Below are 115,343 nucleotides of genomic sequence, written 5' to 3'. Positions count from 1 at the left end.
GCCCCGACCAGGACGGCCTTCACCAGCCACCCCAGACCGCGCCCCAGCGGAATCAGCACCACCTCGTACAGCCGGACGAGGAGGCGGCCGACTGCCTGGGCGAGCCGTACGACGCCGCGGCCCATCGGCCTGATCACGTACCGGTACGCCCAGACCAGCGGCACTACCAGCCCGTACCGCACCACCGGCACCACCACGTAACGCCACACCGCCACGCACGCCCCGACCAGGACGGCCGTCACCAGCCACCGCAAACCGCGCCCCAGCGGAATCAGCACCAGCTCGTACAGCCGGACGAGTGGAATCACCACCAGCACCCGGCCGAGCCAGGCCAGCGCCCGGCCCAGTGGGCGCAGCGCCACGCGGTCGACCGCCTCGGCGACCACGCCGAGGGCGTCCCACACCACACGTACCGGCACGACGAGCAGCAGCACGACGATCCGTACCGGAAGGCGCACGGCCGCGATCAGGCAGCCCTCACCGGGCTCGTGGCGCGCCGGCGCCCGGTCGTCGCCGTACGCGCGGGACGGCTTGTTCGGTTCCATGAGAGAGAGGACGCCTCAGCCGGCCGTTCGGATCCAGTAGCGGAGTTTCCCGCCGCGCACATCCTCCAGGACCCCGCCGGCCGCCTCGATCACCTTTCGCGAGGGAGTGTTGTCGGTGTCGCACGTGACGAGGGCGGACTCGATACCGAGCGCGCGGGCCACGGGGAGCGCCTCGGCGAGCATAGCGGTCGCATGACCACGCCTGCGGGCGCCGGGGCGTACGGCGTAGCCGATGTGACCGCCGAGTTCGAGCAGGAACGGATTGAGCCGGTGACGGATGCTGAGGCGTCCGAGGAAGGTGTCGCCGTCCACGTACCAGAGGGTGGTGCTCGGGACCCAGCCCTCGACGCGCGGGGTCTCCTCCAGGGGCTCGGCGTTCAGCCGGTCCACGTAGGACGCGAAGATCTCGGGCCGGTGCCAGATGGCGGCGTACTCCGCCATCTCGTGCGCGAGCAGCGACCGCTCGTCGGCGCCTTCTTCGACGAACTCCTTCATCCCGTCGAGGAAGGAGGCGTGCAACCGGACGTCGGGGGCGATGAGCTGCGGCATCGGACCATTGTGCCGCCGTGCACCGGGGACCCGCCCGCCGGATGTGCACAAAGCCGGTCCGTACTCCCCCCGGAGAGGACGGAGCAGGGACCGGCCCGGCGCGTGAGCAGGATCAGCCGATGGGGGAGATGAAGGCGAGCACCGGGCCCGCACCGATCGGACTGGTGGCGGTCGACCAGGTGAACCACGCGCTCTTCTGCACCTGGCGGCTCTCGTTCCCGCCGACCGTCCGAATCTGCTTACCGTCGGCGGAGACCTCCACCACGAGGTTGATGTGATCGGCGTCGCCGTCGGTGAGGCTTCGGTCGGCGTCGTACAGCACCGCGTCGCCGACCTTGGGCGCGGAGGTGCGGTACGTGCCGTAGGCAAGGCCGTACTCACGGAAGCTGATCGCCCGCGCGTCGAGACGATTCGTGTGATCGACACCCGCGCCGGACCAGATGTACTGGCCGAATTCCGCGCACCAGGCACCGTTGTGATCGAAGTCGAAGTCGGAGAAGTTGTTCCCCACCTCGTTCTCCGCGGCACGGGCGATCGTCTGGCCCAGCTGGTTGACCACCTTGCAGGTGACCGTGGACGGAGCGGCGGACAGCAGGGTCTGCGTCCAGCCCTTCGCGTCGACCGGGTCGTCCGTGTGGTAGGTGATGTCGCTCCCGCTGCCGTCCGAGATGTCGGCGTCCTTGTACCAGTAGAGGCCACCGGCCGAGCTTCGCCCGTAGTAGTAGCCACCGCCGGGCGAGAGGAGCTGGTCGAAGTTGCTCCAGCCCTCTGCCTTCAGGGTGTCGCGCTTCCAGGCACGACCGATGATCTTGTAAGAGTAGAGCGCTCCGGCCTGAGTCGTGGCGAGCAGGCGGTCGTCACCGACAGCGGTGAGCGTCTTCAGCACGAAACCCTTGTCGATCTCGACCCGCTGGCCGATGTGCTGCGAGCCCTGCGGCTTGGGCTGGGAGACCAGGTACTGCATGAGCACACCCCCGGCCGTACCGTAGAGATGCCCGTAACCGTCGTAAGTGAGCTTGTCGTGTGTCCACCCGCTGTCCGCGATCTTCTCGACACCGGACAGCACAAGGGAGTTGTTGTTGGTCAGCACGTCCACGCGATACAGCGCACCCGCCGTCGACGTCACCAGCACCGTATTGAAGTTCAGGGTCGCCATGGCCTTCGGCGTGAACCCGAGTTCGGGACCGATCAGAGTCTTGAGTCGGTTGCCGGTAAGAGGGTCGATCGCCGAGTAGGTGAGCCGCCCATCGGCCAGCGTGCCGTAGATCGAGGCGGTGCCGGTGCAGGTCTCGGCGACCGGAGCGGCAGTGGCGGAGCCGGCGTTCGCGGTCATCAACCCCAGCGACATCGCCCCGGCGGCCAGGCCGACGAGGGTGGACCGCAGGGCGGGGATGAAACGGGCGGCGTTCGACATGGTCTGTCTCCTGGAAAAGGGCAGCCCGCATCACGGGCCGTGGTGAATGGATGAAGAGGCGCGGGCAGGGGCGCGGCCGGGAAGGGCGCGGGGGCTCAGTACCAGCCGATGGACTGGAAGTGGCTCCAAGCGGCGCAAGGAGAGCTGTAACGGCCGTCGATGTAGCTCAGGCCCCACTTGATCTGGGTGAGCGGATTGGACTTCCAGTCGTCACCGGCGGCATCCATCTTGTTGCCGGGCAGCGCCTGCGGAATTCCGTACGCACCGGAGGCCGGGTTCTGAGCGTTCCAGCGCCAGCCGCTCTCCCGGTCCCAGAGGCTCTCCAGGCAGGTCCACTGCGTGCCGTTGGCCCAAGCGGGGTCGTGTTCGTTCATCAACGTACGGCCGGCCGTCTTCACCTGAGCGATGTTGTCGCGGTCGACCGAACCCACGGACGTCGTGCAGGTGTAGGTCTCGGGCTGGGCGGACAGCAGAGTCTGGGTCCAGCCTCGCGTGTTCACCGGGTCGTCGAGGTGGTAGGAGATATCGGCCCCGGAACCGTCGGTGGGGTTGGCATCCTTGTACCAGTACATGGCGCCTGTGGGGAGCCTGCCGTAATACAGCCCTCCGCCCGGCGAGAGGAGCTGGTCGAAGCCCGACCAGCCGGTGGCCTTGAGTTGCGCACGCTGCCAGGAGCCCGTGTCGGAGATCTTGTAGTCGAGCAGCCGGCCGTCCGCGGTGGTAGCGCTGAGCCGGTCGTCCGCGGTCGCCGTGAGCGTTTTCAGGGTGAAGCCGGTACCGATCTCGGTGCGCTGGCCGATGTGCTGCGAGCCCTGCGGCTTGGGCTGCGAGACGTTGTAGCGCAGCAGCAGACCGGCTGCGGTGGTGCCGTAGAGATGCCCGTGGCCGTCGTAGGTGAGCTTGTCGTGCGTCCAGCCGCTGTCCGCGATCTTCTCGACACCGGACAGCGCAAGGGAGTTGTTGTTGGTCAGTACGTCCACGCGATACAGCGCACCCGCCGTCGACGTCACCAGCACCGTATTGAAGTTCAGGGTCGCCATGGCCTTCGGCGTGAACCCGAGCTGGGGACCGATGTGTACCTTGGCCAGATCGCCGTTGGCCGGGCGGATGCTGCTGTACGTCAGCGCACCGTCCGCCAGCGTGCCGTAGATGGAGACAGTTCCTGCGCATGTGGTGGCGGCTTCGGCGGGACCGGTGGTGACCGATGCCAGTCCGACGGCCAGAGCTCCGGCCAGAAAGACGCCGGCCGCTCTGCGACCCACGTTACGTATGTTCGTCATGTCCGTCCTCGGCGAGTGTCGAAAGCATCGGCAGGGATGAGCGGGCGTCGCGTGCGGTCAGTCGGCCGCTACTGCCAGATCACGTCCGAGACCGTGACCACCGGAGGCTTGTGCGCCACCGGGGCAGCGGCGCCGGCGCTCTGCGCCAGCAGCGGTGTTCCGAGGGCGAGGGCGGCGACCGCGGCTGCCTTGGCCAGGGGAGCGAGGAACATGACGGTTGGTCGCCTTTCAGCAGTTGGACGACGAGCCCCCGTAGGGTGCAAGTCCGATTCCGACCGGCAGTGCGTCCCGCGGTGACGCCGTTCCGTTCGGTGATCCATAGCTTCGTCGCAGCCCACCTCGGCAGGAAGAGCTTTCAGCTGGACCGAAAGGGCCTTGGACGGATGTGTCCAGGACATCGGGCAGGACCGGGCCCGAGCGGATCAGCTCCACCCGGGCGAAAGCGACAGTGGGCTCAGTGGCACACCCGCGCCCGCCAGCCGCACATGCCGCGTCTCCTCGCTTCCGGCAAGGATCCGTCGGCAGATGTGTATGGTCCGCGTCTCCGCGTCCTCCAGGCGGTCGGCCAGCAGGTAGAACCCGAGGGTGCACCGGGAAGGCGCTAGCCAATGCATCGAGACATGCTCGACACGATCCTCGGGATGCAACCCGGACCACACCAAGTCCCCTACTCGACAGGGCAATTCAGCACGACCGTCGGCTTCGAGCCGCGCGTGTACGAGATACATGCGTCCACGGTCCCAGCGTGGCCGCTCTCTTCTTTGCCGAGCGGAAGGACAATTGCGTCCATGGCCGGTTCCGACCAGCAATGCGATGATCGATGCCGACACACTTGTGCCTGGGGATCTCAGGGGGGAACACATGCTCAAGGCTCTGGGGCTGGACTCCGCAGCGGAGTCGGTCTACCGCGCCATGCTCATCCATCCGCAGTCCGGCGTCGCCGGACTGGTGGACGCCACGAAGCTATCGGAACAGGACATACGCCGCGCTCTTGACGTGCTGAGCGAGCTCGCTCTCGTACGACCGTCCTCGGAGAACACGGGACGGATAAGGGCCGTCTCGCCGGACATCGGGATGGAAATCCTGATGGCGCGCCAACAGGCCGAACTGGCGGCACAGCAGCAGCGCCTCGAGGCCTCACGTGCCGCCGCCGCGCAACTGATCTCGGAGTACGCGGAGCTGCAGCCCACGACCGCTCACCCCGGCGTGGAACATCTCCTCGGCCTGGACCGGATACGCGACCGGCTGGCCTCGTTGACCCGCGAGGTGACGGGGGAAGTTCTCTCCTTCGCCCCGGACGGCGCTCACACAGCCGAGGCGATGGCGGCGGCCAGACCGCTCAACGAGGGGCTCCTGGCCCGGAGGGTGCGTATGCGCACCATCTACCTCGACAGCGTCCGCAACAACAAGCCCACCATCGACCACGCGGGCTGGCTGCTGAAGCTGGGCGGACAGGTCCGTACCGTTCCCGCGCTTCCCACGCGCATGATCATCATGGACCGGTCCACCGCGGTGATCCCGGTCAACAGCGACGACACCGCGGCCGGCGCTGTGGTGCTGACCGGTCAGGGGACGCTGACGGCACTGTGCGCCCTGTTCGAATCGACCTGGACGGCTGCCCGGCCGCTGGGCGACGCCGTCACCGTACGGGGCCCGGACGGGCTCACCGGACAGCAGTCCGCCGCGATCCGGCTGCTGGCCGAAGGGCACACCGATGAGACCATCGCGAAGAGGCTGGGCGTCTCGACCCGTACCGCGCGGCGGATGGCTACGGAGCTGATGGAGCGGCTCGGTGCGCGCAGCCGGTTCGAGGCGGGCGTACGAGCCGTCCAGCAGGGCTGGCTTCCGGCCCGGCTCTGAAGCCGGGCCGGAAGGCCGGGGTCGCGGGTGCTACTTGACGACCGTCAGCGGGAGCAGCGTCTTGCCCGTCGGGCCGATTTGAATCGAGGTGTCCATCTGCGGGCAGACCCCGCAGTCGAAGCACGGCGTCCAGCGGCAGTCCTCGACCTCGGTCTCGTCGAGCGAGTCCTGCCAGTCGTCCCAGAGCCAGTCCTTGTCGAGCCCCGAGTCCAGGTGGTCCCAGGGCAGGACCTCCTCGTACGTGCGCTCACGCGTCGTGTACCAGTCGACGTCCACACCGGCTTCCGGGAGCGTCTTCGCGGCGGCCGCCATCCAGCGGTCGTACGAGAAGTGCTCGCGCCAGCCGTCGAAGCGGCCGCCGTCCTCGTAGACGGCCCGGATGACCGCGCCGACGCGCCGGTCGCCGCGCGAGAGCAGGCCCTCGACGATGCCGGGCTTGCCGTCGTGGTAGCGGAAACCGATCGAGCGGCCGTACTTCTTGTCGCCGCGGATCTTGTCGCGGAGCTTGGTCAGCCGGGCGTCGGTCTCTTCGGCGCTGAGCTGCGGCGCCCACTGGAACGGGGTGTGCGGCTTGGGCACGAACCCGCCGATGGACACCGTGCAGCGGATGTCGTTCTGGCCGGAGATCTTGCGGCCCTCGGCGATGACCTTGACCGCCATGTCGCCGATCTGCAGGACGTCCTCGTCGGTCTCGGTGGGCAGGCCGCACATGAAGTACAGCTTCACCTGCCGCCAGCCGTTGCCGTACGCCGTGGAGACCGTACGGATCAGGTCCTCCTCCGAGACCATCTTGTTGATGACCTTGCGCAGCCGCTCGGAGCCGCCCTCGGGGGCGAACGTCAGACCGGAACGGCGGCCGTTCCTGGTCAGTTCGTTCGCGAGGTCGACATTGAAGGCGTCGACGCGGGTGGAGGGGAGGGAGAGACCGACCTTGTCCTCCTCGTACCGGTCGGCGAGGCCCTTGGCGATGTCACCGATCTCGCTGTGGTCGGCGGAGGACAGGGAGAGCAGGCCGACCTCCTCGAAGCCGGTCGCCTTGAGACCCTTCTCGACCATCTCGCCGATGCCGGTGATGGAGCGCTCGCGCACCGGGCGGGTGATCATGCCGGCCTGGCAGAAGCGGCAGCCCCGGGTGCAGCCGCGGAAGATCTCGACGGACATCCGCTCGTGGACGGTCTCGGCGAGGGGGACGAGCGGCTGCTTGGGGTAGGGCCATTCGTCGAGGTCCATGACGGTGTGCTTGGACACCCGCCACGGCACGCCGGACTTGTTGGGTACGACGCGGCCGATGCGCCCGTCGGGCAGGTACTCCACGTCGTAGAAGGCCGGTACGTAAACGCCGCCGGTCTTCGCGAGCCGGAAGAGGACTTCCTCGCGGCCGCCGGGGCGGCCTTCCGCCTTCCAGGCACGGATGATGTCGGTGATCTGGAGCACGGCCTGTTCGCCGTCGCCGATGACCACGCAGTCGATGAACTCCGCGATCGGCTCGGGGTTGAAGGCGGCGTGGCCGCCCGCGAGCACGATGGGGTGGTCGACGGTGCGGTCCGCCGCGTTGAGCGGGATGCCGGCCAGGTCGAGCGCGGTCAGCATGTTGGTGTAGCCCAGCTCGGTGGAGAAGCTGAGCCCGAAGACGTCGAAGGCGCCGACGGGCCGGTGCGAGTCGACCGTGAACTGGGGCACCCGGTGCTCGCGCATCAGCTCTTCGAGGTCGGGCCAGACGCTGTAGGTGCGCTCGGCGAGCACGCCTTCGCGCTCGTTGAGCACCTCGTACAGGATCATGACGCCCTGGTTGGGCAGCCCGACCTCATACGCGTCCGGGTACATGAGCGCCCAGTGGACATCGCAGGAGTCCCAGTCCTTGACGGTGGAGTTGAGCTCACCGCCCACGTACTGGATCGGCTTCTGCACATGCGGGAGCAGGGCTTCGAGCTGCGGGAAGACCGATTCGGCAGGCATCACACGGAGATCTTTCGTGGACCGACAGAGGTGACCATCCAGCGTACCCCGCCACTCACCGGGTCAGCGCCGCCCGGCCTTTCCGGGCGGACGCCCTGGCCCACACCTTCGGCAGCCGCCGCTCACGGCTCGCGGCCTGCGCCTCCTCCTGTCCGTACAGCAGGCCCCAGACGAACGCGGTCTCGTCCGCCGCGTGGGCCTGGATCGCGAGGGTCCGCAGGGCGTCGCGGGCCACGACGCTGTCCTGGTGGTCGCCGAGGAGGTTCTGCACGGCCTTCATCCGTTTCGCGAAGCGCTTGGCGGGCTTGCCGAGGGCGGGCGTGGCCGCCTCCGCCGCGTACCGGACGCGCTTGCCGGCCTTCCGGGCGTTGTGCAGGGCGACGTCCCGCCCGGTGCCGGGCGGCAGCGCCAGGGCCTCCTCGATCCGACCCGCCAGCCGGTCGTAGTCCTTGAGGATCGCCCGGGGCAGCACCTTTCCCGGCGCCTTGGCCGCCCCGGGCCGCAGCGGCGGGTCGGCGAGCAGCGCGTCGAGGGTGTTCAGCAGGTTCAGGTAGCGCTCGCTGTCGAGGGTGGCGAGGGTGGTGCGCCGGGCGTCGTCCCGCAGGGCGACGTCCCAGAACCGCAGCCGGCCGCGTACCGGGCCGAGGAGCAGCGTCTCGGGGAGCGCGTCGAGCCGGGCTCCGAGCCGCTTGTCCAGGACCTCGTGGTCGCGGTCGATGCCCAGTTCGGCGGCGAGCCATTTGAGCTCGTCGGCGATCGGGTCGGTGACGGACCGGTCCAGGACCTTGCGGTACGTACGGAAGGCCGAGCGCATCCGCCGGCAGGCGACCCGCATCCGGTGCACGGAGTCCGGCAGGCCGCGGCGGACGGCGGGGTCCTGGGCGACGATGGCCTCGGCCTGCGCGCGCAGGTAGGCGAGCACATGGTCCCCGGCGGTGGCGGGGGCCGTGGCCTTGGCTCCGGCGGCCTTCGCTCCGACGCCGGGTGTGGCCTCGCCGGGTGTGGTCTCGCCGGGGGCCGTCTCGGCCAGTGCCCTGCCGAGCTTGGAGGCGATGGAGGCCGGGCGCAGGCCCGCCTCGCGGAGCTTGGTGTCCACGGCGTCGAGGAACGCGGGGTCGCCGTCGTCGGCGAGTTCCACCTCGACCTCGGTCCAGGAGGCGACGGTGACGGCGCCCTCGGTGAGGCGTTCGGCGTGGACCGCGTCGACGCTCACCTCGGCGAGCAGCGCGCCCCGCGTATCGAGCAGGTGCCGGATGTCCCGGGAGGTCCGCAGCCGTACGACGGGGGTGAGCGCGGTGCCGCGGACGCGGGAGCGGAGCAGTTCGGCCAGCTCGGCCGGGATGGTGTCGGCGAGCGGCGCCTGGATCTCGTCACGGACGCCGTCGGAGACGGGAATCTTGAGGTGCCAGCCCTCGTCGCCGCCGCCCGTGCGGCGCCGCAGTGTCAGGGAGCCGGCGTTGAGGCGCAGGTCGGAGGTGTCGTAATAGACCGCGTCGAGCGCGACGACGCCCTGGCCGGAGACCGCCGAGACGCCGCTGACCAGGGTCAGGTCCGGTAGCCGTGGCTGGTAGGGGGCGTCCGGACGCTCGGGGAGTTCGTACTTTCGTTCGATCTCACGCTTGGTGTCGGCCATACAACGAATCTAACCGGAACGGCGGCATCCAATCAGGACGCCGCCGTTCCGGTGAAGAGAGCCCTCAGGCCGTGACCGGTCTCTGCACCCGGATCGACTGGAGCAGTCCGACGGCGATCCAGACGGCGAACATCGAGGTGCCTCCGTACGACACGAACGGCAGCGGCAGACCCGCCACCGGCATGATGCCGAGCGTCATCCCGATGTTCTCGAAGGCCTGGAACGCGAACCAGGCGATGATCCCGGCCGCGACGATCGTGCCGTACAGCTCGGTCGTCTCGCGCGCGATCCGGCAGGCACGCCACAGGACGACGCCGAGCAGCAGCAGGATCAGGCCCGCGCCGACGAAGCCCAGCTCCTCGCCGGCGACCGTGAAGACGAAGTCGGTCTGCTGCTCGGGCACGAACTGCCCGGTCGTCTGAGAGCCCTTGAAGAGCCCGGTGCCGGTGAGACCGCCGGAGCCGATCGCGATGCGCGCCTGGTTGGTGTTGTAGCCGACGCCCGCCGGGTCGAGATTCGGGTTGGCGAAGGCCGCGAAGCGGTTGATCTGGTACTCGTCGAGCACCCCGAGCGCCGCGACCGCGACGGCTCCGAGCACCCCCGCGCCGACCAGCCCGAAGATCCAGCGGTTGGCCGCGCCGGAGGCCAGCAGCACGGCCAGCACGATGACCGCCATGACCATGACCGAGCCGAGGTCCGGCATCAGCATGACGATCGCCATCGGGAGTATGGCCAGCCCGAGGGATTTGGCCACCGTGCGGTGGTCGGGATGGTCCTGGTCACCGGCGTCCACCCGGGCCGCCAGCACCATCGCCATCCCCAGGATGATCGTGATCTTGACGAACTCCGACGGCTGGAGCGAGAAGCCGCCGCCGACCACGATCCAGGCGTGAGCGCCGTTGATGGTCGCGCCGAGGGGCGTGAGGACCGCCAGGACGAGGACGATGGACAGCCCGTAGAGCACCGGGACCGCCCCCCGCAGGGTGCGGTGGCCCAGCCAGATCGTCCCGATCATCACGGTGAACCCGATGCCCGTGTTGAGGAGGTGGCGGAAGAGGAAGTAGTACGGGTCGCCCTGGTTGAGCTGGGTGCGGTTACGGGTCGCCGACCAGACCAGCAGAGAGCCGATGAACGACAGGGCCAGTGCCGAGAAGAGCAGCGGCCAGTCGAGCCTGCGCATCATCGAGTCGCGGGCCGAGAGCCGCGCCCACGTCCCGCGTTCCGGACCGTATCCGGAGACGGAGAAGCCACTTGTGCCGGCCATGGCTCAGTCCCTCCGGGTCGGGAGGACGGGGCCGCCCGCCACCACTTGCTCGGCCGGGACGTCCTTCTCCGGCTCGTACGGACGGACCTTCGGCGCGTCGATCGAACCGTCCGGCTGGATCGGGGGCAGCGCGGTGCGCGGCTGGGGCATCAGGGCCTTCTTGAGGTTCTGCTTGCCCTGGGCGTTCAGCCCGTACATCGCTTCGTAGATCTTGCGCACGGCGGGCCCCGACGCTCCGGAACCCGTACCGCCCTGGGAGATCGTCATCACGATCGTGTAGTCCTTGGTGTACGAGGCGAACCAGGAGGTCGTCTGCTTGCCGTAGACCTCGGCCGTACCCGTCTTGGCGTGCATCGGGATCTTGTCCTGGGGCCAGCCGCCGAAGCGCCAGGCCGCGGAGCCGGTGGTCGCGACCCCCGCGAGGGCCTTGTCGATGTCGTCGCGCGTGCTGCCCTTGAACGGCAGCTTGCCGTGGGACTTGGGCGCGATCTCCTCGACCCGCTTGCCGTCGGCGCTGACGACCGCCTTGCCGATCGTGGGGTCGTAGAGGGTGCCGCCGTTGGAGATGGCGGAGTAGATCGTCGCCATCTGTATCGGCGTGACGAGCGTGTCACCCTGCCCGATGGAGTAGTTGACGGAGTCACCGGCGCGCATCCGGTTGCCTTCCAGGCAGCCTTCGTACGCGATCTGCTCGACGTACGTGCCGCCGCGCTTGCCCTGCTTGCACCAGGCGGCCTTGTTGGCCTCCCAGAAGTTCTGCTTCCACTGACGGTCCGGGACCCGGCCGGTGACCTCGTTGGGCAGGTCGATGCCGGTCTCCTTGCCGAGACCGAACTGATGGGCCGTCTTGTAGAACCAGTCGTTGGGGTGCTTCTTCGGCTTGTTGCCGCCGTCCTTCTGCCACTCCTTGTGCGCGATCCCGTAGTAGACGGTGTCGCAGGAGACCTCCAGGGCCTTGCCGATGGTGATGCTGCCGTACCCCTGGGACTCGAAGTTCTTGAAGACCTGGCTGCCGACGTTGTACGAACTCGGGCAGGGGTAGTTGCCGTTGAAGGGGTAGCCGGCGTTGACCGCGGCGGTCGAGGAGATGACCTTGAAGATCGAGCCGGGGGCCGCCTGGCCCTGGATGGCCCGGTTCAGCAGCGGGAAGTTCGACTTCTTGCCGGTCAGCTTGTTGTAGTCCTTGACGGTGATGCCGCCGACCCACGCGTTCGGGTCGTAGTCCGGCAGCGAGGCCATCGCCACGACCCGGCCGGTCTTCGCCTCCATGACGACGACGGCGCCGGAGTCCGCCTTGTAGAGCTGGTTGGTGTTGCGGTCCATCTCCTTGCGGGCGACCTTCATCGCACCGTCCAGCTCGTACTCGGCGACCGCCTGCACACGGGCGTCGATGGAGGTGACGACGTTCGCGCCGGGCTGGGCGTCGTCGCTCTGCGCCCGGCCGATGACGCGCCCGAGGTTGTCGACCTCGTACCGGGTGATGCCCGCCTTGCCGCGCAGTTCCTTGTCGTACGTGCGTTCCAGACCGGAGCGGCCGACCTGGTCGGAGCGGAGATACGGCGACGCGGTGTCCTGTGCCTTGGTGATCTCGTCGTCGGTGACGGGCGAGAGGTAGCCGAGCACCTGAGCGGTCTTGGCCAGCCCCGGCTCGGTGTAGCGCCGCACGGCGGTGGGCTCCGCGGTGATGCCGGGGAAGTCCTCCGTGCGCTCGCGGATCTGCAGCGCCTGCTGGGTGGTGGCCTCGTCGGTCACCGGGATCGGCTGGTAGGGCGAACCGTTCCAGCAGGGCTGGGGGGTCTTCGCGTCGCAGAGCCGGACCTTGTCGATGACGTCCTTCGGCTTCATCCCGAGGACATCGGCGAGCCGGGTCAGGACGGCCTTGCCGTCGTCCGGCATCTTCATCAGGTCGGTGCGGCTGGCGGAGACCACGAGCCTGGTCTCGTTGTCGGCGAGCGGGACACCCCGGGAGTCGAGGATCGAGCCGCGGACGGCCGGCTGGACGACCTGCTGTACGTGGTTGTTCTTGGCCTCGTCCGTGTACTCCTGGCCGTTGCGCACCTGGAGGTACCAGAGCCGGCCGCCGAGGGTGAGCAGCAGGGAGAAGACGAGGACCTGGATGACGACGAGCCGGATCCGCACCCGGGGCGTGCGCCCGGTCTCCGGGATGTTGCTCAACTTGACCCCCCACGGGTGGTACGGCCTGACGGTGGCTGCGGGCTCACAGGCGCTTGACCCCCTTGATCCGCCCGGCGCGTGCGGCGCGGTTCCTGGCGGCCTTGACCCGCAGTCCGCCGCGCTGGCCGCCGATCCGCAGACCGGTGCCGGTGGCGAGCCAGCCGGCGGCGACGTCGGCGCCGCTGTTGCCGCTCGTGGAATCGGACAGCGGATTGTTGTCGGCGCGTCTGGCCAGCCACATGATCAGCGGGACGGTGAACGGCGCGAGCAGCAGATCGTAGAGGGCCGCGGTGAACAGCAGGCTGCCGAGGCCGACATGGCGGGCGGCGGTGTCGCCGACGAGGGCGCCCACTCCCGCGTACAGCAGCGTCGAGCCGACCGCCGCCGAGACGACCGCGGTCATCGGGACGAGCGCCGACTTGAGCTGCCCGTTCTCGGGGCGGACGAGGCCCGCCAGATAGCCGATCAGACAGAGCACCAGGGCATAGCGGCCCGCGGCGTGGTCGGCGGGCGGGGCCAGGTCGGCCAGCAGGCCCGCGCCGAAGCCGATGAACGCGCCGCTGACGTGCCCGTACACAAAGGCCAGGGCGAGCACGACGAGCAGCATCAGATCGGGGACGGCGCCGGGGAGCTGGAGTCTGGCGAGGACGGACACCTGGATGACCAGGGCTACCACGACCAGCGTGGCCGAGAGCAGCATCCGGTTGAAGCGCATGGGGATCAGCTCTACTCCTGCTCGTCTGTCCGGCCGTTCCCGGTGCCGGTACCGCCGTCGTTCAGCGGGGCGTTGGCGTTCGGCGACGGGGTGACCGTGACGGTGACGGTGGGCGTGGGGACGGGTTTGGACTTGGGCGGCAGCACCGTGTCGCGCGGATTCTCCCGGGGGGCCTCGACGACGATGCCGACGATGTCGAGCTTGGTGAAGCCGACGAACGGGCGTACGTAGACGGTCCGGGTGAGGTCGCCGCCGGACGGGTCGACGCGGACGACCTCACCGACCGGGACGCCCGGTACGAAGGGCCTGTCCTTGCTGGAACCGAAGGTGACGAGCCGGTCGCCCTTCTTCACCTTGGCCTTGCCGTTGAGCAGCTGGACGGAGAGCGGACGGTCGCCCTGGCCGGTGGCGAAGCCGAGTTCGTCGGACTTCTCCATCCGGGTGCCGACGGTGAAGTCCGGGTCGTTGGCCAGCAGGACGGTCGCGGTGTGCGGGCCGACGGTGGTGACCCTGCCGACCAGGCCGTCCCCGTTGAGGACGGTCATGTCGCGCTGGATGCCGTCGTTGGCGCCGATGTCGAGGGTGACGGTCCAGGAAAAGCCCTGGGCCGCTCCTATCGCGATGACCTCGGCGCCCTTGATCCCGTACTGGCCCGCGCCCGCCTTCGCGAGCATCTTGTCGAGTTGGCGTACCCGGCTGCTGTTGCGGTCGTCGCTGCCGAGCCGCTGCTTGAGCGCGGTGTTCTCCTGCTGCAGAGCGGCGATGCGGTCGTGCCGTGTGCCGGAGTCCCGTACGGCTCCGACGGCGTCCCCGACCGGGTTGACCGCGGAGGCGACACCGTTCTCCACCGGTCCGAGGACAGTGGCGGCGACCCGCCGCGCGCCGTCGACCGGGGATTCCTCACCTCCGCGGATATCGACGGTGATCAGGGCGAACGCGATGGCGATCAGCAGCACCAGGAGCAGACGGCTCTCTCGGGTGTCCCTCACGTGCGGCGGCCGTGCCTTCCTCGTAGGAATGATTCTGGCGGTATAGCGCGGTATATCAACGATCCGCCGTACGGGCGATTCAGGCCCCGTACGGCGGATTCGGGCATTCCGTCATCGGCGGGGCTGCGCGTCCAGAACCTGCTGGAGCGCTTCGAACTCCTCGACACACTTACCGGCGCCCAGCGCGACGGAATCCAGCGGATTCTCCGCGATATGGATGGGCATTCCGGTCTCCCGGCGCAGCCGTTCGTCGAGGCCGCGCAGGAGCGCGCCGCCACCGGTGAGCACGATGCCGCGGTCCATCACATCCCCGGACAGTTCCGGCGGGCACTTGTCGAGCGTCGTCTTCACGGCGTCGACGATCGCGTTGACCGGTTCCTCGATGGCCTTGCGGACCTCGGCCGCGGAGATGACCACGGTCTTCGGCAGTCCGGAGACCAGGTCCCGGCCACGGATCTCGGTGTGCTCGTCCTTGTCGAGGTCGTACGCCGAGCCGATGGTCAGCTTGATGCTCTCGGCTGTCCGCTCGCCGAGCAGGAGGGAGTACTCCTTCTTGATGTGCTGGATGATCGAGCTGTCCAGCTCGTCACCGGCGACCCGGATGGACTGCGCCGTGACGATGCCGCCGAGGGAGATGACGGCGACCTCGGTGGTGCCACCGCCGATGTCGACGACCATGTTGCCGGTGGCCTCGTGGACGGGAAGCCCGGACCCGATGGCCGCGGCCATGGGCTCCTCGATGATGTGCACCTGGCGCGCGCCGGCCTGGGTGGACGCCTCGATGACGGCGCGGCGCTCGACTCCCGTGATGCCGGAGGGCACACAGACGACGACCCGCGGGCGGGCCAGGTAGCGGCGCTTGTGGATCTTCAGGATGAAGTAGCGCAGCATGCGCTCGGTGATCTCGAAGTCGGCGATCACACCGTCCTTGAGCGGCCGGACGGCCACGATGTTGCCGGGCGTCCGGCCGATCATCTTCTTCGCTTCGGCGCCGACCGCGAGGATGCCGCCCGTGTTGGTGTTGATGGCGACCACGGACGGCTCGTTGAGTACGATCCCCCGGCCCCTGACGTACACCAGCGTGTTGGCGGTCCCGAGGTCGACAGCCATGTCACGGCCGATGAACGACATGTTGTTCCCCATGAGGATGCGTCTGGCCTTCCCAAATCGAGCGTTGACGGCTTTTCAGGATGGCGAAGTGGGTGCTTTGGCTTGAAGGCTTCCATCGTAGTGCCGCCTGCACGGCGGCGGCGCGGTGGCCCACCTCAGTAAGGGTGACGATGTTTCGGACCGATGCGTTCCCGGAATGGGCCTTCATATGCCCAAAGGCGACCGAATTACTTCGGTCGCCTCAGAGCATCAGCGCCGTTCGGCTGACAAGCGGTCAGGAAAGACCCGGGAAGAAAATCTTCAGTTCCCGAATGGCGGACTCCTCGGAGTCCGAGGCGTGGATGAGATTCTCCCGGACGATGGAGCCGAAGTCCCCCCGGATGGACCCGGGCGCCGCGGCGATCGGGTCAGTCGGACCGGCGAGCGCGCGAACGCCCTCGATCACGCGCTCGCCGTCGACGACGAGGGCGACGACCGGGCCCGAGGCCATGAAGGCGACCAGCGGCTCGTAGAAGGGCTTGCCCTGGTGCTCGCCGTAGTGCTGCTCCAGCGTCTCCTGGTCGAGCGTCCGCAGCTCCAGCGCGCTGATGGTCCAGCCCGCCTTGCGCTCGATACGGCCGATGATCTCGCCCACGAGTCCGCGCCTGACCGCGTCGGGCTTAAGAAGGACGAGAGTGCGCTGGGTCATGGTGTACGGCTCCTTGCAGGCAAAAGTGTGCGGTGAGGTGAGATTACCGGGAGCCGGTGATCTCATAGCACCCGGACCTCACCGGACCCCGCGCGGGCCCGGCGCTACCGCGCTTCGGACCCCGCTTCGGCCCCCGCTTCGGCTTGGGCGCCGCCCTGTGCCGCGGCCTGGGCGGCCCAGCGCGCCTTCACCTCGTCGATCTTCCGGCCGTAGTGCACCGAGGCCCACCACAGTCCCGCGAAGGCCGCGCCCAGGAAGAACATCGTCGGCACCACGAAACCGCTGGCGATCAGCGCGATCTGGAGCGCCCAGCCGAGCTGGATGCCCCCGGGACGGGTGATCATCCCGCAGAGCAGTACGGACAGCAGCATCGCGGCACCGCAGACGGTCCAGACCGTCCCGGCGGACAGGTCGTCCGACTTCATCGCGACCAGACCGGCGAAGCCGATCACGAAGAATTCGCCGATCAGGGTGGAGGCACAGAGTGTACGCATGGGGTCAGCGCCTCCTCAGGAGCAGCCGGGCCTCGCCGACCGTGATCACCGAACCGGTCACCAGCACACCGGCCCCGGCGAACTCGTCCTCTTCCTCCGCCAGCGTGATCGCCGCCTCCAGCGCGTCGTCGAGACGCGGTTCGACCTGCACCCGGTCATCGCCGAAGATCTCGACGGCCACGGCGGCCAGCTCGTCCGCGCTCATCGCGCGCTCGCTGGAATTCTCCGTGACGACCAGCTCCGCGCAGATCGGCTCCAGCGCTTCGAGGACCCCGCGCACGTCCTTGCCCTCGCTGGCTCCGACCACACCGATCAGCCGGCTGAAGCCGAACGACTCGGTGACGGCGGCGGCCGCCGCGCGCGCACCCGCCGGATTGTGCGCGGCGTCCAGCACCACGGTCGGCGAGCGCCGTACGACTTCGAGCCGGCCGGGCGAGGAGACCGAGGCGAACGCCTTGCGGACCGTGTCCATGTCGAGCGAGCGGGCCTGCTCGGCGCCGATACCGAAGAACGCCTCCACGGCGGCGAGCGCCACCGCCGCGTTGTGCGCCTGGTGGGCGCCGTACAGCGGGAGGAAGACCTGCTCGTACTCACCGCCGAGGCCGCGCAGGGTCAGCAGCTGACCGCCGACCGCGACCTCGCGGGCGACCACGCCGAACTCCATGCCCTCCCGCGCGACCGTCGCGTCCACGTCGACGGCCTTCTTGAGCATCACCTGGGCGGCGTCCACCGGCTGCTGGGCCAGGATGACCGTGGCGCCCGGCTTGATGATCCCGGCCTTCTCACCGGCGATCTCGCCCGGCGAGGTGCCGAGCCGGTCCGTGTGGTCCAGGTCGATCGGGGTGACCACGGCGACCGACGCGTCGATGACGTTCGTCGCGTCCCAGGTGCCGCCCATGCCGACCTCGACGACGCCGACGTCCACCGGCGCGTCGGCGAAGGCCGCGTAGGCCATGCCGGTCAGCACCTCGAAGAAGGAGAGCCGGTGCTCCTGCCCGCCGTCGACCAGGTCGACGAACGCCTTGATGTCCTCGTACGTCTCGATGAACCGCTCGGCGGAGATCGGGGCGCCGTCCAGACTGATCCGCTCGGTGACGGACTGGACGTGCGGGCTGGTGTACCGGCCGGTGCGCAGCTCGAACGCGCCGAGCAGCGCCTCGATCATGCGGGCGGTGGACGTCTTTCCGTTGGTCCCGGTGATGTGGATCGTGGGATAGGCGCGCTGGGGGTCGCCCAGCACATCCATCAGCGCCTCGATCCTGCCCAGCGACGGGTCGAGCTTCGTCTCGCCCCAGCGGGCCGCGAGCTCCTGCTCCACGGCTCGCAGCGCCTTGTCCACCTCCGGATCCGCGGGGCGGCCCGGCACGTCGTCGGTCGCCGAAGGACCGGACTGGGCACGCAGCGTACGGCTGCCGGCCTCGATCACCGCAAGATCGGGGTCGCGTTCTGTCTCGGCGCCGACGATCTCATCGAAATCGTCGTGTTCACCGGGCTGGTCGGAAGGACGGGGCTCGCTCACGGGACCAGTCTACGGAGCGCCACCGACAGCGGTCGCGCCGCCGTCGACCGCACAGCACGGATCCCCCCTGACCGGGCAGGTCAGGGGGGATCCGTGCTGTGCGGTGTCGTCCGTACGAGTGTCAGGTGCCGGGTCCGGACTTCCAGGCCGGGACTTCCGGGTCGGAAGTTCCAGGGTCGGGGACTTCCAAGGTCAGGAGCCCCAGCTCCGGGAGGCCGGTCCCGTCCTGTCAGCCCTGGGGCAGGCCCGCCAGCTGCGCGGTCAGCCGCTCGATGTCCGCGTCGGCCTTGGTGAGCCGGGCGCGGATCTTCTCGACGACCTTGTCCGGGGCCTTCGCGAGGAACGCCTCGTTGCCGAGCTTCGCGGTCGCCTCCGCCTTCTCCTTCTCGGCGGCGCCCAGGTCCTTCGTCAGCCGCTTGCGCTCCGCCTCGACGTCGATGGTGCCGGACAGGTCCAGCGCCACCGTCGCGCCGGCGACCGGCAGGGTCGCCGTCGCCTGGAAGCCGTCGCCCTCGGGCTGGAGCCGCAGCACCTGACGGATGGCCGCCTCGTGCGCGGCGAGCCGCGTGCCCGACAGGTCCAGCCGGGCCGGGACCTTCTGGCCGGGCTGGAGACCCTGGTCCGAACGGAAGCGGCGGACCTCGGTGATCACCTGCTGGAGGTTCTCGATCTCCTGCTCGGCGGCCGTGTCGCGGAAGCCGCTGTCGGCGGGCCAGTCGGCGATGACGACCGACTCCTTGCCGGTGAGCGTGGTCCACAGCGTCTCGGTGACGAACGGGACGATCGGGTGCAGCAGCCGCAGGGTGACGTCGAGGACCTCGCCGAGGACCCGTCCGGAGACCTTCGCGGGCTCGCCGCCCTCGAAGAAGGTGGTCTTGGAGAGCTCGACGTACCAGTCGAAGACCTCGTCCCACGCGAAGTGGAAGAGGGAGTCGGACAGCTTCGCGAACTGGTAGTCCTCGTAGTACGCGTCAACCTCGGCGACCACGGCGCCCAGCCGCGACAGGACCCACCGGTCGGTGGCGGACATGTCGGCGGCGTCGGGCAGCGGGCCCTCGACCGTCGCACCGTTCATCATCGCGAAGCGCGTGGCGTTCCAGATCTTGTTCGCGAAGTTCCGCGAGCCCTGGACCCAGTCCTCGCCGATCGGCACGTCGACGCCGGGGTTGGCGCCGCGCGCGAGCGTGAAGCGGACCGCGTCCGAGCCGTACTTGTCCATCCAGTCCAGCGGGTTGACCGCGTTGCCGAAGGACTTCGACATCTTCTTGCCGAACTGGTCACGGACCATGCCGTGCAGCGCGATGGTGTGGAACGGCGGCGTGCCGTCCATCGCGTACAGGCCGAACATCATCATCCGGGCGACCCAGAAGAAGAGGATGTCGTAGCCGGTGATCAGGACCGAGTTCGGGTAGAACTTCTCGACGCTCGGGGTCTGTTCGGGCCAGCCGAGCGTGGAGAACGGCCACAGCCCGGAGGAGAACCAGGTGTCCAGGACATCCGTGTCCTGCGTCCAGCCCTCGCCGGTCGGCGCCTCCTCGTCGGGACCGACGCAGACGGTCTCGCCGTTCGGCCCGTACCAGACCGGGATGCGGTGACCCCACCACAGCTGCCGCGAGATGCACCAGTCGTGGAGGTTGTCGACCCAGCCGAAGTAGCGGGACTCCATCTCCTTCGGGTGGATGGCGACCCGGCCGTCACGGACGGCGTCGCCCGCCTCCTTCGCGAGCGGCGCGACCTTGACCCACCACTGGAGGGACAGCCGGGGCTCGATGGTCGTCTTGCAGCGCGAGCAGTGCCCGACGGAGTGGGTGTACGGGCGCTTCTCGGCGACGATCCGGCCCTCGGCCCGCAGCGCGGCGACGATGGCGCTGCGCGCCTCCATCCGGTCCAGGCCCTGGAAGGGGCCGGGCACGGTGATCACGGCGCGCTCGTCCATGACCGTGATGTTCGGCAGGTTGTGCCGCCGGCCGATCTCGAAGTCGTTCGGGTCGTGCGCCGGGGTCACCTTGACCGCGCCCGTGCCGAACTCCGGGTCGACGTGCGTGTCGGCGACGACCGGGATCGTACGGTCGGTGAGCGGCAGCTTGATCTGCCTGCCGACGAGGTGCGCGTAGCGCTCGTCGTCGGGGTGGACGGCGATGGCCGTGTCACCCAGCATCGTCTCGGCGCGCGTCGTCGCGACGACGAGGGTGTCCTCTCCTTCGCCGTACTTCAGCGAGACCAGCTCACCGTCGTCGTCCTGGTACTCCACCTCGATGTCGGAGATGGCCGTGAGGCAGCGCGGGCACCAGTTGATGATGCGCTCGGCGCGGTAGATCAGCTCGTCGTCGTACAGCTTCTTGAAGATGGTCTGGACGGCCCTGGACAGGCCCTCGTCCATGGTGAAGCGCTCACGGGACCAGGCGACGCCGTCCCCGAGCCGCTTCATCTGCCCGGAGATCTGCCCGCCGGACTCGCCCTTCCACTGCCAGACGCGCTCGACGAACGCCTCGCGCCCGAGGTCGTGGCGCGACTTGCCTTCCTTGCCCAGCTCGCGTTCGACGACGTTCTGCGTGGCGATACCGGCGTGGTCCATGCCCGGCTGCCACAGCGTCTCGTACCCCTGCATGCGCTTGCGGCGGGTGACGGCGTCGATCAGCGTGTGTTCGAAGGCGTGCCCGAGGTGCAGGCTGCCGGTGACGTTCGGCGGCGGGATGACGACGGTGAAGGGAGGCTTGTCGCTCTTCTCGTCCGCTTCGAAGTAACCGCGGTCCACCCAGCGCTCGTACAGCTTCCCCTCCACCTCGGCCGGCGCGTACTGGGTCGGCAGTTCGGGGTTGCTGGCTGGCTGCTGCTGAGAGTTCTCGGTCACCCGCTCAGTTTAGAGGTGTCGCGGCTCCGTACTGAAACGGGATATCCCGGTTACGGCCCCGCCCCACCGCCCCGCACAGGCGGCCCCTCCGACAGGATGTTCGGAACGCGTCAGTATCTGGAGGGGACAGAGCACATGAGCAGCAACCAGCCGGGCCCGTACGGTGGTCAGCCGCCGCAGCCTGGTCCGTACGGACAGCCGGGACCTTACGGCCAACCGGGTCCTTATGGCCGGCAGCCGCCGCAGGGCCAGCCGCAGCCCGGCTACGGTTACCCGCCTCCGCCGGGCGTGCCCGGCAGGCCCAACCCGTACAGCCAGCCTGCGCAGCCCAACCCGTACAGCCAGCCCGGCCCGTACGGCCAGCCCGGTCAGCCCGGTCAGCCCGGTCAGCCGCCGCAGCAGCCTCCGTACGGCGGCGGCCCGTTCCCGCCCGCTCCGCCCGCCGCGCCCAGGAAGAAGACGGGCCTGATCATCGGCGCGGCCGCGGTGGCGCTCGTGGTGATCGCCGCCGCGGCGTACCTCCTGACCTCCGGCGGCGGCTCGGACGACGGCCCGCACAAGCTGACGACGCCGGACACGGTGATCGGCGGAACGTTCCAGCAGGAGAAGAGCAACGGCGGCACCGGCATGACCGACAGTGATCTCCGGGACGCCGAGAAGTGGGGGGTGAAGAACGCCGAGGACGCGGGCGCCAGCTACAGCAGCGCCGACAAGGCCCTCAACTTCCTCGGTGTCTACGGGCAGATCGACGACCCGGAGAAGACCGTCGACGCCATGTTCGCCTACGTGCAGGCGAAGACCAAGGAGGGCGGCGAGGACGCGGGCGTGCTGGTGGGCACGCCCACGGTGTTCACGCCGGAGGGCCTGGACGGCGCCGTCCTGAAGTGCCAGGAGCTCACCCTCGCGGACCCCGCCGCGGCCGCCGGCGGCGCCGCGGCTCAGCAGGGCTTCACCGTCCCCTTCTGCATCTGGGGCGACGGCAGCACCATCGCCTACGTCACCGTGATCGACCAGGCGACGATGACGACGGGCAAGGCACTCCCGCTCAAGGACGCCGCCGACATCGCGGCGAAGCTCCGCGCCGACGTCCGCGTGAAGCGGTAACGGGGCTCAGGCTCAGGTCTCAAGGTTCAGGGCTCAAGGTTCAGGGCTCAAGGTTCAGGGCTCAGCGAACAGCACAGGGGGCGCCCGGCCGGTCGGAACCGGCCGGGCGCCCCCTGTGCTGACGGGTGCGACCGCTACGCGGACTTCTCGTGGCGGCCGTCGTTCTTCACGATCCTCGGCTCACGCGGAACCAGCGTCGGGTTCACGTGCGAGTGGACGACATCCTCCGTGATAACCACGCGCGCCACGTCCTTGCGGGACGGGACCTCGTACATCACCGACATCAGGACCTCTTCCATGATGGCCCGCAGACCACGCGCGCCGGTGCCCCGCAGGATCGCCTGATCGGCGATGGCCTCCAGCGCCGGACGGTCGAACTCCAGCTCCACGCCGTCGAGTTCGAAGAGGCGCTGGTACTGCTTCACCAGCGCGTTGCGCGGCTCGACGAGGATCTGCAGCAGGGCCTCGCGGTCTAGGTTGTGCACCGAGGTCAGGACGGGCAGCCGGCCGATGAACTCCGGGATCATCCCGAACTTCACCAGGTCCTCCGGCATGACCTCCTGGAACTGGTCGCTCGCCTCGATCTCGCGCTTCGAACGGATCGTCGCGCCGAAGCCGATGCCCTTGGCACCCGCCCGCGACTCGATGATCCGCTCCAGCCCGGAGAAGGCACCGCCGACGATGAACAGCACGTTCGTCGTGTCGATCTGGATGAACTCCTGGTGCGGGTGCTTGCGGCCGCCCTGCGGCGGGACCGAAGCGGTGGTGCCTTCCAGGATCTTCAACAGGGCCTGCTGGACGCCCTCGCCGGAGACATCACGCGTGATCGACGGGTTCTCGCTCTTGCGGGCGACCTTGTCGATCTCGTCGATGTAGATGATCCCGGTCTCGGCCTTCTTGACGTCGTAGTCGGCCGCCTGGATCAGCTTCAGCAGGATGTTCTCGACGTCCTCGCCGACATAGCCGGCCTCCGTCAGCGCCGTCGCGTCCGCGATGGCGAACGGGACGTTCAGCATGCGCGCCAGCGTCTGCGCGAGGAGCGTCTTGCCGGAGCCCGTCGGGCCCAGCAGCAGAATGTTGGACTTCGCGAGTTCGATCGCGTCGTCACGGCCCGCCCCGCCGCCGTTCTCGCCGGCCTGGACGCGCTTGTAGTGGTTGTAGACCGCTACCGAGAGGGCCTTCTTCGCGGGCTCCTGCCCGACGACGTACCCCTCGAGGAACTCGTAGATCTCGCGCGGCTTGGGAAGTTCTTCCCACCGCACCTCGGAGGTCTCCGCGAGCTCTTCCTCGATGATCTCGTTGCAGAGGTCGATGCACTCGTCGCAGATGTACACACCGGGACCTGCGATGAGCTTCTTCACCTGCTTCTGGCTCTTCCCACAGAACGAGCACTTGAGCAGGTCGCCGCCATCACCGATGCGTGCCACGAGGTGCTTCCCCTTCGCCTGGGAGCAGCCTGGTTCAGCAGCTCCTGTGCCTCATATCCGACGGTACCTTGCCCGGGCCCCCGTTCGGGCCCCCCTTGGCGCGGTTCACGTGGTCGGGCGACCGCGTGGGACCGCGCCAAGGCGCCGGGTGTTTCAGGCGGCCGCAGCTGCCGTCGTCTTGCGGGTCGACACGATCTGGTCGACCAGGCCGTACGCGAGCGCGTCCTCGGCGGTCAGGATCTTGTCGCGCTCGATGTCGTCGCGGACCTTCTCGATCGGCGTCGTCGAGTGCTTGGCCAGCATGTTCTCCAGCTGCGCGCGCATCCGGAGGATCTCGTTGGCCGCGATCTCCAGGTCGGAGAGCTGCTCGCGGCCGGTCTGGCTGGACGGCTGGTGGATGAGGACGCGCGCGTTCGGCAGGGCCAGTCGCTTGCCGGGGGTACCGGCGGCGAGCAGCACGGCGGCGGCGGAGGCGGCCTGTCCCATGCACACGGTCTGGATGTCCGGCTTCACGAACTGCATCGTGTCGTAGATGGCGGTGAGCGCCGTCATCGAGCCGCCGGGGCTGTTGATGTAGATCGAGATGTCGCGGTCCGGGTCCATCGACTCCAGGCAGAGCAGCTGGGCCATGACGTCGTTGGCGGACGCGTCGTCGATCTGCACGCCGAGGAAGATCACGCGCTCCTCGAAGAGCTTCGCGTACGGGTCGTACTCGCGCACACCCTGCGACGTGCGCTCCACGAAGCGCGGCACGATGTAACGGTTGTCCACCTGCGGGCCGGTGTAGAGGCCGCTCGCGGAGTAGTTGTTCATGTGGGTGTTCACCATCCTGTGACTTCGGTGGGCTGGGGCCGGCTGTATCGGGGCGGGTGTCGCTCAGGCCCCGGTGCCGCCGCCGCCCGGAACACCCGAAGCAGCGGTGATGATCTCGTCGATGAGCCCGTACTCCTTGGCCTCTTCCGCCGTGTACCAGCGGTCACGGTCGCCGTCGCGGATGATCGTCTCGACGGTCTGGCCGGAGTGGTGGGCGGTGATCTCGGCCATGCGCTTCTTCGTGCGCAGGAGCTGCTCGGCCTGGATCTTGATGTCGGAGGCCGTGCCGCCGAGGCCCGCCGAGCCCTGGTGCATGAGGATGTCGGTGTGCGGCAGCGCGAAGCGCTTGCCGGCGGTGCCACCGGTCAGCAGGAACTGGCCCATCGAGGCGGCGAGACCCATACCGATCGTCACCACGTCGTTGGGGATGTACTGCATGGTGTCGTACACGGCCATACCGGCCGTCACGGAGCCACCGGGGCTGTTGATGTAGAGGTAGATGTCCTTCTCGGGGTCGGCCGCGAGGAGGAGGAGCTGCGCCGTGATCTTGTTCGCGATGTCATCGTCGACCTGCTGGCCGAGGAAGATGATCCGCTCTCCGAGCAGTCGGCTGTAGACCTGGTCGCCGAGGCCACCACCGAGGGACGGCTCACCGGCGGCGTAAGGCATCAGATTCGTCACGTATCCACCTGCTCGTCTCTGACGGCTTCCGGCCGTCTCAGCGTCTTCGTACCGGGGGTCGGGAAACTTGCCTGCCCTCGTCTTCATGGACCCTAACGCGCTGGTCGGCAAGGGCCATCCCGCTTCCTCGGCTGTTCGCTGGGAGCGCAAGGTAGTTGGGGCCCCGTTCGGCCGCGAGAAGGCCCCCGGGCCTACGACACGGGCCCCGGGGCGCGTAGCGCGTCCCGGGGCCCGTCCTGGCGTTCAGAGCTGGTTCAGAGCTGGTTCACAGCTCCGCACAAGACTCGTTCGGAGCGAGACGGATCAGGCCTCGGTCTTGTCGGCCTCGTCGTCGCCGGCGGCGTCGACGGTCTCGGCGGTGCCGTCGGCAGCCTCTTCGTCCTCGTCCTCCAGCTCGACGAGCTCACCGTTGGTGTCGGTGACCTTGGCGGCCTCGACGACCACGGCGAGCGCCTTGCCGCGGGCGACCTCGCCGACGAGCATCGGCACCTGGTTACCCTCGACGACCGCCTGGGCGAACTGGTCGGGGGACATGCCGGAGGACTGCGCGCGGCGCATGAGGTGCTCGGTGAGCTCCTCCTGGCTGACGTTCAGCTTCTCCTTGTTCACCAGCTCGTCGAGGATGAACTGGGTCTTGATGCCCTTGACCGCCTGCTCCTCGGTCTCGGCCTCCCACTCTTCCTGGGTCTTGCCCTGGATCTCCAGGAACTTCTCCAGGTCGAGGCCCATCTGACCGAGCTGGTGGTGCTCAAGGTTGTGCTTGCGGGTGTTGATCTCGTCCGCGAGAAGCTTCTCGGGGATCGGGACCTCGGCCAGCTTCAGCAGCTCGTCGAGGACGCGCTCCTGGGCCTGGGTGGCCTGGTCGTACTGCTTCATGTTCTCGAGGCGCTTGCGGCTGTCGGCCTTCAGCTCGTCGAGGGTGTCGAACTCGCTCGCCATCTGCGCGAACTCGTCGTCCAGCTCGGGAAGCTCACGGGCGGCGACCTGGGTGACCTTGACGGTGACCTCGGCGGGCTTGCCCTCGGCGCTGCCGCCCTTCAGCTCGGAGGTGAAGGTGGCCTCGCCGTCGGCCTCCAGGCCGGTGACGGCCTCGTCGATGCCGTCGAGCAGCTCGCCCGAGCCGATGGTGTACTGCACGGCGTTCGCGATGCCGTCGGGCAGGACCTCGCCGTCGACCTTGGCTTCCAGGTCGATGGTGACGACGTCACCCTCGGCGGCGGCGCGCTCCACCGGCTTGGTGGTGGCGAAGCGGTCGCGCAGCTGCTCGACCGACTTCTCGATGTCCTCGTCGCTGACTTCGATGGAGTCGACAGTGACCTCGATACCGGAGTAGTCCGGGATCTCGATGACGGGGCGGATGTCAACCTCGGCGGTGAAGGCCAGCAGCTCGCCGTCCTTCAGCTCGGTGATGTCCACGTCGGGCTGACCGAGGACGTTGAGCTCACCCTCGTTGACAGCCTCGGTGTAGAACTTCGGGAGAGCGTCGTTGACGGCCTCCTCCAGCACAGCACCACGCCCGAACCGCTGGTCGATGACTCGGGCCGGGATCTTGCCCTGACGGAAGCCCTTCACCGTGACCTGCTGGTTGATCTTCTTGTACGCCGCGTCGAGGCTGTCCTTGAGCTCCTCGAAGGGCACCTCGACAGTGAGCCGAACCCGAGTCGGGTTCAGGGTCTCCACGGCGCTCTTCACGGTTCGGTCTCCTTGGTGGCTGATTCTGGGGTTCTGCTGTGTCCACCGCGGTGCGGCGACCCAGCCGATCGGCCCGGTTCTTCAGAGACTCTGCAGACACACAGGCACGCAGCTTGCATAGTAACCGCAAGCGGGAAGAGCCCCACAATGTGATCTTCACTAGTGGTCGGGGTGGCCGGATTCGAACCGACGACCTTCCGCTCCCAAAGCGGACGCGCTACCAAGCTGCGCCACACCCCGTCGGTGCGACACGAAGGGTACATGCCCAAAGGCGGTACGGCGCCCTTGTTCGGCGGGGCGCGGCGTGTGGTGAGCGGGCGGACCGCTCTCGGCCTGTACGGGTGTGCGGCGGACGGCCCGGACCCGCTACGATGATGTTCGTGCCGCGGTCCTACGACCTGCGGTGCGGCATGTGCGGGCGTAGCTCAATGGTAGAGCACTAGTCTTCCAAACTAGCTACGCGGGTTCGATTCCCGTCGCCCGCTCCAGACAGTCTCCGGCCCGGCCAGACGCGTACAGCGTTCTGGCCGGGCCGGAGTCGTTCAGGCCCGTCGTCCGAGCCGTCGTCCGGACCGGCGCCGTCGCGTCGCCTGGGACGCGTCGCCTAGAAGTTGATCTGGCTGATGCTCTCGGCTATCGAGTTGAGGAACCGGTTCACCGACGGAGCGATGTTGGTGGACGCCAGGAAGAACCCGAAAAGGATCGCGACGACCGCGGGGCCGGCTTTGATCGAGCCACCGCGGATCAGCACCACGAGGATGATCGCCAACAGCAGCACCACAGACAGTGAAAGAGCCACAACTGATCACATCCTCGGTCGGTTCGCCTTGCCCACGTCCATCGTGCCATCAACGCCCCTGCGGATGTTGGCTGGTGACGAATCATCGACGGCGGCTTCCCGCCATTCGCACGCCCCGCGCGCCGGGGACCGTACGGGGCCCGCGCGACCCCGCCGTGCCGTGGGCGGAGTGAATGCGGCGGTGAATTCAGCTCAGCAACTTCACCGCGCGCACGGTTCGTTCACAGCCCATTGCCCGGATGGGCGGAGAGCCGGGGACCATGCGCCAGGTTGGTGAATTCCACTCGCCCAAATGCCCTGCTTGATGACGATTAATTGGGGCATATCGCCTGGTTGTCGGCTGTTTCAGATGTGCATGAGAGTCACGGCCGGAACGTTTTACGCGGCGAATTGAACGCCGCTAAGGTGCATCGGATGTTCCAGGCGCCATATCGACATGAGAGGGCACCGCTCCCCCGCGTCAGGGAGCGGGAGCCCACCACAGGAACCCCACCCACGGGGATGGCCGACACGCCGAGACAGGCCGGTTCGGGACCCGCCGTGTCGCCGGTGGATCAGCCCGCGCGTCCGCCGGCACCGGCCACCCGGCGGGACGCCTTCTTCGACAACGCCAAGTATCTGGCCATCGTGCTCGTGGCCGTCGCCCACGCGTGGGAGCCGGTCGCGGACGGCAGCCGCGCCACCAAGGCGCTCTATCTGCTCGTCTACAGCTTCCACATGCCGGCCTTCATCATCATGTCCGGCTACTTCTCCCGGAGCTTCGCCGCCCGCCCGCACCAGATCAGGCGACTGCTGACCGGCGTCGCCGTGCCGTACGCGGTCTTCGAGACGGCCTACTCGCTCTTCAGGCGGTACGCGGGCGGCGCCCCCGATCAGCCGGTCAGCCTGCTCGACCCCATGTATCTCACCTGGTTCCTGGCCGCGCTGTTCATCTGGCGGCTGACCGCCCCGGTCTGGCGCACCCTGCGCCATCCGCCGGCGGTCGCGCTCGTCATCGCCTCGCTCGCGTCCCTGGCACCGGGCATCGGTGAGGACCTCAACCTCCAGCGGGTGCTGCAGTTCCTGCCGTACTTCGTCCTGGGGCTGTGCCTCAGGCCCGAGCACTTCCAGCTGGTGCGGCGGCGCGAGGTCCGGCTGCTGGCGGCGCCGCTGTTCGCGGGCGCACTGGCGTTCTCGTACTGGGCGGCGACCCACATGCGGTCCGCCTGGCTCTATCACAGCGCCGCCGCGCAGCAGTTGGACTCCCCGTGGTGGGTTGGCCCGGTGATGACGTTCGCGCTCTTCGGCTGCTCGGTGCTGCTCACGGCCGGATTCCTGGCGTGGGTGCCGAGGCGCCGGACGTGGTTCACGGTGCTGGGCGCCGGAACGATCTGCGGCTATCTGCTGCACGGCTTCCTGGTCAAGGGCGCGGAGTACGCGGGGTTCCTCGGCACCGGCTCCTGGCTGTCGGAGCCCGCCGGTGAGATCGCGCTGACGCTGCTGACCGCCGTCGCCGTGACCTTGCTCTGCACTCCTCCGGTACGGCGGGCGTTCCGCTGGGCGACGGAGCCGGAGATGGCGTGGGCGTTCCGGCGGGAGGCGGCGGGGCGGGAGACGGCGGGCCCGGCGGTCGCCGCCGTTACCGACCCTCTTCCGGCAGGTTCAGCAGCCGGCGGACCGTCGCGTATTTCTCGCTGAGCCGGATCCTGGTCGGCTCGTCGAGCGCGGCGAGCCGACCGGGATCCGCGTTGTGCGCGATGTCCGACTCCTTGATCAGGAGCGCGCCCGGCGTGGCCAGGATCCGCCGGGTGTAAGCGGGCAGGTCCTCGCCCTTCACCTTGGTGAGGGCGAGGACCATGTCTTTGACGGCCTCCGGCAGCGCGGCCGTGTCCAGCCATTCCCGGGAGAGCGCGTCGTCCTCGACCGCGTCGTGCAGCCAGGCCGCGGCAATCTGTTCGCCGGAGCCGCCCCGGACCCGTACCCCCTCGGCGACCGCCCGCAGGTGCTCGGCGTACGGACGGCCGGCCTTGTCGGTCTGAGCGGCGTGGGCGCGGCGGGCGATGGCCTCGATCTCGGCCAGGGTCAGTGGGGACATGCGGCCGACTGTACGGGCCAACCCGCCGTCCCCGACGCGGACTTCGGCGGCCGGGAATACTTTCACGAGGTCGGAAGTTGAAACGTTCAACCATTTGGTAAACTAATTACTGACGCTTCCTTGACGGTTCCTTGACCCACCGGAGACAAGCCATGGGCCACGCCGAGACACTCATCGCCATGGGTGGCGCGTTCCTCGCCGCCGCAGTACTCGCCAGACTGGGCAGCCGGATCGGGCTCCCGACCATTCCTCTGTTCATCCTGGCCGGCATCCTGCTCGGCCCCCACACCCCTGGCGTCGTGCTGGTCTCCGACCCGCACGAACTGGCGATGCTCTCCGCCCTCGGCCTCGTCCTGCTCCTCTTCTACCTGGGGCTCGAATTCCGGCTGGACGACCTCAAGGCGGGTGGCCGGAAGATGGCCCTCGCCGGGGGCGCGTATCTGGCGCTCAATGTGGGTGCCGCCCTGGGCTTCGGTTTCGCGCTCGGCTGGGGCACCTCCGAGGCGCTGGTGCTCGCCGGGGTGCTCGGCATCTCCTCGTCGGCGATCGTCACCAAGGTGCTGCTCGACCTGCGCCGTATCGGCAACCCGGAGACCAAGCCGATCCTCGGCATCATCGTCGTCGAGGACATCTTCCTGGCCCTCTACCTCGCCGCTCTGCAGCCCATCCTGTCGGGCGCGGACAGCGTCGGGGCGGCCGTCCTGGACGGCGGAAAGGCCTTCGGCTTCCTGCTGCTGCTCGCGCTGGCCGCCCGCTACGGCACGAAGGTCATCGGCCGGTTCATCGCCGCCAGGGACAACGAACTGCTCGTCATCTCCTTCCTCGGTGTGGCCGTCTTCGTGGCCGGCGTCTCCGAGTGGTTCGGCGTGGCGGACGCCATCGGGGCGTTCATGGTCGGTCTGATGCTCGGCAACACGACGTCGGGCAGCCGGATCCGCAAGCTCGTCCACCCCCTGCGGGACGCGTTCGGCGCGATCTTCTTCTTCGCCTTCGGCCTCTCGATCAACCCGGGTGATCTGCCGGTCGTGCTGTGGCCGGTGCTCGCGGCGGTCGCGCTGACGCTGCTCATGAACGTCATCGCGGGCGTGGTGGCCGCGCGTATCTTCGGCTTCGGCAACGGACCCGCGGCGAACATCTCCACGACGCTGCTGGCACGCGGTGAGTTCGCCCTGATCCTGGCCACGATGGCGGCGGGCGCCGGTCTCGACAAACGGCTCGCGCCTTTCATCGCCGGTTACGTCCTGCTCCTGGCCGTCCTCGGTCCGCTGGCCGCCGGCCGCTCGCACTGGCTGGCCCGCATCCTTCCCGGCGGCGCCCGGCGGGACGGCGATGACACCGGCGGGAGCGGGGAAAGCGGCGGTCACCGGGGTGCGGACGACCAGGGCGACGGTGGCGGCGACGGCCTCACGGACGGATTCCCGACCCACCCGGAGGACAAGCTCGCGAACGATCTCGCGGACGGCTTCACCGGCGCTCCCGGCGCGGAGGCGTCACGGGAGAAGGTACCGGTCGGCTGACCCCGGCGGCTTCGCCCGCACCGGACCACGGCCCGTCCCCCGCCACCAGGCCGGGGGACGGGCCGTTCCCGGTCAGAGCCACCGGTGGGCCTGACCGGTGACGGGCAGCCGCTGCCTCTTGACGCGGGTTCTCGGAGGTACGTCCGCGCGCTGACGAGCGCCGAGCGGTCCGCGCGGTCCCCGCCGCCCCGGCCCGTCATCCGGTGTGGCCCGCGTCCGGCCAGGGGACCGCCGTCTCCACCGGGGCCGCGTAGTCGACGCCCGGCACCGCGAAGCCGTACAGCCGCTCGACCTCCGCGCGGAACCAGTCCAGGTCGGCGAGGCCCGCGATGGTGTCCGTCGTGGCAGCGTTCCAGCGTTCGGTGACCACCTCCTGGACGGCGGGGTCGAGCTCCCAGGAGTCGAGGCGTACCCGGCCCTCCCCGTCCAGACCGAACGGACGGGCTCCGGTCAACTGGTCCCACAACTCGGTGAGCTGGGCGATCGGCGGCACCAGCGCGTCGCCGAGGACGCCCCGCAGCAGCCCCACGTACAGGGCGATCCCGGGGATCGCGGTGGAGGACTGGGTGACCGCCGCGCCGTTGACGGAGGTCACCGCCCGGCCGCCGACGAACGGGCCCAGGCGTTCGTCCAGGCTGCGGGCGGTCTGTTCGAGGTGGGCCTTGGCGGTGCCGATGGTGCCCTGCCGGTAGATCGCGGCGGTCAGGGCGGAGCCGATGTAGGAGAGCGCGACGGTGGTGAAGCCGTCGGCGAGCAGGTCCCGGCCGGCGAGGTGTTCGATCCACCGCTCCCAGTCGGCGCCGCCCATCACCGTGAGGGTCTGATACGTGTCATCACCCTCGGCGGGGCGCGTCTCGACCTCCTTGACCTCGGCCGCGCCGTGGTCGTCGAAGACGAGCGTCTTGGTGCGGTGCGGCTCACCGATGGGCTTGAGGACCGAGGTGTACACGCGTCCCGTGTCGGGGTCCGTACGGCGGGGCGCGGCCACCGAATAGATCAGGTGGTCCAGCCGCCCGCCGAAGCGCCGCTCGATCAGGTCCGCGACCTGGTTCTTCATGCTGTCGGAGAAGGCGTCCCCGTTGAGGAAGACCATCTCCCGGCCGTGCCGGCGGGCAAGCGCGGCAGTGGCGGCCGTCCGGTACCAGCCGGCCGTCGCCGTCCGGCGCTCGGTGGGGGCCTTCTCGAAGCAGACCCCGATGCCCCGGATGCCGGCGCGCGCCAGGCCCGCGATCGTGGCGGCCAGCCCGTACCCGGCGGACGAACCGACGATGAGCGCCACGGGCGCTCTGTCCGGTGTGCCTGCGGCGGCCGGGACGCCCGCCCACATGTCTTCCACCAGGCGCTCGCAGCCCGCCGGGTGGGAGTCGAGGAAGAGGAAGCCGCGGTTGCGCGGGGCGATGACGCGTTCGCTCATGGTCGCCATTGTGCGACCGCCGCGCCGTGGAAGGCCGGACCGACAGTCCGCGCCTCACGCCTCGCGGCAGATCAGCAGCAGCGCCCGGTCGTCGTTGACGTCCTTCGCCACCGCTTCGATCAGGTGCCAGGCCGCGCCCTCGAAGCCCTGGCCGACGTAGCGGTCCGCTTCGCCCGTGAGGCGGTCGATGCCTTCCGCGATGTCGCGGCCCGGTGCCTCGACAAGGCCGTCCGTGAACAGCATCAGCACGTCCCCGGGGCGCAGGGAGCCCTTGACCGCGTGGAACTCGGCGCGGTCGTAGACGCCGAGCAGCGGGCCTTCGCCGGACATCTCGTCCCAGCGCCCGCTGCCCGCGTGGAGCTGGAGGGCGGGGAGGTGGCCCGCCGAGAGGAGTTCGTAGTCGCCCGAGTCGAGGTCGAGGACGAGGTGGATGGAGGTGGCGAAGCCTTCTTCCCAGTCCTGCCGGAGCAGGTAGCCGTTGGCCGCCGGGAGGAAGCCGTGCGGCGGGAGCGAGCCGAGGAGGCCGCCGAAGGCGCCGGACAGCAGCAGGGCGCGGGAGCCCGCGTCCATGCCCTTGCCGGAGACGTCGGTGAGGACGACTTCGAGGGTTCGGCCGCCGTTCGTCCGGGCCGCGACCACGAAGTCGCCGGAGAAGGACTGGCCGCCGGCCGGGCGCAGCGCCATCTCGTGGTGCCAGCCGCCGGGAAGGCGGGGCAGGGCGCTCTGCACACGGATGCGTTCGCGCAGGTCGAAGAGCATCGTGCCGCCGCGCCGCCAGGGCACCCCGACGCGGGCTCTGAACTGGGCGATCAGCAGGCCGAAGAGGCCGCAGGCCGCCACCACCAGGACCGTGCCCGGGGTGACCCGGCCAGGGCCCTCGGTGTACGGGCCGAGGACGACGGACTCCACGATGAGCGCGGCGGCCGCGGCGGCGTACAGGCTGAGCAGGCTCGCGGGCCGCAGCAGCAGTCCGCCGGCCACGATCGGGAGGACCAGCGCGGAGGGCGCGCACCAGACGGGAATCGCCAGGGTGGTGAAGGCGATGGCCGGGATGGTGAGCAGCAGACCGACGAGCGCGATCCAGTCGGAGCCGTCGCCCCGGAAGTAGTCCACCCCAGATTTGCGCACGCCGTTGCGGACCCGGTGCAGCGTCCTGCGCATCCGGGCCGAATACGACTCCGCTCCCGCGACACCGGCCATTGTCCCTGGACTTTATCGATCCCCGCGCCGGTCGTGCAGGGGGACCCCCACGACATTGTGTTCGAAATCGGTTGGCCTGGGTGACGGGCCCCTGGTACGCATGGCCTATGACTACTGATCCGCGCCTCCTGAGTCCGTCCGAATGGGAGCCTTGGTCGGAGGCGATGGAGCTGGCTTTCGGCGGGGTCAGGGGCACGCTGGGCTCCGTCGACCTGCGGCGGGAGCTGACCGAGTTCGACCGCTCGCTCGGTGTCTGGGACGGGGACGTGTGTGTGGGCACGGCGGGGGCTTTCAGCTTCCGGCTCTCGGTGCCGGGTGGCGCGCTGGTGCCGGCGGCCGGGGTGACGATGGTGTCCGTGGCCGCGACACACCGGCGGCGCGGGGTGCTGACGTCGATGATGCGGCGCCAGTTGGACGACGTACGGAGCTGGGGGGAGCCGCTCGCCGTCCTGACGGCGTCCGAGCCGGAGATCTACGGGCGGTACGGCTACGGCGTCGCGACCGAGCAGCTCTCCGTGGAGATCGACACCGCGCGGGTGCGGATCGCGGTTCCGGTCGGCGGTGAGGAGATACGGCTGCGCCAGGTGCGGCCGGCCGACCCCGCCGTACGGGAGGCGTGCGAGGCGGTCTACGCCGCCGAGGTCGCGGCGCGGCCGGGGATGCTGGCCCGGCGGCCCGGCTGGGAGCGGATGCCCGTCGTCAACGGCGGGACGGAGCGGGACGGCATGTCGCCGCTCCAGTGCGTGCTGGCGGAGTGGGACGGCGAGATCGTCGGCTTCACGCTGTTCCGCAACAAGCCGGAGTGGGATTCCTCGGGGGCCAGGGGCGCGATCGAGCTGCAGGATCTGTACGCGCTGGACCCGGTGGCGTACGCGTCGCTGTGGCGCTTCCTCTTCGACATCGATCTGACGTCGACGCTCCGGGCGCGCAACCGGCCGGTCGACGACCCGTTCCAGTACCTGGTCTCCGATGTCCGGCGCTGCGGTCTGCGGCCCCGGGACTCGCTGCATCTGCGACTGGTGGAGGTGGGGTCGGCGCTGGAGGCCCGTACGTACCGCACGCCGCTGGATGTGGTGTTCGAGGTCGAGGACGCCTTCTGCCCCTGGAACGAGGGGCGTTGGCGGCTCACCGGCGACAGCAAGGGCGCCTCGTGTGTGCGCACCAGCGATCAGCCCGATCTGACCCTGTCCGTAAGGGAGTTGGGCGCCGCTTATCTGGGCGGGACGTCACTGACGGCGCTGGCGCGGGCCGGGCGGGTCCGGGAGATGCGGCCGGGGGCGCTGGCGGAGGTGTCCGGGGCCTTCGCGACGGATGTCGCGCCGTGGCTGCCGCACGGCTTCTGACACCCGGGGGCCGCGCGCGCTACCGCCGCTGGCAGCCGGGGCACCAGAAGAGGTTGCGGGCGGCGAGCGGCGCGGTGCGGATGTCCGTCCCGCAGAGGTGGCAGGCCATCCGCGCCCTGCGGTAGACGTACACCTCGCCGCCGTGGTCGTCGACGCGCGGCGGACGGCCCATCGCCTCGGGGGTGTGCTCGGGGCGGACGGTGTCGATGCGGTTGTTCCGTACGCCCTCGCGCATCAGCGCGACCAGGTCCGCCCAGATCCCGTCCCACTCGCGGCGGGTGAGGTCCTTGCCCGCGCGGTACGGGTCGATGCCGCCGCGGAAGAGGACCTCGGCGCGGTAGACGTTGCCGACGCCCGCGATGACCTTCTGGTCCATGAGCAGGGCGGCGACGGTCGTACGGGAGCGGGAGATCCGGGCCCACGCCTTCTCGCCGTCGCCGGGGCGCAGCGGATCGGGGCCGAGGCGGTCGTGTACCGCCCGCTTCTCCGGATCGGTGATCAGGGCGCAGGTGGTGGGGCCGCGCAGGTCCATGTAGGCGGTGTCGCCCAGGAGGCGCAGCCGGACCGTGTCGGTGGGCGGCGGGGCAGGCGTGTCACCGAAGCCGACCTTGCCGAAGAGGCCGAGGTGGATGTGGATCCAGTCGGCGTTGGTCCCTCCGGTGTCCCGGGGGCCGGCGTTTCCGGAGCCGGTGTCCGCGGAGCCGGTGTCCGCGGAGCCGGTGTCCGCGGAGCCGGTGTCCCCGAAGCCGGTGTCCCCGAAGCCGAGGAAGAGGTGCTTGCCGTGGGCGTCGACGCCGTCGAGGACCCGGCCGTCGAGCAGCGCCGCGCTGTCGGAGAACTTCCCCTGGGGGCTGCTGACCCGTACCGGCCGGCCACCGAATCGGTCGAGATGGTCGGCGGCGAGGCGGTGGATCGTATGCCCCTCGGGCACGGTGTCTCCGTACGTCGTTGATCCTGTGCCGCCGGGCCCGGGCCCGGCGGCACAGCGCGAATCGGTGTGTCAGTCCTGTCGCGGGTGGTGGGCCGGGACCGGGGGCAGCTCGTGGGACGCCTCGTACTCGGCGAGCATCTCGATGCGGCGGGCGTGGCGCTCCGCACCCGAGTACGGGGTCTTGAGGAACGTCTCGATGAAGGAGACGGCCTCGTCGCGGGTGTGCATCCGGCCGCCGACCGAGATGACGTTCGCGTCGTTGTGCTCACGGCCGAGAGCGGCGGTCTGCTCGCTCCAGGCGAGGATGGCCCGCACACCCTTGACCTTGTTCGCGGCCATCTGCTCGCCGTTGCCCGAGCCGCCGATCACGATGCCGAGGCTGCCCGCGTCGGCCGCCGTACGCTCCGCGGCGCGCAGGCAGAACGGCGGATAGTCGTCCTGGGCGTCGTAGATGTGGGGACCGCAGTCGACGGGCTCGTGGCCATGGGCGGTGAGCCACTCGACGAGGTGGTTCTTGAGTTCGAATCCGGCATGGTCTGAACCGAGATACACGCGCATGGTCCGAGTGTGGCACGCGCGCCGGGGGGTAGCGGTCAGCGGGGTCGGGGCGCCACACGGGGCGCTACCGGTCTTTCACCAGTCTTCGCGACAAGCCCTTCCGCCCTCGGGGGCCGGGCGCTTAAATGCGGTGGCTCGACACCTGAGTCCGCCGTTGACGTAAGGATTCCAGCATGTCCTCTCTGCCGACCCCTACTAAGGCAGGCGGAATCCCCAGCGAACCTGGGAATCCGCAGTCCCCGGACGGCCTTCAGGCCGGTCTCAAGAACCGTCATCTGTCCATGATCGCGATCGGCGGTGTGATCGGCGCGGGCCTGTTCGTCGGGTCGAGTTCCGGCATCGCGGCGGCCGGCCCCGCCATCCTGCTGTCGTACGCACTCGTCGGCGCGATGGTCGTACTCGTGATGCGGATGCTGGGCGAGATGGCCGCGGCGCGGCCCACTTCCGGGTCCTTCTCCGCGTACGCGGACCAGGCGCTGGGGCGCTGGGCCGGGTTCTCCATCGGCTGGCTGTACTGGTTCTTCTGGGTGGTGGTGCTGGCGGTCGAGGCGACCGCGGGCGCGAAGATCCTGGAGGGCTGGGTGCCGGCCGTACCGCAGTGGGCGTGGGCGCTGATCGTGATGGTCGTCCTGACCGCCACGAACCTGGTGTCCGTGGCGTCGTACGGCGAGTTCGAGTTCTGGTTCGCCGGCATCAAGGTCGTGGCGATCGGCGCCTTCGTCGTCATCGGTCTGCTGGCCGTCTTCGGGATCCTGCCGGGCTCGGACAACCCGGGCGCGGGCTTCGCGCATCTCACCGACGCCGGCGGATTCTTCCCCGAGGGACCCGGAGCGATCCTGACCGGTGTCCTGATGGTCGTCTTCTCCTTCATGGGCAGCGAGATCGTCACGCTCGCCGCCGGCGAGTCCGCCGATCCGCAGCGGGCCGTGTCCAAGGCAACGAACAGCGTGATCTGGCGGATCGGCGTCTTCTACCTCGGCTCGATCTTCATCGTGCTGACGCTGCTCCCGTGGAACGACCCGTCGATCGTCAAGGACGGGTCGTACGTCGCGTCCCTGAACTCGATCGGCATCCCGCACGCCGGCCAGGTCATGAACGTCATCGTGCTGACAGCCGTCCTGTCCTGCCTGAACTCGGGCCTCTACACCGCGTCCCGGATGGCCTTCTCGCTCGGCCGGCGCGGCGACGCGCCCCAGGCCTTCGCCCGGACCAACGCGCGGGGGGTACCGCAGGCCGCGATCCTCGCCTCCGTGCTCTTCGGCTTCGTCGCCGTCTTCTTCAACTACAAGTGGCCCGACACGGTCTTCGCGTTCCTGCTGAACTCGTCGGGGGCCGTGGCGCTCTTCGTCTGGCTGGTCATCTGCTTCACGCAGCTGCGGATGCGCGGGATCATCCTGCGCGAGACACCGGAGAAGCTGGTCGTGCGGATGTGGCTCTTCCCGTATCTGACGTGGGCGACGATCGCGATGATCTCGTTCGTCCTCGTCTACATGCTCACCGACGACGCCGGGCGGGAGCAGGTGCTGCTGTCGCTGCTGGTGGCGGCGATCGTGGTCGGGATCGCGCTGGTCCGGGACGCGCGCGAGCGGCGCGTCAAGGGCGGGGCGGAGACGTACGACAAGGCCGGCGTCTGACGCCTGATGCCTAATGCCTGATGCCTGATGCCTGATGCCTGACGGTGACCGGCACGGCCGGGGTGGCCCGGAAACAGGTCGAGGACCTCGCACGCGCGAGGTCCTCGACCTGTTTCTGAAGCCCAACGGCCTGACGTGCGGTCAGCCGCGGCGGCCGAGCAGCTTCCAGGTGGTGGGCAGCGCGCCCATCGCCAGAGCCGCCTTGAGCGCGTCGCCGAGCAGGAAGGGCACCAGGCCGGCGGCGACCGCCGCGCTCAGGGACATGCCGGTGGACACGGCGAGGTAGGGGACGCCGACCGCGTAGATGAGCGCGGAGCCGAGCACCATCGTCCCGGCCGTACGCAGCACCGAACGGTCACCGCCGCGCCGGGCCAGCTCGCCGACCAGCGTGGCGGCGAGCAGCATGCCCAGGAGGTAGCCGAAGGAGGCGCCGCCCGCGCCGGAGGTGCCGCCCGCGAACCACGGCACGCCGGCCATGCCGACCAGGGTGTACAGGCCGAGCGAGGCGAAGCCGCGGCGGGCGCCGAGCGCGCTGCCGACGAGCAGCGCGGCGAAGGTCTGACCGGTGACGGGGACCGGGGAGCCGGGGACCGGTACGGAGAGCTGCGCCGCGAGGCCGGTGAGCACGGCGCCGCCGAGCACCAGGGCTATGTCCCGGGTGCGGGTGGCGGGGAGCAGATCGGCGAGGACCGCTCCGGTACGGGGGGCTGCGGCAGCAGTACTCATGGGGGACTCCGCGGTCGTGAGAGGCGTGAGGGCAGTTCGGGACAGCCCGACGTTAACCCACCCATCTGGCCCTGATCACCGTCAGTCATCGACAAAGCGGAGGTCAGCGCGTTGTCGGAGGTGTCACATCGACCACGCACGCCGTCTTGCTATCGACACGCATATGCATATAGTGCGCAACAAGCCCTCATGGTCGTCTTCTCACCCTTCTCGTGCGGGCGGAAGGACGAAGGGCCCCCGCGAGGACATGACTCGCGGGGGCCCTTCCCTGTCCGGACCGATCAGCGCGACCGATCAGCGGATCGGGTCAGCGGATCGGGTCAGCGGATCGGGGTCAGCGGATCGGGGTCAGCGGATCGGGGTCAGTCGAAGATCGGACCCTGGGTGCGGGTGCGCTTGATCTCGTAGAAGCCCGGGATCGACGCCACCAGCAGCGTGCCGTCCCAGAGCTTGCCCGCCTGCTCGCCCTTGGGGGCCGGGGTGACGACCGGGCCGAAGAAGGCGACCTGCTCGCCGTCCGCGCCGGGGACGGCGATGACCGGGGTGCCGACCTCCTGGCCGACCTTGTCGATGCCCTCCTGGTGGGAGGCGCGCAGCTCGGTGTCGAACGCGTCGGAGTCCGCGTAATCGATCAGGTCGGCGGGCAGCCCGACCTCGTCCAGGGCGGCGACGACCGCCTCGCGCTCCGGTCCCTGGCCCTCGTTGTGGATGCGGGTGCCGAGCGCGGTGTACAGCTTGCCCACGACCTCGTCACCGTGCTTCTGCTGCGCGGCGATGACCACGCGGACCGGGCCCCATGCCTTGGCCATCAGGTCGCGGTACTTCTCCGGCATCTCGTCCAGCCGAGCCTCGTTGAGGACGGCCAGACTCATGACGTGCCAGCGGACGTCGATGTCACGGACCTTCTCCACTTCGAGGACCCAACGGGAGGTCATCCACGCCCAGGGGCACAGCGGATCGAACCAGAAGTCGACGGGGGTCTTCTCGGACATGACTCTCCTCATTGCGAGCTCATAGCGAGTGAAGATGCACCTCATTCTGTCAACGTCCCGGGGTGGCGGCACCATTCCCGGATATCCCCTGTCGGTGGCACATGGGAGGATCACTCCTGTTTCGAACGAGCCACGAAGGAGTGAGCGTGCCCGGAGAGAATCTGTCCCGCGACGAGGCCCAGGAGCGGGCCGGCCTGCTGTCCGTAGACGGGTACGAGGTCTTCCTCGACCTGCGCTCGGCGGTCGGTGAGGAGCCGGACGGGCCGCGCACGTTCCGCTCGGTGACCACGATCCGGTTCCGCTGCGCGGAGCCGGGGGCGGCCGGTTTCGCCGATCTGATCGCGCCGGGCGTCAGCTCCGTGACGCTGAACGGGCACGACCTCGACCCCGCCGCCGTGTTCGACGGCTCGCGTATCACGCTGGCGGACCTCCGGGCGGAGAACGTGCTGGTGGTGGACGCGCGGTGCGCGTACAGCCGGACCGGCGAGGGCATGCACCGCTTCGTCGACCCGGAGGACGGCGAGGTCTACCTCTACACGCAGTACGAGCCGGCCGACGCCCGCCGCGTCTTCGCCAACTTCGAGCAGCCCGACCTGAAGGCTCCGTACCGCTTCGAGGTGACGGCGCCCGAGGGCTGGCGCGTCTGGAGCAACGGCGAGGGCGCCCTCGGCGAGGACGGGGTGTGGCGGTTCGCGGAGACGAAGCCGATCTCGACGTACATCACCGCCGTCGCCGCCGGCCCGTACCACTACGTCACGGACTCCTACCGCCGGACGTTCGACGACGGCACGGTGCTGGAGATCCCGCTCGGCGCGATGTGCCGTAAGGGGCTCGCCCGGCACTTCGACGCGGACGACATCTTCCTGCTCACCAAGCAGGGTCTCGACTTCTTCCACGACAACTTCGACTACCCGTACCCCTTCGGGAAGTACGACCAGGCGTTCGTCCCCGAGTACAACCTCGGCGCCATGGAGAACCCGGGCCTGGTCACCTTCCGCGAGGAGTACATCTTCCGCGGCAATGTGACGGAGGCGTCGTACGAGCGCCGGGCGAACGTCATCCTGCACGAGATGGCGCACATGTGGTTCGGCGACCTGGTCACCATGCGGTGGTGGAACGACCTCTGGCTGAAGGAGTCCTTCGCCGAGTTCATGGGGTCCTTCTCGATGGTGGAGGCCACCCGCTTCACCAACGGCTGGACCACCTTCGCCAACAACCGCAAGGCGTGGGCCTACCGCGCCGACCAGCTCCCGTCCACCCACCCCGTCACGGCCGACATCCGTGACCTGGAGGACGCCAAGCTGAACTTCGACGGCATCACGTACGCCAAGGGCGCGTCGGTGCTGAAGCAGCTGGTCGCGTACGTCGGCCGGGACGCGTTCCTGGAGGGCGCCCGGCGCTACTTCACGGCACACGCGTACGGCAACACCCAGCTGGGCGACCTTCTCGGGGCCCTGGAGGAGACCTCCGGACGGGACATGGCCGGCTGGTCGCGCTCCTGGCTCCAGACGGCCGGGGTCAACTCCCTCACCCCTCAGGTGCTGTACGACGCGCAGGACCGGATCACCGAGCTGGCCGTGGTGCAGGACGCCCCGGAGTCGCACCCGGAGCTGCGCCCGCACCGGGTCGCCATCGGCCTCTACCGGCGTACCTCCGAGGGCGATCTCGTACGGTACGCGCGGGCCGAGACGGATGTCGCCGGGCCGCGCACGGTCGTGACCGAGCTGGCCGGGGCCGAGCGACCGGAGCTGGTCCTGGTCAACGACGACGACCTGACGTACTGCAAGATCCGCTTCGACGCGGCCTCGCTGGACACCCTCCGCGCGCACCTCGGTGATCTCACCGACCCGCTGGCGCGCGCGCTGTGCTGGTCCGCGCTGTGGAACCTGACCCGGGACGCGCTCATGCCGGCCCGGGACTTCATCGCCCTGGTGCTCGCCCACGCGGGCCGCGAGAGCGACATCGGCGTGCTCCAGATGCTGCACGCCTGGACGCGCTCCGCGCTCACCCACTACGCCGCGCCGCAGTGGCGCGCGGAGGGCGGGCGGCTGCTGGCCGAGGGTGCGCTGCGTGAGCTGCGGACGGCCGCGCCGGGCAGCCAGCACCAGCTGACCTGGACCCGCTTCTTCGCCTCGGTGGCGGCGACGGACGCGGACTTCCAGCTGCTGCGGGGCCTGCTGGACGGTACGGCGAAGGTCGACGGTCTGGAGGTCGACCAGGAGCTGCGCTGGGCCTTCCTGGAGCCGCTGGCCGCGCACGGGATCGCGGACGAGTCGGCGATCGGAGCCGAGCTGGCCAGGGACGACACGGCGTCGGGCAGGCGCCACCAGGTGCGCTGTCTGGCGGCCCGGCCGTCGGCGGCGGTCAAGGCGCAGGCCTGGGCGCAGGTCGTCGAGTCGGACGCGCTGTCGAACGCGCTGGTGGAGGCGACCATCTCCGGTTTCGTCCAGCCCGGACAGCGGGAGCTGATCGCCCCCTACGCGACGACGTACTTCGAGGTCATCGAGCGGGTGTGGGCGGAGCGTTCGATCCAGATCGGCATGGATGTGGTGAAGGGGCTGTTCCCGGGGCTCCAGGACGACCGGTCGACGCTGGACGCGACGGAGGCGTGGCTCGCCGCGCATCCGGACGCCGCTCCGGCGCTGCGCAGGCTGGTGCTGGAGGCCGGGGACGACCTGGCGCGGACGCTGCGCGGGCAGGAGTGCGACGCGGCGGCGGCCGGCTGACCCCTCCCCGTCCGGCGGCCGTTCGGGGCCGGTCAGGACCTGTTCAGGTCTGTTCGGGGCCTGTTCGGGTCCTGTTCAGGGCTGTTCGGGGACCTGAGCGGTCCGCCGTCGCGGCGCCTCTCCTGATCGGCAGTCGAACGTCCGTACTTTAGGACGAGGTTGTCCAGATTTGTCGACGAAATTGTTACAGGGGTTGAGAGCGCCCGGGTGGTGGGGAGATCCGGGTCATGAACAACAACACGCCGGTCACCCCCCGCCCCCTCAACCACCTCTCCCACGACGCGCGGCGCCGCCTGGTCTCGGCGGCGCAGCTGCGTGAGCACGGCGTCTCGGCGGGCCGGGCCGCCGCGCAGTGCCGGCCCGGCGGCCCCTGGCAGCAAGTGCTGCCGGGGGTCTACCTGTTGCGCCAGGGGCCGCCGACGAGCGAGGAGCGGCTGCACGCCGCGCTGCTGTACGCGGGGCGGCCGGGTGCCGAGAGCGGCGCGGAGGTGCCCGCGCAGCCGGGACCGGCCTCTCCCCCGGCGCCGGGCTCCCCGTACGGCGGTGTGATGATCACCGGGCTCGCGGCGCTCGCGCTGTACGGCTTCTCGGCCACTCCCCCGCTGCTGTCGCTGGACCGGATCGACGTGCTCGTACCGCACACCCGGCGGCTGCGCTCCACGGGCTGCGCCCGGCTGATCCGCACCCATGGCCTGCCCCGGCCCGAGGAAGTCACCGGGGTGCCGGTGGCGCCCGTGGCCCGGGCGGTGGCCGACGCGGTCGCCGAGCTGTCGGACGCCGAGGCCGTACGCGCGCTGCTGACCGAGGCGGTGCGCGCCGGGCACTGCGAGCCGGTCGCGGTGGTCCAGGAGCTGACCGAGGCCAGGCTGCTGGGCCGGCCGCAGGTGGCGGACGCGGTGGACGCGCTGCTCGCCGAGGGAAGATCGCTGTCCGAGCGGCGGCTGTACGAGATGGTGCGGACGTACGACCTGCCGGAGCCGGTCTGGAACGTCGAGCTGCGGCGGCCCGACGGGCCGACGCTGGCCGGGGTGGACGCCTACTGGCCGGAGCAGGCGGTCGCCGTCGAGCTGGACACCCGGGCGCCCCGGCAGGACGAACGGCGGGACGAGCGGGAGCACGACGAGACGGTGTGGTCGGAGTACGTCCGCCGGCGGGAGCAGCTGGAGCGGCTGGGGATCACCGTCGTCCACCTCACGCCCAGGAAGCTGCGCGAGGCCATGGAGCAGCAGGCGACGGTGGTCCGTACGGCCCTGATGACGGCGGACGACCGGGAACCGGCGGCGTATGTGATCGTCCTGCCGAGGTGAGCGACCGGCCCCGGGCGGGCCGGGGCAGGTCGGGCGGCCGTGGTGCCACGGCCGCCCGGACCGACCACTTTCAGCCATTTCCGGCCCCGGCGGGGGCGGTGTCACGGGCGGGCGGTGTCAGGAGCTGGTGATGTCACGGGCGGGCGGTGTCAGGAGCTGGTGATGTCACGGGCGGGCGGTGTCAGGAGCTGGTGATGTCACGGGCGGGCGGTGTCACAGGGCGAACCGCTGGCAGGCGAGCAGCGTACGGGCCTGGACGTTGACGTAGTTGCCGTACTGCGTCAGCGCGGTCAGCTGGCCGGGGGTGAGCCAGTGGTAGTCCGGCGGCGGATCCAGGGGGACTTCCTCCTCGCTCGCCTCGACGATCAGGTAGCGGCTCTCGGCGTTCAGGAACCGGCCGCCCTCCTCGGAGTGGATGGCCTCGTAGCGGATCCGGGCGGGGTCCGCATGCCGGACGAGGTCCAGGAAGCGCGGCTGCCGCTCCCGGGGCAGATGGGCGTAGTTGCCGGGGACGCACTGGACGGTGGGGCCCAGCTCGACCGACTGGAGGATTCCGCCTTCCGCCTTGGCATGCGCCAGGAGGTGCGGCACGCCGCCGATCCGCCGGGTCAGGAAGGCCGTGATACCGAGGCCCACCGGTTCGAACAGCGGCTGGGTCCAGCTGGCCACCTCGCGGCTGTCGGCCCGCACGGAGACGGCCATGACGCTGAAGTACCGGCCGCCGTCGTGGTCGATGGACGTGGCACCGCGCGTCCAGCCGGGCAGCTCTTTCAGCGGGACACGGTTCGCCCGGATCTGCCGGGTCGCCCGCTGCGCGGTGAGCCAGGAGAGGACTTCGGCGTCGGAGTGCAGCGCCCGGGGCTCGTCGCCGCCGAAGGGGGCGCACGACAGGACCGTACGGGAGTCCATGTTGACCAGGTTGTCGCGGCGCATGAGTTCGCCGATCTGGCCGAGGGTCAGCCAGCGGAAGTCATCGTCCGGCGGAACGTTTCCCCGGGCCTCGACGATCATGTTGCGGTTGCCCTTGTGGAGGAACCACGAGCCGTGCTCCGACTGGATCACATCGGCGAGCACGGTGCCCCGCTCCGGCCGTGTGAAGTACTCGATGTACGTGACGCCCGCGCCCCGGTGGGCGCCGGTGTAGTTGCTGCGGGTCGCCTGCACGGTGGGCGAGAGCTGGAGCAGATTGGGGTTGCCCGGCTCCATCTTGGCCTGCATCAGGAGATGCGGGACGCCGTCGAACTCCTTGACGAGGATGCCGAGGATGCCGACCTCCGGCTGCCGGATGATCGGCTGGTGCCACTCCTCGACCGGGCCGTCCTCGCAGCTGACATGCAGCCCCTCGACGGAGAAGAACCGCCCGCTCGCGTGGCCGAGATTCCCGGTGTCCGGACTGAACGACCAGCCGCGCAGCTCGTCGAACGGGATCCGGTCGACGCGGAAGCGGTGGGCCGCGCGCCGCTCGGCGAGCCAGTCCATGACGTCGCCGGTGGGCAGCTGGGTGCCGTATCTGTCCCTGGCCGACCGGGCGATGCGGGGGGCCGTCAGCGTGTCCGTACGCTCCGCGAGCTTCATGCCGCCCCCTCGCGCGCGACGCGCTCCAGCTCGCCGACGACGGCGGAGGGCGCCGGCATGTCCGCGACCGCCCGCGCCAGCCTCCGGGCCGCCTGTCCGTAGGAGGGGTCCTCCAGTACGGCTTCCAGGGCCTTGCGCAGCTGTCGCGGATCGTCCTGCCGGGGAGCGTCGTCGAGGGTGATGCCCGCGCCCGAGGAGGCCAGTTGGTCCCCGTAACCGAAGGTGTCCGCGATCTGCGGCAGGGCGAGCTGCGGCAGCCCGGCGCAAGTGCTGGTCATACCGGTGCCGTTGCCGCCATGGTGCACCACCGCGTCGCAGGTGGGCAGGAGGAGGTGCAGCGGTACCGGCTCGATCAGCCGGACGGCGCGCGGCACCGGGCCGAGTTCCTCGCGGTGGCGCTCGTCCACGGTCGCGAGCACCTCCATGTCCCGCAGGCCGTCGAAGGCGCGCAGGACGTTCCGGAGCAGCGGCACACCGTTGGCGCTCAGCGTGTGGGACCCGAGCGAGACGGCGACCCGGCGCTTCACCGGACGGGCGGCCCCCTCGTCCCGCAGCCACTCGGGCAGCACGCCGTTGCCGTTGTACGGGACGTACCGCAGGGGGATGGCCGGGGCGAGGCCGGGCAGCTGCAGGCCGGCCGGGCAGGGGTCGAGGATGACCGACGCTTCGGGCAGGTCCCGCAGCCCGAGTCCCTCGTACAGGCCCCGCAGCGCGATGCGGGCGCCCGTCCTGACCGGTTCGGACACCGGATCGACGCCGTACCGGTGGTGCGCGACGGGTATGCCCAGCGCGGCTCCGACGATCAGGGCGTTGCACTCCGACACGTCGGCCAGGATCAGGTCGGGGCGGTAGGCCGTCGCCAGCTTCAGGTACGCGGGCAGGACGTCCTCGCTGTGCCGCTGCCAGACGGGCGGGAAGACGCTCATGATCTCGGGCGTCCACCGGCCCATCCACTGCAGGGGCCGCAGGCCGGGGCGGGTCAGTTCGAGAACGGAGTCGTTGATGCCGGCGCGCTCCCCGACGCGTACGGCGTTCAGCCCTGCCTGACCGACCGCCGGCAGCACGTCCGGCTGGCCGGCCACCAGGATGTCGTGCCCGGCGGCGCGTATCGCCCAGGCGAGCGGCACCATGGGCATGAAATGGGTGGCGGAGGGGCTGGGGATCATCAGGACACGCACGGCTGCTCCAATTTCTTGTAATGCGCCTGGCATTCGGCATAGGTCGGCAGCAGTCCGGCGGCCACCGCCTCGTCGAGACCCGGAGCGGCCCGGTCCTTGTCGGACATCACCGGCTCGGAGGTCAGGTTCCACGGAATTCCGAGTTGTGGGTCGAGGGCGTTCACATCGATCATCGTGCCGGGCACGTATTCGGTCGAGCAGATGTAATTCATGCAGACGTCGTCGGTCAGCGCGAGAAAAGCGTGCCCGATCCCTTCCGACATGAGGACCGAGACGCCCGTCGACTCGTCCTGCTCCGTGATCTCGTACTCCCCGAAGGTCGGCGAGCCCACCCGCAGGTCGACGGCGACATCGAGTGCGGCGCCCCGGACACAGGTGACCAGCTTCTCCTGGCCGGGCGGCAGCGCGGTCGCGTGGATGCCGCGCAGGGTGCCCCGCCGCGAGACCGAGTAATTGACCTGCCCGACCGGGAACGGGCGGCCGAGGATGTCACCCAGCGCATCGGCTCTGAACGCCTCGTAGAAGCGCCCCCTGCCGTCCGGGATATGTCCCGGCTCTATCCGGTAGGCACCGGGCAGCCTGAGTTCGGTCACTTTTCCCTGGTGTACGAAGCTCACGAGAAGCCAATCGGTAGATCAATCGCTGAACAACCTCTGAGCAGCTGAACAACCTTTAAATTTCTGTACGAACGGCCGTGGCGGCCACCTGCTCGACAAGCGCGGCCACCCTTTCGGAATAGGCCCCGGCGCTCGCGTCGTCCGCCGCCGGATCCCCGTGCACCGACCTGATGAACGCGTCGACGCTCCGGGTGAATTGATCGTCGGGCGGCAGGGTGATCTCTTCCCGGTGGTCCTGACGGTCCAGCTGAAGCACCGGCTGCCAGGACGGCGGCGGGGTGAAGGCCCGGTCCAGACTCAGCGATCCGGCGGCGCCGAAGATCGCGTAGCGGGACCGGTAGGCGTGCTCCATCCCGAACGACAGCTGCGCGGGGACGCCCGCGGGCGTCACGAGCAGGACGCTTCCCGACCGTACGACCCCGTCCCGCACCGCGCGCAGCGTCGCACCGGCCACCGTCAGGTCGGGGCCGAGGAAGTGCAGGGCGGCGCGGAGTGGATAGAACCCCATGTCGAGCAGGGCGCCGCCACCGAGGTCGGGCCGGTTGCGGATGTCGCCGTCCCCTTTCGGCGGGATGGTGAACGCCGCCTCGAAACGCCGGACTTCGCCGATGGCGCCCTCGGCGACGAGGCGGGCGACGGTGGCGTGCTGGGTGTGCTGGAGGAACATGGCGTTCTCCCGCAGCACCAGCCCGCGCTCGCGAGCGGCCCGCAGCAGCCGCTCGGTGTCGGCCCGCCGGGCGGACAGCGGCTTCTCGGCGAAGACGTGTTTGCCCGCGGCGAGCGCTCGCTCGACCCACTCCGCCTGGAGCATCGCGGGCAGCGGGATGTAGACGGCCTCCACGCCGGGGTGGGCGAGAAGTGCGTCGTAACCGGCGATCGCCGCGCCGCCGAAGCGGTCGGCGAACCGCCGCGCCTTGACCTCGGTACGGCTGGCGCTGGCGACCAGCCGTGTGCCGGGGTGACCGACGAGGGCGGGGACCGTGCGGCGCCAGGCGATGTCGGCGCAGCCGAGTACGCCGATGCCGAGCGGGGCGCGCGAGGGTGACGCTGGGGTCACGGGGATTCCTTCCGTACGAGCTGGACGGGTGGGTTCCGATTGCCCGTTCCGGTCGCTCACTTGCCCGAAAGGCCTCTCAGCACACCCGTTTCGCCCGTTCGCCCGCTACTCCTGGGGAAACCCCTAAGACGTGTCGCGAAAGTGGCGCCGTCCCGGCGGGAGGTCCTAGGGAAAATCTGGACGGCCCCGTCCTAAGGTGCCGCTCGACCTCCCCCACGAACGACCCTCCCCCCATGAACGAAGCGAGATGATCGCCTGTGAGCACGGAAGCCGTCCAGGACACGCCACCGCCCGCCCCGGAGGGCGCGGCCGGCGCTTCGTCCCCGGACGCGGGAGACGCCGGGTACAGCAAGGACCTGAAGTCCCGCCACATCAACATGATCGCGATCGGTGGCGCGATCGGAACCGGCCTCTTCCTGGGCGCCGGCGGCCGGCTGGCCTCCGCCGGGCCCGCCCTGGCGCTGGCCTACGCGGTCTGCGGCCTCTTCGCCTTCTTCGTCGTACGGGCCCTCGGCGAGCTGGTGCTGCACCGGCCGTCCTCCGGTTCGTTCGTCTCCTACGCCCGTGAGTTCCTGGGCGAGAAGGGCGCGTACGCGGCCGGCTGGATGTACGTGGTGAACTGGGCGACCACGGGGATCGCCGACATCACGGCGGTCGCCCTGTACGCCCATTACTGGGGCATGTTCACCGACATCCCGCAGTGGGTGCTGGCCCTGGTCGCGCTGGCCGTCGTGCTCAGCGTGAACCTGATCTCGGTGAAGCTCTTCGGCGAGATGGAGTTCTGGTTCGCGATCATCAAGATCGCCGCGCTCGTCGCCTTCATGGCGATCGGCATCTTCCTGCTGGCCACCCAGCACCCGGTGGACGGGCAGGCGCCCGGCCTCGATGTCATCGGCGACCACGGCGGCTTCTTCCCGTCCGGCCTGCTGCCGGTCGTCCTGGTCCTCCAGGGCGTCGTCTTCGCCTACGCGGCCGTCGAGCTGATCGGGGTCACGGCGGGCGAGACCGCCGAGCCGCACAAGGTCGTGCCGCGCGCGGTGAACTCGATCATGTGGCGCGTCATGGTCTTCTACGTCGGCTCGGTGGTGCTGCTCGCGCTGCTGATCCCGTACGACGGTTACTCCGCCTCGGAGAGCCCCTTCGTCACCGTGCTCTCCAGGATCGGCGTGCCGGCGGCCGGTGACGTGATGAACCTGGTGGTCCTCACCGCCGCGATGTCGAGCCTCAACTCCGGTCTCTACTCGACCGGCCGCATCCTGCGTTCCATGGCGATGGCCGGTTCGGCACCGAGGTGGACCGGGCTGATGAACCGCCACCAGGTGCCCTACTCGGGGATCCTGCTGACGGCGGGCTTCTGCGTGCTCGGCGTCGGGCTGAACTACGTCGTGCCGGGTGAGGCGTTCGAGATCGTGCTGAACATCGCCGCACTCGGGGTGATCAGCACCTGGGGCATCATCATGCTCTGCCATCTGGCCTTCGTCCGGCGGGCCCGGGAGGGCCGCGTGCGCCGTCCCTCGTACCAGCTGCCGGGATCGCCGTTCACCGAGCTGGCCACGCTCGCCTTCCTGGCCGGTGTGATCGTGCTGATGTGGGCCGACGGTGACGTGGGCCGCCGTACGGTCATGCTCATCCCGGTCATCGGCGCCGCGCTGGTCGCGGGCTGGTTCGGGGTGCGCGGGCGGGTGCGCGCCACAGCGGCCGAGGCGAGGCGGGCGGACCGGGGCTGACCGCGACCGACCCCGACTGACCGGAAACGACAGAAGACGTCCGGGCTTACCCGGAAGCAGTGTCGGCGGTGTTACCGGAAGTGGATCTTCCGGTAACACCGCCGTAGCGTCTTTCCCGATTTTCGCCCGGTTGGTTCCCGATGGCGCGAGTCGAGCACTGGCGGATGTACGCCATGACCGAAACTCGTCCCGGACAACACTCCACAAAACCCTGTCACTTGCGCAAAGGTGAGCGGTCATCCGGTACCGATTTCCGGACTGTCTCTTTCACCAACAGGGATGCTGATGACCTCCGAATCCGAGAGCTCCATATCCGGGCCGAGACGCGTGGCCAGGATCGCGGCAGCCGCCGGCCTGGTGGCCGCGCTGGTCGCCTCCGGCGCGGTGCCCGCCTTCTCCGCGACGGGCGCCGCCGACCCGGCCGCCTCCGCCCCGGTCAAGTCGTCCGCCGACAAGCTCGGTGCGGCCGACGCCGACCTGCTCGCCAAGGCCAAGGCCACGGGCGAGAAGACCGTCACGATGATGGTCGCCACCGCCCCCGGGGCGACCGCGCAGGTGGCCGGTCAGCTGGGCGCCGTCGAGGGCGCCACGGTCGGCCAGACGTACGACAAGCTCGGCTACGTACGGGCCACGCTCCCCACCGCCAAGGCGGACGCCGCGATCAAGGCGGCCCAGAAGCTCTCCTCCGTCCACGGCATCGATCTCAAGCAGGAGATCAAGCTGGACGACCCGACGCCCGCGGCGGACACGGTCCGCTCGAAGGGCGCCAAGGCGGCCACGAGCACGGCCGCCAAGAAGTACCCGGGTCCCGACAAGAAGACCGCGGCGAAGAACCCGTACAACCCGTCCTTCGAGACGGGCGCCGTGGAGTTCGTCAAGGAACACCCCAAGTGGGACGGCCGCGACGTCACCATCGGCATCCTGGACTCGGGCGTCGACCTGGGCCACCCGGCGCTGCAGAAGACGACCACCGGCGAACGCAAGATCGTCGACTGGGTGACCGCCACCGACCCGGTGTCCGACGGCGACGGCACCTGGCTGCGGATGAACAGCGCCGTGAGCGGCCCGACGTTCACCGCCGCCGGCCGCACCTGGAAGGCCCCGGCGGGCTCGTACCAGTTCAGCACGTTCGCCGAGAAGGCGACCATCGGCGGCGACATGGCCGGTGACCTGAACCGCGACGGCGACACCACCGACGTCTGGGGCGTGCTCTACGACCCGGCGAGCGGCACCGTCCGCGTCGATCTCGACAACAACGGCGACTTCGGCGACGACACCGCGATGAAGCCGTACAAGAAGGGCTTCCAGATCGGCTACTTCGGGAAGGACGACCCGAAGACCACGATCGTCGAGCGCATTCCGTTCGTCGTCGAGATCCGCAAGAACGTCGTCTACAACGGGTCCGGCGCCACGTCCGACTACGTCAACATCGGCGTCATCCAGGGCGAGCACGGCACGCACGTGGCCGGCATCACCGCCGCCAACGGCCTCTTCGGCGGCAAGATGAACGGCGCCGCTCCCGGCGCCAAGCTGGTGTCCTCCCGCGCCTGCACCTGGAGCGGCGGCTGCACCAACATCGCGCTGACCGAGGGCATGATCGACCTGGTCACCAACCGCGGCGTGGACATCATCAACATGTCCATCGGCGGCCTGCCCGCGCTGAACGACGGCAACAACGCGCGGTCCGAGCTGTACACCCGGCTCATCGACACGTACGGCGTCCAGCTGGTGATCTCGGCCGGCAACAGCGGCCCCGGCGTCAACACCATCGGTGACCCCGGCCTGGCCGACAAGGTCATCTCCGTCGCCGCGTCCATCTCCAAGGACACCTGGGCCGCCAACTACGGCTCCGGCGTGGCGAAGAAGTACGCGCTGCTGCCCTTCTCCTCCACCGGTCCCCGCGAGGACGGCGGTTTCACGCCGACCCTCACGGCCCCCGGCGCGGCCATCAACTCCACCCAGACCTGGCTGGAGGGCAGTCCGGTCGCCGAAGCGGGCTACCAGCTGCCGCCCGGCTACTCCATGCTCCAGGGCACCTCGATGGCCTCACCGCAGGCCGCGGGCGCGAGTGCGCTGCTGATCTCCGCCGCCAAGGCGAAGCGCATCAACCTCACCCCGGCGAATCTCCGGACGGCGCTCACCAGCACCGCCACCAAGATCCCCGGCGTGCAGGCGCACGAGCAGGGCGCGGGCCTGATCGACATCCTGGGCGCGTGGAAGTCCATCAAGCGCGGCGGCGCCGTCGCCCACGACTACACGGTCAAGGCGCCGGTCGACACCGCGATCGACGAGTTCCTGAAGACCCCCGGCTTCGGCACCGGTCTCTACGACCGTGAGGGCGGCCTCCAGGCCGGCAAGAGCAGGACGTACGACGTCACCATCACCCGGACCACCGGCGCCAAGGGCGCGCTGCAGCACCGGCTGAGCTGGAAGTACAACGACGGCACCTTCCGACTGCTCGGCGGCGACAAGGTCAAGCTCCCGCTGAACCAGCCGGTCACCGTCACCGTCCAGGCCAAGCCCGGCTCGGCCGGCGTGCACAGCGCCATCCTGGAGGCGGACGACCGCGCCACGGAGGGTGTGGACAAGCAGATCCTCGCCACCGTGATCGCCTCGAAGGCACTGGCGAAGCCCTCGTACGCCTTCTCGGCGTCCGGTTCGGTGCAGCGCAACAGCTCGCAGTCGTACTTCCTCACCGTGCCGCAGGGTGCGAAGACCCTGGAGGTGGCGCTCGGCGGGCTCGCCAAGGACAGCCAGACCAGGTTCATCTCCATCCACCCGTACGGCGTAGCGGTCGAGGACAGCTCGACGACGTTCTGCTACCCGAACTACACGAACCCCGCCAACACCTGCCGCCCGGACCTGCGCTCCTACGTGGACCCGCAGCCCGGCGTCTGGGAGATCGAGGTCGAGTCGCGCCGCACGTCGCCGCTGCTCGACAACAAGTACACGCTGGAGGCGTCACTGCTCGGCGTCACCTTCGACCCGGCGGTCACCACGATCCCCGCGGCGAAGATCGGCACCCCGGCGCCGGTGTCCTGGAAGGTCACCAACGGCTTCGCGGCCCTCGACGGCACGCTCAGCGGCGGCTCGCTGGGCTCGGCGAAGGTCGAGCGCCCGACGATCAAGGAAGGCGAGCAGCAGCAGAAGACCGTCACCATCGGTGCGGGAGTCGAGCGGCTGGACATCGCCATCGGCGGTACCGCCGACACCGGCGCCGACCTGGACCTCGCGGTCTACACGTCGGCCGGTGTCCTGGTCGGCCAGTCGGCGGACGCGGACTCGGAGGAGGCCGTCAGCATCACCAACCCGGCCGCCGGTACGTACATCGTCGTCATCGACGGCTACGGGGTCCCGACCGGGGCCACGGCCTTCGACTACCGCGATGTGTACTACTCGGCTTCGCTCGGCACGATCAAGGCCGACGGCTCGAAGCCGGTGAAGCTCGCCTCCGGTGCGTCGGCGCAGGTCTCGGCCGAGGTAGTGGTGGCCGGCGCGGCCCCGGCGGGCCGGCAGTTCTTCGGTGAGGTGAAACTGCTGAACGCGCGCGGCACGGCCGCGGGCACCGGCAGTGTCGTCATCGGGAGCGTCACGCCGTAACCGCACGGAACCAACGGGAAGGGGCGGGCGTCCGTACGGGCGACCGCCCCTTCTCGCGTCCCGCCCCGCCGTCCGCCCTGCCGCCGTGCGCCGTCCTGTGACGCGTACGGGACCGCCCCGTCCGCCGGCCCACGCCGGTCGGACCGTGCTGGTCGGACCGTGCTGATCGGACCATGGATTGGGCAATGGATTGGACAAGGCGGCCGTGGTCATACGCATGATGGTCCGGTCACCGCGCCGCAACCGCATATCCGCAGGTACGTACGGAGGAGTCCCCGTGAAGGTCGGAATCGTCGGAGCCACCGGTCAGGTCGGCACAGTCATGCGCAGCATCCTGGCCGAGCGGAGCTTCCCCGTCACCGAGCTGCGGCTCTTCGCCTCCGCGCGGTCCGCCGGCTCCACGATCGACTGGCAGGGGAACCCGGTCACGGTCGAGGAGGCGTCCACGGCCGACTACTCCGGCCTCGACATCGTGCTCTTCTCCGCCGGTGGCGCCACCTCGAAGGCCCTCGCCGAGAAGGTCGCCGCGCAGGGCGCCGTCGTGATCGACAACTCCTCCGCCTGGCGCCGTGACCCCGAGGTCCCCCTCGTCGTCTCGGAGGTCAACCCGCACGCGGTCAAGGACCGCCCGAAGGGCATCATCGCCAACCCGAACTGCACGACGATGGCCGCCATGCCCGTGCTGCGCCCGCTGCACGAGGAGGCCGGGCTGACCGCGCTGGTCGTCACCACCTACCAGGCCGTGTCCGGCTCCGGCCTGGCCGGCGTGGCCGAGCTGCACGGCCAGGCGCAGAAGGTCGTCGCCGAGGCCGACCGGCTCACCCACGACGGCGGGGCCGTGGACTTCCCGGAGCCCACCGTCTACCAGCGCCCGATCGCGTTCAATGTGGTGCCGCTCGCGGGCGGTGTCGTCGACGACGGCTCCTTCGAGACCGACGAGGAGCAGAAGCTCCGCAACGAGTCCCGCAAGATCCTGGAGATCCCCGGGCTCAAGGTCTCCGGGACCTGCGTCCGGGTGCCGGTCTTCTCCGGTCACTCCCTCCAGGTCAACGCCCGCTTCACGCGTCCGATCAGCGTCGAGCGCGCGTACGAGCTGCTGGAGGCCGCGCCGGGCGTGGAGCTGTCCGAGATCCCGACGCCGCTGCAGGCGGCCGGCCGGGACGCCTCGTACGTGGGCCGGATCCGGGACGACGAGACGGTGGAGAACGGTCTGGCGCTGTTCCTCTCCAGCGACAACCTGCGCAAGGGCGCCGCGCTGAACGCGGTCCAGATCGCGGAGCTGGTCGCGGCCGAGCTGAAGGGCTGACGCGCGCGCCCGGGGGCGGGCGGCGGCGCCGCTCCGTCCCCGGGCCGGTGGGTTTCGGGACTCCTCCATCGCAGCCGTGGCACCACCTCTGGAAGGATGGGCACAAACGTCACGAACCGAGGAGATGACCCGGGTGCCTGGCACAAATCTGACCCGCGAAGAGGCGCAGCAGCGTGCGCGCCTCCTCACCGTGGACTCGTACGAGATCGACCTCGATCTCAGCGGCGCGCAGGAGGGCGGCACCTACCGGTCCGTGACCACGGTGCGCTTCACGAGCGCGGAGGCCGGGGCGGAGACCTTCATCGATCTGGTGGCGCCCGCCGTGCACGAGGCCGTCCTGAACGGCACGTCGCTGGATGTCGCCGCCGTCTTCCGGGACTCGCGCATCGCGCTGCCGCAGCTGCACGAGGGCCCGAACGAGCTGACGGTCGTCGCGGACTGCGCGTACACGAACACCGGTGAGGGGCTGCACCGCTTCGTCGACCCGGTCGACGAGCAGGCTTATCTGTACACGCAGTTCGAGGTGCCGGACGCGCGCCGCGTCTTCGCGTCCTTCGAACAGCCGGACCTGAAGGCGACGTTCCGGTTCACCGTGAAGGCCCCCGAGGGCTGGACGGTCATCTCCAACTCGCCGACGCCGGAGCCCAAGGACCATGTCTGGAGCTTCGAGCCGACCCCGCGCATCTCGTCGTACATCACGGCGCTGATCGCCGGTCCGTACCACGCGGTGCACAGCTCGTACGAGAAGGACGGGCAGTCGGTGCCGCTCGGCATCTACTGCCGTCCCTCCCTCGCGGAGTACCTGGACTCGGACGCGATCTTCGAGGTCACCCGGCAGGGCTTCGCGTGGTTCCAGGAGAAGTTCGACTACGACTACCCCTTCGCCAAGTACGACCAGCTGTTCGTGCCGGAGTTCAACGCGGGCGCGATGGAGAACGCGGGCGCGGTCACCATCCGCGACCAGTACGTCTTCCGCTCGAAGGTGACGGACGCGGCGTACGAGACGCGGGCCGAGACGATCCTGCACGAGCTGGCGCACATGTGGTTCGGCGACCTGGTCACCATGGAGTGGTGGAACGACCTGTGGCTGAACGAGTCGTTCGCCACGTACACATCGATCGCCTGCCAGGCGGACGTGGCGGGCTCGCGCTGGCCGCAGTCCTGGACGACGTTCGCCAACTCCATGAAGACGTGGGCGTACCGGCAGGACCAGCTCCCCTCCACGCACCCGATCATGGCCGACATCCGCGACCTCGACGACGTCCTCGTCAACTTCGACGGCATCACGTACGCCAAGGGCGCGTCGGTGCTGAAGCAGCTGGTCGCGTACGTCGGGAAGGACGAGTTCTTCCGTGGCGTGCAGGCCTACTTCAAGGCGCACGCGTTCGGCAACACCCAGCTGTCCGACCTGCTGGGCGCGCTGGAGGAGACCTCCGGGCGCGATCTGAAGACCTGGTCGAAGGCGTGGCTGGAGACGGCCGGTATCAACATCCTGCGGCCGGAGATCGAGCTGGACGCGGCGGGTCATGTGACCTCGTTCGCCGTACGGCAGGAAGCGCCCGCGCTGCCCGCCGGCGCGAAGGGCGAGGCGGTCCTGCGGCCGCACCGGATCGCGGTCGGCTGCTACGACCTGGACGAGAACGGCAAGCTGGTCCGTACGAGCCGGATCGAGCTGGACGTGGACGGGGAGCGCACGGAGGTGCCGTTCCCGCTGAACACCCCCCGGCCCGCCGTCATCCTGCTCAACGACGACGACCTCTCGTACGCGAAGGTCCGGCTGGACGAGGAGTCGCTGCGGGTCGTCACCGCGCACCTCGGGGACTTCACGGAGTCGCTGCCGCGCGCGCTGTGCTGGGCGTCGGCATGGGACATGACGCGCGACGGCGAGCTGGCGACGCGCGACTACCTGGCGCTGGTGCTGTCCGGTATCACCAAGGAGTCGGACATCGGCGTCGTGCAGTCGCTGCATCGCCAGGTGAAGCTGGCGATCGACCTGTACGCGGCGCCCGAGTGGCGCGAGGCGGGCCTGACGCAGTGGACCGAGGCCACCCTGGCGCATCTGCGCGCGTCCGAACCGGCCGGTGACCACCAGCTGGCGTGGGCCCGCGCCTTCGCCGCGACGGCCCGTACGCCGCAGCAGCTCGACCTGCTCCAGGGCCTGCTGGACGGGACGGAGACGATCGAGGGCCTGGCCGTGGACACCGAGCTGCGCTGGGCGTTCGTCCAGCGGCTGGCCGCGGTGGGTCTGCACGACGAGGAAGAGATCGCCGCCGAGTACGAGCGGGACCGGACGGCGGCGGGTGAGCGCCACGCGGCGGCGGCCCGCGCCGCACGCCCGACGGCCGAGGCCAAGGCGGAGGCGTGGGCCTCGGTGGTGGAGAGCGACAAGCTGCCGAACTCCCTGCAGGAAGCGGTGATCGGCGGCTTCGTCCAGACCGACCAGCGTGAACTGCTCTCCCCGTACACGGAGAAGTTCTTCGCGGCGGTGGCCGGCGTCTGGGAGTCCCGGTCCCACGAGATGGCCCAGCAGGTCGCGGTCGGCCTCTACCCGGCGCTCCAGGTCTCGGAGGCCACGCTGGACGCGACGGACGCGTGGGTGGCTTCGGCGGGCCCGAACGCGGCGCTGAGGCGCCTCATCTCGGAGTCGAGGTCGGGCGTGGAGCGTGCCCTGAAGGCCCGGTCGGCGGACGCAGCGGCGGCTGCCCTCTAGCGGTGTGACAGGACGGGGCGGGTCGGGAAGCGGGGTGAACGCTTCCGGGCCCGCCCCCGTCGTCATGCCCGGCGGCCGTCGCGCCGCGACCGGATCAGGGCATGCGAAGAGTCAGGGCATGCGACGGGTCAGGACATGCGGAGGGCGCGGGCGCGCGAGGAGTCAGGGCACACAAAGGCGCCGCCCGGCATCGTTCGCCGCGCGGCGCTCTCGGCGCTTCGGCACCCGGGTGCACCGGGTGCGTGGGTGGTGCGTCAGACCCGCTTCTCGGACTTGTCGAGCACCATCACCAGGCCGACGATGATCGCGAAAGCCACCAGAGGAATCCCGACGTACAGGCCCACCGTCTCGCCCGCACTCAGGCCTGAGCCCGGGTCGTCACCGTCGTCGCGGGTCAGCGCGAGGGCCGGGGACGACATGAGCAGCATCATCAGCGTCGTACCGGCCGCCAGGGCGCCGGCGCGCAGAACGTTCTTCTTGTCCACGGTGCAAACGTAGCGAACGCCCCGGCACCTCGCGCGCGCGGGGGTGCCATACGGGGCGTCAGCGAGGTCCCGGCGGGGGCTTCAGCACCTCCATCAGAGCGTGCAGCCGGGGTGACGCGGCCAGTTCCTCCAGGGTCGTCGGGCGGCCCCCGGCGTCCGCGACGGGCAGCCGCCAGTTGGGGTACTGGTCCCAGGTGCCCGGCAGATTCTGGGGCCTGCGGTCGCCCACCGTGTCCGGCAGCCAGACTCCGACCATCCGCGCCGGGGTGCGCAGCAGGAAGCGGTGGACCGCGCGGATCTGCTCCTCCTCGTCGCCCTCCGCCCCGGTCAGCAGTCCCAGCCGGGCGAGGTAGTCGAGCCAGTCCGCCACCTCGGCACGGTCCTCGGCCAGCTCCTGTTCCAGCGGGCGGGTGAGCAGCCCGAGCCTGTGGCGCAGTCCGACATGCTCGCCGGTGAGCCGGGCCGCCGTGGAGGGCAGGTCGTGGGTGGTGGCGGTCGCCAGGCAGCCGGCGCGCCAGCTTCCGGGGGGCAGCGGGAGGCCCGTCCCCTCCCAGTCGCGCTCGAACCACAGCACCGACGTGCCGAGCACACCGCGCCGCTCCAGCGTCTCGCGTACGCCGGGCTCGACCGTGCCCAGGTCCTCCCCTATGACGACGGCGCCCGCGCGGTGCGCCTCCAGGGCGAGAACCGCGAGCATCGCCTCGGCGTCGTAGCGCACATACGTTCCCTTGGTGGGCTGCTCGCCCTGGGGCACCCACCAGAGCCGGAACAGCCCCATCACATGGTCGATCCGCAGTGCCCCGGCATGGCGCAGCAGTCCTTGGAGCAGGCCCCGGAAGGGGGCGTAGCCGGACGCGGCGAGGACATCGGGGCGCCAGGGGGGCAGGCCCCAGTCCTGGCCGAGCGCGTTGAAGGCGTCCGGCGGGGCGCCGACCGACATGCCCCCGGCGAAGGCGTCCTGCTGCGCCCAGGCGTCGGCGCCGCCGGGGTGCACACCGACGGCGAGGTCGTGGACGATGCCGACGGCCATGCCGGCGTCCGTGGCGGCCCGGGACGCGGCGGCCAGCTGCTGATCGGTCAGCCAGGCCAGCCGGCAGTGGAAGTCGACCTGGCCGAGCAGGTCCCGGCGGGCCTCGGCCGTCTCGTCGGAGCGGGGGTCGCGCAGCCCGGCCGGCCAGGTGTGCCAGGCGGAGCCGTGCGCCTCGGCGAGCGCGTACCAGGTGGCGTGGTCCTCCAGGGCCCGGCCCTGTGCGGCGAGGAAGTCGCGGTATTCGGCGCGGCGTCCGGGACCGAGCGGGACCCTCACGAGGATCTCCAGCGCCGCGCGCTTGAGCGCCCAGACGGCGTCCCGGTCGATCAGCGCGTCGTTTTCGAGGACGGAGGCGCGCAGGGCTCCGGCCTTCCCCAGGAGCGCGTCGAGCCGGTCGCGGTCCGCGCCCCGGACGTACGCGTACTCCGGCACGTCCTCGATCCGCAGATGGACCGGGTCGGGGAAGCGGCGCGAGGAGGGGCGGTACGGGGACGGGTCCGTCGGGGCGCCGGGGACGGCCGCGTGCAGGGGGTTGATCTGGACGAAGCCGGCGCCCAGGGAGCGGCCCGACCACGCGGCCAGCTCGGCGAGGTCCCCGAGATCGCCCATGCCCCAGGAGCGGGTGGAGAGCAGGGAGTAGAGCTGCACCAGGAAACCGTGCGTGCGGCCGGGCGGCCCCGGCACCTGTCCGGGTGCGACGACGAGCGTGGCGTGCGCGGTGCGGCCTTCGGGGGCGCGGGCGGTCAGCCGGTGCACCCCGAGGGGGAGCCGGGACCACGCGGAGGCGGCCGCGGAGGGCCCGGCCGCCGGCAGCTCCACCGCCTCGCCGCGGCTCTCGCCGTCATCCCCGCCGTGCTCCGTCTCCACCCGCAGTGTCGTCCCGTACGGCAGGGCCGTCAGGACGTCGGGCGGCTCGGGCGCTCCCGGCCCGCTCCACATCACCACCGTCGGGGGCAGCAGGCGGCTCGCGGCGGCCGACTCGGCGCGGCGCAGCGCCTCGTCCACCGCGGTGGGGGTGGACGCGTCGATACCCAGTGCGGCGAGCACCGAGACGACCGTGCCGTCCGGGACCGGGACGTCGACGTCCGGGGAAGGCGCGTACGAGGTGGCGACACCGTGCAAAGCGGCGAGCCTGGCCAGGCTCATTCAGACTCCAGGGGACTCCGTGCCGCCGGCCGTACCGGGCGCGGTCGGCTCACTGGTCAGCGGGGCGGTGTCGGCGAGCGGGGGCTCGCTGGTCAGGGGGGCGGGTCCGGCGAGCGGGGGCTCGCTGGTCAGGGGGCCGGCGCCGATGCTCGCGAGGGGCGGCTCGCTGGTCAGCGGCTCGGGCCCGGGCTGTGGGGAGAGGGCGGAGAGCAGCAGTTGTGCGGACGCGACCATGACGGCGCCTCCCAGGGACGGGGAACAGGACATACCAGCTCTACCCAGCGCGCGCGGGCGCAGACGCGCACTGCCCGTAAACGTGTATCGACTCACCATCATTTCCCCGTACGGGAGTTGAAACTCCTGCCTATCACAACGGGCAAACAAGGCATAAAGGCCACGCGCATTGACACTTCACCACCGGGGTGGTGGGCTCGTTTCCGCTGGATGACAACGCTTGACGACGGCGCTCGGGGAGAGCGTTCGGTGAGTGGCCGGCGATTTCGGGCAGCGAGGGGAGCAGGGCGTGCGGCTGGGGCGCAGAAAAGGGACCGCGACCACCATCGCGGTCGCCGTGATCGGTGGACTCCTCGGCGCGGCACCGGGCGCGCTGGCCGCGCCCCATGGGCCGGGCTCCCCGGCCGCCACCACCCCTGACCAGGAGGGCGAGGCGGCGGTGCCCGCCGTCTGGCCCCGGCCGCAGGCGATCCGGGCGGCCGGCCAGGCCGTGCCCCTCGGCGACGAGGTCACCCTCGTCGCCGGCGAGGGCGCCGACGCGTACGCGGTGCGCGAGCTGACGGACCTGCTGCGCGCGGCCGGTGTGCGTACGGTGCGCACCACCTCCGCGTCCGGCGTCACCCCGCCGCCCGGTGCGGACACCGTGATCCTGGCCGGCGGCGCCGCCGCGGGAACCGCGCTGCGCGCCCTGCGCGCGCCCGAGCGCGCCGATCTCCCGTCCGGCGGCTACCGGATCGCCGTGGGCGCTGTCGGAGGCCGGGCGACCATCGCCCTGGAGGGCGTCGGCGACGACGGGCTCTTCCACGGCGCGCAGACCCTCCGGCAGCTGATCGTCCGGCAGGGCGGTCGCCCCACCGTCCCCGGGGTCGTCGTCCGCGACTGGCCCGGGACGGCGATACGGGGCACCACCGAGGGGTTCTACGGGCAGCCGTGGGCCCATCAGGACCGGCTGGCGCAGCTCGACTTCATGGGGCGCACCAAGCAGAACCGCTATCTGTACGCGCCCGGCGACGACGCCTTCCGGCAGACGCGCTGGCGCGAGCCGTATCCCGCCGCGCGGCGCGCGGAGTTCCGTGAGCTGGCCGAGCGGGCCCGCCGTAATCATGTGACGCTCGCCTGGGCCGTCTCCCCCGCCCAGGCGATGTGCATGACGTCGGAGAAGGATCTCAGGGCACTCACCCGCAAGATCGACGCGATGTGGGCACTGGGGGTGCGCGCCGTCCAGCTGCAGTTCCAGGACGTCAGTTACAGCGAATGGCACTGCGACGAGGACGCGGAGACGTTCGGTTCGGGGCCCGGTGCGGCGGCGCGGGCGCAGGCACGGGTGGCGAACGCGGTGGCCCGGCACCTGGCGGACCGCTACCCCGGCGCCGAGCCGCTGACGGTGATGCCGACGGAGTACTTCCAGGACGGCGCGACGGACTACCGCACGGCGCTCGCCGGCGCGCTCGACCGGCGCGTGCAGGTGGCGTGGACGGGGGTCGGGGTCGTACCGCGCACCATCACGGGCCGGGAACTGACCAGCGCGCGGGCCGCGTTCCGGCATCCCCTGGTCACCATGGACAACTACCCGGTCAACGACTACGAACCGGGTCGGATCTTCCTCGGCCCCTACACCGGCCGGGAACCGGCCGTCGCCGCCGGCTCCGCCGCGCTGCTCGCCAACGCGATGGAGCAGGCGTCCGCCTCCCGTATCCCGCTGTTCACGGCGGCCGACTACGCCTGGAATCCGCGCGGCTACCGGCCGCAGGAGTCCTGGCAGGCCGCGATGGACGATCTGGCGGGGGAGGACGTCAAGGCCCGTGAGGCGCTGCGCGCACTCGCCGGGAACGACGCGTCGTCCGTACTCAGCTCGTCGGAGTCGGCGTATCTGCGCCCGCTGTTCGCCGATTTCTGGCGGTCCCGCACCACGGCGGACGCGGCGGACCGGAGCGCCGCCGCGAGCAGGCTCAGGGCCGCGTTCACCGTGATGCGGGAGGCGCCCCAGCGGCTCGCCGGGACGGCGGACGGCCGGCTCGACGACGAAGTACGCACCTGGCTCGACCAGTTGGCGCGGTACGGCAGGGCCGGCGAGCTGGCCGTCGACATGCTGCGGGCCCAGGAGCGCGGCGACGGGGCGGCGGCCTGGCGGGCGTCGCTGGATCTGGAGCCGCTGCGCGAGGCGGCCCGGGCGAGCAAGGCCGGGGTCGGCAAGGGTGTCCTCGGTCCCTTCCTCGACCGGGCCGTGAAGGAAGCGGCGGCCTGGACCGGCGTGGACCGCGCCACGGACGCGAACATCACCCAGGACGGGCAGTCGTACACCGTCGCCCTCGGCCGGGCCCGGCCCCTCGAAGTCCTCAACACCATGACCGAGCCGGGCACCGGCGCCGGGGCGAGCGTCGAGGCGCATGTCCCGGGGCAGGGCTGGCGCGCTCTGGGCCCGCTGTCGATGAGCGGCTGGACCGAGTCCGACGCGAAGGGGCTGCTGGTCGACTCCGTGCGGATCGTGTGGCCGGGCGCGGGCCCCGGGGCCGGGGTCGCGGGTTCCGGCGGCTCCGCGCCGGCCGTACGCCATGTCGTGACCTGGTACGCCGACGAGCCGCAGGCCCGGCTCGACCTGGCGCGGGGCGTGGCGGACGCCCAGATCGGCGGTGAGCCGCAGCAGGTGGAGGCGCGGCTGGACGCGCAGCGCCCGGGCGAGGTGCGGGGGTCGCTCACCGCGAAGGCGCCTTCCGGCATCCGGGTGACGGTGCCCAAGGAGACGACGGTGCCGCGCGGATCGAGCACCAACGTGCCCGTCCAGGTCAGTGTCCCCGAGGGCACCCCGGCCGGTGAGTACGAGGTGCCGCTCGCCTTCGCCGGGGAGGAACGCACGCTGACCGTCCGGGCCTCGCCGCGCACCGGTGGCCCCGACCTGGCGCGGACGGGCGCCGCCTCGTCCTCCGGGGACGAGACCGCCGATTTCCCGGCGTCGGCGGTGATCGACGGCGATCCGGCCACCCGCTGGTCCTCACCCGCCGGGGACGGGGCCTGGTGGCAGCTGGAACTGCCTCGGCCCGTCCGGCTCGGCCGGGTGGTGCTGCACTGGCAGGACGCGTACGCGACCCGCTACCGCGTCCAGGTCTCGGCGGACGGCCGGAACTGGCGCACCGCCGCGACGGTCGACGACGGCAGGGGCGGGCGCGAGGCGATCGGCATGGACGCGAAGGACACCCGGTTCGTGCGGATCCAGGGCGACGCGCGGGCGACCCGGTTCGGGTACTCCCTGTTCACGGTGGAGGCCTACGCGGTCGCGGAGTAGGCCGGGGCACGGAGGAGTACGACGGGGCACGGAGGAGCGTCGGGGCGCACCGGCCGCGCCCCCGTGCCCGTCAGCTCACAGCGCGTTCACTCCGTCGATCCGGGCCATCGCGTCCTCCGCTCCGTACGGCTGGAGGTAGGGCAGCCAGCGCGGGTCCCGGTGGCCGGTTCCGATGATCCGCCAGGCGAGCCCGGACGGCGGTGCGGGCGGCTGGTTGAGCCGCCAGCCCAGTTCCCGCAGATGCCGGTCCGCCTTGACGTGGTTGCACCGGCGGCAGGCCGCCACCACGTTCTCCCACGCGTGCTGCCCGCCACGGCTGCGTGGAATGACGTGGTCGACGCTGGTCGCGACCCCACCGCAGTACATACAGCGTCCGCCGTCGCGGGCGAAGAGCGCACGGCGTGTCAGCGGAACGGGCCCCCGGTAGGGGACCCGCACGAAGCGCTTCAGCCGTACGACGCTGGGTGCGGGGATGACACGGGTCGCGCTGTGCATGAAGGCGCCGGATTCCTCGAGGCTGGTGGCCTTGTTCTCCAGTACGAGGACGAGCGCGCGGTGGAGCGGTACGACGCCGAGGGGCTCGTACGACGCGTTGAGGACCAGGACATGCGGCACGGATGCCTCCTATTACGCCGGCGGCACGTGGCTCGCGCCGGGACGATCTGCTCCAGTCTCTCCTCATGCCTGGTCGAAGCGCCACCACGTCCGGGTAACAGGCTGGGAGTGTTCTGGACCACAGGCGACTCCCCAACGCGCACAAGGCCCCTGTGAGGCCGGGACGGGGCATACGTGAGGAGTGTCTCTCCAGGGAGCGGAGCGGGGGAGCTGCCGCACTGCCCCGTTAGTGTGGTTGGTCCGCCCGCAAACCTGGAGGTTCCTGTCGTGTCCTGGTCCGCCCCGCTCGCCGCGGGTCCGTCGTCCGAGCCCGTCACGTTCGACGAGGCGGCGGACCGGGCGACCGACGCCGCGAGCTGGGTGCAGGAGAACTGGTCGGTCTGGCTCTCCATAGGCCTGCGCATCGTGCTGATCCTGGTGATCGCGCTCGTTCTGCGGCATGTGATCCGGCGGGCGCTGACCAAGCTGATAGAGCGGATGAACCGCAGTGTCCAGGCGGTCGAGGGCACGGCGCTGGGCGGTCTGCTGGTCAATGCCGAGCGCCGCCGCCAGCGCTCCGAGGCCATCGGCTCGGTCCTCCGCTCGGTCACGTCGTTCCTGATCCTGGGCACGGCGGCGCTGATGATGCTGGGCGCGCTGAACATCAATCTGGCCCCGCTGCTGGCCTCCGCGGGGGTCGCCGGGGTCGCGCTGGGCTTCGGCGCGCGCAATCTGGTGACCGACTTCCTGTCCGGCGTTTTCATGATCCTGGAGGACCAGTACGGCGTCGGGGACACCATCGACGCGGGCGTGGCGTCCGGTGAGGTGATCGAGGTCGGGCTGCGGGTGACCAAGCTGCGCGGCGACAACGGTGAGATCTGGTACGTGCGCAACGGCGAGGTGAAGCGGATCGGCAACCTCAGCCAGGGCTGGGCCACGGCCGCCGTCGATGTGGTGGTCCGCCCGTCCGAGGACCTGGAGCGGGTCCGTACGGTCATCACCCAGGCCGCCGAGACCATGGCCAAGGACGACCCGTGGAACGAGCGGCTGTGGGGCCCGGTGGACGTGCTCGGCCTGGACTCGGTGCTGCTGGACTCGATGACCGTACGGCTCTCGGCGAAGACGATGCCCGGCCAGGCGCTGCGGGTGGAGCGTGAGCTGCGCTGGCGGATCAAGCACGCCTTCGACGAGGAGGGCATCCGGATCGTCGGTGGTCTGGCGCCGGAGGCGGAGCCGGCTCCGGCGGACCCGACGGCCGGTGTGGCGGCGCCGTCCGCGCTGGCGAACCCGTCGTCGCCGCAGTCGCTGACGGCGTCCCCGCTGGCCCCGCCGCCGAACCTGGCGAAGTAGCGTCGGCGACGTAGCGACTGGTGACGTAGCGGCTGGTGACGTACCAGCTGGTGAGGTGGCAGCTGTGACGTGGCAGCCGGCGCGCCCGGTGTCGCCCCCCTCGCGTCTGTTACGGCCGCGCGTCCGGCCCCGTCTTCCACACCCCCGCAGGTAACGCTTTGGTTGCCGCGGGGGTGTCGTGCGTCGAGAGGTATTGACGGCCTCCGGAGGTCCGGCCTAGTTTCCTCGCAACCCGATAGGAAACTTTCCTAACAGTGACGTCAGGGAAGCGAACAGTCGAAAGGTCGGTGGCTACGTGGTGACCGGAGCGAGCGGTTCCACCCCTCCCTCGCCGGGGACGCCCCGGGTGCTGCGTGCCATGAACGACCGGGCCGCCCTCGATCTGCTACTGGCCCACGGGCCGCTCTCCCGCACCCGGATCGGCAAGCTGACCGGACTGTCGAAGCCGACCGCTTCGCAGTTGCTGGCGCGGCTGGAGGCGGCCGGGCTGGTCGTCGCCACCGGTACCACCGAAGGGCGGCCCGGACCCAACGCGCAGCTGTACGCGGTGAACGCGGGCGTCGCGTACGCCGCCGGGCTCGACGTGAACCCGGACCGGATCCTCGCCGCCGTCGCCGACGTCACCGGGGCCACCGTCGGCGAGTTCGAGCTGGCCACCCCGGGCCGGCGCGCCGACAGTGTCGTACGGCAGGTGACGGAAGCCCTGGACGGCGCGGTGCGGGCGGCCGGTCTGGCCCGCGCCGACGTGCACCGCGTGGTCATCGGGACGCCGGGCGCCTTCGACCCGTCCACCGGGCGGCTGCGGTACGCGTCCCACCTGCCCGGCTGGCACTCCCCCGCCCTGCTCGGCGAGCTGGCCGCCGCCCTGGCGATGCCGGTCGAGTACGAGAACGACGTCAATCTCGCGGCGGTCGCCGAGCAGCGGCTCGGAGCGGCCCGGGGCCACGACGACTTCGTCCTGCTGTGGAACCAGGAAGGCCTCGGAGCCGCCCTGTTCATCGGCGGACGGCTGCACCGGGGCTTCACCGGGGGCGCCGGCGAGGTCGGTTTCCTGCCGGTGCCCGGCACCCCGCTGGTGCGCCAGGTGGTCAAGGCGAACAGCGGCGGCTTCCAGGAGCTGGCGGGCGCGCAGTCCGTGCCCCGGCTGGCCGGATCGCTGGGCATCGAGACCGCCGAGCAGCCGTACGCGGAGGTCGCGGCGGGCCTGCTGGCCCGGGCCGCCGGCGGGCACCGGGAGGACGCGCGGCTGGCCGAGCTGCTGCGGCTGTTCGCCCAGCGCGTCGCGACCGGTCTCGCCTCGGTGACCGCCGTCCTCGACCCCGAACTGATCGTCCTCGCGGGCGGGGTGACCGCCGCCGGCGGTGAGCCGCTGCGCGCGCTCGTCCAGGAGGAGCTGGCCGAACTCGCCGCGTCCCGCCCCCGGCTCGTCATCGGCGAGGTCCAGGACCGCCCCGTGGTGCGCGGCGCACTGGAGAGCGCCCTCGCGACCACCCGCGACGAGGTCTTCGACACCTCCCGCTAGCCCGCACACCCGCCCGCACGCCCCCGCCCAACCGCCGCCCCCCGTACCCGCGTTCCGTGCCCGGACCGCCGTGCCCGTATCAGCCGTACCCGTATCAGCCGTACCCGCGTCCCGTACGTCCCTTCCGCACCCGACCCATCCCCCGGGAGTACCGCCATGCCCAGAAACCGCCGTCTGATCACGTCCGCCGTCGCGGTCGCCGCGATATCCGTCATCGCCACCGGGTGTACGGGCCAGTCGGGCACCGGCGCGACCGACGACCCGAACGCGAAGACCACGATCACCTTCTGGCACGGCTGGAGCGCGCCGGCCGAGGTGAAGGCGATCAAGGACAACATCGACCGGTTCGAGAAGACCCACCCGAACATCTCGGTGGACGTCGTCGGCAACATCAACGACGACAAGCTCAACCAGGCGCTGCGCGCGGGCGGTTCGAAGGGCCCGGACGTGGTGTCCTCCTTCACCACCTCCAGCGTCGGCAAGTTCTGCTCGTCGGGTGCCTTCGCCGACCTGAAGCCGTTCATCGAGAAGTCGAAGCTGGACCTGGAGAAGACCTTCCCGAAGGTGCTGCTGGAGTACACCCAGTTCGAGGGCGTGCGCTGCGCGCTGCCGCTGCTCAGCGACGCGTACGGGCTGTACTACAACAAGGACGCCTTCAAGGAGGCCGGGATCACCGCCCCGCCGAAGACCATGTCGGAGCTGGCGGAGGACGCCAAGAAGCTCACGAAGACCAAGGGCGACAGCTACGAGCAGGTCGGCCTCATGCCGACCTACCACGGCTACGAGACGGTCGTCGACCACTACATGTCGAGCTGGGACCACGCCTACTTCGACCAGGACGGCAAGTCCGACGTCGCCAAGGACCCGGCTTTCGCCAAGATGTTCACGTACCAGAAGAAGCTGGTCGACGACCTCGGCGGTTACGAGAAGCTGGAGAAGTTCCGCTCCACCTTCGGTGACGAGTGGGGCGCCAAGCACCCGTTCCACACGGGCCAGGTCGCGATGCAGCTCGACGGCGAGTGGCGGCTCGGGATGGCCGAGGACGCCAAGGTGCCGTTCGAGATCGGTGTCGCGCCGATGCCCGTCGCCGACGACGAGGCCGACAGCTACGGCAAGGGCTTCCTCTCCGGCACGATCATGGGCATCGCCCCGCAGAGCGAGAAGCAGAACGCGGCGTGGGAGCTGGTGAAGTACATGACCACCGACACCCAGGCCGTCGTGGAGTTCGCCAACGGCATCCGCAACGTGCCGTCGACCTTCGAGGCGCTCACCTCGCCCGACCTGAAGTTCGACCCCCGCTTCCAGACCTTCCTGGACATCGCGCAGAACCCGAAGTCCAACACCCCGCCGGCCGCGCTCAACGGCTCGGCGTACCAGCTGACGCTCCAGGACTTCGGCTACCAGTACGAGAAGGGCGGGGTGAAGGACCTGCGGGCGGGCCTGGAGAAGGCCGCCGCGCAGATCGACCGTGACATCGAGCAGGCCAAGTAGCGGGCCGGGGAATCACCCGATGTCCACGCACGCGCCCACCCTCCGTTCGAAGCGCCGCAGGTCGGCGCTGCGTACGGCGGCGTTCATGTCGCCCTGGCTGATCGGCTTCACTGTCTTCTTCGCGTATCCGCTGATCTCGACCGTCTACTTCTCCTTCATGAAGTACGACGGGTTCGGGGCGGCCACCTGGAGGGGTCTCGGGAACTGGTCGTACGTCTTCAGCGACTATCCGATGTTCTGGCCGTCGCTGCGCAACACCCTCTGGCTCGTCGTCGTCATGGTGGCCTGCCGGGTGCTCTTCGGTCTCGGCATCGGCCTGCTGATCACCAGGATCAAGACCGGCGCGGGAGTCTTCCGCACCCTCTTCTACCTGCCGTATCTGGCGCCGCCGGTCGCCGCGACCCTCGCCTTCGTGTTCCTCCTCAACCCGGGCACCGGGCCGGTGAACACCATCCTCGGGGAGCTGGGCCTGCCCACCCCCGGCTGGTTCAACGACCCGTCCTGGTCCAAGCCGGCGCTCACCGTGCTGGCCGTCTGGGGCATCGGCGACCTGATGGTGATCTTCATGGCCGCGCTGCTCGACGTACCGAAGGAGCAGTACGAGGCGGCCGAGCTGGACGGCGCGTCGGCCTGGCAGCGCTTCCGGTTCGTGACCCTGCCGAACATCTCCCCCATCGTGATGTTCGCCGTGGTCACCGGGGTGATCTCGGCGATGCAGTACTACTCGCAGCCCCTGGTCGCCGGAAAGGTGGCGTCCGGGATCATCGGCGGCTCGGGCCAGCAGTTCGAGCCCGGCTATCCGGACAAGTCCACCCTGACGCTGCCGCAGCTCGTCTACAACCTCGGCTTCCAGCGCTTCGACTACGGCTCGGCGTGTGTCGTCGCGCTCGTCCTGTTCGTGCTGGCCATGGCCTTCACCGCGCTCCTGATGCGGCGGCGCGGCGGCCTGATCGGAGCGGGTGACTGACATGACCCACGTACTCGACCCGTCCGCGACGGCCGCACCGGAGCGCACGCCCGGCCGCACACCCGCCGCCGTCACCGCGCGGCGCAGGGCGGCACTGCACTGGATCGGCGTGCACGCGCTGGGCGTCGCGGCGGCCCTCTTCTTCGTGCTGCCGTTCGTCTTCCTCTTCCTGACGTCGGTCATGAGCGACCAGCAGGCGCTCACCCGCGATCTGACGCCCAACAGCTGGGAGTGGGGCAACTACGCCGAGGTCTTCGACACACCGGGCTTTCTGACCTGGTGGAAGAACACCCTGCTGTACGCGGGGCTCGGCACCGTCCTCTCGGTGGTGTCCTCGATCCCGGTGGCGTACGCGCTCGCCAAGTTCCGCTTCAGGGGCCGCCGGCTGTCGCTGATGCTCGTCATCTCGATGATGATGCTGCCGCCCCAGGTGATCATCATTCCGATGTACCTCTTCTGGGCGAAGCAGCTCGACCTGTCGGGCACGCTCTGGCCGTTGATCATCCCGATGGCGTTCGGCGACGCGTTCTCCATCTTCCTGCTGCGGCAGTTCCTGCTGACCATCCCGAACGAGTACCTGGACGCGGCGCGCGTGGACGGGTGCGGTGAATTCCGTACGCTGATCCGGGTCGTGCTGCCGATGGCGAAGCCGGGGATCGCGGCCGTGGCGCTGTTCCAGTTCTTCTACGCCTGGAACGACTACTTCGGCCCCCAGATCTACGCCTCCGAGAACCCGGCCGCCTGGACGCTCAGTTACGGCCTGGAGTCCTTCAAGGGCGCGCACCACACCGACTGGAATCTGACCATGGCCGCGACCGTACTGGTCATGGCCCCTGTGATCCTCGTGTTCTTCTTCGCCCAGAAGGCGTTCGTCGAGGGAGTCACACTGACCGGAGTGAAGGGCTGAGAAGAATGAAGCTCGCAGTGGTAGGCGGAGGATCCACCTACACACCCGAACTCATCGACGGATTCGCGCGGTTGCGGGACACCCTGCCGATCGAGGAGCTGGTGCTGGTCGACCCCGCGGCCGACCGGCTCGACCTGGTCGGCGGGCTGGCGCGGCGGATCTTCGCCAAGCAGGGTCACCCCGGCCGGATCACCACCACCTCGGACGTGGACGCGGGCGTCGCGAACGCCGACGCGGTGCTGCTCCAGTTGCGTGTCGGCGGGCAGGCCGCGCGTAACCAGGACGAGACCTGGCCGCTGGAGTGCGGCTGTGTCGGGCAGGAGACGACCGGTGCCGGCGGGCTCGCCAAGGCGCTGCGTACCGTGCCGGTGGTCCTCGACATCGCGGAGCGGGTCCGGCGGGCCAACCCCGACGCGTGGATCATCGACTTCACCAACCCGGTGGGGATCGTGACGCGGGCGCTGCTCCAGGCCGGTCACAAGGCCGTCGGGCTGTGCAATGTGGCGATCGGCTTCCAGCGCAGGTTCGCGAAGCTGCTCGACGTCGCGCCGTCCGAGGTGTACCTGGAGCACGTCGGGCTGAATCACCTGACCTGGGAGCGCGGCGTGCGCCTCGGCGGCCCGGACGGCGCGGACATGCTGCCCGGCCTGCTGGCCGAGCACGGTGACGCGCTCGCGGCCGATCTGCGTCTGCCGCGCGCGGTGCTGGACCGGCTCGGCGTCGTGCCGTCCTACTATCTGCGCTACTTCTACGCGCACGACGAGGTCGTACGGGAGCTGGGCACCAAGCCGTCCCGGGCCGCCGAGGTGGCCGAGATGGAGAAGCAGCTGCTGGCGATGTACGGCGACCCGGCGCTCGACGAGAAGCCGGAGCTGCTGTCCAAGCGCGGCGGTGCCTTCTACTCGGAGGCGGCGGTGGATCTGGCGGCGTCGCTGCTGCGCGGCGGTGGCAGCCCGGTCCAGGTGGTCAACACGTACAACAACGGCACGCTGCCGTTCCTCCCCGACGACGCCGTGATCGAGGTCCAGGCCGAGGTCTCCCGGGCGGGCGCGGTGCCGCTGGCGGTCCCCGCGCTGGATCCGCTCTACGCGGGCCTGATCGCGAACGTCACGGCGTACGAGGACCTGGCGCTCCAGGCCGCCCTGCACGGCGGCCGCGACCGTGTCTTCCGGGCGCTGCTCTCGCACCCGCTGATCGGGCAGTACGAGTACGCAGAGGCGCTGACCGACCGGCTGATCGCACACAACCGGGAGCACCTCCCGTGGGTCTGAGCGTGGATACGGGCATGGATACCGGTGTGGGTACGGACATGGCCGGGCGGGCGGTGGGACACGCGAGTGTCCTGGCCGTCGACGCCGGGAACAGCAAGACCGATGTGGCCGTGATCGGCGCCGACGGTACGGTGCTGGGCGCGGCCCGGGGGGGCGGCTTCCAGCCGCCGGTCGTCGGGATCGAGGCGGCCATCGACACGCTGGCGCTGGCGGTCGCCGAGGCCGTCGACGCGGCGGGCCTGCCGGGGCGGGGCTTCGCCGACCATGTGTCGGCCTGCCTCGCCAACGCCGATCTCCCGGTCGAGGAAAAGGAGTTGGCCGAGGCGGTACAGGCGCGCGGGTGGGGCCGCACCACCGACGTACGCAACGACACCTTCGCGATCCTGCGGGCGGGGCTGCCGAGCGGCGCTCAGCCACGGGGGGTGGCCGTCGTCTGCGGCGCGGGCATCAACTGTGTCGGGATGCTGCCGGACGGCCGTACCGCCCGGTTCCCCGCGATCGGACGGATGTCCGGTGACTGGGGCGGTGGTTCCGGCCTGGCCGAGGAGGCGCTGTGGTTCGCGGCGCGGGCGGAGGACGGCCGGGGCGAGCCGACGGAGCTGGTGCGGACCGTGCCGGGGCACTTCGGCCTCGGCACGATGTACGAGCTGATCGAGGCGCTGCACCTGGGGCGCATCCCGTACGCGCGCCGGCATGAGCTGACGCCCGTGCTGTTCGCGACGAGCGCGGCGGGCGACGTGGTGGCGCGCTCGGTGGTGGACCGGTTGGCCGAGGAGGTCGTGGCGCTGTCGACGGTGGCGCTCGGCAAGCTCGGCCTGCTCGCCGAGGAGGTGCCGGTGCTGCTGGGCGGCAGTGTGCTGGCGGCGCGCCATCCGCAGCTCGACGAGCGGATCGCGGAACTGCTGGCGGCCAAGGCGCCGAAGGCGGTCGTCTCCGTGGTGACCGCGCCGCCGGTGCTGGGCGCGGCGCAGCTGGGCCTCGACCACGTCGGGGCGAGCGCCGAGGCGCACGCCCGGCTGGGGGCGCACTACGCCTGACCACGGGCCATGTGCCTGGCATCACAGGTGAGTTGACGCCGCTGATTCCCCGGCCTCCCCCGGCCTCCGGGCGCGTGCGGGGATTCGGCGGCGTACGCGCGGAACTCCCGCACCGGAATGCCCGCACAGGACGCATACACGGGAACGCACGCGCGGAAACTCACCCGTACGCACACGCTCGTGGGGGAACCGGACCTGCCGTCGCGGCGTATTGATGGTGAGGGTGCGAACAGCCGCGACACGTTCGGCACGGACAAGATCCAGTCAAGCGTGGTGCGGTTGTCAGTCCCGACGGCCATACTGCTGGCCGGGAGTCGTTCCCCCGACCCGCTTGGGGGCCGGCCGCCGTCGTCAGATGACCAAGGGGGAGGTCACGTGACACATCCGCCGAATGTGCTCTTGCCGTCGCCGCCACCGGGAGCGCCGCCACCGTCGGCGCCGTCGCCCGCGCGCCGTGCCGCCTGGGCCGAGGGGCTGGAGCGGCTGCGCGCCGGCGCGACGACCGAGCCGGGCCGGCTGCGGGTCGTCGGAGCGGCGCTGGCCCTGCTGGCCCTCCTGTTCGGAGCGGTGACGGCGTGGGAGGCGGCCGACCGGTTCTCCGCCGCCGACAACGTGGTGAGTCACAGTCAGCCCCTGAGCGCGGACGCGGCGGACATCTACCGCTCGCTGGCCGACGCCGACACGGCGGCGGCGAGCGGCTTCCTGGCGGGCGCGCAGGAACCGGCGGACGTACAGAAGCGCTATCAGCAGGACATACGGACGGCGTCCAGGCTGCTGGTCAAGGCCGCCACCAATACGGACAGCTCCACCGACTCGGGCCGGCAGATCGCCACGCTGAACGAGGAACTGCCCCGCTACACAGGGCTCATCGAGCGGGCCCGCGCGAACAACCGGCAGGGACTGCCGCTGGGCGGCGCGTACCTGCGGTACGCCAACCAGCAGATGGCCGACGAACTGCTGCCCGCCGCCGAGAAGTTGTACGCGGCGGAGACGGGCCGGCTCGCCCGGGACAGCGACGACGCGCGGCTGTGGCCGTACGTCTCGCTGGCGCTGGGGGCGCTGGCATTCGCCGTTCTCCTGCGGGCCCAGCGGCGCGACTACCTCCGGACGAACCGGGTGTTCAACCACGGTCTGCTCGCCGCGACGGCGGCGGCCACGGTCCTGCTGCTCTGGCTGGCCGTCGGTCAGACCGTCGCGCGGACCGAGCTGAACAACGCCCAGGCACACGGGCAGAAGTCGCTCAACGTCCTCAACGACGCCCGGATCAACTCGCTCAAGGCCCGAGCGAACGAGAACCTGACGCTGGTGGCGCGCGGCGCCGTCCTCACGGCGGACGGCAGGAACGACCAGTACGAGACGGACTACAACACGGGCATGGACAAGCTCAGCAGCGCGCTCGGCGAGGCGGAGAAGCTCGCCGACGACAGCGCGGGCGGCAAGCCGGTGGCCGACGCGATCGCCTCGGTGGCCCAGTGGCGTGAGCGCCACAAGTCGGCCAGGACCACCGACCAGGAGGGCGACTACGAAGGCGCCCTGGCGAAGGTGATCGGCGGCAAGGACTCCACGGGCCAGTCGTTCGACCAGGTGGACGCGGCCCTGGGCGCCGCACTCGCCCAGGAGCAGAAGGAATTCACCCGGTCCGCGTCGGCAGGGCGCGGCGCGCTGACCGGACTCGCGATCGGGGCGGGCCTGCTCGCCGTGGTGGCCGCGGTGGGCGCGATCCTCGGCATAGGCCGCAGGCTGTCGGAGTACCGGTGAGAGGGGGAGGGATGACTTCCATGGACAGGCCCCGCCGGTCCCGCGGGCTCCGAGGCTGGGGCGGCGTCACCGCCATGGCCGCCGCGTGTGTGCTGACGGCGGCCCTCACCCTGCTGCCACTGGCCCACGGCGTCGCGGACGGCCCGGTCGCGGACGGCCCGGCGCAGGGGGCGCAGCGGATCGCCACGGCCGTGCCCGCCAAGGCCGACACCTGCGTGAATCCGGAGGCCGGTCTGCCGCCGTCCGGCGCGGACGGGCCGACCATCGAGAAGATCAAGACCTTCGGGAAGCTGCGGGTCGGTATCGACCAGAACAGCTACCGGTGGGGTTACCGCGACCCCGCCACCGGCATGATCGAGGGCTTCGACATCGATCTCGCCCGCGCCATCGCGGACGACATACTCGGCGACCCGAACGCCATCGTGTTCCGCGCCATCCCGACCAATCAGCGGGTCCAGGCGCTGGAGAACGACACGGTGGACCTGGTCGTCAGGACGATGACGATCAACTGCACCCGGATCAAGCAGGTCGCCTTCTCCACGGCCTACTTCCAGGCGGGCCAGCAGGTGCTCGCCCCCCGGGGCTCGGCGGTCACCGGGTACGACTCGTCGCTCGCCGGGAAGCGGGTCTGCACGGCCGAGGGCTCGACGGCGTACGACGCGCTGGAGAGCAAGTCGTTCGGCGCGATATTCAAGGACCCGCACGACGGACAGCCGTCCGACGAGGACCGGTTGACGGTGCCCAACCAGCTCGACTGCCTGGTCAGGCTCCAGCTGGGCGAGGTCGACGCGGTGGTGACGGACAACGCTCTGGCGGCGGGGCAGGCGGCGCAGGACCCGGCGGTCGCACTCCAGGGCAAGCCGTTCACCACCGAGTACTACGGCGTCGCCGCCAAGCTCGGCAACGACGATCTGGTGCGCCGGGTGAACCAGGTGCTGGTGGGGTATCGAGCGGGCGGGGCGAACAGCCCGTGGATGGTGTCGTACCGGAAGTGGCTGGAGGCGGGACTGCCCGGGATCACCGCGCCGCCGGCCGCCACCTACCGGACGGGCTAGGGATTCCGGCCGGACAGGACCGGACAGCACCGGACAGGACAGGACGCGGCGGCACGACCGGACCCGACCGGCGTGACCGGGAAGACCGGAACAGCCGGGACAGCGGGACAGCGGGACAGCCGGACAGCCGGACAAGAGCGGAGAGGTGATCGATGGGCGCCATGGACCGGGACGAGGTGGACCGCGCCCTGGCACGCCTCGAAGCGGAGCACGAGGCGATCGAGACCTCGCTGCTCGCCCTCCAGGACCACTCCGGCCGCAGGCTCCTGGAAGGGGCCGAGCTGACCGGGGTCACCCAGGAGCGCTGGACCGTCGCGGACCGGTCGATCACCCTGCTGTGGAACTATTTCGACCACTACACCGCCGCCCTGACCGCCGCCCGTGAGGTGCGCGCCAGGCGCCGCTGGCCGAACCACGACGACCTGGCGGAGCTGACCGAGATCCTGCGCGGCCGCGGGGTCACCGTCGCCGGCGCCGCCGAGCGGCAGATCCCCTCCTCCCTCACCGGTCCCGTCAAGCTCTCCGAGCACTTCTCGCTCGCGGAGCTGGTGGCCAGGATGAACGAGCTGTACGCGCACGCGCTGGACATGGTCGTGGCCGCCGACGCCGTGTGGTCCGCGCTGCCGGCCCGGATCGATCTCCTCTCGGCGGAGCTGCGCCGCACGCGGTCGCTGGCGCACTCCGTCGGTGTGCGGCCCGGCGAGCATCCGGCCGGCGACGACCTGGAGTCGATCACCCATGAGCTGACCGCGCTGCGCGCCCAGGTGGTGTCCGATCCGCTGGAGTTCTGGCGCCCGGCGCCCGGCAGTTCCGCCCCGGGCGGCGGCCGTCCGGACACCGGGCGGTACGACCGGGCGGCCCGCGCCCTGGAGGACGTACGGCGTGAGACCGAAGCGGTCCTCGCGGTGCGGCAGGACTCGGAGGAGCGGCTGATGCGGCTGCGCGACATGCTGTCGCGCGCGGACCGTACCCTCAGCGAGGCGCGGACGGCCCGTGGTGAGGTGCTGGCGAAGATCGCGGCGTCCGAGGTACCGGCGGTCAGCGGTCCGCCGACCGCGCTCCAGGAGCGGCTGTCCACGGCCGCCGAATACCGCAGACACGCCTGGTGGAACAGGCTCTCGCCGCTGCTCGAAGCACTGGAGCGGGACGCCGAGGACGAACTGCTGCGGGCCCGCGAGTCGTTGGGCGCGGTCACCGCTCCGCTGGCGGTGCGCGCGGAGCTGCGCGGCCGGCTGGACGCGTACAAGGCGAAGGTCGCCCGGCACGGGTTGGCCGAGGACCCTCTGCTGATCGAGCGGTACGACGCGGCCCGCAGGATGCTGTGGAGCGCGCCCTGCGATCTGCGCGTCGCCGAACAGGCGGTGCTGCGCTATCAGCGGGCCGCGTCGGACGTCCTGGCCCCGCGCGGGCCCGCGCCGGCCGGGCACGCGTCACGACCGACAGAGGACGAACGGGGGGAACGATGAGCGGTACGAACGAATGCGGGCGTCCCGGGTGCGAGGGCTCGTACGAGGACATGGGCGGCGGTGAACTCTACTGCGACACCTGCGGTCTGGCGCCCGCCGTCTCCGCCGGCGGTGCGCTGGCCTCACCGCCGACCGGCATCACGGGCGGCGGCCGGAGCGGCGGCGGCTCCGGCAGGAGCGGTTCTTCGAGCTCCTCCTCGCGGGCCTCGGCGCGCGCTACCTCGCGCTCCTCGACCTCCCGGCGCTCGGTCTCCGGCCGGCTGTCCCGCACGCTCTCCGGCCCGCTCTCCTCCCGGTCGGTGTCGGTGCGCAGCTCCGGCCCGTCCACGGGCACATCGGGGCGCGGCCGGCTGGGCGCCGGTCTGGTCGACGTACCGGACGTGCCGCGTCCCGATCCGCGGTCCGCGGTGATGGAGACGCCCGAGGTGCCCGAGCGCAAGCGGTACTGCTCGCGCTCCGACTGCGGGGCGCCGGTCGGCCGGGCGCGCGGTGACCGGCCGGGGCGTACGGAAGGGTTCTGCACCAAGTGCGGCCACCCGTACTCGTTCGTGCCGAAGCTGATCACGGGCGACATCGTGCACGGCCAGTACGAGGTCATGGGCTGCCTGGCCCACGGCGGCCTGGGCTGGGTCTATCTGGCGATCGACCGCGCCGTCTCGGACCGCTGGGTGGTGCTCAAGGGCCTGCTCGACACGGGCGACCAGGACGCCATGGAGGCGGCGATCTCCGAGCGCCGCTTCCTCGCCGAGATCGAGCATTCGAACATCGTCCGTATCTACAACTTCGTGGAACACCTCGACCAGCGCACCGGCTCCATGGACGGCTACATCGTCATGGAGTACGTCGGCGGCATGTCGCTCAAGGAGATCGCCAACGGGCGGCGGAGCGGCGGCAAACGCGATCCGCTGCCGGTGGAGCAGGCGTGCGCGTACGGCATCGAGGCGCTGGAGGCCCTCGGGCACCTGCACAGCAGGAATCTGCTGTACTGCGACTTCAAGGTCGACAACGCGATCCAGACCGAGGACCAGCTCAAGCTCATCGACATGGGCGCGGTCCGCAGGATGGACGACGAGGAGTCGGCGATCTACGGGACGGTCGGATACCAGGCGCCGGAGGTCGCGGAGGTCGGCCCCTCGGTGGCGTCCGACCTGTACACGGTGGCGCGCACCCTGGCAGTGCTGGCCTTCGACTTCCAGGGCTATACGAACGTCTTCGTCGACTCGCTCCCGGACCCGGACAACATCGAGGTCTTCCGGACGTACGAGTCCTTCTACCGCCTGCTGGTGCGGGCGACGGACCCGGACCCGGCGCGGCGGTTCTCCTCGGCGCGGGAGATGGCGGAGCAGCTGACCGGTGTGCTGCGGGAGGTCGTCGCGCTCCAGACGGGCCGCCCGCGCCCCGCGCTCTCGACGCTCTTCGGGCCCGAACTGCGCGTCACGGACACGGAGCTGTTCGCCGAGCTGACGGAGGACGTCTCGCGGCTGGGCGCCCGGGCCGAGCCGGCCGGGGGCGGTGGCCGATTCGGCCGTCGTCAACGGGCGGTCACGGCGGGCTCCCCGGGCGCCCCGGGCGTCAGCGGCGGCGTGCCCGCACCGGCACTGCCGCCGGGGGCCGGCGGTCCTGGCTCCTGGCCGGGGGCTCAGGGGCCCCAGGGGACTCAGGTGGCTCAGGTGGCTCAGGTGGCTCAGCAGGGAAGTCAGCCCGCCGCTCTGCCGACTGCTCTGCCGGCGCCGGGCTCCCGGCCGGGTTCCGCCGGGGCCGCCGGGCTCGACCCGGCTGCGCCGGGGGCGGCGGGCACCGTTCCCGCCCCCCGGGCGCCGGGTGTCCTCGCCCCGCCCGGCCGGCCGGCCGGCGAAGGACCCCGGCTCGCGGCGCTCGACGCCCGGGCGACCGCGCTGGCGCTCCCCGTCCCCCGCGTCGACCCGAACGACCCGAACGCCGGATTCCTGGCCGGTCTGCTGGCCGCCGCCCCCGCCGAACTGATCTCCGCTCTGGCCGCCGCTCCCGCCGAATCGGTGGAACGCGGACTGCGCCAGGTGCGGGCCTGGCTGGAGAACCGGGACACGTACACCGCCGTCGAAGCCCTCCTGGCCCTGGAGACGGAACATCCCGACGACTGGCGGGTCGTCTGGTACCGGGGTCTCGCCTCCCTCATCACCGGCGACCACGAGACGGCGGCGCTCTCCTTCGACGCGGTCTACGACGCGTTCCCCGGCGAGCCGGCCCCGAAGCTCGCGCTGGGGGTCTGCGCCGAGGTGCTCGGTCAGCTGGACAACGCGGCCGAGTACTACCGCCTGGTGTGGACGACCGACCCCAGCTACGTCAGCGCCGCGTTCGGCCTGGCCCGGGTGCAGCTGGCGGCCGGTGACCGGACCGGTGCCGTACGGACCCTGGAGTCCGTGCCCGAGGCGTCGATCCACTACACGGCGGCGCGGGTCGCCGCGGTGCGCGCCCGGCTGCGGCGACGCGTCGCCGCCGACCCGCTGCTGGACGATCTGCGGGCGGCCGGAGGACAGTTGGAGGCGCTCGCGCAGTTCGGTCTCGACGCCGTACGCCGTGAACGGTTGTCCGCCGAGGTACTGGGCACGGCCCTGGACTGGGTACTCTCCGGGGGCCGGGGCGGCCAGGTGGTGGCATCCACCACCCTGCTCGGCAGCTCGCTCGACGAACGTGGCCTGCGTTTCGGACTGGAACGCTCGTACCGGGTACTCGCCCGGCTCGCTCAGCGCGGCGAGGAGAGGATCGAACTGGTGGAACGGGCCAACCGTTTCCGCCCCCGGACGTGGGTGTGATGATGTCCCAGATGGACCCGTCGGCCGCTCGGCCGACCTGCCCCAGCTGCGCGGAGCCGCTGGAGTCCGGCGACCTGTTCTGCGGAGCATGCGGGTACGACCTGTCGGCCGTACCGCCACCGGCGGCCGACCACCCCACCCTCGTCATCCCCGGCGCGGGACAACTGGACGCGGAGCGGGCGGACACCGGTCAGCGGGAACCGGGACGGCCGGCGACGGGACGGCCGGCGACGGGCACTCCGGCCGGTGCCGTGCCCGGCGCCGTGAACTGGCCCACCGCCGCCGGGACGGGCAGTACCCAGAGCCCGTCCGAACTGGACCGGCTTTCCGGGGACTTCGAACTGCCCGCGCCCGGCACACCGCCACCGGGACAGGCCCCAGCGGCGACCGGCGCCGTGCTCCGGGACGCGTCGAGCCGGGACCCGGCGGGCCACGGCACCGCGGGCCGGGACGCCGTCCAGGCGGCGTCGGCCGGGCCGGCCGCGGCCGATCCGCGCACCGCGGATCCCGCCGTCGTGGCCCCGGCCGGCACCAAGCTCTGCGTGGCCTGCCGGGCCGGCCGGGTGGACACGGACGGCTACTGCGAGAACTGCGGCCATGCCCAGCCGCGCGAACGCGACCACATGGAACAGCAGCTCGACGCGGTGGCCGCGGTCAGCGACCGGGGGCTGCGCCATCACCGCAACGAGGACGCGTTCGCCGTCTCGTCCGCCGCGCTGCCGGACGGTTCGCCCGCCGTCATCGCGATCGTCTGTGACGGTGTGTCCTCGGCGACCCGCCCCGACGAGGCATCGGCCGCGGCCGCCGCCGCGGCGAACGAGTCGCTGCTGGACGCCCTGCCGCGCGGTACGCATCCGCAGCAGGCCATGCACGAGGCGATCGTCACCGCAGCCGAAGCGGTCAACGCCCTCGCCCCGGAGGCCGGGATCACGGAGCACGAGCCGCACCGCCAGCAGAACGCCCCCGCGTGCACGATCGTCGGCGCGGTGGTGGCGGGCGGGCTGCTGGTCATCGGCTGGGTCGGTGACAGCCGCGCCTACTGGGTGCCCGACGACCGGTCGGGGCCGCCCGCCCGGCTCACCGAGGACGACTCCTGGGCGGCGCAGATGGTCGCGGCCGGTCTGATGAACGAGGCGGAGGCGTACGCGGACCAGCGCGCCCACGCGATCACGGGCTGGCTCGGCGCCGACGCGTACGAACTGGAGCCGCACACGGCGTCCTTCAAGCCCGACCGCCCCGGTGTGGTGGTGGTCTGCACGGACGGTCTGTGGAACTACGCGGAGGGCGCCGAGGAGATGGCCGGAGCCGTACCCGCCGACGCGGCCCGCCGGCCGCTGCACGCGGCCCAGGTACTGGTGGGGCACGCACTCGACGGCGGAGGCCATGACAACGTCACCGTCGCCCTCCTGCCGTTCGCCGTTCCTCCGCCCGGGGCAGGATCCGCCCACAGCACGGCGTGATCCCCTTCTCACCTGTCATTTGTCTTTGTCGTGTGGCGTGTCAAGGAGCCGATACTGATGGCGAACTTCTCCAAGTCGACCGTGCCGCGGTTCTCCGTCGACGTGTACCAGAACGAGTACCTGCCCGAGGGCGGACGCGAGGTCAACGCGATCGTCACGGTCACCTCCACCGGGGGCGGCACCACCGGCGGTATGGCCTCGGCCGGTGCCTCATCCACCCCGTCGGCCCTGCCCGGACACCGTCCGAACGCGGCCGTGGTGATCATGGTCGACTGCTCGGGTTCGATGGACTACCCGCCGACGAAGATGCGCAACGCGCGCGACGCGACGGCCGCCGCCATCGACACCCTGCGTGACGGCGTCGCCTTCGCGGTGGTCGGCGGTACGCACATGGCGAAAGAGGTGTTCCCGGGCAACGGCCGGCTCGCGGTCGCCGACGCGTACACGCGAGCGCAGGCCAAGGAGGCACTGCGCCGGCTCAGCGCGGGCGGCGGCACCGCGATCGGCACCTGGCTGCGGCTGGCCGACCGGCTGCTGGCCTCGGCCGATGTCCCGATCCGGCACGGCATCCTGCTCACCGACGGGCGCAACGAGCACGAGGCCCCCGAGGACCTGAAGGCCTCGCTCGACGCCTGCGCGGGCCGCTTCACCTGTGACGCCAGAGGCGTCGGTACGGACTGGGAGGTGAAGGAAGTCACCGGCATAGCCTCCGCGCTGCTCGGGACCTCCGACATCGTCGCCGATCCGGCGGGCCTCGCCGCGGACTTCACGCGGATGATGGAGAACGCGATGGGCAAGGAGGTCGCGGACGTGGCACTGCGGCTCTGGACACCCGTCGGGGTGGAGATGGGCTTCGTGAAGCAGGTGGCGCCCACGGTCGAGGACCTGACCGGCCGGCGCACCGAGGCGGGGCCCCGGGCCGGCGACTACCCGACCGGTTCCTGGGGCGACGAATCCCGCGATTACCACATCTGCGTACGAGTACCGCAGGCCGCCATCGGCCAGGAGATGCTGGCCGCCCGGGTCTCCCTGGTCCTCCCCGCGCCGGGCGGGGGCGGCGCCCCCGAGGTGCTGTCGCAGGGGCTCGTACGCGCGGTGTGGACGGACGACATGGCGGCCTCGACCTCCATCAACCCGCAGGTCGCGCACTACACCGGCCAGGCCGAGCTGGCCCAGGTGATCCAACAGGGTCTCGATGCGCGCAAGTCGGGCGATTCCGACGGTGCGACGGCGAAACTCGGTCGCGCGGTGCAGCTCGCCGCCGCTTCGGGGAACGCCGATACGGCGAAACTGCTTTCGAAGGTGGTGGACGTGGTCGATGCGGCGACCGGTACTGTGCGGCTGAAGGCGCGGGTGGCGGACGCGGACGAGATGACCCTCGAAACGCGCTCCACCAAGACCGTCCGCGTCAAGAAGTAGCAGCGAACGACGTAGCAGCGAGCAACGGCCTCCGGGCCGGACGAGGAGAGGGGGAAGCGCCGACATGCCGACCTGCCCGAACGGACACCAGTCGGGTTCCGACGACTGGTGCGAGGTCTGCGGCCACCGCATGCCCCGCCCCGGCGCTCCCGCCGGGGCCGTGCCCCCGTCTCCCCCGTCGCCGCCCGGCTACGGCTATCCGCCGGACCCCGGCGCCACCGCCCAGGCCGAGCTCTGCCCGCAGTGCCGCACCCCGCGCGAGTCGATGGCTCCGTTCTGCGAGGAGTGCAGATGGAACTTCCTGACGAACACGGCGACGTCGTACACCCCGCTGGCGCCGAGGCCGGGACCGGACAGCCCGGTACGGGGCCCCGGCGGCCCCCGTCCCGGCACCCCGGGTCCTGGCGCCCCTGGTCCGGGCACCCCTGTGCCCGGGCTCACGCTGCCGCCGGGCTTCACGGCCCAGCAGGCGCCCCGGCCGCCGGAGCCGTACGAATACCAGAGCTCCCGCCCCTCCCAGCTGAACCGGCCCGCCGAGCCGCTGGCACCCGAGCAGCAGGGCCCGCCCGCCCCGCCGGTGTTCCAGCAGCGGCAACCGGCCCCGCCGGTGCCCCGGTCCACGGCCGACGACGACTGGATGCTGCCACCGCCCTCACCGGCGCAGCAGGCGGCCCAGGCTCCGGCCCCCCAGATCGCCCAGGCCCCGCAGTTCCCTGCTCCCCAGGCCCCTCCAGCCCCTCAGGCGCCCGCTCCTCAGGTCCATGCCCCGCAGCTCCACGCGCCCCAGCAGCAGGGGCCCCAGGGGCTGGCACCGGCTCCCTCCGCGAACTGGTCGGCGGTCATCGGGCCCGACCGTGAGTACTTCAGGGCGATGATGCAGCGCAGCGGTCCCGAGGCCACCGGGCTGAATCTTCCGGCGTACTCCCCCGAGCAGCGTCTTCCCCTGGCCGGCGCCCAGGTCTCCATCGGCCGCCGCCGGCACTCCACCGGCGAGTCACCCGACATCGATCTGTCCGTCCCGCCGGAGGACCCGGGCGTCTCGCACCAGCACGCGGTCCTGGTCCACCAGCCGGACGGCAGTTGGTCCGTGGTCGACCAGAACTCCACCAACGGCACGACGATCAACGGCGCCGAGGACCCGATAAAGCCCTACATCCCCGTCCCGCTCAAGGACGGCGACCGGGTCCACGTCGGAGCCTGGACGACGATCACGGTCCGCCGGGGCTGAGCCGGCCCACGCTGATCCGGCCCGAGCTGATCCGGCTCAAGCCGAACCGGCTCAGGACGAACCGGGCCGAGCCGGGGCGAGTCAGTCGGGCCGGATCGCGGCGGGGCCGATCGGCCAGACGTACGGCCCCGCCGGGTCGTCCAGCCAGGCCCACTGCCGGTCGCCCCGGACGGTGACGCCGAACCGCTCGCGGTGGGGACGCCGCTCGCGCTCCCAGAGGGAGAGTGCCTCGTGCGGATCCAGGCTGCCCGCCGTGAGGTCGAGGAGGAAACGGAAGAGTTCGTTCTCGCTCGCACGCCTCGGCACCCCGCCCACGGGCCTGCGCGGCCCGGGGGTGCCGCCGGGCGTACCCCGCAGCGGGACGAAGTAGGCGGCGCTGGGCAGGAAGCGCCCTTCCGCGCGGCCGCCGCCCCCGCCGTTCACACCGCTTCCGCCGTTCGCACCGCCCCCACCGTTCACACCGCCCCCACCGTTCACACCACCGCCGCTCTCCGTGACCCGCAGCGCGATGAGGCCGGTGGCGAGCGGGGCGAGGATCAGGGCGCCCGGGCGGCACTGGGCGAGCCAGTCCGTCGGCACCGAGGGCAGCGTGCAGGTGGCGATGATCCGGTCGAACGGAGCGCGCCCGGGAGCGCCGCGCGCGCCGTCGCCGGTGACGACGGCGGGCCGGTAACCGGCCGTCGCGAGATGGGTACGGGCCGACTCCGTGATCTCCGGGTCGAGATCGATGGTGGTGACCCGCTCGTCGCCCAGCCGGTGCGCGAGCAGTGCCGCGTTGTAGCCGCTGCCGGCGCCGATCTCCAGGACGCGGTCCCCGTCCCGTACGTCCAGCTCCGCCAGCATGCGGGCCATCAGGGAGGGCTGGCTGCTGGAAGAGATCAGCTCGCCGTCGCGTACCCGGGTCGCCAGCGCCCCGTCCGCGTACGCCCCCCGCAACCAGCGCTCCCGCCGCACGGGGTCCGGGTCCCCGCTCCACAGCCGGTCGTATCCTCCGGGGCGGCTGACGAAGTAGTACGGCACGAACACGTGGCGCGGCACGTCCTCGAACGCCGCCCGCCAGGCCGGGCTCTCCAGCGCCCCGGTCGCCGCGATCTCCCGCACCAGTGCGGCCCGCGCCCCGGCCGCCGCCGCGCTGTCCGGCCCGTACGCGTCATCCCGCTCCGCACCCATCTCTCCACTGTCCCGGCTGGGCGTCCGGGAAGCGAGCGTTGCGGGCGAGTGGGCCCCTGGACGGTCCGAATGCCGGACGGCCCGGAGCACCGGCCACGGGGTTCCGGCCATAGGGTTCCGGCCACGGGGTCCTAGTCCTCAGGTCCTCCTCCGCCGCGTCTGAGACCATGGACGGGTGAAAGAGATTCCGCACGGCACCCTTCAGGAGCAGACCTTCTACGAGCAGGTCGGCGGCGAGGAGACCTTCCGGCGCCTCGTCCACCGCTTCTACCAGGGCATCGCCGAGGATCCTCTGCTGCGTCCGATGTACCCGGAGGAGGACCTGGGCCCCGCCGAGGAGCGGTTCACGCTCTTCCTGATGCAGTACTGGGGCGGTCCGCGCACGTACAGCGACAACCGGGGTCACCCCCGGCTGCGGATGCGCCACGCCCCGTTCGCGGTCGACAGCGCCGCCCACGACGCCTGGCTCAGGCACATGCGGGTGGCGGTCGACGAGCTGGGACTGTCCGAGGCGCACGAGCGGCAGCTCTGGGACTACTTCACCTACGCGGCCGCCTCGATGGTGAACACCGCCGGCTGAGACCCCGTGGTCCGGTGCCGTGGAAGCGCCGGGGACCCTGACCCGCCGGGCCGCCCGGACCGGGCTGGGGCCCGGTCGGGCCAAGGACCGTCGGGCCGGGACGGGTCAGGCCGAGGACCGTCGAGCCGGGGACGGGTCAGGCCAGGGACCGGTCAGGCCGGGGTGACCGTGAGCGCGCCCAGGCCCGCGCGGCGTACCGCGATCGAGCCGTACCGGGTACGGAGCCGCAGCCAGCCGCCCGACGCGAACAGCGCGACCGGCGCCTCGGGCGCCGAGGACGCCGGCACCATCGCCCCCCTTACCGGCCGCAGGAAGCCCAGCGACTGGGCCGCGTGCGCGGCCCGCAGCGGCAGCCGCGTGTCGCCCAGCGTCCTGGACCAGATGTCGTGGCCGATGCGGTCACGCTCCGCCCGGGTCCTTTTCTCGGGCGTCAACCGCTCGTCCCGGGCCCGGAATTCGGTGACCGCCGCGGCGAGCGCGCCCCGGATGCTCTCCTCGTCCGGCAGTCCGGGCACCTGCTGCCAGCCGCCGCGCGGGGGAAGCACCCCGGCCCACGGCGGTCCTGTGACGGCCGCCGGGACGGCCGCGCTGCCCGCGGCCTCGTCGATGGCTTCGAGGAGTTCGCCCGCCGAGACCGTGACATCGAGTTCGTACGGTGCGGCGAGCCGGACCGTACGGATGGCCAGCACCTCGAAGGACGCGGGCCGCCCGAACACGGCGAGCGCGCCGCCGCCTGCCTGGAGCCGGACGGCGGCGGCACGGTCGTAGTGGATCAGCCGGGCGAGGAAGGCGCCGAGATCGGCGGCCTCCCGCGCGTCGGCGAACCCCAGTGTCCGTGCGTGCGTCATATGCGCCGTCATGCCGCGACAGCACCCTTCTCGTCGTCCAGGTACTTCTGGAGGAAGGACCTCTCCTCCGCGGTGATCCGGCGCGGCCGCTTGGCCGCCAGGTCGTAGGGCACGACGACCGTCGAGGCCCGTACGTACACCGTGTCCTCGTCCTTGATCTCGTACGAGATGGTCAGCGAGCCGTGCTTGAGTTCACTCACCCACGACTCGACGGTCACCGGCTCGTGCCGGTGGACCAGCGGCCACTTGTAGTCGATCTCGTGGCGGGCCACGACGGACCCGCCGGAGAAGGACGGGGAACCGTCCCCCGGCGCCAGCCGGAACATGAAGTCGATCCGGGCCTCCTCCAGATAACGGAGGAAGACCACGTTGTTGACGTGCCCGAAGGCGTCCATGTCCGACCAGCGCAGGGGACAGCGGTAGAGGTGACGGGCCATCTCAGCCCCGGGTGAGCTTCTTGTAGGTGGCGCGGTGCGGGCGGGCGGCGTCGGCGCCGAGCCGCTCGACCTTGTTCTTCTCGTACGAGTCGAAGTTGCCCTCGAACCAGAACCACTTGGAGTTGCCCTCGTACGCCAGGATGTGCGTGGCGACCCTGTCCAGGAACCACCGGTCGTGGGAGACGACCACGGCCGCACCGGGGAACTCCAGCAGCGCGTTCTCCAGCGAGGAGAGCGTCTCGACGTCGAGGTCGTTGGTCGGTTCGTCGAGGAGCAGCAGGTTGCCGCCCTGCTTGAGGGTCAGCGCCAGGTTGAGGCGGTTGCGCTCACCACCGGAGAGCACCCCGGCCGGCTTCTGCTGGTCCGGGCCCTTGAAGCCGAAGGCGGAGACGTACGCGCGCGAGGGCATCTCGACCTGGCCGACGTTGATGTAGTCCAGCTCGTCCGAGACGACCGCCCACAGCGACTTCTTCGGGTCGATGTTGCCGCGGCCCTGGTCGACGTAGCTGATCTTGACGGTGTCGCCGACCTTGATGGAACCGGAGTCCGGCTCCTCGAAGCCCTGGATCATCTTGAACAGCGTGGTCTTGCCGGCGCCGTTCGGGCCGATGACCCCGACGATGCCGTTGCGCGGGAGCGTGAACGACAGGTCGTCGATCAGCACCTTGTCGCCGAACGCCTTGGTGAGGTTCTCGACCTGGACGACGATGGAGCCCAGACGCGGGCCCGGCGGGATCTGGATCTCCTCGAAGTCCAGCTTCCGCATCTTGTCGGCCTCGGCCGCCATCTCCTCGTAACGGGCCAGGCGGGCCTTGGACTTGGCCTGCCGCCCCTTCGCGTTGGAGCGGACCCACTCAAGCTCTTCCTTGAGCCGCTTGGCGCGCTTGGCGTCCTTCTGGCCCTCGACCTTCAGACGGGACTGCTTGCTCTCCAGGTACGTGGAGTAGTTGCCCTCGTAGCCGATGGCGCGGCCGCGGTCGAGCTCCAGGATCCAGCCCGCGACGTTGTCGAGGAAGTACCGGTCGTGGGTGACGGCGACGACGGTGCCGGGGTACTTGGCGAGGTGCTGCTCCAGCCACTGCACGGACTCGGCGTCCAGGTGGTTGGTGGGCTCGTCGAGGAGCAGCAGGTCGGGGGCTTCGAGCAGCAGCTTGCAGAGCGCCACGCGGCGGCGCTCACCACCGGAGAGGTTCGTGACGGGCCAGTCGCCGGGCGGGCAGCCGAGCGCCTCCATGGCCTGCTCCAGCTGGGCGTCCAGGTCCCACGCGTTGGCGTGGTCGAGGTCCTCCTGGAGCTTGCCCATCTCATCCATGAGCGCGTCGGAGTAGTCCGTCGCCATCAGCTCGGCCACTTCGTTGAAGCGGTGGAGCTTGCCCATGACCTCGGCGGCGCCGTCCTGCACGTTCTGCAGCACGGTCTTGGACTCGTCCAGCGGCGGCTCCTGGAGGAGCATGCCGACGGTGTATCCGGGAGAGAGGAACGCGTCGCCGTTGGACGGCTGCTCCAGACCGGCCATGATCTTCAGCACGGTGGACTTACCGGCGCCGTTCGGACCCACCACACCGATCTTCGCGCCCGGCAGGAAGCTCAGCGTCACGTCATCGAGGATGACCTTGTCGCCGTGCGCCTTACGCGTCTTGCGCATCGTGTAGATGTACTCAGCCAAGAGAAACCGTCCGGCAATCGAGAAGGGCCAATGTGCGGCTCCGCCGCGTGAGGGCAGATACACCCCATCTTGCCTGACGTCCATCCCTCAATGGAAACGGGTACTTCACGGGCCGGTGAACTGCACCGATACCGGCCGCTCTGTCTCCGTGACGGTCGTCGCCGGTCGTTGTTGGTCGACCTCGGCCAGCCTTCGACGGCCCACAGACGGCCCGGACGCTACCGCGACCAACAGCCAACACATCCCGTGCGAAGGCCGGTTGCCAACAACTGACATGCGCATCGGCTGCGCTTCGGACCCTTCCGAACGGGAGGCTGGGAGGCACATGCAGCGCCAACCGTCCGCACCTCACCTGCGAACGGAGTGCGTTCGGTTGATTGCACAGGGTAGTGTTCCAGCCTCGGCCTCGGCCGAGGCTGGAGTCCGACGCGGACTCTGGGATCACCCGAGAAGGGACCTGTGCATGAACTCACCGATCAAGAAGTCCTGCGGCTGGAGGAGACCCGATCGGCCTCCAACCCGAACATTGCTCTGGGTGGTGATCACCATCGCGCGATGGCTATGGCAGGAGATGTCGTAGCCACACGACCGAGGGCAGCTCCACCCGGAGGACAGACCGGCGCAGTGCGCCCGGTCGCCTTGAACTCGACCGGGCGCACTGCCCCTCTCGCGCCTAGCGGGTCTTGCCCCGGCTACCCCCGGGGCAAGACCCGCTCACCTGGCGCAAGTACCAGAAGAACCGCTAGTCGACTAGCGGTTCTCAAACCCCCGCCCACCGGGGGCCGGGGAGCTCCGCTGGTCGACCAACGAAGCTCCCCCGCAACACACCAGCTTCGTGAGCGCCTCGCGGAGCAAACATGACGCTGAGCTCAGCGCCATGTACAGAAAGTGAACATATCCCGCAGCGTATCGCTATAGCAATACGCTGCGGGTGGACAGAATGCCCCCTGACGGGGGCAAGGTCTACAGGGGAGCACCGCTAGTCGACTAGCGGTGCTCGGCCAGCTTCGAAGTCTCCACTTCGGATCAGACGACGGGTCCGCTCACACGTGGGCGGACCGCGAGAGGGGGAGGGGTGACATCGGACGAAAGAGGGAGCGCGCCCCAGCACGCCAGTCCTCGGGGAACCTTCCTGAAAATCGCTGAGGCCGTACGCATACAGATCACGGCCGACCCCGGCATGACGGAACTGCCTTCGGCGGCAGAGCTGATGCGGGACTACGGGGTCTCAAGGGGTGTTGCTCTGCGTGTCTTCGGTCACCTGCGGAGCGAAGGACTGGCGGAGGCCGTGCCTGGCGCGCGGTGGCGTGTGATCCGGGACGGCCGGCGGGTGGATCGCCGCCCACTGGCGAAACGGATGGCGCACGTCATCGTGGATGACGGCCTGCCCGTGGGGGCCGTTTTCCCGAGCGAGTCCGCTCTCTGCGACCGCTTCGGCGTTTCTCGCCCGACCGTGCGCAAGGCACTCGCGGAAGTCGAGGCCATCGGTCTGGTAACCCCCGGTGGCCAGGGAAAGCAGCGGACCGTAAGGACCCTGCCGAAGGAGGAGGAGCGTTCAGAGACTTGAGCACCAAGGAACTGACCGAGTGGGCCTACCCTCTCGCCGAGTCGCTGCTTGCCGAGCCACTGCCGCGCAGGTGGAACCATTCACAGGGTGTGGCCGAGCGGGCCCGGACAATCGCTTCGATCCTTGGTCTGGACGCCGAGCTGCTGGAAGCCGCTGCGGTACTCCATGACATCGGGTACGCGCCAGACCTGGCCAAGACCGGCTTCCACCCACTCGACGGCGCCCGGTACCTGCGCGACATCGCGCATGCCGATGAACGGCTGGTGCGCCTGGTGGCTCATCACTCCTGCGCCTGGATGGAGGCGGAGGCCAGAGGAGTGCGCGAGGAGCTGGAGAGCGAGTTTCCACGGGAGAAAGCCGAGCTGACCGACGCGCTCTGCTACTGCGACATGAACACGACGCCGGACGGCGCCCCCACCAACCCCGTCGACAGGGTGAACGAGATCGCCGGCCGCTACGGTCCGGACAGCCTCATCGGCACCTTCATCCGGCGTGCGGAGCCCGAGATCCTGGCGAGCACCGCCCGGGTACTCACCAGGCTCTCGGCAGTGGAGAGTCAGACGCGTCAGCCGATGTAAGGCGCGGTCCGTGAGCTGTCCTGCGCGTGCTCGATTCGGAGCCGCATCGTCGGGTGAACATCGAATTCCTTCAGGTCCGCTGGGGCAACCCAGCGGACCTGAGTTGTTTCGTCGCTGGTTCGCAGCTCGCCGCCGATGGGCCGGGCGCGGAAGCAGATGCTGAACTGCTGACGGGCCTCGCCATCGTCGTACAGCATCACGTGTCCCGGGTCGGTGTAGATCCCGGACATGTCCACGACTTCGGCCTTGATGCCGGTCTCTTCCCAGACTTCGCGCACCACGGTGTCGCTGATGGACTCCCCCACGTCGTGACCGCCGCCGGGCAGAGCCCACCGGCCGTTGTCGGAGCGCTGAATCATCAGGATCTGACCGTCGTCGTTCTGAACGAACGCCACGACGGACGGCACCACCGAGTTGGCCGGCGGGGCGTCCGGGTCGTGCAGATAGTCGATGCGTCCCATGCTCAAGCTCCTGTGATGTCGTGTTCTGTGACCTGGCGGGCGCCGCCCCAGGTCTGCTCGATGCTGTTCGCGTACGTGTCGAAAAGGCCGCCACCCGGCAGGCGTCGCAGGTGGAACACCGGAGCCATGTAGGCCCCGATGCCGTAGACGTGGGTGTTCACCAACATCTCGTCGTCTGCCCGGAAGAGCGAGTTGTAGAGGGTCGCGTCATGGAGCCGGAACCCGATCTCGGGGTGGCTCGCGAAGAGCGGCTGATAGTTCACCAGGGCATTGCGGATCTTGCCGTCCATGATCCGGTGCCCCTCATCTATGCCGCGCTGGTGTACGGCCTCGCAGCCGGGATCCCCCAGCATGATCCGCACCTGTGCCGCTGCCTGAACCTTGGCTTTAAGCAGCGCGTGGAACCCCGGATCCTCGGACAACCAGAGGCCGGCGTAGACCAGCGCGTCGACGTGGCGCTCGGCTCGCCCGTACATCTCGCGCCACAGACCGGGCGGGACCATGTGCCGATGCGGGTAGACGGTGACGATCTCCGCCTTGCTCAGATCAGCCGCGCTGTCACGCGACCGGCCGTCGTCCCAAAGCGTCGTGACGTCGACCTTGAGGAACGAAGCTGCCGCGTACTGGTGTCGGCGGTACGGCGTCTTCCCCTTGGTGATCCAGCGCTCGACCGTCTTGGGATCGACCTCTATGGCATCGGCCAGGTCGCGAATGGTCTTGCCCTGCGCCAAGAGGGCTGATCGCAATCGTTCGTTGGACATCTCCACCCCCGTGGGGACTTCTAGGGACCTCCTGACCGTAGTGAGTCGTCCCAGAGCTGTCCATCCCTGCGGTGAACAACTCCCCTGACCTGCGGCGATTCTATTGGTGCGCCAAGAAGTCCCGACGCGAACAAGAAGAGGGCCCGTCAGCGGACTTGACGAACCCCCATGCAGTACCTGTAAAACAGGTACTGCACAGCGCGTCGCCCTGAGGGTCCCGGCAACGGGAGTGAGCCCGAGGGAAGCGGTCGTTCCTTGAGAACTGAACAGTGAATCGAGATGGGTGAGAGACCCGTCCCCGTGACGACCGGGTGATGTTCGTCGGCGGTGCTCACGTGCTGGCTCCGGAGAACGCCCTCTCAGGGGGCGCCACCCGGCACGGCCGCCCTGTTACCGCGTCAGAGCAGCGACGATGACGCGCCCGATCGCCTGGTTCGGGGCCGGTTCAGCCGTGGCAACGGCGGACCGGCGAAGCCCTGGCGCCGTTGTCCTTCCTCGTTCGGAGGTTGTTGTGGTCCGTCGAAGACGCGGGGCGCCGCCGCGCTGGACCGGCGCGGCGGCGGCCCGCCCGAGTCACTGCGGCTGCGGGCCGGACGCACACGTCGTCCGGGCCGGGGCCGTTCTTGTGGAACGCCGATACCGCCCGCCGCTCACTCACGTGATGGCCGGCCGGGTCGCGTACCAGCGATCACAGTCACCGGCACCCGTACTTCGGCGCGGCGTGCGGGGTGGCTGTGGCCGCTCGTGCCGAGTGGTCAACACCCATGCGGTCCCCGGGATGCACTCCAGGGACCGCGTACAGGCACCTGTCCAGGAGGACCTGTGATCACGAGTCTGACAGACGCGGAACGCGAGGAACTGAGCAAGAAGGTCGCGGAGAAGAACCGCCAGACCGCCCAGTGGCCCCGCTGAACCACCCACCCCACCGCCCCGGCATCCACGCCGTGAGGGCGCCGGATCGGATCGGGCCCGGGGCACGCACCACTACTCACCCACCCCGAGAGGACATCGTGACCACCACCGAGACCGAGACGTTCGAAACCATCCGCTACACCGCCGACGTCGTTCTGATCGCCGCCGGGCACGTGCTGTTGATCGAGCGCGGGTGGGACCCGTTCGAGGGCATGTGGGCGCTTCCCGGCGGACACGTCGACGCCGGGGAAACGAGCCTTGCCGCCGCCTCCCGCGAGCTGGCCGAGGAGACCGGCATCACCGTGCCCGCCGCCGACCTGCGACAGGTGGGCACCTTCGACGCACCCGGCCGCGACCCGCGCGGCCGGTACGTCACCGTCGCCTACACCGCCACGCTCCCCCACCCGGTTCAGCCGTCGGCGGGGGACGATGCCACCGCCGCCCGCTGGTGGCCCCTGAACGCCTTGCCCGACCTTGCTTTCGACCACGCGGCCATCCTCAGCGCGGTCACCGAATCCGCCTCCTGAGCCGCTACGCCAACAGCCCCGATGGTCGCAGGGCCGGTTCGACTCCGGCCCGGGGCACTCCCCCCCGTTTCCCGCGACCGCCGGTCGCCGTCTCGCTCTGCCCCCAACCCGTTCTGAGGAGTCACCGCAATGACAGAGCGCACCTTCGTTTCACAGTCCAGCGGCCCGGTCATCCTGGGCCTGTCGCTGCCGGTCGGCAGCATCCGCGTCCAGGTGGTCGACGGTCTGCCCACGGCCCGGGTGGTGTTGTCCACCGGCGACACCACCGGGCCCGCCGCCGACGCGGTCAACCGGGCGAGCAGCCGGCAGGACGGACAGGCACTCGGGATCGAGGTCCCGGAGATGCCCGGCAACGTCACGATGCAGGGACGTCGGAGCAACATGGTTTTCGGGTCGGTGACCGGGGTGACCATGATCAACGGACGTGTCGTCTCCGGTGGCGGCACCGTGCCGACGGTCAGCATGATCACGGCCACCGTGCATCTGCCGGCCGGATCGTCCCTCGGTGTCGTCTCCACCTCCGCCGACGCGCGGACCTTCGGCTACCTCGACCGCGTCGAGTTCCGCTCGGTCTCCGGTGACCTGGACGCCGACGGGGTCCGGCACCTGACCGCGTCGACCACATCCGGCGATATCTCCGCCGGGTGCGTCACGCAGGAGGTCACCGCCCGCACGGTCTCCGGTGACATCAGCATCGACCTCTACAACGGCCGCACCGCCGAGCTGAACACCACGTCCGGCGACGTGGTCATGCAGGCCACGAACCACGCGTCCGGCCCGGTCCGGGCCCACAGCGTCTCCGGCGACGTCCGCGTCAGCGGAAGCCGCCACCTCAACGTCAGCGCCCACAGCGTCTCCGGACGCGTCCGCACCCGCTGAACCACCCACCCCATAAACGGCGCGCGGCCCCGGTGTTGGAGCACCGGGACCGCCTTCGGGCCGTTCGCACCTGCTAGGGAGATCACGACCCATGAAGTACATCGTTGCTGGTCATACGGCCGTTACGGCCGATGAGTTCATCGAACTCGCGCTCGGTACGCCGCCGGAGTTGTGGCTTGGCGTGGACGGTGAGAGCGAGGTGGAGCGGGCCGCGCGTCTGGACGCGGCCCGGGACATCCTCGTGGAGGAGCCGGAGCTGGTGGACCGGGTGAGCCGGGTCGCCGCTGAGGCGATCGAGGTGTTCGCCCCTGAGCTGTTCAACGTCGTCCCGCTCGCGCCCCGGGCCGCTGCCCGGCGCCGTCCGGTCCGGAAGGGAGCGGCGGCATGAGCGCCTTCCTGATGTCTCTGGCCGCTGCCGGTCCGGTCGCGGCCGGGTGGAGCGGCCACACGTTCTGGCTGCGGCGCCGTCTGCGGATCGCGCGCCGTGACCCGCTGACCGGGCTGCGGACGCGGGACGGCTTCACCCGCCGCGCGACCGTCCTGCTCAAGGACCCGCGCGCGGTCGTCGTCCTCGCCGACGTCGACCGCTTCAAGCAGATCAACGACCGGTACGGCCACGCCGCCGGGGACACCCTGCTGAAGGCGACGGCGGACCGGCTCGCGCACTACGTCGGGGCGTGCGGTGTCGCCGGGCGCCTGGGCGGTGACGAGTTCGCGGCCGTGCTCATCGACCGGGACGGTACCGCCGGGGATCTCCTCGCCGTCCTTCACGCCGTGCTCGCCCGTCCGGTCGAGGGACAGGACGCCTGCCTGCGGACGACGGTGTCGCTCGGCTGGGTCCGCACCACCGACCACCCGGGCGAGGGGCTGCCCGCGCTGCTGCGGCGGGCCGATGAGGCCATGTACGCGGCGAAGCAGGCCCGTGCCGGAATCGGCCGGGCCCGGCTCGGCGCACTGCTGGCGACCTTGTCCGGGCGCCGTGCCGGCCGTCCCGGAACACACGGCGGAACGGGGGCCGTGGCATGAACGGGAACCTCGCACGGCAGGACGTCCCGGCGCTGACACGCCCCGAGCAGTGGCTGATGGCACTGGCCGCGCTCGCTGCGGCCGGGGTCGGCGGACTGGGGTTCGCGTCGTCGTTCAGCGCGGTGTCGGAGGCGGCGGCCCGGTGGGATTTCGCGTCGCCGTGGATGCTGCCGATCGGCATCGACATCGCGATCCCGGTGTTCACCGCCGCCAACCTGCTGCTGATCCGCATGGACATGGCGCTGGCCTGGGTGCGGTTCGTGTCCTGGACCCTCACGGCGGTGACGTGCTGGCTCAACATCGCGGCCGGGACATCGGCGTCCGCGAAGGTCGCGCACGGCACGATGCCACTGCTGTGGGTGGTGTTCTCCGAGATCATCGCCCACGTCTACGCGGTCCGGATCGGCGCCGCCACCGGCAAGCGGATGGAGAAGATCCGCCGCTCCCGCTGGCTGCTCGCCTTCCCCTCCACCTTCGTCCTCTGGCGCCGGATGACGCTGTGGGAGATCACCTCCTACACCGACGCTCTCGCCCGTGAACGGGACCGGCAGTTGGCTCGGGCCGACCTGCGCGAGCGGCACGGTCGACGCTGGCGGTCGAAGACACCACGCCGCGAACGTGTCCTGCTCAAGCTCGGAGAACTCACCCCGACCACCCCGGACGCAAACCAGGATGAAACATCCCTGGCTACCGTAAATCAGTCGGGGTCTGACCTGGGAGAGTCGACTCCCGCACTCCCCGCCCCGGCGGCCGAGCTGCCTGCCGCCGAGTCGGTCGACTCCGCACCGGCAGTCGAGCCCGTTCCCACGGTCGACCCGGTACCGGTGGTCGAGTCTCCCGAGCCGGTCGAGTCGGCTCCGGAGGAACCGGTCGCCGCGCGGCCCGCGCGCCGTCGGCCGACCGGTCGGGTTCCCGAGTCGGCCCGTGCTCCCCGGCCGATCCGCACCCGCGAACAGCTCCTCGCCGAGGCCCGTGAGGCGACAGCCGGTTGGCCGGACGCCGAGCTGACCGGTGAGGCGATCCGCAAGGCGGTCCGTACGTCGTCGGCCAACGGCCGGACGCTGCGGGACGCGCTCAAGGCCGAGCGCGGCGAGCCGGACGCGGGCACCGAGGCTGAGGCCGCGTAATGGCCGGCCGCTTCTGGGACCCCGACGGGGCCCGGTACGGAATCCCCACCTACCCCTTTCGCATGGCCCCGGCCGGTCTGGCCACCCGCCGCCAACTCCGCGCCACCGGGCTGCGGCCCGGCGGGCAGGAAGTCGCGGCGCAGCTCCTCTGGTTCTCGCACCGCTACCGGCGCAAGGGCTGTCCGCCGGTCCGGGTGGCCTACCTCTATCGGGTCGACCAGGCCAGAGCGGTCAGGCCGATGACTCCGCGCAAGTGGGCCGCGCTCGCCAAGGCGAACGCGGCCCGCCGCATCTGTCCGGAGTGCCGTACGGACGCGGGATACGTCATCCCGACCTCGCTCGGCATGTGCGTCGCCTGTGCCCACCCCGAGGAACAGCGCGCCGCCTGAAACACCGCCCCGATGGTCGCAGCGCGGGTTCGACTCCCGCGCGGGGCGCGCACCGAAAGCAGGGGCCCGGACGTCTGCCGGGAAGCGCCGTTCGGGCCCCTCTCCAACCCTGCTGTCCGGGAAGGACATTCAGTGAATCACGAGGACGAGAACGAACTGTTCAACCGGCTGGAGGCCGACCTCACCGCCGACTTGAACCCGCCGGTCGAGTCCGGCTCCGGCGCGAACGTGGTGGATCTCGACAAGGCCCGGTCGGCCCGCGAGTCGACCGACTCCACCGACCCTGAGACCGAGTCGGGTGACCCGACCGCGACCGTGATGGTCGACGGACCGGCCCCCGCCGGTCCCGGCTACTTCGGTCAGCTCGCTGGAGCGAAGCGCCGGGCCCTGCTCCCGGCGTGGCTGCGGTCGGGTGCGGAGTTGAAGACCGCTGCCCGCTGGGCCGCCGCGCACTACGGGCATCTCGCCGGGTACCACGCGCTGCGTTCCCCGTACTACGCCGGCCGTCTCGCGTTGCAGTCGCCGCGCGGTGCCGCCCGGTTCGTGGGTGGGTCGGTGCGGTGGGTGGCGGACCGGGAGGGTGAGCCGGTCCGGCTTGCCGCCGTGCGCCGTGAGGACGCGGCCGAGTATCTGAAGCTTTCCCGGCAGCGGGACGGCCGGGTCCGGATGCGGACCCTGGTCGGTGTCCTGGGCATGTTCGTCGGTCTCGGTGCCGCGCTCGCCATCTACGTCCTCGCCCCGGGCTGGCTGCAGGCCCTGTCGGTCGGCGCGGTGATGCTCGCCCTGGGAGCCGCCGGCACGCAGTCCGATGCGCCGGTGGTGACGCGGGCGGTCGAGCTGCCGAAGGCACCGAAGCTCACCAGTGACATCGTGCTCCGCGCCCTCGGAGCGTTGGGTATCCCCGCGATCAACCAGGCGCAGGGCAAGGGTCGGGACGGGTTCCAGTTCACCGCGCCCATCACCCGGGACGGCCCCGGTTGGCGTGCGGAAGGCAACCTCCCCTACGGCGTCACCGTCACCGACGTCATCGAGCGCCGCGACAAGCTCGCCTCCGGGCTGCGCCGCCCCCTCGGCTGCGTGTGGCCCGAAGCGGTCCCGGAGGAGCACACCGGACGGCTGGTCCTGTGGGTGGGTGACCAGGACATGTCCACCGCGAAGAAGCCGGTGTGGCCGCTGCTCAAGGCGGGGGCGGTGGATCTGTTCAAGCCGGTCGCGTTCGGCACCGACCAGCGCGGGCGGTGGGTGGAGATCACCCTGATGTACATCGCGGCGGTCATCGGCGCGATCCCCCGCATGGGCAAGACGTTCCTCCTCCGGTTGCTGCTGCTCATCGGCGCTCTGGACGTGCGGGCCGAGCTGCACACCTACGACCTCAAGGGCACCGGCGACCTCGACCCCGTCGGGGAGCGGGTCTCGCACCGGCACCGGGCCGGGGACGACGACGAGGACATCGAATACGCGCTGGCCGACCTGCGGGAACTGCGCGAGGAGCTGCGGCGCCGCGCGAAGATGATCCGCTCGCTGCCCCGGGACATCTGCCCGGAGTCGAAGGTCACCTCCGAGCTGGCGAACAAGCCGAAGCTCGGGCTCCACCCGATCGTGGTCGGGGTGGACGAGTGCCAGGTGTGGTTCGAACACCCCAAGCACGGGGCGGAGTTCGAGGAGATCTGCACCGACCTGGTCAAGCGCGGCCCCGCCACCGGCATCGTCCTCCTGCTGGCCACGCAGCGGCCGGACGCCAAGGCCCTGCCCACCGGAATCAGCGCGAACGCCTCCGCGCGGTTCTGCCTCAAGGTCATGGGCCAGCTGGAGAACGACATGGTCCTCGGCACGAGCAGCTACAAGCGGGGCATCCGGGCCACGATGTTCTCGTGGAAGGACAAGGGCATCCACTACTTCGTCGGTGAGGGCGCCGACGCCCGGATCGTCTCCTCCGTCTACGTCGACGCGCCCACCGCCGAGACCATCGGCCTGCGCGCCCGCAAGCTCCGCGAAGCGGCCGGCACCCTGTCCGGCCACGCCCTGGGCGAGTCGTTCGAGACCAGTCAGAGCGCGGCCTACGACCTGCTGCGCGACATCCTCGCCGTGGTCCCGGCCGAGGAGCCGAAGGTGTGGTCCGAGGTGGTCGTAGCCCGCCTCGCCGAGCTGCGCCCGGACATCTACGGCGGCTGGGACCCCGAAGGGCTGGCCGCCGCGCTCAAGCCGTACGGCATCGCCACCGCGCAGGTCTGGGGCAAGACGGAGTCCGGCAAGGGCGCCAACCGGCGCGGCATCGAACGCTCCCGCATCACCACCGCGATCGCGGAGCGTGACGGAAACCGCGACGCGAGCTGAGCGGATCGGCCGCTAGACCTAGCACCGCACCCCGCTAGGTCTAGCGGCACCGCTAGCACCCCATTCGGCCGCTGATCAGGTTTCTAGCCTCTAGCGGCCCACCTGCGAAAACCCTCGAACCAGCCCTGGGAGGGCCCTGATGACCCCTGTTCTCGCCGCTAGCGTCCTTCTTCTGCTCGTCACCCTCGGTTACGCCGGGGTGTGTGCGGTCTCGCCGTTCGGGAACTGCCGCAAGTGCTCCGGCTGGGGCTTCGCCATGAAGACCGACCGCAAGGGCCGGTCCAAGCGCGGCAAGGACTGCCGCCGCTGCCAGGCCACCGGCAAGCGCATACGCATCGGCCGTCACCTCTACAACGCCGCCGCCCGCCTCCACCACGACGGCACCCGCTGACCCCGAAGGAGACACCACCCATGGCCGTGACCATCTCGCTCGTCCTGCTCTTCGGACTCGTCCTGTTCTTCCTGCTCCGCTCCCACACCCTCGGCTACGGCGCCGCATTCGTCGCCGTCATGTTCGGGTTCTTCCTCGCCTCCACCGGCGCCTCCGACCCCATCAACCAGCTCACCCGCGCCGTCATCGACGCCATACCCGACCTGTGAAGGGGACCGCCATGAACGAACCCCTCAACCACCACCACTGGCTGACCGTCGCGGCACCGAAGGCGGCACCGGTCGTGGCCACGTCCACGGTGCTCATCCTCGGCCGGATCTGGAACGCCAACGGCGCCGAACACAGCGTCGGCAACGCCGCGCTGATGGTCGTCCTCGCCGCCGGATCGGCGGCGGCCGGCGCGTTCGCCTCCGCCGGTCACTCCGGTGACGGGATCCTCGCCGGAACCGCGTTCGCCACCTCCGGCGCCCTCGCCCTCGCCGGAGTCGCCGGATACGCCGACGGCCTGCCGCTACCCCTGCTGCTCTGGGGCATCGCCACCGCCGTCTCCTACGGCCTCGCCGTCCGCCACTGGCGCACCGACCGCCGCGACACCGTCGCCTTCCAGCGCGGCACCGCCATGCGCCACGAGGAACACGCACACGTCGAACGCGTCGAAGCCCTACGCGCCGGAGCACAGATCGAAGTCGCCCGCGAAGGCGCCGCCTACGCCCAGGCCCTGGCCAACGCACTCACCGCACGGGCCGCACTGCCCGGCTTCGACCCGGTCGAACTCACCCGCGCCGGACTCCCCGAACTCCCCGCCGTCGACATCACCAAGGAGCACTGAATGTGCCTCCGCGTACGCCACGTCACCTGGCCCCGCCGTGCGCTCGTTCTCACCGACACCCCCCGCCGCACCTGCCCGGACTGCCGGGGCGAGGGCGGCTGGGATGAGGACTACGCGGACGAGGACGGCGAGTACGGCGGTACCCACTCGTACCTCTGCCCCTGCTGGAACAAGAACCGCCGCTGGACCCTGCTGCCCCTGCCCCGCCGCCGCGACCACTACAGCGACTCGTGGGCCACCAGCTGCGGCTACAGCGACGAACCCCCGTTCTAGACACGGCTGGGGCGGCCGTCTCTCGCCAAAGTCACGGCCGCCCCGGTCTCCCAGCACTTCTCACAGAACTGGAGACATCCAGCATGACTCATGACCGCAGTACCGCGCTGCTGAACGCCGCGCTTACGCTGGCCGACGCGGGCGTGCCCGCGTTGCCTCTGCGCGCCGGGAAGCTGCCGTTCGGGAACTGCCCGGCGTGCGCCGGTTCTGCCTGCGGCGGTCGGCCGAACATGAAGACCGCAGGCGCGTGCCGCTGCTCGGCTCCGTGTCACGGATGGGCCGCCGCGAGCACCGACACCGTCGTACTGACCTCCCTGCCGTGGGCGGCCGCGTGGTGTGAGGCGCGCGCGGTCGCCTACCACCCGGGCGGCGCCGGGCTGACCGTCGTGGACCTCGACAGCCCCGAAGCTGCCGTGTGGGCGCGGCAGAGCCTTCCGCCGACGCGGACCGTGCTCACGACCCGTGGGGAACACTGGATCTACCTCGGCGCCATGCGCTCCGCGAACGCGGTGCGTCCCGGCGTCGACATCAAGTCCACCATGGCCTACGCACGTTGGCTCGGCCCCGGCATCGGCACCATGACCCCTCTGCCGGACGCCGTACGCGCCCTGACGGTCAAGGAACCGCCGCCCGTCCGGCCGGCAGCAACCACCGTGGCGCTGTCCCTCCCCGCCGGGGGCGGGGAATGCCGTCACCGCACCTCCGCCTACCTGGAGCGCGGTATCGCGATGGCTGAGCATCGCATCACCGAGGCGGCCAGCGGTGTGCACGCGACCGTGTACCGCACGTTCCTCGCGGTGCTGTCCACGCATGGCCGGTGCGGCTGCCTGACCGAGACGCACATGGGGCGACTGTTCGCTGCCGCGCAGGCCAAGGGCGAAAACCCCCGCCACTGTGCCGACGCGTGGGCCAACGCCCGCACCGCGCTGGGGATGTGACATGTCCGAGGACGAGAAGAACCCGGCACGTGAGGTCATCACCGACTACGCGCAGTCCCACTTCCGGTACTTCCGCACCGCCGACGGCACCGTCTACGCGCAGAAGAACGGCCACCCCGTGGCCCGCCCGATCCGCTCACAGGGCACCACGGGCAGTCACCGGCAGGAACTCATGGTCGGCATGTTCAAGGACGGGCTCGGTGTTTTCAACGGCACCGCGCTCAAGGAAGCGTTGGACCTGATCGAGGCCCTGGCGCTGACCGAGATCACCCAGGCCGTACACATCCGGGTCGCCCCGGGGTTCGACGGGGCGACCTGGCTGGACCTCGGCCGCACCGATGGGCAGTCCGTCCGTATCCACCCCACCGGGTGGGACATCACTGTCCCGGACCCGCGTGAGGTGTGCTGGCGGCGTACCCAGCTCACCGGGGAGCTGCCCCTGCCGACGAAGGATACGGAGGGCAAGGGCATCGACCTGCTGATGCGGCTGTGCAACTTCGCCAACGCCGAAACCGAGTGCTTGGCCATTGCCTGGCTCATCGGCTGTCTCGGGCCTGGCGTGCCCGTGCCGGCCCCGTTCCTCACCGGGCCGCAAGGGGCGGGGAAGTCGACCGGTGGGCGAATGCTGGTGAGGATCGTGGAGGGCATGAGCGGCGACCTGCGGCGGGCGCCGAAGGACGAGGAGAACCTGATCGCGGCCGTGGCCGCCGGATGGGTCACCGCGCTCGACAACCTGTCCCACATGACTCCGGACCTGTCCGACGCCATGTGCTGCATCGTCACCGGAGCCGAGTCCGTCAAGCGCGCCCTGTTCACCGACGGGGACGTGCACCGGGCCCGCTACCGCCGCCCCCTGCTCCTCACCGGCATCGACGTCGGCGTCATCCGCCCCGACCTCGCCGAACGGCTCCTGCCCCTGCGGCTGGAGCGGCCCCGCGTCCGGCGGACCGAGGCAGAACTGTGGGCGGAGTACGCCGACCTGCTGCCCGTCGTCCTCGGCTCGCTCCTCGACCTCACCGTCAAGGTCCGGGCCGCCGAAGCGGAGACCCCGACCGATCTGCGGATGGCGGACTTCGCCCACCTGTGCGCGCAACTCGACACCGCCACCGGCCTCGGAGCGTTGCCCGCGTACCGGGCGAGCCTGGACGACCTGAACGACGACGTCATCGAAGGCGACCTGCTGGCGCAGACCGTCCTTCAGCACGCCGAGACCATGGCTCCCGCCGGTGAGCAGCGGATGACGTCGACCGAGTGGCTGTACTGCCTCAGCCGCCTCTACAGCGGCGACGAACTGCGCCCCCTGCCTAAAGGGTGGCCGACCACGGGCAAGGTGCTCTCAGACCGGCTCAAGCGCCTTCAACCCACCCTCGCGGCCCGGGGCGTCCTCATCGACAGCGGCCGTACCCGGGAAGGCCGTTACCTCGAAATGACCCGCCAGGGCGCACCACCGCCGCCCGAACAGGCGACAGCGTTCTGACCCGCACCGCCCGGTCACCCGGACAAGCAAGAGGAGCACGCCGCGCCGGGTGCTCCTCTTGCTTGTCCGGCGGAACGCCGCGCCAAGGTCGTGCCGCGCAGCGGCTCCTTCTCCACGTCCGAAGAAGCACCGCACCACTACAGACACCCCTCACTTTTTCCTAAGTAGGGAAGCGCTGCGTCACAGCGTCACGCACACCGGCAAACGACCCCCTGACCTGCCGCAACCGGCGTGACGCAGACGCCAGGTTCTGCGTCATCGCTGCGTCACAGCGTCACGCCGTGACGCAGCCCATGACGCAGCCGTGACGCACCCCCACCCCACTGCGTCACACAAAACCCCAGGTCCAAGCCTCGCATGACGCACGTGACGCTGTGACGCAGAAATCCACACCTCGGACAGGCACGGCTCGCGCTGCCGACCGCCTGCGCCCGCTGCCAAGGAGTCACCCCATGGCATCACAACCGATCACCGACACCCTGCGCGCCGGACTCCCGGACCGCTACCTCACCCCCGACGACATCGCCGCCATGTTCGGTGTCCCGCTAGAAACCGTCTACAGCTGGCGCAAGAAACGCACCGGACCGCCCGGCTTCCGCATCGGCAAACACCTCCGCTACGACCCCACCGCAGTCCGCACATGGGTCAACGACCGTATGGCCGACAGCGCAGCAGCCTGACCATCCCGCACCGCCACTACGGCCGGCGGCGAGCACCCTCGCCGCCGGCCGCCGCCATTCCCAAGGAGTCACCCGCCCATGGCAGGCCACATCCAAGACCGCTGGTACAGGACCGAACCCGACGCGAACGGCAGAACCATCCGCGTCAAGACCGACCGCCACGGCACCGGTATGCGCTACCGCGCCCGCTACATCGGTCCCGACGGCACCGAGCAGTCCAAGAGCTACCCCGACCGTCAGAAGGGGCTCGCTGAGAAGTGGCTGAACCGCGTCAAGGCAGACATGGATGCGGGCCACTTCATCGACCCGAAAGCCGGGCAGATCACGTTCCGGGAGTACGCCGCGAAGTGGCTGGGCGGGCTGACGACGGACCTGGGCAGTCAGGAAGTGGTGAACAGGCGTATCCGGCTGCACGCGCTTCCCTACTTGGGTACGCGCCCCATGGGGTCGTTCAAGCCCGAGCACATGCGTACCTGGTTGAACGCACTCAAGCTGGCGTTGCCGAACGCGACGTACCGCCGCGCCATCTACGACTCGGTGTCGTCGCTGTTCAACGCTGCGGTTGACGATGGAGTGATCAGGTCGAATCCCTGCCACGCCCAGTCGGTCAAGCCTCCGGAGCCTGAGCCCCGGCTGATTCAGCCGTGGACCGAGGAACGCGTCTGCCGTGTCCGCGCGGGACTGCCCGACCGGTACGCCGCCACTGTGGACGCCGGCGGCGGTTGCGGGCTCCGTCAGGGTGAGGTGTTCGGCCTCGCTGAGGAGAACGTCAACTTCAATACCGGCTGGGTGCACGTCCGCCAGCAGGTCAAGCGTGTGGGCGGCGTGCTGGTCTTCGCTCCGCCCAAGCGGGGAAAGCTCCGGGACGCGCCGCTGGGGCCGGTGGTGGCAACGGGGCTGAGGGACCACATATGCCGCTTCCCGCCCGTCGAAGTCACCTTGCCATGGAAGACGCCGGACGGGCCGCCAGTGACACGGAAGCTCATCTTCACCAGCGGCGTGGGCAATGCCATCTGGCGCAGCTACTTCGACGACTACGTCTGGAAGCCCGCTCTAGCCTTCGCTGGTGTCATTCCGCCCAAGGACGCCGGCCAGCGCTACGCGGCCGCTCCGGATGACGGCATGCACGCTCTGAGGCACTTCTACGCCTCGATGCTCCTGGACGCTGGAGAGAGCATCAAGGCGTTGAGCGTCTACCTGGGACACTCGGACCCTGGATTCACGCTGCGGATCTACACGCACCTGATGCCGAGCAGCGAGGAGAGGACACGGGCTGCCGTGTCGGCTGTGTTCCTGCGGATCCACCCCGGGGCCGTCGCTACAGCGGCCTGACGGCCCACAGACGGCCCACGGCCCATTCCTGGCTCCTGATTGGCGGTTCCTCCGCTGGTCAGGAGCCTTTTACATGATCCGGCTCGCCAAAAACACCCCATCTTGCCTGACGTCCATCCCCCGATGGAAACCCGTCCCGCTTCCCGGAACGCTCCAGGACGGCTCGGCGCTCGCGCACCGGCCGCTCGGCGGCGACTTCCGGCCACCGGCGGTACGACGTGGCCCCCGGCACGCTGTCGCGTACCGGGGGCCGGAACCCGCGCCGTGTCACTCAGCGCCAGGGGTCGTTCACTCCGCGCCGGCGGCGGCCTTCTTCTTGCGGAGGAAGAACACCGCGCCGCCGCCGAGCACCACGAGCACGATCGCGATGCCCGCGATCACCGGGGTGGCGCTGGACGAACCGGTCTCGGCCAGGTCTCCCGTGCCGCCCGTGCCGGCGGCCGGGGTGTCACCGGCCGAGGCCGGGCTGGGGTGCGAGGACGGCTGGTCGGTCTCCGGTGCGGGGGTGCCGGTGGTCCGGCAGTCCAGGACACCCTTGAAGTTCTGCGAGAACCCACCGGGCCCGGTGATGGTGAAGTCGTACGCCTCGTCCTCACCGACCGGGACGGTGACGGTCTGGGACCCACCGGCCTCGACCGTGTGCTCGACGCCGGCCAGCTCGAAGGTGAACGGCTCGTCACCCTGGTTGGTGGCGGTGACGTCGACGCCGCCCTTGGCGCAGTTCTTCTGTGCGGTGAGCGCCGGGATGGCGCCCTTCTTGGCCCAGTTGGCGGTGGCCGTCGCGGAGACCGTGGACTCGCTGGAGCCGGCGAGGATCTGGGTCTGGCTCTTGGTCACACCGGCGAAGGCGCGGCCGACCGGTACGGAGGTGGTGGCCTGCACGCCGAACGAGGCGACGCCGTCGGTGGTGCCGGCCGGGACGTCGAAGAACAGCTGCGTGCCGTCGGCGGCGGAGGTGACCGGCCGGCCGTCCTTGTCGGTGATCTTGATGCCGCTGGCGACGGTGTCGGCGGGCGGCGTGACGGTGACGTTGTCGGCGTCGGTACGGACCGTGACGGGACCGAGCTTGTCGCCGGCCTTGCCGGAGACCGCGCCGGGCTCCAGCGTCAGCGAGGCCTTGGGCTCCGCCACGTTCCGGGCGCCCTTCTCCAGCCACTCGGCGAGCTTCTCGGCCTGCGCGTCACTGGCGTCGACGTCGGCGCCGTCCGAGTAGCGCCAGATCGCGACCTGGGTGCCGGCCGCGGCGGTCTTCTCGGTGAGCGGACCGGTACCGGCGGACTTGGCCAGCGCCGCGAGGTCGTCGATCTGCGGGTAGGAGTGCTCCAGGATCCAGCGGATCTTGCCGGCGTTCCGGTTGGCACCGAGCGAGGTCTGGTCCCAGGGCGTCTCCAGGTACTTCGCCTGCGCCTGGGTGGGGTTGTGAATGTCGATGCAGTACGTCTTGAGCTTGCCGCCGCCATCGACGGTCATCTCGAACAGCCCGGCGGGCAGCTGCTGGTCCTTGCCGTTCGTGTGGAGCACGGCGCCGTCGTAGGTCTTCAGCCCGTCGAGCGTGGCGGAAGCTCCGCCCTGGTGCTGGGGCGTCTCATCGGCGGTGGCCGCACCGGCCCCGACCAGGGAGCCCACGGCCACCAGGCCGGAGACGAGAACGGCGGCGGTGAGGCGCGCGGCGCCTCGTCTCCGTACGGATGACGCAGATATAGCAGAAAACACAGAATTCCCTTCGGGCGAGGGTTCTTCGCGGGTGAGCGCGTGGGGGGTATGCCTCGCCGGCAGACTCAAGTGCCCCGTGAGTACCTGGGGATCCTATGGACGGCGGGAAGCACGTGTGCCCGCGCAGGCGCTCACATAACCGTTCTGAATCGGAATCGTTATCGACAGCCCGACAAGCCTCCGGAATGCGGCCGGTTATATCGACAAATCTCTACAACCCCCGCTCAGGGCAGAGCAGTCGCCACGACGGCCGGCGCGGGGGCGGGGGTGTGATCGGGGGTGTGATCGGGAGCGGGCGCAGGAACCGAACGTGACTCCCACTCCGGCCCGCTCCCCGGCGCCCGCACCTCCTCCCGCGCCTCCTCCCGCGCCCGCCCCGAACCCCCATGACGTTCCGTCAGAAAGGTGCTCGCCCTGGTCACCCGCCTGAAAGCGGACGTGCCGCGCGCCAGGTCGTGTCCGATCGCCACCGCGTCGATGTCGACGAACGTCCTTCGCTGTCCTTCCCGTTCCTCCTCGCGCACCCGCAGCCGGCCGTGCACCACGAGTGGCTCCCCGACGGACACCGAGGCCGCCAGATTCGCGCCCAGCGTCCGCCAGGCCCACACCGTGTAGAAACTCGTCGGTCCGTCGGACCAGCATTCCCGCTGCCGGTCCCAGCGGCGCCCGGTCACCGCGAATCTGAATCGCGCCACACCGCCCGAGGCCGACTCCCGGAATTCCACGCCTGTCGCGGCATTCCCCACCACGGTCACCACGGTGTCGTTCATCAGGGCCCCTCCCGTCCGGCCGCGTCGGCCGGACGGCCGATCGACTGATCCCATGCTGGACCGGACGGAAGGAACGTGCGGGGGCCTGTGGACGACGCGGGCGTTGGGGAAAACGCCGTCACCCCCTCGCGCCGGAGACGATGACGTACCGCTCCCGCACCTCCCGGTACCGCATCAGCTCCGCCGAGACCGGATCCAGCACCTTCGCCCGCCCGCACGCGGCCGCCGCTTCCCGCAGCCGCCGCTCGGCGTCCTGCCCGTACCGCCGCGCGGCCCCCCGGGCCGCCGCTCCGCAGGCCCACTCCACGAACGGACCGCCGATGATCCCGGCGAGCATCACCAGCACCGGCGGCAGCAGTCCCGGTTCCAGTACCCCGACGATCTGCCCCACCAGCCACAGGGCGCCGAAGATCTGCAGCAGTGTCATCGACGCCTGCGCCAGCACCGCGGCGGGCCACCAGGCCGGCCTCGGCGGGCGGCCGCCCGGCGTGCCCGCCGTCACCGCCAGCTCGTCCAGCGCCTCGGGCAGCCCCTCGGCGCCCCGTACCGCCGCCTCGCGCACGGCGTGCGCCCACGGCGCCGGCAATCCGGCGGACGCCTCCTCCGCCACCGTACGTACCGCCTGCTCGACCCGCTGCCGGGCCGTCAGCTCCTCCTCCACGACCACCGCGGCCTGCGGGGTTCCGCCGCCGGGCGTACGCCTGCTCTCGTACCAGCGCCAGAGCCGCAGCCATGGCGTCCCGCACGCCCGCCCGGCGTTCCTGCGCCACTCGCGCTCCGCCGTCTCGCCCGCCGCCACCGCGCCGACCGCCCAGGCCAGCCGGTCCGCGAACTGCTCGCGGGAGCGCTCGCCGAGTCCGGGCCGCCCCTCGGCGACATACGCGGAACGCATCCGCCGCGCCGCCGCGTCCACATCGGCGGACAGACGCCGCGCCGCCGCGTTCCGCTCCTGTACGAATCGTCCGAGCAGCTCACGCAGTTCGCCCACGCCCTGCCCGGTGAGCGCCGAGAGGGCGAGCACGGTGGCGCCGGGCTCGCCGTGTTCGCCGAGGGCCATGCCGTCGTCGTCGAGCAGCCGGCGCAGATCGTCGAGGACCTGGTCGGCGGCCTCGCCGGGGAGCCGGTCGATCTGGTTGAGGACCACGAAGGTGACCTCCGCGTGCCCGGCCAGCGGCCGCAGATAGCGCTCGTGCAGCGCGGCGTCCGCGTACTTCTCCGGGTCCACGACCCAGATGACCGCGTCCACCAGCGCGAGTACCCGGTCCACCTGGTCGCGGTGGCGGACGACCGCCGAGTCGTGGTCGGGGAGATCGACCAGCACGAGTCCGTGCAGTTCCTCGTCGCCGTCGCCGCCCGCCAGCGGCCTGCGCCGCAGCCGCCCGGGGATGGCGAGCCGGTCGAGCAGCCCCGCCGCGCCGTCCGACCAGGTGCAGGCGATGGGGGCGGAGGTGGTGGGCCTGCGCAGCCCAGTCTCCGAGATCGGTACCTCGGCGAGGGCGTTGAAGAGCGTCGATTTGCCGCTGCCGGTCGCTCCGGCGATGGCGACGACGGTGTGCCGTGAGGACAGCCGCTGGCGGGCGGACGCCTCGTCCAGCACGCGGCCCGCCTCGGCGAGGATGGACCCCTCCGGCCCCTCCGCCCCTTCGAGCCGGGTCCGCGAGAGGCCGACCAGCTCGCCCAGGGCGTCCAGCCGGACCCGCAGCCGGCCTCCGTAGGAGCCGCCGATGGGGGTGTGCGCGTCGGCGTCGCCCGGGGCGGGCTCCAGGCCGTCGAGGTCTCCCGGGGCGCCTTTCTCACCGGCGCGGCGGGCGATGAACCCGTCGTCCCAGGAGCCGCCGTCGCCCTCGGCGGCGTCGGCGTGCCGACCCTCGCCGGCCTCGTTGATCCCATCCGTCACAGCGGTCACCTGGGTCGCCTCTCCTTCTGCAGAACGGACAGCGCGGCGATCAGTTCGGCCTGTGGCTTCGGGGTCACCTCAAGGCCGTCGAGGGGCGCCAGCCGCCGGTCGCGCTCCCCGTTCAGTACGCGGTCGATGTACGTCGTCACCAGCTCGCCACCCCGGTCCCGCAGCCGCAGCGCTCCCTGCGCCCCGACCAGCTCCGCGAGCCGCTCCCCCGCGCTCCGCGCCCGCCGCCCGCCGAGCAGGGCCGCGGCGAGCAGGGCGGCCACCGTCTCGGCCTCGGGCGCGGCGTTCCGTTCCAGCTGCCGTACCTCCTCCTCGGCCAGTTCCTCCAGGACCCGGCGCCAGCGGCGTACGGCCATCCCGATCTGTTCCGTCACCTCACCGTCCGCCCCCGCCGCGTCGACGGCTCCCGCGGCCGGTTCGCGCCCCCATGCCTCCTCCACCCGCTCGTCGGCGGCGGCCACGGCGCACTGGAGCAGGGCGCCCAGGCTCTCCACCAGCGAATCGAGCAGTTCCCGCGCCGAGCTGTCCCGGGGATAGCCGCGCCACCGGGTCCGCGCGTCCCCGGCGAGCACCGCGCCGCGCTGAAGCTGCCGGCGCACCCGCTCACCCTCGGCGGCGTACGCGTCCTCCACGGCGGTCGTCAGCCGTACGGCGGCGGCGTACTGCGCGGCCACCGCCCCGGCCAGCTCGGGCATCCGCACCTTGAGCGAGTCGACGACCCCGGCCGCCGTCCGCACCACGGCCTGCTGACGGGCCGCCGGATCCCGCACCCGGTGCGCCAGCCAGGCGAGGAGCGGCGCCACGGCGGTGGTGGGCAGCAGCCCACTGCCGCCGCCCGCCGACTCGGGCAGCTCGGGGATCGTGAACCGGGGTACGTCTCCGAGTCCCGCACGGGTCAGCAGCGCCCCGTACTGCCGCGACACCTCGTCGATCACCTGGTGCGGCACCCGGTCGAGCACGGTCACCAAGGACGCGTCGTACTCCTTGGCGGTACGGAGCAGATGCCAGGGCACGGCGTCCGCGTACCGGGAGGCGGTGGTCACCATCACCCACACGTCGGCGGCGCAGATCAACTCGGCCGCCAGCAACCGGTTCGCCACCACGAGCGAATCGATGTCGGGGGCGTCGAGGAGCGCGAGCCCCCGGGGCAGCGAGGAGGCGGTGTCGATGCGCAGCGCGTTCTCCTCGATGAGCTCCCCGCCGCCGCCCACTCCGTCGTCCTCCTCCTGCTGGGGGAGCCATACGCGGGTGAGGTGCGGCAGGACGCGCATACCGGCGAACCAGTGGTGATCGTCGGGATGGCACACCAGCACGGGAGTGCGCGTGGTGGGCCGCAGCACGCCCGCCTCACTGACCCGGCGCCCCACAAGGGAGTTGACGAGCGTGGACTTCCCGGCGCCGGTGGACCCGCCGACGACCGCCAGCACCGGCGCTTCGGGGTCCCGCAGCCTGGGCAGCAGATAGTCGTCGAGCTGTGCGAGCAGCTCCGCCCTCGTCTGCCGGGCCCGCGGCGCCCCGGGAAGGGGCAGGGGAAGACGCACGGCGGCGACACGGTCGCGCAGTGCGGAAAGTGCGTCGATCAGCTGGGGCCGTACATCCAAGGTCACCACATGCGAAGAATGCCCAATTTTGGAGCCTTTTTGAAGCGTATAGGTACCTCTGTGCGCCGATCGAGAACTCGGGACAGACGGGACGAGTAGGGCGCAGGCATAACGAGTGCACAACACCCGAGGCACAGGAGGCCAAAAGCGATGCGCGAATCGCACCTGCCTGCAATTATCGGTTCGCTTCACTGAACCTACACATCGTGCCACGCAGGTGAAGCAACCGGGTCAAGGCGATCGGAGCCCTATCCTTGTCCCGGCACGGTCACGGAACCACCCCACCAGGGGCTCCAGGTCACCGAGGCCACCATCCGGCCCCCGTAGCTCAGTGGATAGAGCAGGTGCCTTCTAAGCACTTGGCCGCAGGTTCGAGTCCTGCCGGGGGCACCACCGGTCCACCACCCTCAGCCCTCCCTAGCGGAGGGCTTTTTCGCAGGTCAGCGGCGTTTCAGCGCAACCTCCGCAGCGGCGGCTCAAGCCCCGCGCCGGCCCTGACGGCGGGGTCGGCAGCCCGGCCGGCCCCGGCTTCGGACGGCTCCTGGCGGGCGTTCCTCCGGAAAACTTCGCGAAATTCCGCCGCGACCGGTCCGTCCGCGGCGCCACGGCGGGCAGCTCCCGCCGCCCCTCCCTACGCTTCCGCGAGCCGGTCGGACCTCGACGAATGAGGCATAAGGGGCACGCGGGACGGGAAGGCTGTTGCCCGCCCACGCGGCGATCCGGGCCGGCCTGACTCCATTTCTCAGCTGTTCAGCCGGGCCCTCCGGGAGGTGCGCCGTTCGTCGGGCACGGCGCCAGGACCGGTGCGGGGGCTTGCTCCAGACGCGCCGAAGGACCGATCCGGCGAGCAGCCCACCCCTGTCTCCGGGGCATCCCACGGGCTCGTGAGTCCCGCGCGGGTGAGCGTCGGATCCCGGGACCGCGCCCCGGCCCGGGGATCCGGCTCCGCGCGTCATCCCGACATCCCGGTCGGCGCGTGTCCCGACGTCCCGGTCAGGCGGTGGGCACCTTGTCGAGGAAACCGAGGACCTGTTCGATCTTGTTGTCCTTGTCGGTCGCGACCACGTCGAAGCCGATGACGATGCTGTCGGCGCCGCCTTCGGGGACCAGCTCCCACTGGAACCGGGTGAGGTTGTGGTGGGTGTCGGGGGCTCCGAGGACGTGGAAGCGGAGGCCCTGGAACTGGTCACGGGCGCCGGTGATCAGGGCCGCGACCGCCTCGTGTCCCTGAACGGTGGCGAGCGGGTCGGTGTACGTGGCGTCGTCGGCGAAGAGCTCACCGATGGCGGCGGCGCGGCGGTCGGAGTCGGGCTCGTTCCAGATGCCGATGTAGCGGGTGGCCAGGTCGTTGACGTCGGTCATGTGGTCTCCTCGGCTGATGGGTGGTGACGTGCGGCGGGGCCGGGCTCGCACGGTCGCCGGTCGCGGCGACGTGAGCCGGTGGCACCTCGGCGCCCCGGCCATATCGTGGCCGGGACGGGTGAGCGCGTCGATTACCCCGGAAGTAATGGATACGAGGCCGGGGCGCCCCCTAGCGTGGGCGCGTGGACACGACGACGACTTCTTCCGCGCACGGGCGCCATCCGCTGGTGGGCCAGCTGTTACGTGACTGGCGGGGCCGGCGACGGCTGAGCCAGTTGCAACTGGCGCTGGACACCGACATCTCGACCCGTCACCTGAGCTTCATCGAGACGGGACGGTCCCGGCCGAGCGGCGACATGATCCTGCGCATCGCCGAGCAGCTGGATGTGCCGCTGCGGGAGCGCAATCGTCTCCTCCTCGCGGGCGGCTACGCCCCGGTCTACCGGGAGAGCGCTCTGGACGCGCCGGAGATGAGCACGGTACGGGGCGCGCTGCGCCAGATTCTGGCGGGGCACGATCCGTATCCGGCTCTGATCGTGGACCGGGGGTGGAATCTGGTGGACGCCAACGCGGGGATCGAGTTGTTCACCCGTGGGGTGGCCGAGGACCTCCTGGCCGAGCCGTTGAACGTACTGCGGCTGAGTCTGCATCCGGAGGGGATGGCGCCACGGATCGTCAATCTGGGTGACTGGCGGGCCCATCTGCTGGGGCGCCTGCACCGCCAGATGGTGGCGACCGAGGATGCCGGTCTGATCGAGCTGTACAAGGAGCTGAGCGCTTACCCTTCCGTCCGTTCCCACGGCAGGACCGAGCCGGAGGCGCACCCGCTCGGGGCGGCCGATGTCGTGGTGCCGCTGCGTTACCGACACGGAGAGCGGGAGCTGTCCTTCTTCAGCATGACCGCCCTGTTCGGCACTCCGCTGGCGGTGGCCATCGAGGACCTGGCGATCGAGTCGTTCTATCCCGCCGACGAGGCCACCGCGCGGGCACTGCTGGACCTGCGCGCCGAAGCGGAGGGTCCGTCCGCCCGATAGGGGTACGACGGTCCGCCCCGAGCAGCCGGCCCGCCCGCTCGCTTTTTCGCCCGTGCGCCACGAAGGGCCGGTTGCCGCACGTCGATTTGCGGGGCCGGGAGCCCGGGCGGACGATTCCGGGGAGTCCCGCGTACGACCGGCGCGGGCCCGACGCGGGGAGGTGGAGGACCGATGGCGCCCGCCCCGGAGACGGAGACGCACGGCCAGAGACCGCCCGGCACCGAGGCTGTCATCCGGGTCACCGGGCTGACGAAGGTCTATCCGAAGACGGACTTCGCGGCGGTGGACGGCATCGATCTGCTGGTGCGGCACGGCGAGATCTTCGGGCTGCTGGGCCCCAACGGCGCGGGCAAGACCACCACGGTCGGGATGCTGACGACCCGGGTGGTGCCCACGTCGGGTTCTGTGTACGTCGGGGACATCGACGTGGTCAACCAGTCGACGCTGGCGAAGCAGGTCATCGCGGTGGTCACCCAGCAGAACACCCTGGACCGCTCGCTGACGGTCTGGGAGAACCTGTACTTCCACGGACTGCTGTTCGGTATCCCGCGCCGCGAGTCGCGGCGGACGGCCGATGAACTCCTCGATCAGTTCCACCTGTCACGATGGCGGGACTCCTCCGTGTACGCCCTGTCCGGCGGGATGGCGCAGCGCCTCCTGGTGGCGCGGGCGATCTTCCACCGTCCTGCGGTGCTCTTTCTCGACGAGCCGACCGCCGGTCTGGATCCACAGAGCCGGCTGGCCCTGTGGGAGGTGCTGGACCGTCTGATCGCCGACGGTCAGACCATCCTGATCACCACGCACAACATGGACGAGGCCGATCACCTCTGCGACCGGGTGGCGATCATCGATCACGGCCGGATCCTCGCCCTGGGCACTCCCGCCGCGCTCAAGCAGGATCTCGGGGCCGACACCATCGTCACGGTCAGTACCAGCGGCAGCCCGGAGGAGCTGGCGGCCAGGCTGCGGCGCGACATCCACGGCGTCGTCCGTACCCGTCTGGTCGACGGCGGTGTCGAGCTGCAGGTCAAGGGGAACGACCGGCTGCTGCCCCGGGTCGTGACGAGCGCCGAGTCCGGCGGTTTCGACCTGATCGACCTCTCGATCGCCGAAAGCAGCCTGGAGACGGTGTTCATCAGCCTCACCGGAAAGGAACTGAGGGACTGATGGCCGTATCCGACGCGTCCCCGCCGCCCGCCGGACGGCCCGCCCAGCGGATCGATGTGCTGCCGAGGCGGTCGGCGGCGGCGTCCAGCCGTTCGGCGCTGGCCGGTCTCATCCGGCGGGATCTGACCGTGCTGAAGAAGAGCTTCGGCGAATTCGTGGGGCGGACGGTGATGCAGCCGTTCCTGCTCGTCTTCGTCTTCCTCTACGTGTTTCCCCTCATCGGGCAGGGCATCGGGTCCGGCGGCGGGACGGCCGGGGAATCGGCGTTCGCCACGGTCCTGGTGCCGGGGGTGGTGTCCATCGCCATCATGTTCCAGGGCATCCAGTCGGTCGCCATCCAGATGTCCCAGGAATTCGGCTTCACCC

95 protein-coding genes and 3 tRNA genes (2 of these 98 only partly in view) are annotated in these 115,343 nt (G+C 70.6%); 50 read left to right on the top strand and 48 right to left on the bottom strand.

What is annotated here, in order from left to right; genetic code table 11:
- From ACIBAE_RS05745 to ACIBAE_RS05725, 5 genes are all read right to left on the bottom strand, one after another.
- Nucleotides 1-545 carry the beginning of a hypothetical protein gene (locus ACIBAE_RS05745; protein ID WP_399282534.1) on the bottom strand. The gene continues 634 nt to the left of window position 1, outside the view, so the window shows 545 of its 1,179 coding nt (coding positions 1-545); it begins with the start codon at nucleotides 543-545; the stop codon falls past the left edge of the window.
- A 15-nt stretch (nucleotides 546-560) separates the two neighbouring features.
- A complete protein-coding gene (locus ACIBAE_RS05740) occupies nucleotides 561-1,094 on the bottom strand; it encodes a GNAT family N-acetyltransferase (RefSeq protein WP_399282533.1) in 534 nt (177 codons plus the stop codon).
- A 112-nt stretch (nucleotides 1,095-1,206) separates the two neighbouring features.
- Nucleotides 1,207-2,508, bottom strand: coding sequence for a CHAP domain-containing protein (locus tag ACIBAE_RS05735; RefSeq protein WP_399282532.1), 1,302 nt, complete (start codon nucleotides 2,506-2,508; stop codon nucleotides 1,207-1,209).
- Nucleotides 2,509-2,603: 95 nt separating this feature from the next.
- Complete coding sequence (locus ACIBAE_RS05730; RefSeq protein WP_399282531.1) at nucleotides 2,604-3,788, bottom strand: tachylectin-related carbohydrate-binding protein; 1,185 nt, start codon at nucleotides 3,786-3,788, stop codon at nucleotides 2,604-2,606.
- A gap of 68 nt (nucleotides 3,789-3,856) precedes the next feature.
- Nucleotides 3,857-4,000: a hypothetical protein gene (locus ACIBAE_RS05725; RefSeq protein WP_399282530.1), complete on the bottom strand. Its 144-nt coding sequence runs from the start codon at nucleotides 3,998-4,000 to the stop codon at nucleotides 3,857-3,859.
- Between the two features lie 649 nt (nucleotides 4,001-4,649).
- Here ACIBAE_RS05725 and ACIBAE_RS05720 point away from each other — a divergent pair.
- On the top strand, nucleotides 4,650-5,648 hold the full coding sequence (locus tag ACIBAE_RS05720) for a LuxR C-terminal-related transcriptional regulator (RefSeq protein ID WP_399282529.1): 999 nt from the start codon (nucleotides 4,650-4,652) through the stop codon (nucleotides 5,646-5,648).
- Nucleotides 5,649-5,678: 30 nt separating this feature from the next.
- Here ACIBAE_RS05720 and ACIBAE_RS05715 read toward each other — a convergent pair whose 3' ends face one another.
- The 11 genes from ACIBAE_RS05715 to ACIBAE_RS05665 all read right to left on the bottom strand — a co-directional run bounded on the left by ACIBAE_RS05715 (nucleotide 5,679) and on the right by ACIBAE_RS05665 (nucleotide 21,042).
- Nucleotides 5,679-7,604 carry a TIGR03960 family B12-binding radical SAM protein gene (locus ACIBAE_RS05715; RefSeq protein ID WP_399282527.1) on the bottom strand — a complete coding sequence of 642 codons (1,926 nt, stop codon included), beginning with the start codon at nucleotides 7,602-7,604 and terminating at the stop codon, nucleotides 5,679-5,681.
- Between the two features lie 55 nt (nucleotides 7,605-7,659).
- Nucleotides 7,660-9,237, bottom strand: coding sequence for a CHAD domain-containing protein (locus ACIBAE_RS05710; protein ID WP_399282526.1), 1,578 nt, complete (start codon nucleotides 9,235-9,237; stop codon nucleotides 7,660-7,662).
- 64 nt (nucleotides 9,238-9,301) lie between these two features.
- Nucleotides 9,302-10,501: a rod shape-determining protein RodA gene (gene rodA / locus ACIBAE_RS05705; protein WP_399282525.1), complete on the bottom strand. Its 1,200-nt coding sequence runs from the start codon at nucleotides 10,499-10,501 to the stop codon at nucleotides 9,302-9,304.
- 3 nt (nucleotides 10,502-10,504) lie between these two features.
- Nucleotides 10,505-12,676, bottom strand: a complete 2,172-nt coding sequence (gene mrdA, locus ACIBAE_RS05700; RefSeq protein WP_399282524.1) for a penicillin-binding protein 2 — start codon at nucleotides 12,674-12,676, stop codon at nucleotides 10,505-10,507.
- 43 nt (nucleotides 12,677-12,719) lie between these two features.
- The gene (gene mreD / locus ACIBAE_RS05695; protein WP_399282523.1) at nucleotides 12,720-13,391 is read right to left on the bottom strand and encodes a rod shape-determining protein MreD; all 672 of its coding nucleotides are present in this window, start codon (nucleotides 13,389-13,391) and stop codon (nucleotides 12,720-12,722) included.
- An 11-nt stretch (nucleotides 13,392-13,402) separates the two neighbouring features.
- Entirely contained in the window at nucleotides 13,403-14,380 is a 978-nt protein-coding gene (gene mreC / locus ACIBAE_RS05690; protein WP_399282522.1) for a rod shape-determining protein MreC, read from the bottom strand.
- A gap of 111 nt (nucleotides 14,381-14,491) precedes the next feature.
- Complete coding sequence (locus ACIBAE_RS05685) at nucleotides 14,492-15,511, bottom strand: rod shape-determining protein (RefSeq protein WP_399282521.1); 1,020 nt, start codon at nucleotides 15,509-15,511, stop codon at nucleotides 14,492-14,494.
- 253 nt (nucleotides 15,512-15,764) lie between these two features.
- Nucleotides 15,765-16,178 (bottom strand): nucleoside-diphosphate kinase, encoded by a 414-nt coding sequence (gene ndk, locus ACIBAE_RS05680; protein ID WP_399282520.1) that lies wholly within the window; start codon nucleotides 16,176-16,178, stop codon nucleotides 15,765-15,767.
- A gap of 104 nt (nucleotides 16,179-16,282) precedes the next feature.
- Nucleotides 16,283-16,672 (bottom strand): DUF4233 domain-containing protein, encoded by a 390-nt coding sequence (locus tag ACIBAE_RS05675; RefSeq protein ID WP_399282519.1) that lies wholly within the window; start codon nucleotides 16,670-16,672, stop codon nucleotides 16,283-16,285.
- 4 nt (nucleotides 16,673-16,676) lie between these two features.
- Nucleotides 16,677-18,191: a bifunctional folylpolyglutamate synthase/dihydrofolate synthase gene (locus ACIBAE_RS05670; RefSeq protein WP_399282518.1), complete on the bottom strand. Its 1,515-nt coding sequence runs from the start codon at nucleotides 18,189-18,191 to the stop codon at nucleotides 16,677-16,679.
- Nucleotides 18,192-18,420: 229 nt separating this feature from the next.
- Complete coding sequence (locus ACIBAE_RS05665) at nucleotides 18,421-21,042, bottom strand: valine--tRNA ligase (protein WP_399282517.1); 2,622 nt, start codon at nucleotides 21,040-21,042, stop codon at nucleotides 18,421-18,423.
- 135 nt (nucleotides 21,043-21,177) lie between these two features.
- Here ACIBAE_RS05665 and ACIBAE_RS05660 point away from each other — a divergent pair, with 135 nt between their 5' ends.
- Nucleotides 21,178-22,146 (top strand): hypothetical protein, encoded by a 969-nt coding sequence (locus tag ACIBAE_RS05660; protein WP_399282516.1) that lies wholly within the window; start codon nucleotides 21,178-21,180, stop codon nucleotides 22,144-22,146.
- Nucleotides 22,147-22,280: 134 nt separating this feature from the next.
- Here ACIBAE_RS05660 and clpX read toward each other — a convergent pair whose 3' ends face one another.
- The 5 genes from clpX to ACIBAE_RS05635 form a co-directional block, all read right to left on the bottom strand.
- Nucleotides 22,281-23,573 (bottom strand): ATP-dependent Clp protease ATP-binding subunit ClpX, encoded by a 1,293-nt coding sequence (gene clpX, locus ACIBAE_RS05655; RefSeq protein WP_399282515.1) that lies wholly within the window; start codon nucleotides 23,571-23,573, stop codon nucleotides 22,281-22,283.
- A gap of 153 nt (nucleotides 23,574-23,726) precedes the next feature.
- The gene (locus ACIBAE_RS05650) at nucleotides 23,727-24,401 is read right to left on the bottom strand and encodes an ATP-dependent Clp protease proteolytic subunit (protein ID WP_399282514.1); all 675 of its coding nucleotides are present in this window, start codon (nucleotides 24,399-24,401) and stop codon (nucleotides 23,727-23,729) included.
- Nucleotides 24,402-24,449: 48 nt separating this feature from the next.
- Complete coding sequence (locus ACIBAE_RS05645) at nucleotides 24,450-25,055, bottom strand: ATP-dependent Clp protease proteolytic subunit (RefSeq protein WP_399282586.1); 606 nt, start codon at nucleotides 25,053-25,055, stop codon at nucleotides 24,450-24,452.
- A gap of 315 nt (nucleotides 25,056-25,370) precedes the next feature.
- A complete protein-coding gene (tig, locus tag ACIBAE_RS05640) occupies nucleotides 25,371-26,759 on the bottom strand; it encodes a trigger factor (RefSeq protein WP_399282513.1) in 1,389 nt (462 codons plus the stop codon).
- Nucleotides 26,760-26,922: 163 nt separating this feature from the next.
- Nucleotides 26,923-26,999 (bottom strand) — tRNA-Pro (locus ACIBAE_RS05635).
- A gap of 174 nt (nucleotides 27,000-27,173) precedes the next feature.
- Here ACIBAE_RS05635 and ACIBAE_RS05630 point away from each other — a divergent pair.
- A tRNA-Gly gene (locus tag ACIBAE_RS05630) sits at nucleotides 27,174-27,247 on the top strand.
- A gap of 116 nt (nucleotides 27,248-27,363) precedes the next feature.
- On the opposite strand, the gene ACIBAE_RS05625 is transcribed toward ACIBAE_RS05630, so the two are convergent.
- Nucleotides 27,364-27,558, bottom strand: a complete 195-nt coding sequence (locus tag ACIBAE_RS05625) for a hypothetical protein (protein WP_399282512.1) — start codon at nucleotides 27,556-27,558, stop codon at nucleotides 27,364-27,366.
- Between the two features lie 414 nt (nucleotides 27,559-27,972).
- Here ACIBAE_RS05625 and ACIBAE_RS05620 point away from each other — a divergent pair, with 414 nt between their 5' ends.
- Entirely contained in the window at nucleotides 27,973-29,235 is a 1,263-nt protein-coding gene (locus ACIBAE_RS05620) for an acyltransferase family protein (protein ID WP_399282511.1), read from the top strand.
- Here ACIBAE_RS05620 and ACIBAE_RS05615 read toward each other — a convergent pair.
- On the bottom strand, nucleotides 29,177-29,632 hold the full coding sequence (locus ACIBAE_RS05615) for an HD domain-containing protein (RefSeq protein ID WP_399282510.1): 456 nt from the start codon (nucleotides 29,630-29,632) through the stop codon (nucleotides 29,177-29,179). The genes ACIBAE_RS05620 and ACIBAE_RS05615 overlap by 59 nt on opposite strands.
- Nucleotides 29,633-29,811: 179 nt before the next feature.
- Between ACIBAE_RS05615 and ACIBAE_RS05610 the strand changes: the two genes are divergently transcribed.
- Nucleotides 29,812-31,149, top strand: coding sequence for a cation:proton antiporter (locus ACIBAE_RS05610; RefSeq protein ID WP_399282585.1), 1,338 nt, complete (start codon nucleotides 29,812-29,814; stop codon nucleotides 31,147-31,149).
- A 196-nt stretch (nucleotides 31,150-31,345) separates the two neighbouring features.
- On the opposite strand, the gene fabV is transcribed toward ACIBAE_RS05610, so the two are convergent.
- Together fabV and ACIBAE_RS05600 are read right to left on the bottom strand one after the other, a co-directional pair.
- Nucleotides 31,346-32,563 carry an enoyl-[acyl-carrier-protein] reductase FabV gene (fabV, locus tag ACIBAE_RS05605; RefSeq protein WP_399282509.1) on the bottom strand — a complete coding sequence of 406 codons (1,218 nt, stop codon included), beginning with the start codon at nucleotides 32,561-32,563 and terminating at the stop codon, nucleotides 31,346-31,348.
- A 54-nt stretch (nucleotides 32,564-32,617) separates the two neighbouring features.
- On the bottom strand, nucleotides 32,618-33,763 hold the full coding sequence (locus ACIBAE_RS05600; protein WP_399282508.1) for a PP2C family protein-serine/threonine phosphatase: 1,146 nt from the start codon (nucleotides 33,761-33,763) through the stop codon (nucleotides 32,618-32,620).
- A 107-nt stretch (nucleotides 33,764-33,870) separates the two neighbouring features.
- Here ACIBAE_RS05600 and ACIBAE_RS05595 point away from each other — a divergent pair, with 107 nt between their 5' ends.
- Entirely contained in the window at nucleotides 33,871-35,106 is a 1,236-nt protein-coding gene (locus tag ACIBAE_RS05595; protein WP_399282507.1) for a GNAT family N-acetyltransferase, read from the top strand.
- Between the two features lie 19 nt (nucleotides 35,107-35,125).
- Here the strand turns inward: ACIBAE_RS05595 and ACIBAE_RS05590 are convergent, their stop codons facing one another.
- Both ACIBAE_RS05590 and ACIBAE_RS05585 read right to left on the bottom strand, forming a co-directional pair.
- A complete protein-coding gene (locus ACIBAE_RS05590; RefSeq protein WP_399282506.1) occupies nucleotides 35,126-36,037 on the bottom strand; it encodes an Fpg/Nei family DNA glycosylase in 912 nt (303 codons plus the stop codon).
- 69 nt (nucleotides 36,038-36,106) lie between these two features.
- Nucleotides 36,107-36,595 carry a ribose-5-phosphate isomerase gene (locus ACIBAE_RS05585; RefSeq protein ID WP_399282505.1) on the bottom strand — a complete coding sequence of 163 codons (489 nt, stop codon included), beginning with the start codon at nucleotides 36,593-36,595 and terminating at the stop codon, nucleotides 36,107-36,109.
- Between the two features lie 173 nt (nucleotides 36,596-36,768).
- On the opposite strand from ACIBAE_RS05585, the gene ACIBAE_RS05580 reads away from it, so the two are divergent.
- Nucleotides 36,769-38,229: an amino acid permease gene (locus ACIBAE_RS05580; RefSeq protein WP_399282504.1), complete on the top strand. Its 1,461-nt coding sequence runs from the start codon at nucleotides 36,769-36,771 to the stop codon at nucleotides 38,227-38,229.
- Between the two features lie 141 nt (nucleotides 38,230-38,370).
- Here ACIBAE_RS05580 and ACIBAE_RS05575 read toward each other — a convergent pair whose 3' ends face one another.
- Nucleotides 38,371-38,955: a biotin transporter BioY gene (locus ACIBAE_RS05575; RefSeq protein WP_399282503.1), complete on the bottom strand. Its 585-nt coding sequence runs from the start codon at nucleotides 38,953-38,955 to the stop codon at nucleotides 38,371-38,373.
- Nucleotides 38,956-39,317: 362 nt separating this feature from the next.
- Complete coding sequence (locus ACIBAE_RS05570; protein ID WP_399282502.1) at nucleotides 39,318-39,947, bottom strand: DsbA family protein; 630 nt, start codon at nucleotides 39,945-39,947, stop codon at nucleotides 39,318-39,320.
- Nucleotides 39,948-40,093: 146 nt separating this feature from the next.
- On the opposite strand from ACIBAE_RS05570, the gene pepN (ACIBAE_RS05565) reads away from it, so the two are divergent.
- A complete protein-coding gene (pepN, locus tag ACIBAE_RS05565) occupies nucleotides 40,094-42,673 on the top strand; it encodes an aminopeptidase N (protein ID WP_399282501.1) in 2,580 nt (859 codons plus the stop codon).
- A 227-nt stretch (nucleotides 42,674-42,900) separates the two neighbouring features.
- A complete protein-coding gene (locus ACIBAE_RS05560) occupies nucleotides 42,901-43,980 on the top strand; it encodes a hypothetical protein (protein ID WP_399282499.1) in 1,080 nt (359 codons plus the stop codon).
- A gap of 213 nt (nucleotides 43,981-44,193) precedes the next feature.
- Here ACIBAE_RS05560 and ACIBAE_RS05555 read toward each other — a convergent pair whose 3' ends face one another.
- The 4 genes from ACIBAE_RS05555 to ACIBAE_RS05540 form a co-directional block, all read right to left on the bottom strand.
- On the bottom strand, nucleotides 44,194-45,555 hold the full coding sequence (locus ACIBAE_RS05555; protein WP_399282498.1) for an NDP-hexose 2,3-dehydratase family protein: 1,362 nt from the start codon (nucleotides 45,553-45,555) through the stop codon (nucleotides 44,194-44,196).
- Nucleotides 45,552-46,733 carry a nucleotide disphospho-sugar-binding domain-containing protein gene (locus tag ACIBAE_RS05550; protein WP_399282497.1) on the bottom strand — a complete coding sequence of 394 codons (1,182 nt, stop codon included), beginning with the start codon at nucleotides 46,731-46,733 and terminating at the stop codon, nucleotides 45,552-45,554. Before ACIBAE_RS05550 ends, ACIBAE_RS05555 begins: the two co-directional genes overlap by 4 nt.
- Nucleotides 46,721-47,326, bottom strand: coding sequence for a dTDP-4-dehydrorhamnose 3,5-epimerase family protein (locus tag ACIBAE_RS05545; protein ID WP_399282496.1), 606 nt, complete (start codon nucleotides 47,324-47,326; stop codon nucleotides 46,721-46,723). The genes ACIBAE_RS05550 and ACIBAE_RS05545 overlap by 13 nt, the downstream gene beginning before the upstream one ends.
- A 79-nt stretch (nucleotides 47,327-47,405) precedes the next feature.
- Nucleotides 47,406-48,407, bottom strand: a complete 1,002-nt coding sequence (locus tag ACIBAE_RS05540) for a Gfo/Idh/MocA family protein (RefSeq protein ID WP_399282495.1) — start codon at nucleotides 48,405-48,407, stop codon at nucleotides 47,406-47,408.
- A 257-nt stretch (nucleotides 48,408-48,664) separates the two neighbouring features.
- Here ACIBAE_RS05540 and ACIBAE_RS05535 point away from each other — a divergent pair, with 257 nt between their 5' ends.
- The 4 genes from ACIBAE_RS05535 to pepN (ACIBAE_RS05520) all read left to right on the top strand — a co-directional run bounded on the left by ACIBAE_RS05535 (nucleotide 48,665) and on the right by pepN (ACIBAE_RS05520) (nucleotide 57,750).
- The gene (locus ACIBAE_RS05535) at nucleotides 48,665-50,134 is read left to right on the top strand and encodes an amino acid permease (RefSeq protein ID WP_399282494.1); all 1,470 of its coding nucleotides are present in this window, start codon (nucleotides 48,665-48,667) and stop codon (nucleotides 50,132-50,134) included.
- 279 nt (nucleotides 50,135-50,413) lie between these two features.
- Nucleotides 50,414-53,734: a S8 family serine peptidase gene (locus ACIBAE_RS05530; protein ID WP_399282493.1), complete on the top strand. Its 3,321-nt coding sequence runs from the start codon at nucleotides 50,414-50,416 to the stop codon at nucleotides 53,732-53,734.
- A 277-nt stretch (nucleotides 53,735-54,011) separates the two neighbouring features.
- Nucleotides 54,012-55,040, top strand: a complete 1,029-nt coding sequence (locus tag ACIBAE_RS05525) for an aspartate-semialdehyde dehydrogenase (RefSeq protein WP_399282492.1) — start codon at nucleotides 54,012-54,014, stop codon at nucleotides 55,038-55,040.
- Between the two features lie 133 nt (nucleotides 55,041-55,173).
- A complete protein-coding gene (gene pepN / locus ACIBAE_RS05520) occupies nucleotides 55,174-57,750 on the top strand; it encodes an aminopeptidase N (RefSeq protein ID WP_399282490.1) in 2,577 nt (858 codons plus the stop codon).
- A gap of 254 nt (nucleotides 57,751-58,004) precedes the next feature.
- Here pepN (ACIBAE_RS05520) and ACIBAE_RS05515 read toward each other — a convergent pair whose 3' ends face one another.
- The 3 genes from ACIBAE_RS05515 to ACIBAE_RS05505 are packed head-to-tail and all read right to left on the bottom strand — an operon-like array spanning nucleotide 58,005 to nucleotide 60,645.
- Nucleotides 58,005-58,235 carry a hypothetical protein gene (locus ACIBAE_RS05515; RefSeq protein ID WP_399282489.1) on the bottom strand — a complete coding sequence of 77 codons (231 nt, stop codon included), beginning with the start codon at nucleotides 58,233-58,235 and terminating at the stop codon, nucleotides 58,005-58,007.
- 58 nt (nucleotides 58,236-58,293) lie between these two features.
- Entirely contained in the window at nucleotides 58,294-60,411 is a 2,118-nt protein-coding gene (malQ, locus tag ACIBAE_RS05510; RefSeq protein WP_399282488.1) for a 4-alpha-glucanotransferase, read from the bottom strand.
- Complete coding sequence (locus ACIBAE_RS05505; protein ID WP_399282487.1) at nucleotides 60,412-60,645, bottom strand: hypothetical protein; 234 nt, start codon at nucleotides 60,643-60,645, stop codon at nucleotides 60,412-60,414.
- Between the two features lie 289 nt (nucleotides 60,646-60,934).
- Between ACIBAE_RS05505 and ACIBAE_RS05500 the strand changes: the two genes are divergently transcribed.
- A complete protein-coding gene (locus ACIBAE_RS05500) occupies nucleotides 60,935-63,925 on the top strand; it encodes a beta-N-acetylglucosaminidase domain-containing protein (RefSeq protein WP_399282584.1) in 2,991 nt (996 codons plus the stop codon).
- 75 nt (nucleotides 63,926-64,000) lie between these two features.
- On the opposite strand, the gene ACIBAE_RS05495 is transcribed toward ACIBAE_RS05500, so the two are convergent.
- Nucleotides 64,001-64,540, bottom strand: coding sequence for an HNH endonuclease (locus ACIBAE_RS05495; RefSeq protein ID WP_399282486.1), 540 nt, complete (start codon nucleotides 64,538-64,540; stop codon nucleotides 64,001-64,003).
- A gap of 267 nt (nucleotides 64,541-64,807) precedes the next feature.
- Between ACIBAE_RS05495 and ACIBAE_RS05490 the strand changes: the two genes are divergently transcribed.
- From ACIBAE_RS05490 to ACIBAE_RS05425, 14 genes are all read left to right on the top strand, one after another.
- Complete coding sequence (locus ACIBAE_RS05490) at nucleotides 64,808-65,869, top strand: mechanosensitive ion channel family protein (RefSeq protein WP_399282485.1); 1,062 nt, start codon at nucleotides 64,808-64,810, stop codon at nucleotides 65,867-65,869.
- 358 nt (nucleotides 65,870-66,227) lie between these two features.
- On the top strand, nucleotides 66,228-67,391 hold the full coding sequence (locus tag ACIBAE_RS05485; protein ID WP_399282583.1) for an ROK family transcriptional regulator: 1,164 nt from the start codon (nucleotides 66,228-66,230) through the stop codon (nucleotides 67,389-67,391).
- Nucleotides 67,392-67,547: 156 nt separating this feature from the next.
- Nucleotides 67,548-68,882 carry an ABC transporter substrate-binding protein gene (locus ACIBAE_RS05480; protein WP_399282484.1) on the top strand — a complete coding sequence of 445 codons (1,335 nt, stop codon included), beginning with the start codon at nucleotides 67,548-67,550 and terminating at the stop codon, nucleotides 68,880-68,882.
- Between the two features lie 19 nt (nucleotides 68,883-68,901).
- Nucleotides 68,902-69,849 carry a carbohydrate ABC transporter permease gene (locus ACIBAE_RS05475; RefSeq protein WP_399282483.1) on the top strand — a complete coding sequence of 316 codons (948 nt, stop codon included), beginning with the start codon at nucleotides 68,902-68,904 and terminating at the stop codon, nucleotides 69,847-69,849.
- Between the two features lies 1 nt (nucleotide 69,850).
- Nucleotides 69,851-70,756, top strand: coding sequence for a carbohydrate ABC transporter permease (locus ACIBAE_RS05470; protein ID WP_399282482.1), 906 nt, complete (start codon nucleotides 69,851-69,853; stop codon nucleotides 70,754-70,756).
- 5 nt (nucleotides 70,757-70,761) lie between these two features.
- Nucleotides 70,762-72,027 carry a 6-phospho-beta-glucosidase gene (locus ACIBAE_RS05465; protein ID WP_399282481.1) on the top strand — a complete coding sequence of 422 codons (1,266 nt, stop codon included), beginning with the start codon at nucleotides 70,762-70,764 and terminating at the stop codon, nucleotides 72,025-72,027.
- Between the two features lie 14 nt (nucleotides 72,028-72,041).
- Nucleotides 72,042-73,064 carry an N-acetylglucosamine kinase gene (locus ACIBAE_RS05460; protein WP_399282480.1) on the top strand — a complete coding sequence of 341 codons (1,023 nt, stop codon included), beginning with the start codon at nucleotides 72,042-72,044 and terminating at the stop codon, nucleotides 73,062-73,064.
- A 375-nt stretch (nucleotides 73,065-73,439) separates the two neighbouring features.
- Entirely contained in the window at nucleotides 73,440-74,822 is a 1,383-nt protein-coding gene (locus tag ACIBAE_RS05455; protein ID WP_399282479.1) for a hypothetical protein, read from the top strand.
- A 20-nt stretch (nucleotides 74,823-74,842) separates the two neighbouring features.
- Nucleotides 74,843-75,877, top strand: a complete 1,035-nt coding sequence (locus tag ACIBAE_RS05450; protein ID WP_399282478.1) for a glutamate ABC transporter substrate-binding protein — start codon at nucleotides 74,843-74,845, stop codon at nucleotides 75,875-75,877.
- Nucleotides 75,878-76,038: 161 nt separating this feature from the next.
- On the top strand, nucleotides 76,039-77,343 hold the full coding sequence (locus ACIBAE_RS05445; RefSeq protein WP_399282582.1) for a hypothetical protein: 1,305 nt from the start codon (nucleotides 76,039-76,041) through the stop codon (nucleotides 77,341-77,343).
- Nucleotides 77,340-80,135, top strand: a complete 2,796-nt coding sequence (locus tag ACIBAE_RS05440) for a tetratricopeptide repeat protein (RefSeq protein ID WP_399282477.1) — start codon at nucleotides 77,340-77,342, stop codon at nucleotides 80,133-80,135. Before ACIBAE_RS05445 ends, ACIBAE_RS05440 begins: the two co-directional genes overlap by 4 nt.
- A 2-nt stretch (nucleotides 80,136-80,137) precedes the next feature.
- Nucleotides 80,138-81,595 (top strand): protein phosphatase 2C domain-containing protein, encoded by a 1,458-nt coding sequence (locus ACIBAE_RS05435; RefSeq protein ID WP_399282581.1) that lies wholly within the window; start codon nucleotides 80,138-80,140, stop codon nucleotides 81,593-81,595.
- 57 nt (nucleotides 81,596-81,652) lie between these two features.
- The gene (locus ACIBAE_RS05430; protein ID WP_399282476.1) at nucleotides 81,653-83,014 is read left to right on the top strand and encodes a VWA domain-containing protein; all 1,362 of its coding nucleotides are present in this window, start codon (nucleotides 81,653-81,655) and stop codon (nucleotides 83,012-83,014) included.
- 64 nt (nucleotides 83,015-83,078) lie between these two features.
- The gene (locus ACIBAE_RS05425) at nucleotides 83,079-84,242 is read left to right on the top strand and encodes an FHA domain-containing protein (RefSeq protein WP_399282475.1); all 1,164 of its coding nucleotides are present in this window, start codon (nucleotides 83,079-83,081) and stop codon (nucleotides 84,240-84,242) included.
- Between the two features lie 81 nt (nucleotides 84,243-84,323).
- On the opposite strand, the gene ACIBAE_RS05420 is transcribed toward ACIBAE_RS05425, so the two are convergent.
- Entirely contained in the window at nucleotides 84,324-85,412 is a 1,089-nt protein-coding gene (locus ACIBAE_RS05420) for a methyltransferase domain-containing protein (protein ID WP_399282474.1), read from the bottom strand.
- A gap of 175 nt (nucleotides 85,413-85,587) precedes the next feature.
- Between ACIBAE_RS05420 and ACIBAE_RS05415 the strand changes: the two genes are divergently transcribed.
- On the top strand, nucleotides 85,588-85,992 hold the full coding sequence (locus tag ACIBAE_RS05415) for a globin (RefSeq protein WP_399282473.1): 405 nt from the start codon (nucleotides 85,588-85,590) through the stop codon (nucleotides 85,990-85,992).
- A gap of 152 nt (nucleotides 85,993-86,144) precedes the next feature.
- Here ACIBAE_RS05415 and ACIBAE_RS05410 read toward each other — a convergent pair whose 3' ends face one another.
- From ACIBAE_RS05410 to ettA, 3 genes are read right to left on the bottom strand one after another with little or no spacing between them, the layout of a single operon-like run.
- Nucleotides 86,145-86,840: a hypothetical protein gene (locus ACIBAE_RS05410; RefSeq protein WP_399282580.1), complete on the bottom strand. Its 696-nt coding sequence runs from the start codon at nucleotides 86,838-86,840 to the stop codon at nucleotides 86,145-86,147.
- 8 nt (nucleotides 86,841-86,848) lie between these two features.
- Nucleotides 86,849-87,277 carry an acyl-CoA thioesterase gene (locus tag ACIBAE_RS05405; protein ID WP_399282472.1) on the bottom strand — a complete coding sequence of 143 codons (429 nt, stop codon included), beginning with the start codon at nucleotides 87,275-87,277 and terminating at the stop codon, nucleotides 86,849-86,851.
- A 1-nt stretch (nucleotide 87,278) separates the two neighbouring features.
- The gene (gene ettA, locus ACIBAE_RS05400; RefSeq protein ID WP_399282471.1) at nucleotides 87,279-88,943 is read right to left on the bottom strand and encodes an energy-dependent translational throttle protein EttA; all 1,665 of its coding nucleotides are present in this window, start codon (nucleotides 88,941-88,943) and stop codon (nucleotides 87,279-87,281) included.
- A 1,075-nt stretch (nucleotides 88,944-90,018) separates the two neighbouring features.
- On the opposite strand from ettA, the gene ACIBAE_RS05395 reads away from it, so the two are divergent.
- Nucleotides 90,019-90,510, top strand: coding sequence for a GntR family transcriptional regulator (locus ACIBAE_RS05395; RefSeq protein WP_399282470.1), 492 nt, complete (start codon nucleotides 90,019-90,021; stop codon nucleotides 90,508-90,510).
- The gene (locus ACIBAE_RS05390) at nucleotides 90,507-91,088 is read left to right on the top strand and encodes an HD domain-containing protein (protein ID WP_399282469.1); all 582 of its coding nucleotides are present in this window, start codon (nucleotides 90,507-90,509) and stop codon (nucleotides 91,086-91,088) included. Before ACIBAE_RS05395 ends, ACIBAE_RS05390 begins: the two co-directional genes overlap by 4 nt.
- Here the strand turns inward: ACIBAE_RS05390 and ACIBAE_RS05385 are convergent.
- Entirely contained in the window at nucleotides 91,076-91,549 is a 474-nt protein-coding gene (locus ACIBAE_RS05385) for an NUDIX hydrolase (RefSeq protein WP_399282468.1), read from the bottom strand. The genes ACIBAE_RS05390 and ACIBAE_RS05385 overlap by 13 nt on opposite strands.
- Before the next feature lie 2 nt (nucleotides 91,550-91,551).
- Nucleotides 91,552-92,310: a helix-turn-helix domain-containing protein gene (locus ACIBAE_RS05380; protein ID WP_399282467.1), complete on the bottom strand. Its 759-nt coding sequence runs from the start codon at nucleotides 92,308-92,310 to the stop codon at nucleotides 91,552-91,554.
- A gap of 1,010 nt (nucleotides 92,311-93,320) precedes the next feature.
- Here ACIBAE_RS05380 and ACIBAE_RS05375 point away from each other — a divergent pair.
- The 15 genes from ACIBAE_RS05375 (at nucleotide 93,321) to ACIBAE_RS05305 (ending at nucleotide 105,424) form a co-directional block, all read left to right on the top strand.
- A complete protein-coding gene (locus ACIBAE_RS05375) occupies nucleotides 93,321-93,749 on the top strand; it encodes an NUDIX domain-containing protein (protein ID WP_399282466.1) in 429 nt (142 codons plus the stop codon).
- A gap of 129 nt (nucleotides 93,750-93,878) precedes the next feature.
- Nucleotides 93,879-94,628, top strand: coding sequence for a DUF4097 family beta strand repeat-containing protein (locus ACIBAE_RS05370; RefSeq protein WP_399282465.1), 750 nt, complete (start codon nucleotides 93,879-93,881; stop codon nucleotides 94,626-94,628).
- A gap of 91 nt (nucleotides 94,629-94,719) precedes the next feature.
- Complete coding sequence (locus tag ACIBAE_RS05365; protein WP_399282464.1) at nucleotides 94,720-95,016, top strand: hypothetical protein; 297 nt, start codon at nucleotides 94,720-94,722, stop codon at nucleotides 95,014-95,016.
- Nucleotides 95,013-95,654, top strand: coding sequence for a GGDEF domain-containing protein (locus ACIBAE_RS05360; RefSeq protein ID WP_399282463.1), 642 nt, complete (start codon nucleotides 95,013-95,015; stop codon nucleotides 95,652-95,654). The genes ACIBAE_RS05365 and ACIBAE_RS05360 overlap by 4 nt, the downstream gene beginning before the upstream one ends.
- On the top strand, nucleotides 95,651-96,781 hold the full coding sequence (locus ACIBAE_RS05355; RefSeq protein WP_399282462.1) for a DUF2637 domain-containing protein: 1,131 nt from the start codon (nucleotides 95,651-95,653) through the stop codon (nucleotides 96,779-96,781). Before ACIBAE_RS05360 ends, ACIBAE_RS05355 begins: the two co-directional genes overlap by 4 nt.
- A complete protein-coding gene (locus tag ACIBAE_RS05350) occupies nucleotides 96,781-97,170 on the top strand; it encodes an RRQRL motif-containing zinc-binding protein (RefSeq protein ID WP_399282461.1) in 390 nt (129 codons plus the stop codon). Before ACIBAE_RS05355 ends, ACIBAE_RS05350 begins: the two co-directional genes overlap by 1 nt.
- A gap of 132 nt (nucleotides 97,171-97,302) precedes the next feature.
- Entirely contained in the window at nucleotides 97,303-99,504 is a 2,202-nt protein-coding gene (locus ACIBAE_RS05345; RefSeq protein WP_399282460.1) for a cell division protein FtsK, read from the top strand.
- 139 nt (nucleotides 99,505-99,643) lie between these two features.
- Nucleotides 99,644-99,895, top strand: a complete 252-nt coding sequence (locus tag ACIBAE_RS05340; RefSeq protein ID WP_399282459.1) for a hypothetical protein — start codon at nucleotides 99,644-99,646, stop codon at nucleotides 99,893-99,895.
- Between the two features lie 20 nt (nucleotides 99,896-99,915).
- On the top strand, nucleotides 99,916-100,104 hold the full coding sequence (locus tag ACIBAE_RS05335; protein WP_399282458.1) for a hypothetical protein: 189 nt from the start codon (nucleotides 99,916-99,918) through the stop codon (nucleotides 100,102-100,104).
- 11 nt (nucleotides 100,105-100,115) lie between these two features.
- Nucleotides 100,116-100,724 (top strand): hypothetical protein, encoded by a 609-nt coding sequence (locus ACIBAE_RS05330; RefSeq protein ID WP_399282457.1) that lies wholly within the window; start codon nucleotides 100,116-100,118, stop codon nucleotides 100,722-100,724.
- Nucleotides 100,725-100,997, top strand: a complete 273-nt coding sequence (locus ACIBAE_RS05325; protein ID WP_399282456.1) for a hypothetical protein — start codon at nucleotides 100,725-100,727, stop codon at nucleotides 100,995-100,997.
- 83 nt (nucleotides 100,998-101,080) lie between these two features.
- On the top strand, nucleotides 101,081-101,935 hold the full coding sequence (locus tag ACIBAE_RS05320) for a bifunctional DNA primase/polymerase (protein WP_399282455.1): 855 nt from the start codon (nucleotides 101,081-101,083) through the stop codon (nucleotides 101,933-101,935).
- 1 nt (nucleotide 101,936) lies between these two features.
- Nucleotides 101,937-103,412 carry an ATP-binding protein gene (locus ACIBAE_RS05315; protein ID WP_399282454.1) on the top strand — a complete coding sequence of 492 codons (1,476 nt, stop codon included), beginning with the start codon at nucleotides 101,937-101,939 and terminating at the stop codon, nucleotides 103,410-103,412.
- A gap of 452 nt (nucleotides 103,413-103,864) precedes the next feature.
- Nucleotides 103,865-104,092, top strand: coding sequence for a helix-turn-helix transcriptional regulator (locus ACIBAE_RS05310; RefSeq protein WP_399282453.1), 228 nt, complete (start codon nucleotides 103,865-103,867; stop codon nucleotides 104,090-104,092).
- Between the two features lie 78 nt (nucleotides 104,093-104,170).
- Nucleotides 104,171-105,424 (top strand): tyrosine-type recombinase/integrase, encoded by a 1,254-nt coding sequence (locus tag ACIBAE_RS05305; protein WP_399282452.1) that lies wholly within the window; start codon nucleotides 104,171-104,173, stop codon nucleotides 105,422-105,424.
- Between the two features lie 288 nt (nucleotides 105,425-105,712).
- Here the strand turns inward: ACIBAE_RS05305 and ACIBAE_RS05300 are convergent, their stop codons facing one another.
- The 4 genes from ACIBAE_RS05300 to ACIBAE_RS05285 all read right to left on the bottom strand — a co-directional run bounded on the left by ACIBAE_RS05300 (nucleotide 105,713) and on the right by ACIBAE_RS05285 (nucleotide 111,414).
- Nucleotides 105,713-107,137 carry an LAETG motif-containing sortase-dependent surface protein gene (locus tag ACIBAE_RS05300; RefSeq protein ID WP_399282451.1) on the bottom strand — a complete coding sequence of 475 codons (1,425 nt, stop codon included), beginning with the start codon at nucleotides 107,135-107,137 and terminating at the stop codon, nucleotides 105,713-105,715.
- A gap of 224 nt (nucleotides 107,138-107,361) precedes the next feature.
- Nucleotides 107,362-107,907, bottom strand: coding sequence for a single-stranded DNA-binding protein (locus ACIBAE_RS05295; RefSeq protein WP_399282450.1), 546 nt, complete (start codon nucleotides 107,905-107,907; stop codon nucleotides 107,362-107,364).
- 118 nt (nucleotides 107,908-108,025) lie between these two features.
- Nucleotides 108,026-109,813 carry a GTPase gene (locus tag ACIBAE_RS05290; protein ID WP_399282449.1) on the bottom strand — a complete coding sequence of 596 codons (1,788 nt, stop codon included), beginning with the start codon at nucleotides 109,811-109,813 and terminating at the stop codon, nucleotides 108,026-108,028.
- Nucleotides 109,810-111,414 (bottom strand): dynamin family protein, encoded by a 1,605-nt coding sequence (locus ACIBAE_RS05285; protein ID WP_399282579.1) that lies wholly within the window; start codon nucleotides 111,412-111,414, stop codon nucleotides 109,810-109,812. The genes ACIBAE_RS05290 and ACIBAE_RS05285 overlap by 4 nt, the downstream gene beginning before the upstream one ends.
- Nucleotides 111,415-111,731: 317 nt before the next feature.
- Here ACIBAE_RS05285 and ACIBAE_RS05280 point away from each other — a divergent pair.
- Nucleotides 111,732-111,807 (top strand) — tRNA-Arg (locus ACIBAE_RS05280).
- Nucleotides 111,808-112,407: 600 nt separating this feature from the next.
- Here the strand turns inward: ACIBAE_RS05280 and ACIBAE_RS05275 are convergent.
- Nucleotides 112,408-112,776 carry a nuclear transport factor 2 family protein gene (locus tag ACIBAE_RS05275; protein ID WP_399282448.1) on the bottom strand — a complete coding sequence of 123 codons (369 nt, stop codon included), beginning with the start codon at nucleotides 112,774-112,776 and terminating at the stop codon, nucleotides 112,408-112,410.
- A gap of 182 nt (nucleotides 112,777-112,958) precedes the next feature.
- On the opposite strand from ACIBAE_RS05275, the gene ACIBAE_RS05270 reads away from it, so the two are divergent.
- From ACIBAE_RS05270 to ACIBAE_RS05260, 3 genes are all read left to right on the top strand, one after another.
- Entirely contained in the window at nucleotides 112,959-113,810 is an 852-nt protein-coding gene (locus ACIBAE_RS05270; RefSeq protein WP_399282447.1) for a helix-turn-helix domain-containing protein, read from the top strand.
- Nucleotides 113,811-113,981: 171 nt separating this feature from the next.
- A complete protein-coding gene (locus ACIBAE_RS05265; RefSeq protein ID WP_399282446.1) occupies nucleotides 113,982-114,977 on the top strand; it encodes an ABC transporter ATP-binding protein in 996 nt (331 codons plus the stop codon).
- A protein-coding gene (locus ACIBAE_RS05260) for an ABC transporter permease (RefSeq protein WP_399282445.1) crosses the window boundary here: on the top strand, nucleotides 114,977-115,343 show its 5' portion. Its footprint extends 530 nt past the window's final position; only the first 367 of its 897 coding nucleotides appear in the window; the start codon lies at nucleotides 114,977-114,979; its stop codon lies beyond the right edge, outside the window. The genes ACIBAE_RS05265 and ACIBAE_RS05260 overlap by 1 nt, the downstream gene beginning before the upstream one ends.

The sequence above is a fragment of the Streptomyces sp. NPDC051569 genome (genome assembly GCF_044454085.1).
In the GTDB taxonomy this organism is placed as follows: domain Bacteria; phylum Actinomycetota; class Actinomycetes; order Streptomycetales; family Streptomycetaceae; genus Streptomyces.
The sequence above is the reverse complement of the archived record's forward strand: the minus strand, read 5'-3'. Positions and strand labels throughout refer to the sequence as shown.

Bases quoted from the DNA above. Each gene is read 5' to 3' on its own strand.
- ACIBAE_RS05740 (WP_399282533.1), bottom strand. From the start codon at position 1,094: ATGCCGCAGCTCATCGCCCCCGACGTCCGGTTGCACGCCTCCTTCCTC.
- ACIBAE_RS05735 (WP_399282532.1), bottom strand. From the start codon at position 2,508: ATGTCGAACGCCGCCCGTTTCATCCCCGCCCTGCGGTCCACCCTCGTC.
- ACIBAE_RS05730 (WP_399282531.1), bottom strand. From the start codon at position 3,788: ATGACGAACATACGTAACGTGGGTCGCAGAGCGGCCGGCGTCTTTCTG.
- ACIBAE_RS05725 (WP_399282530.1), bottom strand. From the start codon at position 4,000: ATGTTCCTCGCTCCCCTGGCCAAGGCAGCCGCGGTCGCCGCCCTCGCC.
- ACIBAE_RS05720 (WP_399282529.1), top strand. From the start codon at position 4,650: ATGCTCAAGGCTCTGGGGCTGGACTCCGCAGCGGAGTCGGTCTACCGC.
- ACIBAE_RS05715 (WP_399282527.1), bottom strand. From the start codon at position 7,604: ATGCCTGCCGAATCGGTCTTCCCGCAGCTCGAAGCCCTGCTCCCGCAT.
- ACIBAE_RS05710 (WP_399282526.1), bottom strand. From the start codon at position 9,237: ATGGCCGACACCAAGCGTGAGATCGAACGAAAGTACGAACTCCCCGAG.
- rodA (WP_399282525.1), bottom strand. From the start codon at position 10,501: ATGGCCGGCACAAGTGGCTTCTCCGTCTCCGGATACGGTCCGGAACGC.
- mreD (WP_399282523.1), bottom strand. From the start codon at position 13,391: ATGCGCTTCAACCGGATGCTGCTCTCGGCCACGCTGGTCGTGGTAGCC.
- ACIBAE_RS05685 (WP_399282521.1), bottom strand. From the start codon at position 15,511: ATGTCGTTCATCGGCCGTGACATGGCTGTCGACCTCGGGACCGCCAAC.
- ndk (WP_399282520.1), bottom strand. From the start codon at position 16,178: ATGACCCAGCGCACTCTCGTCCTTCTTAAGCCCGACGCGGTCAGGCGC.
- ACIBAE_RS05675 (WP_399282519.1), bottom strand. From the start codon at position 16,672: ATGCGTACACTCTGTGCCTCCACCCTGATCGGCGAATTCTTCGTGATC.
- ACIBAE_RS05660 (WP_399282516.1), top strand. From the start codon at position 21,178: ATGAGCAGCAACCAGCCGGGCCCGTACGGTGGTCAGCCGCCGCAGCCT.
- ACIBAE_RS05650 (WP_399282514.1), bottom strand. From the start codon at position 24,401: ATGGTGAACACCCACATGAACAACTACTCCGCGAGCGGCCTCTACACC.
- ACIBAE_RS05645 (WP_399282586.1), bottom strand. From the start codon at position 25,055: ATGCCTTACGCCGCCGGTGAGCCGTCCCTCGGTGGTGGCCTCGGCGAC.
- ACIBAE_RS05620 (WP_399282511.1), top strand. From the start codon at position 27,973: ATGTTCCAGGCGCCATATCGACATGAGAGGGCACCGCTCCCCCGCGTC.
- ACIBAE_RS05615 (WP_399282510.1), bottom strand. From the start codon at position 29,632: ATGTCCCCACTGACCCTGGCCGAGATCGAGGCCATCGCCCGCCGCGCC.
- ACIBAE_RS05610 (WP_399282585.1), top strand. From the start codon at position 29,812: ATGGGTGGCGCGTTCCTCGCCGCCGCAGTACTCGCCAGACTGGGCAGC.
- fabV (WP_399282509.1), bottom strand. From the start codon at position 32,563: ATGAGCGAACGCGTCATCGCCCCGCGCAACCGCGGCTTCCTCTTCCTC.
- ACIBAE_RS05600 (WP_399282508.1), bottom strand. From the start codon at position 33,763: ATGGCCGGTGTCGCGGGAGCGGAGTCGTATTCGGCCCGGATGCGCAGG.
- ACIBAE_RS05595 (WP_399282507.1), top strand. From the start codon at position 33,871: ATGACTACTGATCCGCGCCTCCTGAGTCCGTCCGAATGGGAGCCTTGG.
- ACIBAE_RS05585 (WP_399282505.1), bottom strand. From the start codon at position 36,595: ATGCGCGTGTATCTCGGTTCAGACCATGCCGGATTCGAACTCAAGAAC.
- ACIBAE_RS05580 (WP_399282504.1), top strand. From the start codon at position 36,769: ATGTCCTCTCTGCCGACCCCTACTAAGGCAGGCGGAATCCCCAGCGAA.
- ACIBAE_RS05575 (WP_399282503.1), bottom strand. From the start codon at position 38,955: ATGAGTACTGCTGCCGCAGCCCCCCGTACCGGAGCGGTCCTCGCCGAT.
- ACIBAE_RS05570 (WP_399282502.1), bottom strand. From the start codon at position 39,947: ATGTCCGAGAAGACCCCCGTCGACTTCTGGTTCGATCCGCTGTGCCCC.
- ACIBAE_RS05560 (WP_399282499.1), top strand. From the start codon at position 42,901: ATGAACAACAACACGCCGGTCACCCCCCGCCCCCTCAACCACCTCTCC.
- ACIBAE_RS05555 (WP_399282498.1), bottom strand. From the start codon at position 45,555: ATGAAGCTCGCGGAGCGTACGGACACGCTGACGGCCCCCCGCATCGCC.
- ACIBAE_RS05530 (WP_399282493.1), top strand. From the start codon at position 50,414: ATGCTGATGACCTCCGAATCCGAGAGCTCCATATCCGGGCCGAGACGC.
- malQ (WP_399282488.1), bottom strand. From the start codon at position 60,411: ATGAGCCTGGCCAGGCTCGCCGCTTTGCACGGTGTCGCCACCTCGTAC.
- ACIBAE_RS05505 (WP_399282487.1), bottom strand. From the start codon at position 60,645: ATGGTCGCGTCCGCACAACTGCTGCTCTCCGCCCTCTCCCCACAGCCC.
- ACIBAE_RS05485 (WP_399282583.1), top strand. From the start codon at position 66,228: ATGAACGACCGGGCCGCCCTCGATCTGCTACTGGCCCACGGGCCGCTC.
- ACIBAE_RS05480 (WP_399282484.1), top strand. From the start codon at position 67,548: ATGCCCAGAAACCGCCGTCTGATCACGTCCGCCGTCGCGGTCGCCGCG.
- ACIBAE_RS05475 (WP_399282483.1), top strand. From the start codon at position 68,902: ATGTCCACGCACGCGCCCACCCTCCGTTCGAAGCGCCGCAGGTCGGCG.
- ACIBAE_RS05470 (WP_399282482.1), top strand. From the start codon at position 69,851: ATGACCCACGTACTCGACCCGTCCGCGACGGCCGCACCGGAGCGCACG.
- ACIBAE_RS05465 (WP_399282481.1), top strand. From the start codon at position 70,762: ATGAAGCTCGCAGTGGTAGGCGGAGGATCCACCTACACACCCGAACTC.
- ACIBAE_RS05460 (WP_399282480.1), top strand. From the start codon at position 72,042: ATGGATACCGGTGTGGGTACGGACATGGCCGGGCGGGCGGTGGGACAC.
- ACIBAE_RS05450 (WP_399282478.1), top strand. From the start codon at position 74,843: ATGGACAGGCCCCGCCGGTCCCGCGGGCTCCGAGGCTGGGGCGGCGTC.
- ACIBAE_RS05445 (WP_399282582.1), top strand. From the start codon at position 76,039: ATGGACCGGGACGAGGTGGACCGCGCCCTGGCACGCCTCGAAGCGGAG.
- ACIBAE_RS05440 (WP_399282477.1), top strand. From the start codon at position 77,340: ATGAGCGGTACGAACGAATGCGGGCGTCCCGGGTGCGAGGGCTCGTAC.
- ACIBAE_RS05435 (WP_399282581.1), top strand. From the start codon at position 80,138: ATGTCCCAGATGGACCCGTCGGCCGCTCGGCCGACCTGCCCCAGCTGC.
- ACIBAE_RS05430 (WP_399282476.1), top strand. From the start codon at position 81,653: ATGGCGAACTTCTCCAAGTCGACCGTGCCGCGGTTCTCCGTCGACGTG.
- ACIBAE_RS05425 (WP_399282475.1), top strand. From the start codon at position 83,079: ATGCCGACCTGCCCGAACGGACACCAGTCGGGTTCCGACGACTGGTGC.
- ACIBAE_RS05420 (WP_399282474.1), bottom strand. From the start codon at position 85,412: ATGGGTGCGGAGCGGGATGACGCGTACGGGCCGGACAGCGCGGCGGCG.
- ACIBAE_RS05410 (WP_399282580.1), bottom strand. From the start codon at position 86,840: ATGACGCACGCACGGACACTGGGGTTCGCCGACGCGCGGGAGGCCGCC.
- ACIBAE_RS05405 (WP_399282472.1), bottom strand. From the start codon at position 87,277: ATGGCCCGTCACCTCTACCGCTGTCCCCTGCGCTGGTCGGACATGGAC.
- ACIBAE_RS05385 (WP_399282468.1), bottom strand. From the start codon at position 91,549: ATGGGACGCATCGACTATCTGCACGACCCGGACGCCCCGCCGGCCAAC.
- ACIBAE_RS05380 (WP_399282467.1), bottom strand. From the start codon at position 92,310: ATGTCCAACGAACGATTGCGATCAGCCCTCTTGGCGCAGGGCAAGACC.
- ACIBAE_RS05370 (WP_399282465.1), top strand. From the start codon at position 93,879: ATGACAGAGCGCACCTTCGTTTCACAGTCCAGCGGCCCGGTCATCCTG.
- ACIBAE_RS05365 (WP_399282464.1), top strand. From the start codon at position 94,720: ATGAAGTACATCGTTGCTGGTCATACGGCCGTTACGGCCGATGAGTTC.
- ACIBAE_RS05360 (WP_399282463.1), top strand. From the start codon at position 95,013: ATGAGCGCCTTCCTGATGTCTCTGGCCGCTGCCGGTCCGGTCGCGGCC.
- ACIBAE_RS05355 (WP_399282462.1), top strand. From the start codon at position 95,651: ATGAACGGGAACCTCGCACGGCAGGACGTCCCGGCGCTGACACGCCCC.
- ACIBAE_RS05350 (WP_399282461.1), top strand. From the start codon at position 96,781: ATGGCCGGCCGCTTCTGGGACCCCGACGGGGCCCGGTACGGAATCCCC.
- ACIBAE_RS05340 (WP_399282459.1), top strand. From the start codon at position 99,644: ATGACCCCTGTTCTCGCCGCTAGCGTCCTTCTTCTGCTCGTCACCCTC.
- ACIBAE_RS05335 (WP_399282458.1), top strand. From the start codon at position 99,916: ATGGCCGTGACCATCTCGCTCGTCCTGCTCTTCGGACTCGTCCTGTTC.
- ACIBAE_RS05330 (WP_399282457.1), top strand. From the start codon at position 100,116: ATGAACGAACCCCTCAACCACCACCACTGGCTGACCGTCGCGGCACCG.
- ACIBAE_RS05325 (WP_399282456.1), top strand. From the start codon at position 100,725: ATGTGCCTCCGCGTACGCCACGTCACCTGGCCCCGCCGTGCGCTCGTT.
- ACIBAE_RS05320 (WP_399282455.1), top strand. From the start codon at position 101,081: ATGACTCATGACCGCAGTACCGCGCTGCTGAACGCCGCGCTTACGCTG.
- ACIBAE_RS05315 (WP_399282454.1), top strand. From the start codon at position 101,937: ATGTCCGAGGACGAGAAGAACCCGGCACGTGAGGTCATCACCGACTAC.
- ACIBAE_RS05310 (WP_399282453.1), top strand. From the start codon at position 103,865: ATGGCATCACAACCGATCACCGACACCCTGCGCGCCGGACTCCCGGAC.
- ACIBAE_RS05305 (WP_399282452.1), top strand. From the start codon at position 104,171: ATGGCAGGCCACATCCAAGACCGCTGGTACAGGACCGAACCCGACGCG.
- ACIBAE_RS05295 (WP_399282450.1), bottom strand. From the start codon at position 107,907: ATGAACGACACCGTGGTGACCGTGGTGGGGAATGCCGCGACAGGCGTG.
- ACIBAE_RS05275 (WP_399282448.1), bottom strand. From the start codon at position 112,776: ATGACCGACGTCAACGACCTGGCCACCCGCTACATCGGCATCTGGAAC.
- ACIBAE_RS05265 (WP_399282446.1), top strand. From the start codon at position 113,982: ATGGCGCCCGCCCCGGAGACGGAGACGCACGGCCAGAGACCGCCCGGC.